Raw genomic sequence first — 112,907 nt, 5'->3', positions numbered from 1 at the left:
CCCGGGTGGCGGTGACGATCAGCCGCCCGCCCGCGTTGATCGTGGCGCCGACCACGCCGTCGCCGGGGGCGACCTCGACCGGCACCGACTCACCGGTGAGCATGCTGGCGTCGACAGCGGAGGTGCCCTCGTCGACCACCCCGTCGGTGGCGATCTTCTCGCCGGGGCGGACCACGAACCGGTCACCGACGACGAGCCGGTCCACCGGGATCAGCGTCTCCACGCCGTCACGCAGCACCGCCACGTCCTTGGCGCCGAGGTCGAGCAGGGCGCGCAGGGCGGCACCGGCAGTCCGCTTGGACCGGGCCTCGAAGTAGCGACCGGCCAGGATGAACACTGTGACCCCGGCCGCCGCCTCCAGGTAGATGTTGCCGGCACCGTCGGTCCGGGTGATGTCGAAGCGGAACGGGTGCGTCATCCCGGGCATCCCCGCGTCACCGAGGAAGAGCGCCCAGAGCGACCAGCCGAACGCGGCAAGGGTGCCGAGCGACACCAGCGTGTCCATGGTGGCGGCGCCGTGCCGCAGGTTGGTCCAGGCGGCTCGGTGGAACGGCAGCCCACCCCAGACCACCACCGGGGCGGCCAGGGTCAACGACAGCCACTGCCAGTAGTCGAACTGCCAGGCCGGGACCATGGCGAGCAGTACCACCGGCACACTCAGGGCCACCGACACCCAGAGCCGGGTACGCGGCCCCCGCAACGGGTCCACCGGGGGTTCCGCGCTGGGCGGGGCCGGCAGCGCCGCCGTGTAACCGGTCTTCTGCACTGTCACGATCAGGTCGTCCGGGGTGACGCCGTCGGCGTACCGGACTGTCGCCTTCTCGGTGGCGTAGTTGACTGTGGCGCTCACCCCGTCCATCCGGTTGAGCTTCTTCTCGATCCGGGCGGCGCACGCGGCGCAGGTCATCCCGCCGATCGCCAGTTCGATCCGGTTCGGCGCCTCGGGCAGCGGTCTGCTGGTGGTGGTCATCGTCTGGTCCCGTCAGTCGTGTCCGTGCCCGGGGGTGCCGTGGTCGGCCCCGCCGGTCGGTGCGGGCCCGCTCGGCGTGGGGGCGTCTCCGGTCGGGGCAGCACCGGCGATCACCGTGAACTCGGCGGTGTGCACCCGTCCCCCGTGCTGGAAGTCGAGGTAGATCCGGTAGCTGCCGGCCGAGGGCACCTCGGCGAGGAAGGTGACGGCCGGACCGGGCCGGGTGCGCCCGTCGCCGGGAGTGCCGTCCGGGTGCACGTGCAGGTACGCCAGATCGCCCCGGCGCAACGCCACCAGGTGCCCGTACGCGCCCAGGTAGGGCTCCAGGTCGGTGACCGGCTGCCCGTCCCGGCTGACGGTCAGGGTCAGCGACGACGTGCGGCCGGGCTGCGGCGTACCGGCCAGGGTGACCGTGTAGCCGTCGACTGTGGTGCTGGTCGCCGGGGCGGGCAACTGTCGTTCGGTCAGCTCGCCGGGGACTGTCACGTCCACGCCGAGGGTCAGCGGCTCACCTCCGGTCGGGGTGAAGTCGGCGAACGCCCGCCACTGCCCGGGGCCGGTCAGCGGCGTGTCGACCCGCCAGGTGCCGTCCGCTGTCAACTCGGGGTGCACGTGCCGGAAGCCGGAAAGGTCCCGTCGGGCGACGATCAGGTGCATCTGCTTGTCGTGCGCCACCTCGTACCGGGTGACCGGGCGGCCGTCCGGGCCGGCGATCCGGAAGGCGAATTCGCCGGCCGGGGCGTTGACCGGTTCGAGGGTGTAGCCCCGGTCGGAGACGAGCAGGCCGCCGGGAAGCCGGGCGGCTGTCTCGTCGTGCTCGCCCGTCGCATGGGCGGCGTCGCCGTCGTGCCGGCTCTCGGCGGCCGGGGCGGGGTCGACGACCCGGCCGATCCCGTAGGTCGCGCCGAAGACCGCCGCCAGGCCGACGGCGAACCCGGCCAGTCTCGTCACGGTGCGCATGCCGGCCCTCCGATCACGCGTCGACGAGGTCGTAGCCGGCCTCGTCGACGGCGGCCCGGACGACAGCGGTGTCCAGCGGCTCGTCGCTGCTCACCGTGACCCGGCCGGCCGCGAGGTCGACCTGGACGTCCCGCACACCCGCGATGGCGCTGACCTCGGCGCTCACCGCGCTGACGCAGTGCCCGCAGGTCATGCCCTGCACCTGGTACGTCGTGTTGACCATTGGATCGTCTCCTCTTGCGGTACCGGTACCCGGTGGGGGTATCCCATCGGGACACGACCGTACCATACCCCCTGGGGGTAGGCTATCCTGGTCGGCATGACCGCACCCACCCCGATCCGCGGATACACCGCCAGCAAGGACCAGCTGCTCGCGCGGCTCCGCCGCGTCGAGGGGCAGGTCCGGGGCATCGAGAAGATGGTCGACGACGACCGCTACTGCATCGACGTGCTCACCCAGATCTCCGCGATCCAGGCCGCCCTCGACAAGGTGGCCCTGGGGCTGCTCGACGGGCACGCCCGGCACTGCATGCACGAGGGCGCCGCCGAGGGTCGAGCCGACGAGATGGCCACCGAGATGATGGCTGCGGTCGGTCGGCTCATGAAGCGCGGCTGACCGCCGGGGCCGCCACGCGGGCGGTTCGGGCACCCGACACTCCGCCACGACCTGCGACGCCCAGGTTGGCTGGCTAGCATCTCCCACGATGGCCCTCCGCATGCCGCCGTACAGCCGGGCACCCTCGCCGCCACGACGTGGCGTCGTCCCCGGTCGACCGGGCCGAGCACTGACCCTCCGTGATCAAGTGATCATCAGGCAGCGATCCGTCCCGCCGTCCGCCGCGTTTCCACAGCAACGGTGAACCGTCCGGACCGCTGACCCGTATCCCGCACCGGATCGTTGGGAGTCTCACCTTGGCCGCCGACCACACTCACAGTGCGCCGTCCGCCCCACCACGGGTGCGACGGATCCTCGTCATGACGGTGGTCCCCCTCTTCGTCGCCACAATGCTCGCCGCGGCGCTGCTCTGGCCGCGCGGCGGGTCACCGCAGACCGATGGTGGTGCGGACGTGCCGCGCTACCCCGGCACCGTCACCCAGGTGGTGAGCGAGCCGTGCCCGCCGACCCCGTCGGTTCCCGAGGGCACACCGAGGGTCGGCGACGGACGGTGCGGCACCGTCGACGTCCGGGTGGACGACGGGCCGACCGCCGGCAAACAGGTACGGACACCGGTGCCCGACGGGCCCGGCGCACCCCGGGTCGAGGTCGGCGACGAGGTCATCCTGGTCGAGCTGGCCGACCCCACCGACCCGACCACCAGCAACTGGAACATCGCCGAGCACCAACGCGGCACCCCGATGGTGTGGCTGGCGGTGGTCTTCGCGGCCGCGATCGTCGCGTTCGGTCGATGGCGAGGCCTGGCCGCGCTCGCCGGGCTGGCCGCCAGCTTCGCAATCCTGCTCACCTTCGTGCTGCCGGGCATCGGCGCCGGCCGGTCACCACTGCTGGTGGCGGTGGTCGGCGCGGCCCTGATCATGTTCGTGGTGCTCTATCTGACGCACGGCGTCACCGCACAGACGTCGGTCGCGGTGCTCGGCACCCTGGGCAGTCTGGTGCTGACCGGCGTGCTCGCCACCATCGCCACGGCAGCGACCCACCTCACCGGTTTCGGCAGTGAAGACGCCACCACCCTGTCGATGTTCCAGGGCGACGTGGACCTGCACGGCCTGCTGCTCGCGGGGATCATCATCGGGTCGCTCGGGGTGCTCGACGACGTCACTGTCACCCAGGCGGCCACCGTCACCGAACTGGCGAACGCCAACCCCGGGCTGACCCGGTTGCAGCTGTACCGGGCGGCCACCCGGGTCGGCCGCGCGCACATCGCCTCCACTGTCAACACCATCGTGCTGGCGTACGCGGGCGCGTCGCTACCCCTGCTGCTCCTGCTCACCGCCGACGCACGGCCGATCGGGCAGATCCTCACCAGTGAGTTCCTCGCGCAGGAGATCGTCCGCAGCGCGGTCGCCACCCTCGGTCTGATCGCCGCCGTACCGCTGACCACCGGGCTGGCCGCCGTGGTGGCCGCCGCCGGACGCAGCGATGCCCCACCGTCCACCGACGCTCCCTCGCCCCGGCCCCAGCCGGACCGCACGGAGGCACTTGCCGCACTCAGCTCACCGCGGACGACCGGCTCCGACGAGCCGGACCGGACGCGGACCACACCCCCATCCGAGGCCACCGACCGGTGGCCGGAGTCGAACAGGAGCACGGATACGGCATGGTGACACTCCTCAGCGTGACCAGATCGGGCACCCACCCTGAGAACCGCGTCACTGGTCACTCAACGCTATGGCGAAATGACGCTTTTGGTCGGCATCCAGGCGTAGCTCACCCGGTCGACTCTCGGGTAACCTCGCTGCCGGTTACCGATGAAGGCGCGAAGCGGCGCCTGCGGTGCCACCGCCCAATCGCCAGCCGGCGAGCCGGGGACCCAGGTATCTGGGGTGAATCCGCGTCAGCGGTAGGGGCCGCTTCCGCCCCGAACCCGTCAGCTAACCCGGTCGGCGGTCGACGGAAGGGAACATTGTGACGGCACCCCTACGCCGCTGGTTGACACCCGTGGTGGCCGTGATCGCCGCACTGACAGTGCTCGCCGGGCCGCTCCCGGCACACGCCGCCCCGACGAACCCCACACCGTCCGGGCACGAGGAGGACGGCGAGCCCAAGCTGCTCAACGACGTCATCGAGCAGGCCAACCGCGACTACTCCGCCGCCAAGTCCAAGCTGGACAAGTCCAAGAAGCGGCAGAGCGAGCTGGCGGCAGAGGTCAACCGGGCCAAGGCCGACCTCGACGCGTTGGCCCCGCAGGTCGGGCAGATCGCCGCCCAGGCGTACCGGACCGGCCGGATCGGCGCGGTCGCCATGCTGCTGGAGAGCGACGCTCCCGACTCGTTCGTCCAGCGCGCCGGGATGCTCGACGAGATCAACATGGTCAACGAGAAGAAGCTCTCCGAGGTCAACGAGGTGAAGGCCCGCGCCGAGCAGGCCAAACTGGCCCTCGACACCGAGGTCCGCGAGCAGCAGAAGCAGACCGCCCTGATGGCGAAGCGCAAGAGCGAGGCCGACAAGGCGCTCTCCCTCGTCGGCGGCAAGGGTTTCACCGGCGGCCTGGTGGATGCCACCTCCAAGGTCGCGAAGATCGGCCCGGGTCGCACGGCCGACGGTGACTGGAAGCCCCAGTCGTGCAGCGAGAACGACCCCACCACGTCCGGCTGCGTCACGCCGCGCACGCTGCACGCGTACAAGGAGGTCAAGGCGGCCGGCTTCAACCGGTTCGTCGGCTGCTACCGCCCCGGCGGGCCGTGGGAGCACCCGAAGGGCCGCGCCTGCGACTGGTCGCTACAGAAGAGCGGGTTCTCCCCGTGGCACAACAACGACACCCGGACGTACGGCAACAACGTCGCCGCGTTCCTCATCCGTAACGCCGACCGGCTCGGCATCTACTACGTGATCTGGAACCGGCAGATCTGGTTCCCGGCCACCGGCTGGAGTTCGTACAGCGGGCCGTCGAACCACACCGACCACGTCCACATGTCGTTGCTCTGACCCGCACGATCCCCGTCGAGGGCCGTTCCGCGTGACGCGGAGCGGCCCTCGACGCGTCAGACGGTGGCGGGCGCGGTCGCGTCGGTCGACCCGGCCGGGCTGTCCAGCGTCGCGAAGCCGGCCGGCATGGCGGCCACCGGGCGCACCGCTCCGGCGGCCAGCCGGTAGGACACCCCCACCACCGCGCATCGCCCCCGCGCCACCTCGTCGGCCAGCACCGGGGACTGCCCGAGCAACGTCTCGACGGTCTGGGCGATGTGGATGTCGACGATGCCGTCGATGTCGTCCACGCCCTCGGCCTGGGCCCGGCGCAGGCTGGGCAGCACGGCGTCGACCACCGCGCGCAGATGGCCACTGGGTGCGGTACCCGTCGCGACGGACTCCCGGGCCGCCTGCACCGCACCGCACGAGTCGTGGCCGAGCACCACCACAAGCGGAGTGCCGAGCACTGTCACCGCGTACTCGACGCTGCCGAGCACCTCGGGACCGGCGGTGTGCCCGGCCGTGCGAACAACGAACAGGTCGCCCAGCCCCCGGTCGAAGATGATCTCGGCAGCCAGCCGGGAGTCGGAGCAGCCGACGATCACCGCGAACGGGTGCTGCCCGTCGGCCACGGCGGCCCGGTGCCCGGCATCCTGGTTGGGGTGGCGTGGAGCACCGTCGACGAAGCGCCGGTTGCCGGCGATCAGTTCGGCGTACGCCCGGGTCGGCTCGCTGAGCGCGGACGCCCGGTCGGTGGTCCGCTGCGGACCCGGCTGACCACCGACGCTCCCGGTTTGACTCATCCCGCACCTCGTCTCGACGCATCTGACCTGGTCAAGCCGGCTTTCCGCCGGCCGGGCGGCGGGCGCTGGCTCGGGCTCCACCGTCACACGCACGGTAAGATGCGTCAAGGGATGCGTGATTTAGATTTCATACGTTGACTTTGGCCACCCCCTGGGCAACCTTCCCGTGGCAGGGCCGGCAAGACTCTCGCGAAGGCAGGCGGACATCCGGAAGGGCGGTTCCACGATGGCGAGCACGGTGACGGGCGACACCGGCAGCGGGCGGAACTGGACGTTCCTCACCAATCACGGGCACGTCCTGCTGGCCATCGCCCGCGATCCGACGGCCCGGCTGCGCGACGTCGCGGCCGAGGTCGGCGTGACCGAACGGGCCGCGCAGGCGATCGTCGCCGACCTGGAGGCGGGCGGTTACCTGCACCGCACGCGGGTCGGGCGACGCAACGAGTACACCCTCAACCCGGCCGGCCGGTTCCGGCACCCCGCCGAGGCCGACCGGCAGGTCGGTGACCTACTCGCACTGTTCGCCGACGTTCCCACCGCGAAGGCGTCCCCCCGCGCCTGACCGTCGTCGCCGGGGCCGCTGCCCGACCGTCACGGCGGTAACCTTTGCCTGTGCGCGAATGCCCGCCGTTGAGCGCGACCCCGTCCCGACGTGCCCTTCGCGGCGTCCTCAGTGGAGCACTGGCGGCCCTGCTCGGCGCCGGCCTGGTGGCACCCTCCCCCGCGACCGCGGCACCGCCCCTCTGCGGTCCCAACGGCGCCGACAGCCTGACCCAGGCGCCGTGGGCACTCAGCCGGCTGGAGCCGTCCTCCGCGTGGCCGCTGTCCCGGGGCGCCGGGGTCACGGTGGCCGTGATCGACTCCGGAGTCTCCGCCGCCCACCCGCTACTCAAGGGGCAGGTGCTCGAGGGTCGCGACTTCAACGACCTGCCGGCCCGGCAGGGCCAGTGCGACGAGGCCGGGCACGGCACGCTGATCGCCGGCATCATCGCCGGCCGGGAGGGCACTGTCGTCCCCTTCAGCGGCATCGCGCCGGGCGCCCGCATCCTGCCGATCCGGGTCCTGCCGCAGCTCGGGGAGGTCAGCAACCCACAGCTCCCCGGGCAGATCGCGGCGGCCATCGACTGGGCGGTCTCCCAGGGCGCCGACGTGATCAACCTGTCCCTGACGACGATTCCCCGCCCCGAACTGACGGCGGCCGTCGAACGCGCGCTGGCCAACGGGGTGGTGCTGGTCGCCGCCGCGGGCAACCGGTCGGAGAATTCGCAGAACCTGCCGGGCTACCCGGCCGCGTACCCCGGGGTCATCGCTGTCGGCGGGGTGGACGAACAGGGCAGCCACGTCGGCACCTCGATCAGCGGCGACTACGTCGACATCGCCGCACCGGGGATGAACATCGTCGGGCCGGCGCCCGGAAACAGCGGCTACCGCACAGTGCCGGAGGGCGGCACCAGCTACGCCGCCGCATACGTCTCGGGGGTGGCCGCGCTCGTCCGGGCCGCCTACCCGAGTCTCAACCCGCAGCAGGTAGCGGATCGGCTGAAACGCACCGCTGACAACCCCCCGGAGGGTCAGAACGCCGACATCGGCCACGGGATGGTCAACCCGTACCGGGCGGTGTCGAGCCTGCTCGGCACCCGGGCGAACCCGCCCGCCGGCGCGCTCCCGGCACCCGCCGTGCGGGACGACCCGCTGAGCTGGCAGCGCTCCGCCGCCATCTGGGCGGCGGTCATCGGCGCTCTGCTCGCCGGGCTGCTGCTGGTCGCGCGACCGATCATGGCCCGGGGCCGCCGACGCGACTGGCGCCCCGGCCGACGCACCGACGCGCCAACCGCCGGCTGAGCCGCGCACCGCGACGCGGTGCCGAGGCCTACGCCACCACAGAGCCGCCAACACAGAGCGGCTCCGGGCCGGATGAACCGGACCGGAGCCGCTCGTGCGAATGCTTCAGCTCCACACCTTGGAGTTGCTCATCTCCGTGGTGAGGTAGTTTTCGCGGGCGATGCCCACGGCACCGCCGATCTCGTTCAGGATCCGGTTGATGTCCCGGACCGCCGCGTCCCACTTCGCCTGGTGCTGCTCGTAGGCAACCCGGTCCTCGCCGTCCCAGTGCAGCTTGGTCAGCATCGACCGCAGCGTGTCAAGCTTTTCCTCGAGCGTCTTCGAGATGGCCTGCATCTGCTGGTTGCTGCTCTCGAGGACCGCATAGTCAACTTTGATCGTCACGATTTCCTCCTCTGCCGGCTACGGATCACGGGTTGAGAGCAGAGTGGAACTTGTCCAGCATCTGCTGCTGCTCTTCGTCGTTGACCTGGTGCGTCGTACCCGACTTGTCGAGCAGGTCAGCGATGCTGTCCATCGCCGTCAGCAGTTTGACGGTGTCCTCGTTCCAGCGCGTCATCAGCGACTGGAAGCCCGTGGACGCCTGACCCTTCCACGCGATGGCCAGGTCATCGACCACGTTCCACAGCTTCTTCAGCTCGCCGTCGACCTCGCTGCGCGTGGACCGCACGTCACTCGCGGCGGTATGCAGAGTCGCAGCTTCGACCTCGAACGCCATGCTTCACACCCTTCCGTCTGTTGTGGTGGCGGCTTCGCCGCACCCTCCCCCGCGGCAAGGCAGCAACACCCCACCGACGGACACTCCTGTGAAGACCGTAGCGGAACCTGTCCAGCCCTCGCAGCCCTGACCGGTGACGTTCGATGGATGGTGGTGAATCGGGCCGAGACGGCCCACCACCCCCTACCGAACGGTCGACCGTTGCTCAGGCCGGCTCAGACCACGCGGTCTGAATCAGCTGCTGGCCATCGCGACGGCGCACCAGGGTGCCCCGGCCGGGCGGCTGCGGGCTCGGTCGCAACGTGCCGAAGACCGCGCCCTCCTCCCGGTTACCGGACATCAGCAGGCCCGGCGAGTCCAACTCGCGCAGCCGTTGCAGCACCGGCTCGTAGAGCGCCCTGGACACACCGCCCACCCGACGCGTGACGATCAGGTGCAGACCGATGTCGCGGGCCTGGGGCAACAGCTCCTGCAGGGCGCTGAGCGGGTTGCTGCCACCGGACGCCACCAGGTCGTAGTCGTCCACCAGGATGTAAAGATCCGGACCCTTCCACCAGCTCCGATCGCGCAGCTGGGCGGTGGTCACGTCCGGGCCGGGCAGCCGGTTGGAGAGCGCACTCCGGATCGACCCGAGCCCCTGGGCGAACGCCTGGTTCGACGGGGCGTAGTCGAGCAGGTGGTCACCCTCCACCGCCCCCAGCAGGCCACGCCGGTAGTCGGCGATCACCAGCCGGGCCTGCGCCGGGGTGTACCGCTCGGTGATGCCCCGGGCGATCAGGCGCAGCAGGTTGGTCTTGCCGCACTCCGCGTCGCCGAAGACCGTCAGGTGCGGCTCGTTGGCCAGGTCCAGGTAGACCGGCGCGAGTGCCGACTCGTTGACACCGATCGGGAGACCCGGCGCCGACCGGTCGATGATCCGGGCCAGCTCCGCCACCGGCAGCCGGCGCGGCAACAACCGCACCTTCGGCGCCGGACGACCCGGCCAGTTCGCCGCCACGTGCCCGGCCAGGGAGAGCGAGGCCTCGCTCAGATCGTCGATGTCCCGGCGACCGTCGATCCGTGAGATGGCGGTGAGGAAGTGCAGCTTGTCCCGGGTCAGGCCCCGACCGGGCGACTTCTCCGGCACGTTGTTCGCGGCGCGGCGGTCGATCTCGGACTCCGACGCGTCGCCCAGGCGCAGCTCCAACTTGGTGCCGAGCAGATCCCGCATGTTGATCCGGATCTCCGCCCACCGCACGGCGGTGAGCACCACGTGCACACCGAAGCCGAGGCCCCGGTTGGCCAGCGTGGTGATGGTCTGCTCCAGCTCCTCGTACTCCTGGCGCAGCGTGTTCCACCCGTCCACCACCAGGAAAACGTCGCCGAACGGGTCGTCCGCGAACTCACCAGCGGCGCGGCGACGGCGGTAGCTCGCCACCGAGTCGATGCCGTGCTGGGCGAAACGAGCCTCCCGCTCGTCCAGCACGGCGACCACCTCGGCCACCGTCCGGCGGACCGCCTCGACGTCGCGCCGACCGGCCACCCCGGCCATGTGCGGCAACCGCTCCATGCTGCGCAGCGCGCCCCCGCCGAAGTCCAGGCAGAAGAACTGCACCTCACGTGGCGTGTGCGTGAGCGCCAGCGAGGCGAGCAGCGTACGCAGCATCGTGCTCTTGCCACTCAGCGACCGACCGACGATGACCACGTTGCCGCCAGCCCCGGCGAGCTCGACCATCATCGGGTCACGGCGCTGCTCGTAGGGGCGGTCCACGACACCGACCGGCACTGTCAGCCGCCCGCGCCCGGGCCAGGACGCCGTACACAGCCCGTAGGTCGGGTCGACAGCCAGCGGACCGAGCAGCTCACCCAGGCCCGGCGGGTCGGCCAACGGCGGCAGCCACACCTGGTGGGCCGGGCGGCCCCGACCCTTGAGCTGATCGATCAGCACGTCGAGCATCGCCACGGCCTTGCCGTCGGCCGGCTGCTCCGGCTCCGGAGCGGTGTCCACCGGCACCTGCGGAACCTGCACCGGCACGAAGTCGAGGCCGTACGGCACGATCCGCCGCTGCACCAGCGCCTGCGAGGCGGAGGCCTGCTGCCCCGGCGCCCGGTACGCCCCCGACACGTACGCGGCCCGGAACCGCAACATGGTGCTGGTGTCCGTCTTCAGGTAACCGTGGCCCGGCGCGTTCGGCAGCTCGTACGCGTCCGGTACGCCGAGCACGATCCGGCTCTCCACAGCGGAGAACGTCCGCAGACCGATCCGGTACGACAGGTGCGTGTCGAGACCCCGTAGCTTGCCCTCTTCGAGGCGCTGGCTGGCCAGCAGCAGGTGCACGCCGAGGGACCGACCCAACCGGCCGATCATCACGAACAGGTCGATGAAGTCCGGTTTGGCGGCGAGCAGTTCGCTGAACTCGTCACAGATGATCAACAAGCTGGGCATCGGCGCCAGCGGCTCACCCGCCGAGCGCGCCTTCTCGTACTCGAAGCGGGAGACGTAGTTGCCGGCCGCCCGCAGCAGCTCCTGCCGGCGCACCATCTCACCGGCGAGCGCGTCGCGCATACGGTCGACAAGCGGCAGCTCGTCGGCCAGGTTGGTGATCACCGCGCTGGTGTGCGGCAGCGCCTCCAGCGAGGCGAAGGTCGCGCCGCCCTTGAAGTCCACCAGGACGAAGTTCAGTTCCTCCGACGAGTGGGTCACCGCCAACGCGGCCACCACAGTACGCAGCAGCTCGCTCTTACCGGAGCCGGTCGCGCCGATCACCAGACCGTGCGGACCCATGCCCTCGTGCGCCGACTCCTTGAAGTCCAGCTCGACCACGTTGCCGTCCGGGCCCACGCCGAGTGGGATGCGCAGCCGATCGCGGTGACCACGCGGACGCCAGGTGTTCTGCACGTCCACCGCCGCGGCGTCACCGACGCCGAGCAGGTCCGGCAGCTCAGTGCTGCGGGCCAGCGGCTCGTCGCCGCCGGTCTGCTGCTGGGAGAGCCGGAAGGGGGCGATCTGTCGGGCCAGCCCCTCGGCGGCCTCGGCGCTGAGCCGGTCGGGCCGACCCAGCGTCGACGACGAGCTGCCCCGGACCAGATCGAGTGAGTTTCCGTCACCCACGTCGAGGCAGAGCAGCCAGCGGCCGGCGTCGCGCGGCACCGTCCCGGACAGGTCGATCACGGTGGCGCCGAGCAGCCCCGGGCCCACCAGCTGGCAGGTCGGTGAGATCTCCCCGCCGTCGATCACCACGATCAGGTGCGGGGCGGTGGTCAGCGGCTTGGCCTCCGGCGCGAACCGGGGCCGCCCGGCCAGCTCGGCGGCGAGCGCGGCCTCGGCCTCGGCCAGGCTGGGGAAGACCAGCCGGCGCGCGCCGGCCGCGTCCGTACGACCGCTGTGGTGGGCGTGTGGCAGCCACTTCACCCAGCCCCAGGACGACTGCCGGTCGGGTGCGGCGACCACCGCGATCACCAGGTCGTCCGGTGCGTGGAAGGTGGCCAGCTGCCCCAACGCCGCGCGGGTCAGGTCGAGCACCGGCTCGCGGTCGCCGCGCAGCACCACCCGGCTGAACGCGCGCACCGACAGCGCCGTCGGCAGGTCGGGCACCGTGGAGTGCGCCCGGACGAACCGGCGGAGCGCGATGGCGCTCATCGGCTCCAGGTCCTCCACCGGCTTGGTCTCCGGTGGAACGATCTCCACGGCGAGCCGCTGCGGGCCGAGGGCGATCCGGGTCTCGCCGAAGTCGTCCTCGGTGATCCGCCGCTCCCAGAGTCGCCGGGACGCGGCGATCGACCAGAGCGCGTCGGGCTCCGGGTGCCGCCAGGCCATCGCGGCCCGCTGCTGCTCGGCGGCACGGCGGGTGCGCTTGCGCATCTGCGCCAGGTAGCGCATGTAGTCGCGGCGATCGGCATTCAGCTCGGCCTTGTCCTTGCCACCGCTGTTGGCCAGCGAGCCGATCGCCATGCCGAGCATCGAGACACCGAACAGACCGCCGGCGACGTAGGTCATCATGCCGCCGCCCTTGCCGGCGTACAGGAAGGCCATGGCGCCGACCCCGCAGAACATCGGCAGGATCATGAGCAGCTGCCCCATCCCGCGGGGCGTTGGCTCGGGCAGCTCGGGAGGCGACTCCAGCAGCACCTCGCCGCGCGGTAAGGCCGGCCCCGGCTGACGCGTGAGCCGGCGGAACACCACAGTGCTCACGGCTGTCTCCTCCCCAGAAGCGGCCCTGATGACGTGCGGTCCGCGGAACATCGCCCGCGGGTGGGCATCGTACGTGCCGTCATCGTAGGTAATCTGCCGTGTGCGCGGTGGACCCGGACCGCAGCATCACAGCCAGCCGATCACAGACGCACACCAGGAGGCCACTGTGGCGACGAAGACGGCGACCGGTGGTCTGAGCCGGATCACCATCGTGGCTCCGCGTACCCGGATGGATCTGGCGCTCCCGTCGGACGTGCCGCTGGCCGACCTGCTGCCCACCCTGCTGCGCTACGCCGGTGAGGACATGGCCGACGAGGGTGCGCGGCACGGCGGCTGGGCACTGTCCCGGTTGGGCGGTGCGCCGCTCGACGGCGGCCGTACCGCGGCGCAGCTCAGCGTCCGTGACGGTGAGGTGCTCTACTTCAACCCGCGGTCCGACGCGGCGCCGGAGATCGTCTTCGACGACGTGGTGGATGCGGTCGCCACAGCGACCAACCAGCGCCCCGGGGCCTGGCAGGTCGGCGCAACCCGTTCCTTCGCGACGGTCTTCGCGGCGGCGGCGTTCGGCGCCGGCGCGCTGGCCGCCCTCTTCGCCGGCCCGCCGCACCTGCCCGGCGCGCTGGCCGCGCTGCTGGTCGCGGTGGCGCTGCTGGTGGGCGCGGCGGTGCTGTCCCGGGCCGCCGGTGACAGCGGCATCGGTGCGGTGCTGGCCCTGGTCGGCCTGGTGCACGCGGCCACCGGCGGCCTGCTGCTGCTCGCCGGCGATCGATCGCTGACCGAGTTGGCCAGTCCGCACGTCCTGCTCGCGGCGACCGCTGCGGTGGTGGCCGGCGCTGTGGCAGTGCTGGCGGTCGGCGACCGGTACCCCCTCTTCTTCGCGGCGATCGGGGTCGCGGCCGCGACCGGCCTGGGCGCGGTGCTCTGCCTGGTCCTCGGCCTCGACGCGGCGGCCTCCGCGGCGGTGGTCGCGGCGGTCGCGTTCGGTGTGGTGCCGGCGCTGCCGATGATGGCCTACCGGCTGGCCCGGCTGCCGGTGCCGTCGATCCCGACCGGTCCGGAGGACCTGAAGACCGACAGCGAGTCGGTGGACGGCCGGCAGGTGCTCCAGCAGAGCGAGCGCGCCGACCAGTTCCTCACCGGTCTGCTGTGGACGGTGTCGCTGCTGGTGCTGGGCGCGCAACTCGTGCTGGCCCTGGACGGACGCCTGCCCGCGGTGCTGCTGTGCCTGGTGCTGGCCCTGCTGGCGCTGCTGCGGGCACGGCCCCTCCTGGGCCGGGCCCAGCGCACCCCGGTGCTGCTGGCCGGCACCGTGGGTCTGGGCCTGACCGCCGCGGCCACCTTCGCCGGTGGGTCGCTGCCGGTCCGGCTCGGCCTGATCCTGGGCGGGCTGGTGCTGGCCGCCGTGATCAGCCTGATCTACGGCCTGACCGTCGCCGGCAAACGCATCTCGCCGGTCTGGGGCCGCCTGCTCGACATCGCCGAGATCCTGCTCATCATCTCGCTGGTGCCGCTCGCCTTCTGGGTCTGCGGCCTCTACGGCTGGATCGTCAACCTGCGACCCTGACCGCACCGCACCGCACCGGTCAGCGCGATCGCGGACCGGTGGAGGCACCCAGCGCCGACGCGACCGGAGCGGTGGCGTAGACGCCCGGAGCGTGCTGACCGTCCATCGGCCGGGTGGACGCGCCCGTCCGGTCCGCGACCTCGCGGACCACCTTGACCAGGGCCTCGACGTGGTTGTCCATCGCCGCTACCCGCAGCAGCGGCGCCGCCACCCGACCGTCCGTCGAGACGGTCACGGCCACCGTGTGCGACGGCGCCGAGGTCGCGGTGATCGCGTCCACCAGTGGGCCGAGCGGCGCGTCGGAACGGCCCCGCAGGGCCATGCAGCGGTGCGTCCAGCCGCCGCCACGCAGCCCACTCCAGCTCTCCGTCGGCGCCTCGGGCACCAGGTCGAGACCGGCGGCCGAGACGATCGCCGCGCGTAGTTCCTCACGGCCCAACGGGCGATGGGCCAACCCCGCGGAGGTCAGCGCCTTGCCGAGCCGGCCGATCCCGGCGGCCACCGTCCGGTGCACGCCGGTCAGCCCACCACCGCGGCTCACCGCCTCGACCCGGGCGTCCCGGACGGTGAGCCGCACCGCCACCCAGACGGTCCGGTGCGCGGCCGGTGGCGCCCCGGGCGCCGGGTACCAGACCAGCGTGTGCGCGACGACCTGGGCCCGGGAGACCGGGGCGCTGAAGTCCGACAGCACCCGCAGCGCGCGGTCCACAGCGGCGGCGTCGACGGAGCCGACCGCCGCACCGGTGGCGGACTGCAGAGCGACGGCCGCGAACCAGCCCTGGTCGTCCCGCCCGATGCCGAGCCGGGTGCCCCGGTCGGTCAGCTCGATGACGCTCAGCTCGGGAGCGAGCGCAGCCAACCGCGGGTCGGTCGCGGTGCCGCTGGCCAGCGCGGCCGAGGCGCGCTCGCCGCGTCGCCGCAGCCGGCGGCGCAGCAGCAGGTCCTCGAACCACCAGCGGCCACCTCGACGGGCGAAGGCCGCCAGGACGATCAGCAGCGCCGCCGCGCCCGCCGCGGCGAGCACCCAGCTCGGTCCGGCGGTGGCGGCCCAGACGCCGACCACGCACAACTCCAGCACGACGAGCTGCCCGACCAACACGGGACCGACCCGCCCACGGCCGGGCCGCTCGGCCGGGGGCACCGGCCGGGTCGGAACGTCGACAGGGTCCGTGACCGCTCGGGCGGGTGGCGCCTGAACCTGCGTCATCGCTGACTGTCCCTCCTGCACGGTACGACTCTGCGCCGGGTCTCCTCCGGTGCCGGCCACGAGCGGTGGTCCCAAGGAACCACCGTCGGCCCCTTATCGTAGGGAAGCCCGCGACGGCACCCCGACCCTGATCGTCGCGGATCCACCCCGCCGGAGGTAAGTCATGCGGACCCGCCGCGATCAGGTGCAGGCGTACCGCTTCGTCACCCGCCGCATCGTCTCCGCGTTGCTGTCGGGCGATCCGGAGACCACCAACCTGCCGATGCGACGGCTCGGCATGGCCGTCTTCGGCAGTGTCCTCACCGCGGCCATCGTGCTCGGTGGGGTAGGTGCCTACGGCCAGTTGACCGGCGGCACGGCACCGCTGGACGACCAGACCCTGGTCATCGAACGGGAGACCGGCGCGACGTACGTGTTCATCGAGGGAAAGCTGCACCCGACGCTCAACTACGCGTCGGCGCGCCTCATCGTGAACGACGCCAGCGCCCAGGTGCGGACGATGTCCCAGGCGTCGCTGCGGGACCGGCCCCGCGGCGTCACGCTCGGCATCGTCGGGGCACCGGACGCCCTGCCGGACCGCAAGTCGCTGACCGGGTTGCCCTGGTCGGTCTGCGACGTGCCCGACCCGGTCGACCGGCAGCGGTCCAGCACCCGGGTGGTGATCGACCGTGCGTTGCCCGGCGGCGCGCCGCTGGGTGACCGGGCGGTGCTGGTCTCGGTGGACGACCAGCGGTACCTCATCACCAACAACAGCCGGCTCCAACTGCTCGACCCGTCCCGCACGATCACGGCGCTGCGGATGGCCGGCACCGAACGACTCCAGGTCGGGCAGCAGCTGCTCAACTCGGTTCCGGCCGGGCCACCGCTGCGCCGGCCGTCGCTGACCGGTGAGGGCGAGCCCAGCAGCCGCCGGGTGGGCGGGCAGTCGTACGACGTCGGGTCGGTGTTCAAGGCCGCCGGTCGGCACTACGTGCTGACCCGGGACGCTCTCGTGTCGATCAGTGAGATCACCGCGTTGCTGCTCATCAGCAACGGCGGTCGGATTACCGACATCACCCCGAACCAGGCCAGCGAGGCGTTCGAGGAGCGGCGGATCGAGGAGGACGGGCTGCCCTCGACGATGCCCGCCCTCTACCCGGCCCAGCCCGGTCAGACCACGCTGTGCGCGACCTACCGGAAGGGCAGCGCGGGTGGCCCGCCGACCACCACAGTGGAGGTCTTCGACCGGGTGCCGGACGAGTTGACCGAGAGCGATCCGGGACTGGTGCCGGTGCGCCAGACCAGGCGCGACGCCGTACGCACCGCCGAGGCGGTGCTGCTGCCCGGCGGCAAGGGTGTCATCGCGCAGGCCTCCCCCGGCGCCGGGACCAGCGGGTCCGGCGCCGCCGGGTCGACGATCTACCTGATCAGCCCGCAGGGCATCCGGTATCCGCTCGGCTCGGCGGCGACGCTGGAGGCGCTCGGCTACGGCGGGGTCACCCCACTGGCGGTGCCCGGTTCGCTGCTCGCGCTGATCCCGACCGGGCCCACGCTGGACCGCGAGGACGCGCTCGCCGTCTTCAGTCCGGACGGACCGGCACCGGCCGCGCCACCGCCGGCCGCACCGAGGTCAGTCTCGCCATCCGCGGCACCGCCGTCCGGCACGCCGTCCGCCGGGTCACCGTCGGGGTCGTCGTCCGCCGCGCCGCCGTCGGGCTCGACACCGACGACTCCGGCCAGCGGCGCCCCGTCGAGCGGCGGGACCGGCGGCGGAAGGTCCGCGGAATCGACCGACGCCGACGGCTGAGCAGCTTCGGCGGGTCGCCCGGAGTCGCACTGGTGGACTAACCTGGATGTCGCTGACGGTTGTCAACCAGAACGACGGGGATGTTGCCATGGCCGGGCGTACGGAAGTCGACCTGTTGTCCCTTGAGGACTTCCACCAGCACCTGGCGTCTCGGCTGAGCCAGGCCGAGTCGGTGCTGCGCAAGCTCAACACCGAGATGCAGTGCCGACCGCCGGCGCTGGGCTCGTTCTTCGACGCCACCGACAAGGCGCGTCGCTACAGCGAGGTGCACCAGTCCTATGTCGACCAGGCCGAACGGATCCGGCAGGCGGTGCTGGCGGCGCAGCAGGCGACCAGCACGATCCTGAGCAACTACCGCACCGCCGAGGCGCGTAACGCGGCCAACGCCGACGACGTCACCGCCGCGCTGACCCCTGTCGACCGGGCGTTGCAGCCGAAGGAGGACGGGCGTGTCTGAATACACCCAGCGCTACCAGGGCAACAGCCACCAGCAGCTGTACGACGGCCTGATGGCGGGCAAGCCGGAGCAGATCGAGGGCGTGGCCACCCAGTGGGCCGAGCTCAAGGGCATCCTCGACGGCCTCGGCCGGGAGTTGAGCGGCGACCTCGACAAGCTGGCCAACACCTGGACGGGGTCGGCAGGTCGGGAGTTCCACCGGCGACTCAGCTTCATCGTCGCCCACACCGACGCGTTGGGTGAGGGGATGGCCGGCATCAAGCAGGGGTTGACCATGATGGCCGACCATCTGCGCGCCGCCCACAAGCAGGCCGAGAGCCCTGAGGAGACCGACGACAACGACAAGGCGATCGGCGGCGCGATCAAGGGTGGCGCTGTCTTCGGTCTGACCGGTCTGATCGTCGGGGGGATCGCGGGTCACCAGCAGGACAAAGCCGAGCAGGAGAAGGCCCACCAGCGGATGGTGAACCTGGTGGCCGATCTGGCCAGCAGTTACGACATCTCCGCCTACGACCGGGTGGTCGAGCCGCCCCCGCCCGACCCGGATACTCCGAGCACCGCCAGCAAGGATCCGACGACGCCGCAGAGTGTCTCGGCCATCGCCAGGGTGAGCGGCGGCCCCAGCACCGGCACCGACACCGGTCGCACCGGTGACGCGACAATCTCGACGCCCGACAGCGTTTCCCAACTGCCGGGCGACGGTTCGACGTCGGACGAGGTCGGCTCGGGCCCCGGTGGCAGCCCGGCTGTCGTCACCGGCCCGATCGGTGCTGGCAGCGACCCCACCAACCGGGGCACCTCGCTCGCCGGGGCGGACCCACTGCTCGGCGGCGCGCTGCTCGGCGGCGGTGCCGCCGGGCTTGTCGGCCTGTCCGGGCCGGGCGGCGCACCCGCCCCGGCGAGCACCGGTCCCGGCCTGCTCTACGGAGCACAGGGCGGGTCACCGGCCGGCGGGGTGTTGCGCAGCGGCGCGCTCGCGGGCTCGGGCAACGCGGCCCCCGCCTCTGCGCGGCCGACCGGTGGTGGTGCCGCTCCGGCGGAGAGCCGCGCCGCCAACGGGGTCGGGCGCAGCATCGACGGCCAGCGCGGTGGGGGCGGCGGCCGTGCGGCCGTGGCCGGTGGCAACGCGCGGCCGGGGTCCGGCGGCCGTCCCGGGGTGCTCGGCGGGCACGGTCGCGCGCAGGACGACGACTCCGACGACCGGCTGACCTGGTTGACCGAGGACGAGATGGTGTGGCAGGGCGACGACAAGGCCGCGCCACCGGTGCTCGGCACCGGCGACTGACCACTGTCCGCCGCTGGCGAGGCCGCACCACCGGCGGAGCCACCAGGACGATGTGCGGTGCCCCCGATCGGACATGATCCGCTCGGGGGCATCACCGTCTTCGGGCCTTGGTCGGCGGCGTCCACAGTGCGCATGGTGGTGGCGGTCACGCCCGGGCGGCCTCTCGCCGTGCTGCGGTGGGCAGGAACGGGCGATAGGTTGGTCGGGTGTCGTCCGCAGCGTCCGTCCGCCCAGCCCGGTGGGTTGTGCTGCGGTCACTGCGGGAGCTGACCCGCCTGGCGATCACCGCGCTGGTGCTCGCGGTCGGCCTCGGTGCCGCCCTCGCCGCGACCCCACCGCCCGCCCCCACGCAGCTGCGGCCCAGTGCCGTGAGCAGCCGGGTGGCAAGTGTCCGGCCCGACGCCGGCCCGGCCATCGAGCGGGCCGGGCAGCCGGCTGTCGCCCCGCCGGCTGGCACGCGCGAAACCGCCACGGCTGATACCGCCACGGCGACCGGTCTGGTCGCGGCGGGCCCGGTGCACGTCCCGGCCATCGATCCCGGCCGTGGCACTCCCGCGCGACGCGGCCCGCCCGCCAGCTGAGCCAGGCCCGGTGACCCCCGGGGCCCGATCCGGCTGATCCTCCCGTACGGCACCTGACGTTCGCCGTCGACGGGACGACCCCGGCCCCGGGCCGACCGGCGCTACCGGGCCCTTCTGCCGCCCGTCGATACCCGCCTTCGACCGCGAGGTGCTGATCTCATGCAAACCGTCCTCTCCGCCGTCCTGCCGGACCTCTCCCGGGCCGCCGTCATCTGGCTGAGCCTGCTCGGGGTGGTCGCCGTCGCCGTCTCCGCTCTCCTGTTGCGGCCCGGCCGGCTCCGCTTCGACCCCGGCGCCCGGATCCGTCGCGCGGCCATGCCGAGCCAACTCGAGCAGGCGCAGGAGGAGCGGGAGCAGAGCCGCTACGCGCAGGAGGTCGCTGTGGCCGCGGAGCGGGCGACCACCACAGTGCGGCGTCGCCGGGCGGAGTGGGTGGCCGCGCAGGAGGCGGTCGAGGCGGCCTGGCTGGCGTACGAGGCGGCTGAGGCTGGCGTACGGCGGCTCGACGCTGCGGCCGCGATGCCGCTGCCGCACACCGCACGGACCCCCGCCGAGTACGCGGACCGCGAGCGTTACCTGCACCGGGCCGCGCTGGATGCGTACTGGCGGCGGGAGCTGTCGGTGGAGCAGCTCAGCGACGTCTTCGCGCACCGCGACGGTTGGGACCCGCGACTGCACCCGGTCGAGCAGGAGTTGGTGCTCCAGCGGGCGATCCGGGACAACCTGGCGGCCAGGCACACCGCAGCCCGCGAGCGGGAGCAGGCCGCGTGGCGGGCCGCGGAGTTGGCGGTGGCCGCGGCTCGCAGTCTGCGCGAGGAGGCGCACGCCGCGACCGGACGACGGGTCGCCGAGTCGGCGTCGGTGCTGCCGCTGAGCGAGGTTGCCCGACCGTTGGGCGCACCGGCCCGGGAGAACGTCGAGCAGACCCGGGAGAACAAGGTGACCGCTCGCGGCCGGGCGACGGTGCCCGCGTTCTGAGCCCCACGGTGTCGGGTGGGTTAGCGTGACGGCATGTCCCGACAGGCGTGGGTCCTCGTGGTGATCGCCGGCATCCTGGCGCTCGCCACACTGGTGGGTGCCGTGGTGCTGGCGGTGCGGGTGGTGCGGACGCGGCGGCTGCTGACCGGGCTGGGCGCGGGCGGCAAGGTCGCCTTCTACGGGGCGCTTATCTACACGATCTTCCCGGTAGACGTGCTGCCGGACCCGATCTATCTGGACGACATGGGGGTCCTGGCCGCCGCGCTGATCTACCTGACCCGGCTGGTGCACCAACGTCGGGCGGCGGGTCGCCAGCTGCCCGGTCAGCCGGACGCCCCGCCGGATCGGGACCGGGTGCGCCGCCGCGTGCCATGATCGAGGTCGGTTCGGCGGACAGGGGACGGGCAATGGCGGGCGATCATCGGTTGGACGTGCACGATGAGCGTGTTGTCGCCTTCTGCACGGAACGACACCTCGCGACGCTGACCACACTGCGGGCGGACGGCACCCCGCACGTCGTACCGGTCGGGGTGACTCTCGACCCGGCGGCCGGACTGGCCCGGGTCATCACCTCGGGCGCCTCCCGCAAGGCCCGTCAGGTGGCGGCGGCCGGCGCGGCGGGCGCGGCCGTGGCCGTGTGCCACGTGGATGGCCGCCGCTGGTTGACGATCGAGGGTCGCGCGGTGCTGCGGTCGGATCCGGCCGCGGTGGCGGAGGCGGAGCGGCGCTACGCCGAGCGGTATCGGACCCCGCGTCCGAATCCGGAGCGAGTGGTCATCGAGATCACCGTGACCAGGCTGCTGGGGAGCCTCTGAGCTGACCGCGTGTCCCCGCTGACCGGTTCGATCCGGGCCGGGATGCCGCGCACCCCCGGTGCCCCCGGCCGGCGGAATTCTCGGTGGAGCAGAGCGGTTACGCCCTCGGTACGCCCAGGGCCGAGACCACCGATGGTCGGCCCCCGTGTTGCGCCGAGCGCCATTCCCGGTGCTGCCGCCCTCCGCTGGCCGGAGGCGCCAACCCCCGAACGGAGACTCGACCATGAACCCGATCGTCCAGAAGAGCGGTCTGTCCGTCGTCGGCCTGCTCGTCGCCGGCGGTTGCGCCCTCGGCCCGGCGGTTGCCGCACAGGCCGCCCCGGCAGTGGCCACCCCGACCTCGTCGAGCCAGAACGACCGGCACGCCGAACGGATCCTCGGCGTCGACTACCAGGCCCAGCCGAACTTCTACTACTGCGGCCCTGCCGCCACCCGGATCGCGTTGTCCGCCCAGGGCAAGGCGCTCTCCCAGGACGAGGTGGCCCGACTGCTCGGCACCACCGAGGCGGGTACCCCATCGGCCCTGGACACCACCCGGGTGTTGAACGAGCTGACCGGCGGCAAGTACCGGACCACCGAGATCCGTGATTCGGTGGCCCGCCCCGACCAGGTCGAGCAACTGCGCCGCGACGTGTTGGCCGCTGTGGACGCCGGCCGGCCGGTGGTGGCCAACATCAAGGGCACGACAGTGGACACCGACGGCAACCCGCACTCGTACGAGGGCGGCCACTACCTGACCCTCGTCGGCTACCGCGACGGTGGTGACCTGATCCGGGTCGCCGACCCGGCCGACCCGGCGTTGGGCGAGTACTGGATGAGCCTGCCGAAGGTCGCCAACTGGATCGCCGAGCGCGGCTACTCCTCCTGAGCAGAACGGTTCACCGGGCCGGCCTCTCCCGTGCGGGGAGGCCGGCCCGACCGTCGTTACGGGCCCGGGCGGCGATGTGGGCGCGTCGACGGGCTCGGGCGGCCCGCGTCGGTCGGGCCCGGTGCAGCTGTCGGCGGACCGGAGGGTGGATCTCCGCCTCGCCGGCCCCGGCCGCCCGGCGCACGATCCGGTTCGCGTCCTCGGGTTCGGAACCGGCTGCCCGGAGCAGGTCGCTGGCCGCGGTGCGCAGTCCGGTGACAAGGGATTCGCCGAACGATTTGACCCCTCTCGCGGCGGCCCGCCCGGCCAGCTCGGCGCACTCCTCGACCAACCGGCGGGTGCGCCGGGGGTCGTCACCGACCCTGCACTCCACCCGCATCTCCGCCACCGCCTGACCCAACCGGCCCATCGCATCCGGAAGCTCCGGCGGAATCGGCTCGTCGTACTGCAGGGCGGTGGTCGACCAACGGGCCATGGCGCGCGTGTCCAGCAACAACCGCTCCAGGTGACCCGCGCTGCGGGCGTAACGGTGGTACTGCTGCCGGCGGTGCCAGCGCACCGGGGCGATCGTCACCACCTCCTCGGCACCGCTGAGCGCGTCGTGCAACCGGCCCAGATCGTCCTCGGTGCCGCGGAGCCGCTCCAGGACGCCCATGGTCCGGGCGCCGTCGCGCTCGCGCATCGCACGCGCCAGCTCGGCGAGTTGCTCGCAGAGGACCGCGAAGATCGGTGCAGCGGCACGGTCCAGCACCCGCATCGGGTTGATCGGCAACAGGAGCGCGACCACCACCAGGCCGACCACCCCGCCGACGAGCGCGTCGAAGATCCGGGGCACCTCCAGGCCATGTTCCATCGGGGCCAGCGTGGCGATCAGCACGGCGGTACCGCCGGCCTGACCGACCAGCGGACCACCCTTTCCGGCCACCAGCAACGCGGCGGCGATGGCCAACGCGACCACCACGCCGGTCTGCCACGGGCCCGAGCCGAGCAGGAATCGCAGCGTGTCGCCGATGACGATGCCCAGGCCCACGCCGCCCAACAGCTCGAAGGTCCGGCGGGCCCGCTGCCCGATTGCGGTGGCGATCGTACCGACGGCGGCGGCGGGCGCGAAGACGTGCGATCCGGGGCCGAGCAGGTTCTTGGCGAGCAGGGCGGCGATCGCAGCGGCCAACCCGGCCTGGATGGAGATAACCAGGGTGACCTCCCACTGCCGGGCCCGGATCCGGCCGGCCTGCCCACCACGGTGCCGCACCCGACGAACCGTCCGCTCAGCGCTCTCGTCGAGCCGCGACTGACCGTGGTCGGCGGGTGGGCGGTCGTCGGCCATGGCGGCGGTTACCCCGGCATCGGCCGAGCAATCGCCGTGGCTCGGCAGCACCGCCACCGCAGACACCACCGTCCCCATGGAACACATCGTCAACCGTGGGTTCGTGCAGGCCCGTGGGGGTACCACAGCCACACACCTCCCACCGATCCGCAACCGGTAAGGGGCCGTGACATGACCAATCCACCGACCGATGACGACCACGATGCCGTCGACATCCTGATCTCTGATCACCGTGGGATCGAGGCAGTCCTCGTCGAGTTGGCGACCCGGCAGGGCACCCCCGAGCACCGCCGACGCCTCGCCGACGTGGTGATCGCCGAACTCGTCCGCCACTCGGTGGCCGAGGAGGCGTACGTGTATCCGATCGCCCGCAAGGTGCTGCCCGACGGCGACCAGATCGCCGACCGGGAGATCGCGGAGCACGCCGACGCCGAGCGGACCATGAAGGAGTTGGAGTCCGCCGACCCGGCCGACCCCCGCTTCGACGAGCTGCTCGCCCAGCTGACCAGCACCGTCCGACACCACGTAACGGAAGAGGAGAAGGAGCTCTTTCCCCGGCTGCGCGCGGCGACGGCCCGGGAGGAGTTGGTCGAGGCGGCCGCCCGGGTGACGGCGATCAAGGAGATCGGGCCGACCCGGCCACATCCGGGAAGCCCGGAGCATCCGCCGATGAACAAGTTGCTCGCCCCCGGCATCGGTCTGGTCGACCGGCTGCGCGACGCGTTGAGCGGCCGACCCACCTCGATGGACGAGCTGACCGACGAGCGACAGCGCTGACCCGCGCACCATCCGGACCGGGACTCCCGGGTCGCCGACGCCACAGCGGCCCGGGAGGAGCACGACGGGTCAGCGAACCTGGTCGCCCTCACCGGTGCGCGCCTGGGCCTGGTCCACGCCCTTGTCGATCTGATCGCCGTACTTGCCGCCGGTGCGCTTGTCGGCCATGTCGCCTGCCTTCTCCGCACCCTGGTCGACCTGCTTGTCATGCTTGTCCGCGAAGTCCTTGGCCTTGTCCATGAAGTCACCCACGGCGTTCCTCCTCAGTCCGGTCCGTCCCCTTCGCGTTCCCTCGGCCCGACCGGGCAAACGCCGTCGTCGCGGATGCGATTCGCGAACCTTCACCCGCCTCACTGCGGTCGGCGTACGATCCGCGCGGGTGATGGCCAGCGAATCGGGTGTCGGGGGACGACCGACCGGGTACCGACCTCGTCGACATCGAGGAGGACCGACATGGCCGCAGAGGAACCCGGACCGACAGGCGGCACCGGGCCGCGCCAGACCTGGGCGGCGCTGCCCTGGCTGGTCCGAACCGCTGTGTTGTGGAGCGCCTGCCTGGTGGTGATCGCCGCGGGGCTCTACCTGCTCGGCCGGATCGCCGTCCTGCTGGCGCCGCTGGCCATCGCGCTGGCCGCCACCATCTTCCTCACCGCGTTGCTCGATCCGGTCCTGCTGCTGCTGCGCCGGTTGCGCCTGCCGGCGGCGCTGGCAGCGCTCTGCACCGTACTGCTGCTGCTGGGCATCCTGGTCGGCGTCGGCGCCCTGGTGTGGAACCTGACCGCCAGCCAGTTCGATCAGCTCAGCCAGGAGTTGACGCAGGGGGTCGAACGCAGCCGGGACTTCGTGACGTCCACGCTGCCGGTCACCGAGGCGCAACTGGACCGGCTTGTCGACCAGGCCCGGGAGGGGCTCAGTGGCAGCTCTCCGGACCCGGTGGCCGGCGCCCGGACCGCGACGGAGGTGTTCGGCTCCGCACTGCTCGCGCTGGTGCTGCTCTTCTTCCTCCTCAAGGATGGCCGGTCGATGTGGCACTGGGTGCTGTCCCGGGCGTCCGGCCCGAACCAGCCGGTGCTGGCCGAGGCCGGTCGCAACGGTTGGCAGACGTTGGGCGCGTACAGCCGGGGCACCATGTTCATCGCGGCAATCGACGCGCTGGGCATCGGGCTGGCTCTGGTGGTGCTGCGGGTGCCACTCGCCCTGCCACTGGCGTTGATCACGTTCCTCGGCGGGTTCGTGCCGATCATCGGGGCGACGGTGGCCGGCGCGGTGGCGGTGCTGGTGGCGCTGGCCGCGAACGGTCCCACCACCGCGCTGCTCACCCTCGCGGCGGTGATCGCCGTACAGCAGATCGAGGGCAACCTGCTGGAACCGCTGGTGATGAAGCGGCAGGTCCGACTGCACCCGGCGGTGATCCTGGTGGCGGTCACCGCGGGCACGCTCATCGCGGGGATCGCCGGCGCCTTCGTCAGCGTCCCGATCACCGCAGTCCTCTGGCGCGTCATCGACACCGTCCAACAGCGCCGCGCCGCCTCGACCCTCCTGCCCACGGAGTGATCACCGACTGAGGTGCGTGGTGAACCAGTTGCCAGCCTGGTCGGCGACCTGCTCAAGGGTGCCGGGTTCCTCGAAGAGGTGGGTGGCCCCGGGGATCACCCGCAGCTCACCGACCTCGCCCAACTCGGCCAGCGCCCGCTCGTTGAGGGTGATCACCTCTTCGTCCAGCCCACCCACCAGAAGCAACGTGGGGGTACGCACCTGGGCCAGCGCGTCGTCGGCCAGGTCCGGCCGACCGCCCCGGCTGACCACGGCAGCCACCCGGTCGGCACGGGACGCCGCCGCGACCAGGGCGGCGGCAGCACCGGTGCTGGCCCCGAACAGGCCGATCGGCACGTCACCGGCAGGCCGCTCGACGGCCAGCCAGTCGATGATCCCGGCCAACCGGCTGGCCAGCAGCCCGATGTCGAAGCGCAGTTCGGCGGTTCGGGCGTCCACCTCGTCCTCGGCCGGGGTGAGCAGGTCCGCCAGCACCGTTCCGAGCCCACTGTCGTTCAGCGTCCGGGCCACCGCCACGTTGCGCGGGCTGTGCCGGGAACTGCCGCTGCCGTGCGCGAACAGCACCACGCCGACCGGTTGGGCGGGCAGCGTCAGGTCGGCGGGGAGTTGGGCGTCCCCGACCGGAATCGTCACAGTGCCGCGCTGCTCGTCCATGCCCCACCTCCGCGTGCTCGCCGGTGGTCCGGGTACCCCGCCCGCCGCCCGGCACGCCCGCCGACGGCCGCTTCACCCCGGGCCGTGGGCACCCCGCCGGGCCGCGTTTGCCCGATAGGGCGTCGGGTACGCGACGAGCGACCGCAGACCGTGTCGGCGCAACGCGCCCCGACGGATCGCGAGGATCGCCATGGCCAAGCAGCAGATTTCCCGGCAGCAGCAGCTGACCGAGCGGACCCAGCGTGAACAGGACGCCGAGCGCAACCAGGACGTCGGGGATCAGGATTTCGGCGACCAGGCCGCCTCGGCCCGGCTGCCCGACGATCCGAAGGCGGCGGCGCCCCGGGACGCGATCGGGCGTCCGTCGACCGGCGAGCCGGTCTGACCAGCGAGACCGGCGAGCCGGTCTGACCCATCCGCAGGGGCGGGCGGGGCGGGAGCACTCCCGCCCCGCCCGTCACTGTTCCCGTTCGGGCAACCGCAGCAGCGGAGACCGACCCGGTGGTTGCTCGGGCGGCGGGCCGGTCGGCTCGGCCGGCGGCACCGGCACCGTCACCGGCTCGTCGCAGGTCACCCGCAGCACCTGGTCGTGGTGGCGCAACTCCACCACGTCGTCCGGGCCGCCGTGCCGCAGCGAGTACGTCGTCTGGTGCGGCCGGACGTCCACCCGCAGCGACAGCCCTCTCCACTGCAACGAGAACTCCAACCGGCTGAGGCGGCTGGAGAGCCGGGGGGCGAAGGACAACTCGCCGTCGTGGTCCCGCAGACCGCCGAACCCACTGACCAGGGCGAGCCACGCGCCGGCCAGCGACGCCATGTGTACGCCGTCGCGGGTGTTCTCGTTGAGGTCGTGCAGGTCCATCAGCGCTGCCTCACGCAGGTAGGTGTGCGCGAGTTCGGGGTGGCCCACCTCGGCGGCGAGCACGGACTGGGTGCAGGCCGACAGCGACGAGTCGCGCACGGTGCGGCGCTCGTAGTAGAGGAAGTTGCGTACCTTCTCCTCCGGGGTGAAGGCGTCCCCCCGCCAGTGCATGGCGAGGACCAGGTCGGCCTGCTTCACCACCTGCTTGCGGTACAGCTCGAAGTACGGGTAATGCAGCAGCAACGGGTACTTCTCCGCAGGGGTGTGCGTGAAGTCCCATTCCTGGAGGCGGGTGAAGTCCTCCACCTGCTGGTGGACGTCGAGTTCCTCGTCGTACGGGATGTGCATGGAGGCGGCGGCGTCCCGCCAGCTCGCGGCCTCCTCGTCGGTGACACCGAGGTGGAACGCCTCGTCCCGGTAGCGCATGACGACGTCGGCGGCGGCGAGCAGATTCCGCTGCGCCATCAGGTTGGTGTAGATGTTGTCGTTCTTCACGGCGGTGTACTCGTCCGGGCCGGTGACGCCGTCGATGTGGAACCGCCCGTGCCGGTCGTGGTGGCCGATCGAGCGCCACAGCCGGGCGGTCTCCACCAGCAGCTCCAGCCCGATCTCCCGTTCCGTCTGAGTGTCGCCGGTGACCATCACGTAGCGGCGCACGGCGTCGGCGATGTCGGCGGCGATGTGGAACGCCGCCGTACCGGCCGGCCAGTATCCGGATGATTCCGGACCCTCGATGGTCCGCCAGGGGAAGGCGGCGCCCCGGAGGTTGAGCGTCTCGGCCCGTTCCCGCGCCGATTCCAGCGTGCTGTGCCGCCACTGCAACGCGCTGCGCACCGCGCTCGGCTGGGTGTACGTGAGCACCGGCAGGACGAACATCTCGGTGTCCCAGAAGGCGTGACCGTCGTAACCGGGGCCGGTCAGCCCCTTCGCCGAGATCGGCCGTTGCTCGGCCCGCGCGCCGGCCTGCAACACGTGGAAGAGACCGAAGCGGACCGCCTGCTGCACCTCCGGGTCGCCCTCGACCAGCACGTCGGCGGCGTCCCAGAACGCGTCGAGGTAGTTGCGCTGCTCCCGGTGGAGCCCGTCCCAGCCGTCGAGCCGGGCGCCGGCCAGTGCCGCGCCGACCTGGTCGCGCAGCGCCGGCAGGGACCGGCGGCTCGACCAGCTGTAGGTCAGATATTTGATCACCCGCAGCTTCTCGCCGGGCTGAAGTACGCAGGCGATGGTGGTCCGCACCCAGTCCTGGTATCCCTCGGACTCGATGGTGGTGTGGTCCGGGCCGTGCACCTCGTGCTCCATGGCGGCGGCGACCCGCAGACCGGAGACCTTGGTGCGGTGGATCAGCTGCCCGCCGTCGGGGGTGGTCAGCTCCTCCTCGGCCAGGAGCGGCGACTCCAGCACCGCCGCGACCCGGGGATCCTTGCTCTGCGCGGGCAGCGACTCGTTGGCCACCAACTCGGACTGCACGATCAACCGCAGCGGGCCGTCGACCGCCTCCACCTCGTAGCTGATGGCTGCCACGGAACGCTGGGTGAACGAGACGAGACGGGTGCTACGCACCTTGACCTCGCGGCCGGCGGGCGAACGCCAGTGCAGCTCCCGGTGCAGCGTGCCGGCCCGCAGGTCGAGGATCCGCTCGTGGGCGAGCAGCTCCCCGTAACGCACGTCGAGCGGTTCGTCGTCGACCAGCAGCCGCATCAGCTTGCCGTTGGTGACGTTGACGATGGTCTGCCCCGACTCGGGGAAGCCGTAGCCCGCCTCCGCGTACGGCAAGGGACGCAGCTCGTAGAACGAGTTGAGGTAGGTGCCGGGCAGGCCGTGCGGCTCGCCCTCGTCGAGGTTGCCCCGCAGGCCGACGTGCCCGTTGGAGAGCGCGAAGACCGACTCGGACTGGGCCAGCACGTCCATGTCCAGCCGGGTCTCCCGGACGTGCCACGGCTCGACCGGATAGGCGCGCTCCCGAATCATCCGGAGCCTCGTTCGGCGGCCAGCGGGTCGGTCGCGGCGCGGGTCGGCGCCGGCGGGTCGGCGGCGTCGAGCAGGTCGGCGAGGTCCGTCACCACGACGTCGGCCCCGTGAGCCTTCAACTCGTCGGCCTGTCCGACCCGGTCGACGCCGACCACGTAGCCGAAGCCACCGGCGCGGCCGGCGGCCACCCCGGAGAGCGCGTCCTCGAAGACGGCGGCCTGTGTCGGGTCGACGCCGAGCAGCCTGGCTCCGGCGAGGAAGGTGTCGGGGTGTGGTTTGCCACGCAGCCCCTGCGCACGGGCGACCAGCCCGTCCACCCGGGCCTCCAGCAGCGGCTCGATCCCGGCGGCTCTGACCACCTCGCCCCCGTTCGCGCTGGCGGTGACCACGGCTCGACGGAGCCCGGCGGCGGTCGCCGCCTTCAGATACCGCACCGAACCGGGGTAGACCTCCACGCCGGCGGTGCGCAGACGGTGCAGCAGCAGGACGTTCTTGCGGTTGCCCAGCCCGTTGACGGTTTCGGCCTCCGGCGGGTCGTCCGGGCTGCCTTCGGGCAGCACGATCCCCCGGGAGGCGAGGAACGACCGGACACCGTCGGCCCGGGGTCGGCCGTCGACGTAGCGGTTGTAGTCCGGGCCTGGATCGAACGGTTGGAACGGTTCACCGGAGAGCGTGGCGCGCTGGCGGAGGAACTCGTCGAACGTCTGCTTCCAGGCGGCGTTGTGTACGCGGGCGGTCTGCGTCAGCACACCGTCCAGATCGAAGAGACAGGCGGTCACGTGAGCAGGTAGGCCCAGCACGGTACGAATCTATCCACCCTGCTGGGCCCGCAAACCCGTTTCGGCCGCCCTGAGGCGTTTCAGTTCGGTCGCAGCGTCCAGATCACTGTCATTTCCGAGGTCGGCTTACCGTCCTCGGTGGCGATCTGAACCGTGACGGGGAATTCCGGGCGTCGACCGGCCGCCAGCTCCTCGACCACCTCGACCGCTGGCCGACCGAGTCGCGCGGTGGCCAGCACCGGGCCCATGGCGAGTTTCCGGTAGGCGATCTCGGCTCGGACGGCCAACGGCACGGCCCGGTCGAGCAGCTGCCCGAAGGCTGCCAGCACGACCGCGCCGGAGGCCGTCTCGCCGAGGGTGAACATGGCGCCGGCGTGCGGCCCGCCGATGTGGTTGTGGGCGGCCGGCGAGTCGGGCAGCCGGACGACGGCCCGCACGCCGCCCTCCGCCTCGGGCGCCACCTCGACGAACTCGATGCCGAGCGTACGAGCGAACGGCACCGCTTCCAGCATGCCGGCCGCCACCTGGCGGGAGTCGATAGTCATGACCTGACGTTACTCATCAGTAACCAGGCCGGCAACCAGCGATTTCACCGACCGGACACGCTCAGAGGTTGGCGATGGTGCGCAGGATCTCCGCGTAGAAGTTGCCGTCGATGCTGCGGAAGAAGGCGAAATCCTGGCCGGGGTCGCCGAAGAACGGCCGCAGCGTCCAGGCCAGCTGGGTGCCGACGAAACCGAAGAGCAGGATCCAGATGTAGAGCAGGGTCATACTGGCCGGCCGCTGCGTCGGCTCGCCGCGTCGGGCCGTACGGCCGTCCCCCGGGCGCTGCGCCACGTAACCGGGCGGCAGCATGCCGGGCGGGAACGAGGCACCGGCCGGCTGCCCGGGCCACTGCGCCGGCACCTGAGCCGGGGCTGGCGCTGTGGTCACGGCACCGTTCGCTGTCGGCTCGGCCACCGCGACACCGGCCGGCACGGCGACCGGTTCGGCGCTCTCACCGGCGGCCGCCGCAGCGACCGGCGTCGCCCCGACGGGCACCGCGGCCGGCACGGCCTGGACCGGCGTCGGGGCGTTGGCCGGCACGTCGACCGTGGCATTGGCGGCCTCCGGCGCGAGCAGGCCGTGGTCGTTGAGCACCTGCATCCCGCTGGTCAGAAAGCGCAACCCGACGAGCGCCGACAGGGTCAGGATCGCCACGTTGAGCAGCTTGAAGAACCCGTAGTCGTTGGCGGTGATCAGGAAGAAGAGGCTGATCGGCGCGAACGCCACCGCCAGCATCGAGGTGACCGTGATCGCCACCATCACCAACGCCAACGACTGCCGCACCGAGAGCCGGGCGCCGAAGACCAGGTTGAACAGGTAGAGCGTGGGCAGGCAGATGGCAAGCGTGACCAGGAACAGCAGTGGCAGCTTCAACGCCGAGGTCAGCGCCATCAGCGGGCTGTGGAAGAAGCCCAGCACCGCCCCGTAGCAGGCCAACGCTATGGCCGAGCTGGTCAGCATCCGTCCGGTCAGGACGTTGAGGTCACGCTCGGCAACGATCTGCTGCCAGATGCTGTCGCGATCCCGCAGGATGCGCTCGATGACGAGCGGACTGGGACGGTCACCCGACACGGGTGCACCCCTCTCGGTGGTCATTCACAGTGGACTGGGTGGGCAGACCGTAGGGCACCGGGTGGCAGGCCCGCCACCCCGCTCCGGCACGTCGTCAGCGCCAACCCACGTCGATCCGGGCGCCCCGCTCGTCGAAGAAGTGCAGCGCGTCCATCCGGACCGAGACGGCGAGCGGGTGACCGGCGCTGACAGCCGGGTACGGCGCCAGCCGCACCGCCAGCTCCGCCGGGCGGCGGTGGTGCCGGCCCGGATCGGGAAGCACGCTGGTCTGGGTGCCGCCGCCACTCGGAGCCTCCTGCGGCTCCACCGGCTTGCCGGTGAGGCGCTGCATCACCGAGCCGAACCGACGCAGGCCGCGCTGACCGACCGGTGGCGATTCGAGTGGCGCGCCCATCTCGTCGACCACGACCGCTGTCGCGCCGATGTCGAGGAACGCCAACGACTCGTGCCCGTGGTGCTCCAGGTAGCGGATCCGCCCGCGCAGCACGTCGCCGGGGCTGTCCGGGGCGACCGGGGTGAGCGCCTCGGCCCGCATGCCGACCACGATCCGCTCACCGTGGTAATGCGCCACCGCACGACTGCGGATGTCGTTCCAGGGCAGGTAGAGCGACTGGTCGCCGAGGTTGAGCGTGACGTACCGGTCGAGGTGGACGTAGACAGACGCCTCCAGCAGATTCATCCGTGGGCTGCCCAGGAACGCCGCCACGTAGAGCGTCGCCGGCCGGCCGTACACCTGGGTCGGGGTGCCCACGTCCTGGAGCACGCCGCGGCGCATGATGGCCACCCGGTCGGCCATGGTGAGCGCCTCGGCCTGGTCGTGCGTGACGTAGACGGTGGTGACGCCCAGTTCCCGGGTCAGGCCCGAGATCTCCGCGCGCAACTCGGCCCGCAGGCCGCTGTCCAGGTTGGACAGCGGCTCATCCATCAGGAACAGGCCGGGCCGGCGGACGATCGCCCGGCCCATCGCCACCCGCTGTCGTTGCCCGCCGGAGAGCTGACCTGGCTTGCGGGCCAGCACGTCACCGATGCCCAGCGCGCTCGCCACGTCACTGACCCGTTCGCCCCGCGGCTCGGGCTCGATCCCGGCCAGCCGCAGTGGAAACGCGATGTTGTCGCCAACAGTCATGTGCGGGTAGAGCGCGAAGTCCTGGAAGACCATGGCGATCTTGCGGTCCCGCGGGGGGAGGTCGTTCGCCAACTCCCCGTCGAGCATGACCGCACCGGTGGTCGGGTCCTCCAACCCGGCGATCATGCGCAGAACCGTCGACTTGCCGCACCCGGACGGCCCAAGCAGCACCATGAACTCGCCGTCGTTCACATCCAGGTTGATGCTGTCGACGGCCAGCGTGCCGTCCCGGAAAACCTTGGTCACATCCTTGAGCGTGACGGTGCTCACCGTCTTCCCCCCCAGCGCGTCGGCCGAACCCCAGACGACTGTGACCAGGATCATGGGTTTAGGACATCGGGTAAACGTCTCATGTTCGATCGATGACACTGCTATTACACGACAGAAGTGCCGATCAGCAGTGCGTGGAGCGCTCGCCCGGCTCCCCGAGGAACACCTGACGCACCACGCGCTCCGCCGCCCGCCCGTCGTCCAAAGTGCAGAATCGGGCCCGGAAATGCTCGCGGGCCTTCGTCGCCGCGTCCGAACGCACCCCGTCGGCACGGAACAGGTCGAGCAGATCGGCGAAAGTGGAGGCTACCGCGCCCGGCGGTTCGGCGGTGACATCGAAGTAGACCCCCCGTGCCAGCCGGTACGCCTCCCAGTCCGGGGTGTAGAGCACGATCGGCCGGTCCAGCACCGCGTAGTCGAACATGGCCGACGAGTAGTCGGTGACCAGCACGTCCGCCACCAGATAGAGATCCTCCACCCGCTGATGGCCGCTGACGTCGCGAACCCGCTCCCAGTCCTTCGGCCGCCCGGGACGTCGGTCCCGGTCGTGGAAGTAGTGGCTGCGCATCAGCAACCGGCCCGAACCACCCAGCGCCTGCACGAACCGGTCCGGGTCGAACGGCGGCCGGTAGCCGGGCAGGTGCTCGCGGTGCGTCGGGGCGTACAGGACGACAGGCTCGTCGGGGTCGAGGCCGAACTCCGCGCGGAGCCGGCGCACCTCGTCCGGACCGGCCGTGACCAGGCGGTCGTTGCGCGGATACCCCACCTCCAGCGTGGTGTACGAGGCCGGATAGGCCCGGTCCCACATCTGGGTGGAGAAGCTGTTGGCGCTGACGCTGTAGTCCCAGCGGTCCACCCGGCGCAGCAGCCCGGCGAAGTCCATCCGGCCCGCGCCGATCGGGTAGCGCTGCTGATCCAGCCCCATCACCTTGACCGGGGTGCCGTGGTGGGTCTGCAGGTGCACCTGTTCCGGTCGCTTGCGGACGAAGTCCGGGAAGTTGACGTTGTTGACCAGCCATCGGGCGCGGGCCAGCACCCGGTAGTACGCGGGCGTGCCGGCCACCACGTACTCCACCCCGGCCGGCACGGAGTCCACCCGGTCCCGGCGCACCACCCACACCCCGCGCACCCCCGGCGCCAACCGGCGGGCTACCTCGTAGATGGCCGCCGGGTTGCAGGAGTAACCCCGGTACCAGTACGCGGCGTACACAGCGAGCGTCGGGTCGACCGGCCGCCGCAACTCGGCCCGGTAGTACTCGCGCAGCAGCCCGTCGCGGGTCAGCCGGGCACCGCGCCGGGCGACCGGCCCGACAGTGCGCCGCGCGGTGCGGGCCTGCCGGCGGGCGGCGTCCTTGGCCCGGCTGGCGGCCCGCAACGCGCTGAAGGTGCGCCACCGGCCGGTCGCGACCAGCTTGTGTTTGATCCCCTCGACCCCGTCCGGCACCGGATAGCCGCCGGGCGGCAGCCAGCGCTCGTAGTCGGCGGTGATCTGCGCGAAGAACGCCTCCCGCAGCTCCGGCGCGATCCGCTGACCGTTGCCGAGCACCGTCAGGTAGTGCCAGATCATCCGTTCGAAGACCGCCGGCCGCAGGGCCTCCGTCGCCGGCCCCCACGAATCCATCAGGTGGAACACCCGGTGCCACTGCGGGAAGACCTCGAAGTGCCGGTCACCCCGGGTCCTGGTGATCGCGCCGGCGCGGCGTTGGCGGTAGTTCACGCAGACCCGATCCAGTACGCCGATCCGCCGCGCGGCCATCAGCACCGGGTAGCTGAACGAGACGTCCTCGTACCAGCCGGGCGCGAAACGCAGCCCCAGGTCGGCGAGGAACTCCCGACGGACCAGCCGGTTCCACGCGGTGTGCAGCAGGTGCATCGCCTGCGGCCGGTCCCGCAACCGGAAGGTGTCCGGGCCCGGCGACTCCGGGAACACCTCGGCCATCGCACTGCGGGTGGCGGTGTCGTTCCAGTGGGTGCGGACGTGGTCGACCAGCAGGACGTCCGGGCGGGTGACCCGCAACCGCTCGGCGACCTCGGTCAGGCACTCCGGGGCCAGCCAGTCGTCGCCGTCGAGAAACCACACGTACTCGCCGACGGCCCGGTCCAGCCCGATGTTCCGGGCCGGACCGAGGCCGACGTTATCCGACAGCCGGACCGAGCGGACCCGCTGGTCGCGGGCCGCGTACTCGTCGATGATGTCGCCGCTGGCGTCCGGCGAGCAGTCGTCGACGGCGATCACCTCGATGTCGGTCTCCGGCTGACCGAGGATGGAATCCAGGCATTCCCGGAGGTAACCCTGCACCCGGAAGGCCGGCACCACGAAGCTGATCAGAGTCATCCGGCCGCCCTCCGTCAGCGCGGCGCGGCACCTCCAGCGCCCGCCGGCGCCACCGACGCCCGCGCGCTACGGGCCGGTCGCACGAACCAGGCCAGGACGACGCTCACCACGAAAACCACGAGAAGGTACGCACCGAGTGTAGCCAGTCCGATACCCGCAATACCGGCGATCGCCGCGAGGGCCAACAGCACCGAGCGCCCGTCCCAGCCCAGCGTCGCCGCGTGCAGGGGCGGTGCCGCCTGTCGCTTCTCCAGCCGGGCCGTCAGGTCGTAGTGGTGCACGGTCAGCACGAAGACGTACCCGAAGATCAGCCAGCCGGGCGCCGCGCCAACCACCCCGACCGCGATGGCGAACAGGTACTCGGCGGCCCGCAACGCCGCCGGCACCAGCCAGTCCAGCGGACCGTTGTGCGCCGCCCCGGCGCCCAGGCCACCTACCAGCAGCACCAGCAGCGCCACCGGCACCGCCCAACGCAGCCCATCGGGCGCGTCACTCAGCAGCGCCCCGACCAGCAGCACCGCCGGTCCGAGCGCGGCGATCACCGCCAGGGTCAGCGGCCCCATCGGGCGGACCACCGGCAACCAGCGGGCCAGCGGCCCGTCGTCGCGGTGCAGGGTGGCGTCGACGGTGTCCAGCACCGGCACCCACATCCAGCGGGCCCGCAGCGTCCGCAGCGCCCCGGTGTACGCGAACGCCAGCACCCCCCAGACCAGCACGGCGATCAGGCTCACCAGCGGGTTGAACAGCGCCACGGTCAGCGCGATCAGCGCCCACCGCTCACCGATCGGGAAGACCACTGTCCGCTTCAGCCAGTACGACACCGACCCGGTGTCCGCCTGCACCCTGGTCGACGCCGCGTTGAGCCGGTCACCGATCCCGCCGCTGGCGTTCGTCGCCGTACGCGGCCGGCGGGCCGCCTCGTCGTGCAGCACCCCGTACCAGGTGTCGGTCATGTGCCGGACGGTCTGCAACGTCATCGCGGCGATCGCGAGCGCCCACCCGTTGCCCAGCCCGGCGTGGCTCACCCCGAAGCCCAGCCCGGCGTAGACCAGGTACTCCTTGGCCCGGTCCGCCATCGTGTCCAGCCAGCCACCCCAGGCGCTGAAGTGCCGGGTGTAACGGGCCAACTGCCCGTCCACGCAGTCCAGCACGAAGCCCAGGTAGAGCAGCACCGCGCCACCGACCAGCGCGGGCCGCCCACCGACCCCGAACAGCACCGCCGCGCCCAACGCGAAGAGCACCGAGATCACCGTCACCCCGGTCGGGGTGAGCCGGAGCCGGGCCGAGAGCTGGACCACGTACGGCGACCAGGTGCTGACGAAGTAGGTGGAGAAGAAGTCGTCCTTCTCCTTCACCGACAGCCGCAGCTCCGCCCGGTCCTCGTCGACAGCGGTCACCGCCGCCTCGGCAGCGGTCAGCCCGGCCTGGTCCTCGATCCGGTGGGCGACGAGCAGGCGTACCCGCTGGGCGAAGATCAGGGTGCCGAGCGCCGCGAGACCCGCGAAGAGCCGGTCCACGGCGGACCCGGGGCCACCGGCCGCGACCGATCCCCCGGACCCGGCGCCGCCGGTCGCCGGCAGCGGCGCCACGTCGCCGGCCGGGCCGATCGGGGCGGCCACGGGGAGCATCCCGGACGCGGCGGCCCGGGCGGCGGCCGCGAGGGTCGGCAGGTCGTCCACGCCGACCCGCAGCGCGCCGCCGAACACGCCGGTGGCGGCCCCGTCGAGGGCGTCCAACGCGCCCGCGTCGACCACCTGGCCGCGCTCTTCCCGCACGGCGGTCCGACCGGGCACCGGCGGGTCGCCGAGCACCAGCGCCACGGTGGGGCCCACCGGGCTGGTGGCCAGGTGCCGCAGTACGGCGGTGTGCGCCACCAGGTCGGTGCCGGTGATCAGCACGGGGGCGGTAGCGGTGGCGACCAGGTCGGTCAGCTCGTCGAGGTTGGCGGCGAAGCGCACCTCGTCCGCCCCGGCCAGGCGCAACTGGGCGGCCAGGCGGTCGGCCAGCGGCTCACCGTTCGCAGTGGTCAGGCCCGCCGCGGGCGTCCCGGCGGCGAGCACGATCGCGAGCGTCACCGCGGAACCGCGGCGTGGTACGCGTCGAGCGCCTCGGCGATGGTGCCGTCGAGCGTCAACCGGCCCGCGTCGAGGTACAACCCCCGACGGCAGAACCGGGTCAGGTCCTTTTCGTTGTGTGACACCAGCACCAGCGTGCGCCCCTCCCCGAGCAGACGATCAATAGTCGCGTAACACTTCTTGCGGAACTCCGCGTCCCCGACCGCGGTCACCTCGTCCATCAGCAGGATCGGGTGCGGCAGGTGCGAGATGATCGCGAAACCCAGCCGCACCTTCATTCCCGACGAGTAGTGCCGGACCGACGTGTCGATGGCCCGTTCCACCTGTTCACCGGCGAACTCGACGATCTCGTCGAAGTGCCGTTTCAGGTAGCTCGTCGACAGTCCGTGCAGCCCACCGACCAGGTGCAGGTTCTCCCGCCCGGTCAGGTCGTTGGAGAAACCGGCTGACAACTCCAGCAGCGGCGCCACCGCGCCGTGCACCCGGATGCCGCCCTCGTCCGGAATGAGCACCCCGGCGATGAGCCGCAGCAGTGTGCTCTTGCCGGTGCCGTTGCGGCCGATCACCCCGACGGTCTCGCCGGGCTCGATGCTGAACGACACGTCCCGCAGCGGCCAGAACTGGCCGGGCAACGCACCACGGGCGCCCCGGTGGATGAACAACTCGCGCAGCCGCAGTTGGCGGCGACGGTTGCGGACGAACCGGATGCCCAGGCCGTCCGCCTCGATGATCGGCGCGGCCACGTCAGAGCTCCTTGAGCACGGCTGGCTCCAACCGGCGGAACGACCACCAACCGGCGGCCAGCACCAGCACACTTCCGACGATCGTGGTGGCGAGCAGCCGGGCGTCCGGGAACTCGTCCGGGTACCAGATCGCGTGGTGCAGCTGGAAGATCCCGACCAGCGGGTTCAGCTCGTACACCACCTTCAACCAGCCGGGCAGCCCTGACTCCCGGACCAGGCTCAGCGGATAGATGATCGGCGTGGCGTAGAAGAGCACCCGGATGATCAGCCGCATCAACCGTTCCACGTCGCGCATCAGCACGTTCCACGCGGACAGCAGCAGGGCGAGCCCGGTCAACAGGACCGCTTGGACGGCCACCGCGAGCGGCAGGGAGAGCAGCGACCAGCCGGGGTGGATCCGACCGTGCACCGCGTAGATCACCGCGATGGCGATCAGGATCGGAAGGCCGGCCGCGTACTCGGCGAACCGGCCCGTGACCCGGCCGATCGGAAAGACCTGACGCGGCACGTTCATCGTGGTGATCAGCCGGGACTGGCCGGTCAGCGCGTTCGTCGCCTCGCTCAGCGCCGAACTGGTCCACATCCAGGCGAAGATGCCGGTGATCAGGAACAACGGGTACGACCCGGCCGCCTCACCGAGGTGCCGACCGGTGTCCCGGGAGTAGAGCACCCCGAAGACGAACCAGTAGATGGCGCCCATGCCGAGCGGCTCGATCAACGACCAGAAGTAGCCCAGCACGGACTGCTGGTACTTGACCGCAAGATCGCGCCTGACCAGGATGCGCAGCGAGTTGCGGTGCGACCACAACGCCGCGACGCCAGAGGTCACCGCAGCCTCCCGCCTCCTGAAACGGACGACAGGTTAGCAGTCGGTGAACGATTGCCCCGAATCGACCGGACTCAGCACTCGATCACGTTGACGGCCAGACCGCCACGCGCCGTCTCCTTGTACTTGACCTTCATGTCGGCGCCCGTCTCCCGCATGGTCTTGATGACCTTGTCCAGCGACACCTTGTGCACCCCGTCGCCGCGCAGCGCCAACCGGGCAGCCGTGATCGCCTTGATGCTAGCCACCGCGTTCCGCTCGATGCAGGGGATCTGCACCAGGCCACCCACCGGGTCACACGTCAACCCGAGGTTGTGCTCCATCCCGATCTCGGCCGCGTTCTCCACCTGCTCCGGGGTGCCACCGAGCGCCTCGGCCAGCCCCGCCGCCGCCATCGAACACGCCGAACCGACCTCGCCCTGGCAACCCACCTCGGCGCCCGAGATCGAGGCGTTCTCCTTGAACAACACGCCGATCGCCCCGGCCGTCAGCAGGAACCGCACCACGCCCTCGTCATCGGCGCCCGGCACGAACCGGGTGTAGTAGTGCAGCACCGCCGGAATGATCCCGGCCGCGCCGTTCGTCGGCGCGGTGACCACCCGGCCACCCGCGGCGTTCTCCTCGTTGACGGCGAGCGCGAACAACGTCACCCAGTCCATGGCGTGCAGCGGGTCGGCCGTCCCGACCTCCGCCTCCAGGCCGCGCCGCAGCTCCGCCGCGCGCCGCCGGACCTTCAACCCCCCGGGGAGTACGCCGTCCCGCTCGCAGCCGCGCTCCACGCACTCCTGCATCACCCGCCAGATCTCCAGCAGACCGGCCCGGATGTCCGCCTCGCTGCGCCAGGAACGCTCGTTGGCCAACATCACCTCGCTGATCGACAACCCGGTGCGGGTGGTGACGTCGAGCAGCTGCGCCCCGGTCAGGAAGGGGTACCGCACCACTGTGCTGTCCGGCTTGATCCGGTCCGCCCCCGCCGCCGCCTCGTCCACCACGAACCCGCCACCGACGGAGTAGTAGGTGCGGCTGCGCAGCACGGCACCGGCCCGGTCGTACGCCACGAAGGTCATCCCGTTCGGGTGGTACGGCAACGACCGGCGGCGGTGCAGCGTCAGGTCCCGGTCCGGGTCGAAGTCGATCTCATGCGCGTCGAGGATGTCGATCCGCCGCTCGGCCCGGATCCGCTCGACCCGAGGACCAACGGTGTCCGTGTCGACCGTCTCCGGGGACTCCCCGGCCAACCCCAGCAGCACCGCCCGGTCACTGCCGTGGCCATGCCCTGTGGCACCCAGCGAACCGAACAACTCGGCCTGCACCCGCGCCGTGTCCGTGAGCAGCCCGTCGGCCTTCAACCCACCGACGAACGTACGCGCGGCCCGCATCGGCCCCACCGTGTGCGAGCTGGACGGCCCGATACCGACGCTGAAGAGGTCGAAAACACTGATCATGGCTGCGCTTCCTCGCCGTCGTCCCGGCGTACGGGACCCGGACGGGTCGTGACCACCGATCTGGCGGCCCCGATGGTGACCGTCCGGGGTATGGGGTACCGGCCCTCCGGGGTGTGGAAGGCCGATCAGCCAGCCTACCTGCCCAGCTCACCGCCCACCCGGTCCGGGACGTGAACACCCGACCACCGTCTCCCGCCCGCGCCCGCTCGCCGGCGGGTGGTGGCTCGGGGAGGCGTCAGCGGGGGGCCGCCCGGGTAAAGCACCTACGGGTCCACGGGTTGCCGCTCCTCCTCGGGACCGAGGGCGAGGTGGCCATCCCTTTCTACCGTGGATTGCAGACGCGGCGCACCGCCGCAGAGTGGGAGTACGACGATGAGTCGCAAACTGGTCCGGCCCCGCGAGGGGCGCATGATCGCCGGTGTCTGCGCCGGCCTCGGACGGCGGTTCGGCATGTCGGCCGGAATGGTCCGGCTGCTGTTCCTGCTGTCGCTGCTGCTGCCCGGCACCCAGGTGATCGTCTACCTGATCCTGTGGGTGCTGATGCCGAACGAGGACCGCTACCTGGCCTCCACCGGCCACTGACCCCTCCCCGGCCACGCCCCCTGGGGCGGCAACTTCAGGGATGTTGCTGCCTCGGGGGCGCTTGAGGCACCAACATCCCCGAAGTTGCGCGGATCTTGAGCGTGGGCGGCAGACGGAAGCGCCCGCTCCGACGAGAGTCGGGGCGGGCGCTTCGGCGTACGGGGGCAGGTCAGGGAGCTATGTAGGTGACAGTGATCTGTTGGTAGCCGAGGGAGCGGAGCAGCCCTTCCAGCATCTTGCGGGTGTTCTCCTCGGCGCGGGCGGAGAGCCCGCTGTCCCGGGCGGCGGCGGTGATCCGGTCCTCGGCGAGCTGGTAGACCTGCTGCTGCCGGTTGGGGTCGTTGCCGACCAGGTCACCGAGTCGGTTGAGGAGACCGCGCTGCTCGGCGAAGACGTAGCTCTTCTCCATGTCGAGGTTGGTCTCGCCGAGCTGCGGCGCGGGCAGCTTGATCTCGACGGACTTGCCGTCGGCGGACTGGACGATGGCACCCTCACCGATCTTGGTGAAGTCGACGTACGCCTCGACGCTGCCGGCCCCGACGAACAGGGTGCGCTCGTTGAGCAGGAAGTCCGGAACGTTGCGCCGGTCGTTCTGGGTGTCGACAACGACCTGGAAGTTGCCTTCGGCGGCCACGTAGCGGCTGAGGTCCTGGATCGACTTCAGCAGCGGTGGCTGACTGCGGTCGGTCTGCTCCTTGGCGAACGGGTTGCGGAACTCCGGCAGGATGCCGGTCGCCTGAATGCCGAGTAGCACGACCACTGCCAGCGCGGCGGCGCCGAGCAGCAGGAGCAGACCGCGGGCCGCCCCACCGCCACCGCCGGAGCCGTCGCCACCGCTCGTCGGGCCACCGGGCCCAGCAGGACCAGCGGGACCACCAGGATCAGCGGGACCACCCGGCGTGTCGGTGCTCCACTCGGGTGTCGCGCTCGACCGCGCCTTGAGATCGTCACCGGTCGGGTAACCGGGGAACTCTCTCGTGGGCTCGTTGCTGCCAGCGTCGCGGGCCATCACCCTCACCGTCCTCGTCAGACACGTCGTCTGTCAATGACGGTACGGCCCCGATACGACAGTCGCTCGGCGAGCGCCAGGAAGCGACAAACGGGCAGGTCAGGCGAACGCGGAGAGCCCGGTCAGCCGCTGCCCGATGACCAGTTGGTGGATTTCGGAGGTGCCCTCGTAGGTCAGCACGCTCTCCAGGTTGTTGGCGTGCCGCATCACCGGGTACTCGCCGGAGACGCCGTTGGCGCCGAGGATGGTGCGGCACTGCCGGGCGATGGAAAGGGCCTCCCGCACGTTGTTCAGTTTGCCCACGCTGACCTGCTCGGGCCGCAGCCGCCGGGCGTCGGCGAGCCGGCCCAGGTGCAGCGCGAGCAACTGCCCCTTCACCAGCTCGACGGCCATGTCGGCGAGCTTCGCCTGGGTGAGCTGGAAGCCGGCCAGTGGGCGACCGAACTGGGTGCGGGTCGTCGCGTACGCCAGGGCGGTTTCCAGGCAGTCGCGGGCCGCGCCGACAGCGCCCCAGACGATGCCGTAGCGGGCCTCGGTGAGGCAGCTCAGCGGCGCCTTGAGCCCGACCGCCTCGGGCAGTTGGGCGTCGGCCGGGAGCCGGACGTCGTCGAGCACGATCTCGCCGGTCACCGACGCGCGCAGCGACATCTTGCGGTGGATCTCCCGGGCCGTGACGCCGGGTGTGTCCATGGGTACGGCGAAACCCCGCACGCCCTCGTCGGTGCGCGCCCAGATCACCGCGACGTCCGCGATCGGGGCGTTGGTGATCCACATTTTCCCGCCGTTGAGCACCCAGTCGTTGCCGTCGCGGCGGGCCCGGGTGGCCATCGAGGCGGGGTCGGAGCCGTGGTCCGGCTCGGTCAGGCCGAAGCACCCGATCGCCTCACCGGTGGCCATCGACGGCAGCCAGCGTTGCTTCTGCTCCTCGCTGCCGTACCGCCAGATGGCGTACATGGCCAGCGATCCCTGCACGGAGACCAGGGAGCGGAGGCCGGAGTCACCGGCTTCCAGCTCCTGGCAGGCCAGCCCGTAGGCGACCGCTGAGGCGCCGGCGCAGCCGTAGCCGGTCAGGTGCATGCCGAGCAGGCCGAGCTTGCCGAACTCGCGGGCCAGCTCCCGGGCGGGCACCTTGCCGTCCTCGTACCAGTCGGCGACGTGGGGTCGCACCCGGTCGTCGACGAGTTGGCGGACGACGTCGCGGATCTGCCGCTCCTCCTCGCTGAGCGACGGGTCCAGGTCGAGCAGGTCCAGCGCAGCGGTCATGGACGCCACCCTAACGAAGGTTCAGCGCGGGAAAGAAGGGCTCGTCACTCGATGGGCTCGGAGAGCACCAGCACCCGCGCGTGGATCTGGTTGCGCTGCTGAAGGGCGGCGCGCAGCGCCCGGTGCAGCCCGTCCTCCAGGTAGAGCCCGCCGTTCCACTGCACGACGTGCGGGAAGAGGTCACCGTAGAAGGTGGAGTCCTCGGCGAGGAGCTTGTCCAGCGCCAACTCGCGCTTGGTGGTGATCATCTGATCCAGGCGCAGTGGTCGCGGCGGGATCTCCGCCCACTGCTTGAGCGTCAGATTGTGCTCCGGATAGGGACGCCCGTCCCGGACCGCTCTGAAGATCACGACGGCTCGCTCCCCTCCCCGTGGCCGGGCCGACCGACGGCGCCGAGCCGGGCCGCGGCGAGCACCGCGCGGCGCGGCACCCCGATGACCGTGCCAGCCTAGCCGCCCAGCGCACGCTGCGTTCTGCTCCCTGATGTCAGTTTCGCTATCGCTCGTCCGATCCTCAACCGGACGAACGGGACGTCGACCTCAGTTCCACCGGCCGCGCCGCACGACCTCGTCCATCGGACGACGCCCCCGGCGCAACGACGGTGACCGATGGTCGGCTGCCCGGTAACCGATTGTGACGGCACCGATGGGTTGGTACTCCGCCGGCACGCCGAACGCGTCCCGGTAGGCGGCGAGCCGCTGCGGCGGAATGCCGAAGAAGCACGCCCCCAGCCCCTCGTCCACGGCGGTGAGCAGCATCAGCAACGCCGCGAACCCGGCGTCCACATGCCAGTACGGCACCGGCCACCGGTCCGTTGACTGATCCGTCCAGCCCTTGTCCGGCTCCGCGTACCGCCGCAGGTAGGCCGACTCGTTGGCGTGCGGCACCACGATCAGGGGTGCCCGGCGCATGCCGGCGAGCCAGCGCTCCCGCCCACCGCCCTCGGGGGTGGTGGCGGCCCAGAACCGTTCCCGATCGGCCGGCTCCTCCACCACCAGGAAACCCCAGCCCTGGGCGAAGCCGGCAGACGGCGCGCGGACCGCGTGGTCGAGCAGCCGGTCCACCACGTCGGGCGGGACCGGGCGGTCCGGGTCGTAGTTGCGCACCATCCGCCGACGGCGGACGACCTCGGCGAACTCCATCAGGCACCGGGGCGGATGCCCCAGGCACCTCGCCAGGTGGTTCCGGGCTTGAGCGTGAGCAGGTCCTTGCCGGACCGGAACGCGTCCGGTGGGCAGGTCATCGGCTCGATCGCCACCGAGCGGCGGTGCCGCTCACCGGTGAGCGCGTCCCCGGTGAACACCTGCCACCAGCCGAACTCGGCGTCCGCCCAGATACTCACAGCGGTCGCGCCGTCCGGCGCGGAGAGGCTCACCGACGAACCGCCGTCGGCCTCCCGGATCACCTCGCCGAAGCAGGCGTCCAGCACGGCCGCGCCGATCCGGCGCGGGCTGGTCCAGTCGTACTCGGTGCCGGCCACCGGGGTCACCCCCACCGGCAGCAGCCGACCGTCCACCACCACCCGGCTCCGGGTGGGCAGCCGCAGCACCAGGTCGTCAACGGCCACGCCCGGCAGTTGCAGGTACGGGTGCACGGAGAAGCCGAACGGGGCCAACTCCCCGCCGATGTTCGTCACCTCGTGCTCGGCGCGCAGCCCGTCCGCGTCGACGCTCCACCGGCTGCGCAACCGCAGCGGCCACGGGTAGCCGGGCTGCGGCGGCAGGTCGTAGCCGACCGTCACGGCGTCATCCGACTGCTCCAGCAACTGCCAGGGCACCCAGTTGACCAGCCCGTGGATGGCCACGTGTCGCTCCGGCTCGGTCAGTGCGAGCTGGTGCGTCCGCCCGTTGAACGGGTAGCGGCCATCGCGGATCCGGTTCGGCCAGGGTGCCAGCACCTGCCCGGTGCAACCGGGGCAGACCTCGTCGGTCTGGTACCCGTCGACCAGGTCGACACCGTCGTGCCGGTACGTCCGGAGCCCACCGCCGACCTCCACGATGACGGCCTCGTGGCCGGCGGCGGAGATGGTCCACTGGGCGCCGGAGAACGGGCGCGGATCGGGGCTTTCCATGCCGGCGACCCTAACCGGTCAGGTCCGGTCGCCGCTCGACGCCGCCGCCGCCCGGTAGCGCAGCAGCGCCGGGAACGCGACAGCGAGCACCACCACGAGCACCGCGGAGGCGAGCCCACCGGCCACCCAGGCCACCCCGCCACCGAACCCGGCGGCCATGGTGCCGGCGCGCAGGTCGCCCAGGCGCGGGCCACCCGCCACCACCACCGTGTTCACGCCCTGGAGTCGGCCGCGCATCCGGTCCGGTGCGTAGACCAGCAGCATCGACTGACGCAGCACCGCGCTGATCAGGTCGGCGGCGCCGGCCACGGCGAGCAGCACGACCATCAGCCAGAGCTGGTGGGCCAACCCGGCTGCGGCGATGGCCAGGCCCCAGCCGACCACAGCGAGCACCAGGCCGAGCCCCTGCCGCCGGAGCCGGCCGATCCAGCCGGACGTCAGCCCACCGATCATCGAGCCGATCGCGATGGCGCTGTAGAGCAGGCCGACCGAGCCACCGCCGCCGAACCGCTCGTGCGCGATCTCCGGGAAGAGGGCCCGTGGCATGGCGAGGATCATCGCGATCAGGTCCACCCCGAAGGACAGCAGCAGGACCGGGGTGGTGGCCAGGTAGCGGAACCCGTCGACGACGCTGGCCAGACCGGCACGCCGGGCCTGGCCGTCGGCGGTGGGCTCGGGCGGGAGCGAGGGCAGCCGCAGCGCGGCCCAGAGCATCGCGGTGAACAGCACCGCGTCCAGCCCGTAGGCGATCGGCAGGACCACAGTGGTGTCCGGCGAGGCGGAGAGGATCAGGCCGGCGGCGAGCGGGCCTGCGACCGAGGCGGCGGTGAAGGTCGTGTAGTTCAGTGTGGTGGCGGACGCCACCAGGTCCTCCGGCACCAGCCGGGGCAGCATGGCGCTGCGGGCCGGCGAACTGATCGCGAAGGCCACCGACTGCAACGCCATCAACGCCAGCAGCAGCACGGGGCTGCCCACGTCCAGCAGTGCCTGGAGCAGCAGCCCGAGAGTGGATGCCCAGAGCAACAATGAGCCGCCGAGCAGCACCGCACGCCGGTCGCGGGCGTCGGCGACCGCGCCGCCCCAGAGCCCGAAGATCAGCAGCGGTACGAAGGCGGCCACTCCCAGCAGGCCCACCCAGAACGAGTCCCGGGTCAGGGCGTACATCTCCACCGGCACCGCGACGGCGGTGAACTGGAAGCCGAACATCGCCACCGTGTTGCCGAGCCAGAGCCGGCGGTACGCCGGAACCCGCAGCGGGCGCACGTCGATCGCCCAGCGGCGCGCAGCGCGCGGCCGGGACTCCTGCACACCCGTCACGGCGCCAACCGCTCGACGATCCAGCCACCCGCGTCGAGGCGACGGAAACGGAGCCGGTCGTGCAACCGGCTGGCCCGGCCCTGCCAGAACTCCACCGACTCGGGTTGGACCCGCAGCCCGCCCCAGTGCGACGGGGTCGGGATCTCGGCCTGGTCGGCGAACCGGCCGGCCGCCTCCTGGTACCGCTCCTCCAGCGCCGCCCGGCCCGACACGACCTGGGACTGCGGGCTGGCCCAGGCACCCAGTTGGGAGCCGCGCGGCCGACTGGCGAAGTACGCCTCGCTCGTGGCGCGGTCGACGGGCGCGATCCGCCCGGCGACCACCACCTGACGCTGCATGGGAAACCACGGAAAGACGAGGCTGGCGTACGGGTTGGCGGTCGCCTCGACGCCCTTGCGCGACAGGTGGTTGGTGAAGAAGACGAAGCCCTCCCTGTCGTACCCCTTCAGCAGCACCGTCCGCCCGCTCGGCCGGCCGGCCGAGTCGGCGGTGCCCACCACCATGGCGTTCGGTTCGGGTAGCCCGAAGGCCACCGCGTCGGCGAACCACCTGTCGAACTGGGTGTGCCATTCGACGGCCAGGTCAGCCTCGGTCAGGCCCAGGTCCGCGGCGTACTCGTTACGCATCGCGGCCGGGGCGGGTGTGTCGCCCGTCACGTCCCCACTCCTTTTCGCGGGCCCCGCCAGCACCCTCCCGCGCTGACCAGCCCGCCCTGCCCCAGTCTCACCGAGCCGGGCGGAGAATGCGCGTCCGGGGATGTCGCGTGCAGCACAGTCGCAGCGGGTCGCGTATCCCTTACTCAGCAGGCAGTATGTTCCGAACACATCCCTGAGGGTCGCCTAAGGCGCTCGGCCGATCGGGCCGGATGAGCGATCGGGCGCACCGACCAGATCCAGGAGAGCGACATGGCCGATTTCAAACCCGGGCTGGAGGGCGTCGTCGCCTTCGAGACCGAGATCGCCGAACCTGACCGTGAGGGCGGTGCGCTGCGCTATCGCGGAGTCGACATCGAGGATCTGATCGGCCAGGTGTCGTTCGGCAACGTGTGGGCACTGCTGGTCGACGGCCGGTTCGGGCCGGGCCTGCCGCCGGCGGAGCCGTTCCCGGTGCCGGTGCACTCCGGTGACATCCGCGTCGACGTGCAGTCCGCGGTCGCCATGCTGGCCCCGTACTGGGGTCTCAACCAACTGCTGGACATCTCCGACGAGCAGGCCCGTGAGGATCTCGCCCGGGTCTCGGTGACGGCGCTCTCCTTCGTCGCCCAGTCCGCTCGCGGCCTCGGCCTGCCGGCGGTGCCGCAGAAGGAGATCGACAAGGCGCAGACCATCGTCGAGCGCTTCATGAAGCGCTGGCGCGGCGAGCCCGACCCGCGGCACGTCAAGGCCGTCGACGCGTACTTCATCTCGGCCGCCGAGCACGGCCTGAACGCGTCCACCTTCACCGCCCGCATCGTCGCCTCCACCGGGGCGGACGCGGCTGCCTGCATCTCGTCGGGCATCGGCGCCCTCTCCGGTCCGCTGCACGGCGGCGCCCCGTCCCGGGTGCTCAGCATGCTGGAGGCGGTGGAGCGCAGCGGCGACGCGGAGGGCTACGTCAAGGGCGTCCTCGACCGCGGCGAGCGGTTGATGGGCTTCGGCCACCGCGTCTACCGTGCCGAGGACCCGCGCGCCCGAGTGCTCCGGCGCACGGCCAAGGAGCTGGGCGCACCGCGCTTCGAGATCGCCGAGGCGTTGGAGAAGGCCGCCCTCGCCGAGCTTCAGGCCCGTCGCCCGGACCGGGTGCTGGCCACCAACGTCGAGTTCTGGTCGGCCGTGGTGCTGGACTTCGCCGAGGTGCCGGCGCACATGTTCACCTCGATGTTCACCTGCGCCCGGATGGGCGGCTGGAGCGCGCACATCCTGGAGCAGAAGCGCCTCCAGCGGCTGGTCCGCCCGTCCGCCCGCTACATGGGCCCGGAGACCCGCAAGCCGTCCGACGTCGAGGGCTGGGCGGCAATCCCGCACGGCGTCTGAGCGATAGACAGGGGCCCCTTCTCGACGCCGCGCGTCGGGGAGGGGCCCCTGCTCGACGACTGCCGAGGCCGACTGTGGCGAAGGACTCAGACCGACGGCCGGGACCCCGCCCATCGCCGTCCGGCCCGGGTGCGAGGATGGGGGCCGGCAGTGTCGCCGGGCCCGCCCTCGCCCTTGCGGAAGGATCTTCAAGACCGTGGCTGACGCACCGATCATCCGGATTCCCGATGAGATCAAGCCCGCCGACGGACGTTTCGGCTGCGGCCCGTCCAAGGTCCGCCCGGCGGCGGTGTCCGCTCTCGCCGAGGTCGCGACCAGCTACCTGGGCACCTCGCACCGGCAGAAGACGGTCCGTGACCAGGTGGCCCGGCTGCGTTCCGGCATCGCCGAGTTCTTCTCGCTGCCCGAGGGCTACGAGGTGGTGATCGGCAACGGTGGCACCACGGCGTTCTGGGAGGTCGCCACCTTCGGCCTGATTCGCGACCGGGCCCAGTTCGCCAGTTTCGGCGAGTTCGGCGCCAAGTTCGCCAAGTCGGTCAAGGACGCCCCGTTCCTGGGTGACCCGACCGTCCGCAAGGCCGACGCGGGCAGCGCACCGACCCTGGTCGCCGAGTCCGGCGTGGACGCGTACGCGACGCCGCAGAACGAGACCTCGACCGGTGTGGCCGTCCCGATCAGCCGGGTGGCCGGGGCCGACGAGGGCGCGCTGCTGCTTGTCGACGCGACGTCCGGCGCGGGTGGCCTGGAGGTCAACGTCGGCGAGACCGACGTCTACTACTTCGCCCCGCAGAAGTGCTTCGGCTCCGACGGTGGTCTCTGGCTGGCCCTGATGTCCCCGGCCGCACTGGACCGGGCCGCCGAGATCAAGGCGTCCGGGCGTTACATCCCGGCCTTCCTCGACCTGGTCACCGCGATCGACAACTCGCGGCTGGAGCAGACCTACAACACCCCGGCGCTGGCCACCATCTTCCTGGCCGCCGAGCAGACCGACTGGATGAACGCGCAGGGCGGTCTGGCCTGGGCGGCGAAGCGCACCGCCGAGAGCGCCGCCACCGTCTACGGCTGGGCCGAGCGGTCCAGCGTGGCCACCCCGTTCGTCACCGACCCGGCGCTGCGCTCCAACGTGGTCGCCACCATCGACTTCGCCGACGGGGTGGACGCCACGGCGATCGCCAAGGCGCTGCGCGCCAACGGCATCGTGGACACCGAGCCCTACCGCAAGCTCGGTCGCAACCAGCTGCGGGTGGCGCTGTTCCCGGCCGTCGAGCCGGCCGATGTCGAGGCGCTGACCGCGTCCATCGACTACGTGGTCGAGCGACTCTGACGTTCGTCACGGTCGGTGTCCGTTGGGCCCTCCACGGACACCGACCGTAGTCATCGCCGCAGCTCAGTCACGACATGCGGGGTGTCGCTTCCCCCACCCCGAGGCAGATGCGCGTACGGTGGTCCGAGACGCCTGGGTGGCCGACTCGTGGCGTGCGGCCAGCGAAGCGGGACGGAGGCAACGCTATGCGCCCAGTACGCTTCGTCGCCCTCTCCGAGGACGGCCATGCCCTGGTTCTCGCCGACGAGGTTGGGCGGCTGCTCGCCCTGCCGATCGACGAACGGATCTCCGGTGCGCTGCACGCCGAGCCCGGTGCGCCGCCGCTCGCTGTGGCGCCGACCGCGGCCGACCCGGTTCCGTCACTGTCCCCTCGGGACATTCAGGCCCGCATCCGCTCCGGTGAGTCCGCGGAGGATGTCGCCCGGATCGCCGGGGTGCCGGTCGACCGGGTGCTGCGCTATGCCGGCCCGGTGCTGCAGGAGCGGGCGATGCTCGCCCAGCACGCCCGCCGCACCCGCCTCAAGGGCGCGGAGAAGCCCACCCCGCTCGCCGAGGTGGTCAACGGTCGGCTGAGCCAGCACGGCATCGACACCGAGAAGATCTCCTGGGACGCGTACCGGCGTGACGACGGCACCTGGCGGATCATCGCCACCTGGCCGTCGGGCAAGGCCACCGCGCAGGCCATCTGGGATCTCGACAAGACCCGGCAGTCGGTCGCCCCGCACGACGACATGGCGCAGTACCTGTGCGCCGAGCGGCCCACGCCGATCCTCGGCCAGGAGCCGGCGCCGGAGCGGGGCGGGCATGCCCTGCCTGGTCCGTCGCGTGGCGAGCCGAGTCGTGGTGGGCACGGGTTGCCGGCGGCGTCCGAGCACCCGCGCCCTGGCCGCGATCCGATCCGCGCCGGCCGGGACGCGCTGCTCGCTTCCCTGGACCGCCCGCTCGGCGCCTCGTCGGGTCGCGGGCTGGAGCCGCGTACCCCGGCTGCCCTTGCCGGTTCGGACGCGCCCCGGCAGCGGCCGGTCGGTGGGGGTGCCGCCGCGTTGCTCGGCGGTGGCCAGGGCTCGGCCTTCGACGACGATTCGGACGCGCCCAAGGAGGTGCCGGCCGTGCCGTCACTGGCGGTGCTGCGGCCCCGCCGGACGGGCGCCGCGGCAGCCGCTGGCGGCGAGTCCACCGACGCCAACGGCAAGCCCCGTAAGCGGCTGCCGAGCTGGGACGACGTGCTCTTCGGCAGCGGCCCGGCCGCCCGCGAGTCTTCCTGACGCCTCGCGTCGACGGGTGACAGCGTGCACCCGTCGACGCGAGCGTCCGGACCTCACCGAATGCCGTTGCGATGAGGGGCGGCGACCCCGCGTACGGCCTCGGCGACGGCGGCGAAGTCCTTCTTGAGGATCGCTCCGTGGTTGCTGGCGACCTTCGCGCCGATCGTGATGTGCGGGTTGCGGGCGGTCACCGCGTCGAGGCTGGTCCGGATCTGCTCCTGCTCGTCCCCGCGACTGCCGAGGGACGTTCCGGAGGCGACCACGTACCGCACGGGGACGGTGATGGCGTCCAGCACCGGGCCGAGTTCCCGCTCGCGGGAGAGTTCGCCGAGTTCGATGTTGCTGTCCGCCATCTGGTCGGCGTTCATCCGTGGGGTCAGGCCGGTGGGGCGCAGCAGCGGCATGAACAGGTTCATCCGTCGGAACATCTTGCGGATCCGCTGCGCCATGGCCTCGTCGAGCCAGTCGTGGGGGAACGCGCCGTCGACCAGGACGGCGCCCAGGGCCCGCTCCGGGTTCCGGTTGACCCAGTGTGCTCCGACCACCGCGCCGTAGGACCAGCCCACCAGCACCGCCTGGTGCACCCCTCGGGCGGCGAGAACGGCGTCGACGTCCCGGACGGCAGCCTCGAACGAGTAGTCGGCTGAGCGCTTCGACTTCCTGCCGCGAGCCCGCTCGTCGTAGGTGATGTGCCGGAACCCGGTGCCGAGGTCGGCGACGACGCGCCGCCAGTACCCCTGGGTGGCGAACTGGCCGTTGAGGTAGACCACGGGGATGCCGGGACCGCCGGTGTCGGTGACGGCCAGGGCCGTGTCGTCGACCGGCACCATGCCGGTCCACGCCGAACTGGTCGAGGTCATGCTGTTGTTCGTCATCTCGATCCGTCCTTTCAGAGGCTGCGGGCGCTGATGTCGCCCTGCATGGTGCTGGCGTGGATGTCGAGCTCGATGGTGCCGTCGTTCTTGAGGGAGTTGCTGACACGGCCGTGGCCGGTGCCGGCGTCCAGGGCGGCCGAGACGCCGGCCGCCGCCACGACCGAGATGTCGCCGGACTGGGTACGGAGGACGACTGTGCCGCGCATGGCCTCGGCGACGGTGATGTCACCCCGGGCGGTGCTGATTTCGGCGGGGCCGTTGAGCCGGCCGACCTCGACGTCGCCGTCGATGGCGGTGAGGCGGACGCTCGCGGCCTCGTCGATCTTGATTTCCCGGTACGCCCCGTCGACGGCGACGTCGCCGAGGCGGCCGACGCCCCGAAGTTCGGCGCTGGCGGCCCTGGCCTGGACGTGGGAGCCGGCGGGCACCTGGACGGTGACCTCCAGGGAGCCGGAGGGGCCCAAGAGCTTGTTGATGGGACGTGCTGTCGTGATTCGCAGGACGCCGTCGGCGTAGGTGACAGTGGTCTGCTCGGCGGCCCTGGTGTCGCTGCTCTTGGCGGGGTCGGCAGGGAGGACCTCGACGGTGGTGTCGGAGCGGTCCGCGGCGATGAGCTGGATGCGTCCGGCGGGGATGTCCAGGACGGCGGAGATGGGGGCGGGTGTGGCGAACGTCTGCATCGTGCTCTCCCAGGTCGGTGCTTGTTTCTGATGTGGGAAACGCTACGTTGCTTTCCAGTTTTTGCAACACCCTTGTTGCAGTTAAGCAGAGTTTTAGCTGTTCGAAGCCATGAAGTTGTTGCAACGGCCCTAGATCTAATGCAACGTCGCTGACGTTTACGTTGCATTGGCGTGTGAGTTAACGCTATGGTGGCGGGGTCTGGGGCCACCGCCCTACGGGACCACCAGGGAGATCGCGATGCCGGGAGGCAGGCTCACCCAGCAGGAACGCCAGCAGATCGCGCTGGGGCTGGCCGACAGCCTCCCCTACGCCGAGATTGCCCGACGCCTCGACCGTCCCACCTCGACTGTCACGCGCGAGGTGATGCGCAACGGCGGCCCCACCGGCTACCGCGCCGATCTGGCCCACCGCGCGACCGAGCGCCGCGCCCACCGGCGCAAGCCCGCCCCCTCTCGTGGGGTCGAGGCGGCCGGCCGCCCAGACGGACGCGACGCCCAGGCCGTGGCCGACTACGAGGAGACGTTCACCACCGTCCTCATGGCCTCCGGTCTGAACAAGATGGGTGCCCGAGTGTTGACCAACCTGTTCCTCACCGACTCGGGCAGTCTCACCGCGTCCGAGCTCGCCCAGCGCCTCCAGGTCAGCCCGGCGTCGATCTCCAAGGCGATCACCTTCCTGGAGAGCCAGAGCCTCGTCCGCCGCGAACGCGACGAACGCCGCCGCGACCGCTACGTCATCGACGACGAGCTCTTCTACCAGGCGACGATCGCCAGTGCTCGGGCCAACGACCATCTCGTCGCGACCGCACGCCAGGGCGTCGCTCTCCTCGGCGCGCACACCCCCGCCGCCGCCCGGCTGGAGAACATCGCCCGCTTCCTCGACTTCATCAGCGAGAGCATCACCCGCGCCGCCGGACAGGCCCGCGAGGTTCTCCGCAGCAGGCCTTCCACAGCGACCAGCGACGTGCCGCCGGGTCACAGCGACCAGGCGGCGATCCGTTCGTAGCGCGGTCGGCCGCCGAGGTAGCTGCGCACCAGCACCAGCTCCGACGCCGGCCACGATGGCCCTTCGTACCCGTCCAGGCTGGCCCGGTCGGCCTCGACGTCGACCGGGTCCATCCGGTCGCCGGGCCGGGCGACGGTCAGGTGCGGCCGAAATGGCCTGTCGTCGCAGGGCAGCCGGCCGTGGCTCAGCCGGGACCGAATCAGCCCGGCCAGCACGTGCAACGCCTCGACCTCCCCCCGCAGGTCCACCCACAGCACTGTGGATCGACCCCGACCGAACCGGCCACCGCCGCCGAGACTCAACCGGGGTGCGGCGTTCCGGCCGTCCCGGAACCGCTCGGCGGCCAGGCCGAGCGCACTCTCCACCTCGACCAGCCGGTCAGACTCGACGGCGCCGAGGAACGCCACTGTGAGATGCAGGACGGCCGGATCGGCGAGCCGGACGTTGACGCCAGCGGCGGTCGCCGCCGCGACGCGCAGACGGGCGACCTGTACGCCAAGGTGATTGACCGCCTGGACGGACGGGCGGACCGCGACGAAGAGTCGCACAGTGTGCGGCCGCTCAGCGGTGCCGCTGCCGGAGCCCAGCTCGGGCCGCCGGCAGGGCCAGCCCGGCGGCGTGCAGCACGCCCTCCACCCGGACCCGCTCGATCTCCTGATCTACGCCCTCCAGCTCGGCGAGGTGTTCGGCGATGCCGAGGGCGCGGCAGGCGAGGCGAAGCCGGTCGTCGTACGCCTGGAGCAGTGCGCTGTGCCAGACCATCGAGCGACCGCTGCCGCCGACCCGCTGACCGCCGAGACGGCGCAGGTCGGCGGCGAGCTGCTCCAGCGGCCGACGGTCAGCGCTGTCGAACTCGCTGAGGTCGATGTCCCGGGTCAGCGCGTCGGCCTCGATGGCCCGGTCGAGACGGGCGATGGTGCGTTTCTCCCGGCGGCGGTCACGCCACTCGGACCAGCCGCAGACCACCCGGTCGAGGATCTCGTCGTAGCAGAAGAGCAGGGCGAACGCCGCCGGCAGAGTGGCCACGGCGAGGAACGCCAGGGCCAGCATCAGCGCGCGTCCGACTCCCACGTATCGACGCTAAGCCCCACCGTGCCACCCCGCCACCGGTTTCGCCGCATCCGCGCGATCCGCGCAACCGGACGCGGCCGGCGCCGGTGGTAAACCTCAGCAGTCGGCGGAGGTGACGTAGAAACGGGGCATCGGCAGAACCCGGAACCGCAGCCGGGCACCGGAGTGGCGGAGCTGCCAGGTGAGGGCGATCACCGCGGCGGCCAGCGAGATGAGCCCGCCCATCCAGATGCTGGCACCGGCACCGTAGTGCTCCGCGACCCAGCCGATGAGCGGCGCGCCGACCGGGTTGGTGCCCAGGAACACCAGCACCCACAGGGCCATCACCCGTCCCCGGAAGGCCGCGTCGACGCCCATCTGGATCCGCTGGTTGGCGGCCTGGGCGAAGAAGACCATGCAGAAGCCGGTCGGCACCAGCAGCACCACGACCAGCCAGTACGCCGTGGAGAGGCCGACCAGGGTGCCGAAGCTGGCGCAGGCGATCGCCGCGCCGAGCACCAGCCACACCGACGGGCGGCTACGCCGACCGGTGCCGCTGAGCGCGCCGCCGAGCGCGCCGACGGCCAGTGCCGTGCTGAACAGGCCGAAGGAGGCGGCACCGGTGTGGAAGACCGTCTTCGCCAGCGCGGCCAGGGTGAGCTGGAAGTTGAACAGCGACATGCCGATCACCGACATGATCGCCATTGGCAGCAGCAGGTCGGGGCGACGCCACACGTACCGCAGGCCGTCGACGACCCGGGCGGACGCCCGCTCGTCGCGCGGCAGCAGGGCATCGCGGTGCAGATCGGCCGTGCGCATCCGGACCACGTTGACCAGGGGCGCGATGGAGCTGACAGCGGTGAAGAGGAAGACCGGGCCCACGTCGAACGCGGCGATGGCCAGGCCGGCCACGGCCGGGCCGACGATCCGGGCGGAGTTGAACACGGCGGCGTTCAGCGACAGCGCGTTGGGCAGCAGCGGCGTGCCGACCAGTTCGGAGACGAACGCCTGCCGGACCGGGGTCTCCACCGCGTTGGCAGTGCCGAGCAGCGCGGCGAAGGCGAAGACGTGCCAGAGCTGTACCAGGTCGGTGAGGACCAGCAGCGACATGCCGAGCGCCAGGAGGCTCCAGAAGGCGTTGGCGGCGAAGAGCAACACCCGCTTGTCGTACCGGTCGGCGAGCCGGCCGGAGAGCAGGGTGAGCAGGAGCACCGGGGTGAACTGGCAGGCGGTGACCACGCCGAGCGCGGTCGCCGAGTTGTTGGAGAGCTCGAGGACGAGCCAGTCCTGGGCGATGAACATCATCCAGACGCCGATCAACTTGATCAGCTGCCCGGATGCGAAGAGGCGGTAGTTGCGGACCTGTAGGGACTGGAACATCGTGCTCAGCTTCGCCTGCACTCTTGGTGCGCCTCCTCCGGACGTACGCGTCATCGACAGGTGACGGCACGGACCCGGTGGCGCGGGTGCGGCTCAGGCGCGAGCGAGCTGCTGAAGAATCTCGGCGGCCCTCTGCAGGGTCTCCCGTTCGTCCTCGTCGAGTGCGGCCAGCCGGTGGGCCAGCCACTCGTCGCGGGCCCGCTCGAACTGGTCGAGCACGGCCTGCCCTCCTTCGGTCGCCGCGAGGATGACCTGCCGCCCGTCGGTCGGATGGGGGGTCCGCCGCACGAGACCGCGGTCCTCCAACTTCCCGACGATCTTGGTCATCGTCGGCGGCTGCACCCGCTCCACGTCGGCCAGTTCCCGGGGGGTCATCGCGCCCGCCAGCCGCAGGCTGGTGAGCGCGGAGACCTGGGTGACCGTGAGGTCGCCGACCGGTCGGGCCTGTCGGACCCGCCGGTTGAGTCGGGTGATCGCATCACGCAGCTGGGGAGCCAGCTGCGCCGGTGGCACGCGTTCCGCCGTCACCGTCCGCTCCGTCACAGTAGTTAGCTTAACTAATGAGCATGGCTAACGACATCCGTTATGACCAGGCTCACGAGGGGATTCAGATGGTACGGGCGGGGAATCCCGATCGACTCCCCGCCCGGACGCAGCTCAGCTCAGAGCACCAGGGACTCGATCGGCCCACGCAGGAAGTACAGCACGAAGAGCGCGGCCACCCCGTACAGCAACGGGTGGATCTCCCGGGCCTTGCCCCGCGCCAGCTTGACCACCACGAAGGTGATCAGACCGGCGCCGATCCCGTTGGAGATCGAGTAGGTGAACGGCATCAGCACGATCGTGAGGAACGCCGGGATGGCGATCTCGTAGTCGGACCAGTCGATCGTCCGCACCGCTGTCATCATCAGGAACCCGACCACCACCAGGGCCGTCGACGCCGCCTCGAACGGCACGATCACGACCAGCGGCGCCAGGAACATCGCGAGCAGGAAGAGCGCGCCGGTGACCAGGTTGGCCACACCGGTCCGCGCACCCTCCGCGACACCGGCGGCGCTCTCGATGTACGACGTGTTGCTGGAGGTGCTGGCCGCACCGCCGGCCGCCGCCGCGATCGAGTCGACCAACAGGATCTCCTTGGCCTTCGGCGGGGTGCCCTGCTCGTCGAGCAGCCCACCCTCCTGGCCGACCGCGACCATCGTGCCCATCGTGTCGAAGAAGTCCGTGATCAACAGCGTGAAGATGAACATCAGCACGACCAGCCAACCGGCCCGGCCCCACGAGTCGAGCACGTTGAACTTGCCGAGAAGCGACAGGTCCGGCAGGTCGACCACCGACTTGGGCAGCTCCGGCACGTTCAGCGACCAGCCCTTCGGGTTGGGCTGACCGTTGACGAACGACGGGCCGATGTTGCCGATCGCCTCCACGATCACCGCGAGCACCGTCGAGGCGAGGATGCCGATCAGGATCGCGCCCCTCACCCGCCGGACCACCAGCACCAGGGTGATCAGCAGGCCCACCACGAAGACCAGCATCGGCCAGCTCACCAGCTTGCCGCCGATGCCCAGGCCGACCGGAACTGTGGTGTTGGCGGCGTCCGGGATGCGCCGGACGAAGCCGGCGTCCACCAGGCCGATGATGGTCAGGAACAGGCCGATGCCCACGCCGATAGCGGTCTTCATCTGGGTCGGCACCGAGCGGAACACAGCGGTCCGCAGACCGGTCAGCACCAGCACCGCAATGATCAGACCCTCGATCACCACCAGGCCCATCGCGTCGGCCCAGGTCATCTCGGGAGCGATCTCGTACGCCACCAGGGCGTTGACGCCCAGACCGGCGGCGAGCGCCAGCGGGAACCGGCCGACCACGCCCATCAGGATGGTCATCAGGCCGGCGACCAGCGCGGTCGCCGCAGCCAGCGCGGGAATCGGGAGACTCTTGCCGTCACCGTCGACGGCGCCACCCAGGATCAGCGGGTTGAGCACCACGATGTACGCCATCGTGAAGAAGGTCGCCAGGCCACCGCGTACCTCACGGCTCAACGTCGAGCCGCGGGCCGAAATCTCGAAGAACCGGTCGAAACCGTTACGCGGATGAGCGGGGTTGGGAGGTGTGCCGTTCTCGGGCGGCGCTACTGCCATCAGGTCCTCGCAGGTGATCTTCCGGTTGTCGCGCGCATCGTCCCAGATCGTCGGCGGGCAGGGGAAGTAGATCCCGTACGCTTGCCGAATGCCGAACGAGCAGCCACCGCGGCCCGCGCCCCTGGACCCGCCGATGGTGCCGTTCGCCCTCGCCGGGTTGGTCGCGTGGGCGGTGGCCGGGCTGGTCCTGCTGATCTTCTTCCGGGGTTGGCTGACCGACCACGGTCACCAGAACTGGCTCTGGACCTGCCTCGCCGGCTTCCTGTGGGGCTTTCCGGGCCTCGCCGTGATGATGCGGCACGACGCCAACCGACGCCGCCGCCGCGCGAGGTGAGCTGGGCACCGCGCCGGAGCACACCGGCGCGGACGATCAGGAGTGCCCGTACGGCTCCGCCGGCTCAGCCGCCTCCACCGAGCCCGCGGCCCGGCTGACCGACATGGCCTCCACCGCGCTGTCGTCGTACACCGTGGGCAGCTCGTCGACAGCGGTCTCGGCCGCCTCGATCAACGTCTCGGAGTGGGCACCGCACCCGTGATCGGCGCTCACCACCCGGCCGTCGTCGGGGGCGTAGAAGTTGCCGCACGCCCCGAAGGCCTGCCGCATCGCGCCGGCCAGCGGCAGGTAGAAGCCGCAGGTGCCGCAGCGGGCGGCGGCCGGAGCGGCGGTCGAGATGGCCGCGGCGGGGCCGTGGTCACCGTCGTACCAGCGCTGCGCCGTGTCGATGCGGCCCTCCCGGGAGAGCACGCGGGCGCGCCCGAGGCCCAGCTCCCACGCCGTCTCCTCGACCGCCGGGTCGTCGGAGAGCAGGTAGCCGGGGACCAGTCGATCGTCGTCGGGCGAGGTCGGGAGCAGGTCACCCGGACCCAGGTCGCCCGGCTTGAGCCGCTCCTGCCAGGGCAGCCAGCCGGGCGCGAGCAGCGCGTCCGGGCCGGGCAGCAACACCGTCTCGCAGATGGTCACCGTCTTGCTGCGCGGCACCCGGGTGACGGTGACCGCCCAGCGCCAGCCGTTGTAGCCGGCGAGGCGACATTCGAAGTAGTGGGTGACCAGTCGATCACCCTCGGCCACGACCTGCAGGTGGTCGCCGACATCGTCGGCGTCCACCTCGGTGATGCCGGCGCGGGCCACCTCGACGGCGGCGGCGCAGACCTGGTCGAGACGGGCGGCACGGGTGGAGGCGGGCCTGGTCACCCGACCATTGTTCCCCATGCGCCTCGCAGGGGTGACAGGGACTCCCGGGGAACCTTTCCCAGCAGTGGTGGGGCGTACCCGGATCAGATGGGCGAGGATGGTGGACATGCCGTCGTACTCCCGCTCCGGGCGTTCCGTCCTCGGGCGGACCGTCGGCACCGGCATTCGCGCCATTCGTCTGCTGTTGCGCGGTTCGCTGGGCAGCGGCCGCTGGGTGACCCGCCGGGCCGGTCGGGCCCGGGCCCGGGGTGCCGGTGGCGAGGTCGGCATGGTTCGCCTGTTCGACCTGCACGCGCTCTCCTGTGCCGGCGACACTCTGATCGCCATCGGTCTGGCCGGCACGATCTTCTTCAACGTGCCGCTCGGTGAGGCCCGCAGCAAGGTCGCGCTCTACCTGCTGGTGACCATGGTGCCGTTCGCGATGCTCGCCCCGGTGGTGGGCCCGCTGCTGGATCACTTCCGGCACGGCCGGCGGTACGCCCTGGCCGCGACGATGCTCGGCCGCGCCTTCCTGGCCTGGTTGATCTCCGACTACATCCACGGCTTCGGGCTCTATCCGGCCGCGTTCGGGGTGCTCGCGCTCTCCCGGGCGTACGGCGTGGCCCGCTCCGCGGCGGTGCCCCGGCTGCTGCCGGAGGGCCTCGGCCTGTCCCAGGTGGGTGCCCGGGCCAGCGTCTACGGCACTGTCGCGGGTGCGCTGGTGGCGCCGATCGGGTTGGCCGCGTTCTGGTTCGGGCCGCAGTGGCCGCTACGGGTCGCGTCGGTGATCTTCCTGGTCGGCATGGTGATCTCCCTGCGGCTGCCACCGAAGGCCGACTCGGAGCCACCGGAACGGGTCCCTCGGCCACTGCGCGCGCTGGGCCGCCGCGGTGGCGATCGACCCCTGGGCCGGGGCCGACCGTCCGGCCGGCTGGTGATCGCGACCCTGATCGGCGCCGCGACGCTGCGCGCGCTCTACGGCTTCCTGTTGCTCTTCCTCGCCTTCGCGATCAAGAAGGGCGACCTGACCACAGTGGTGTTCGGCCGGGATCTGGGCGCCGAGTGGGCGTTGGGCGTGGTCGGCGGCGCGCTCGCGGTCGGCACCTTCCTGGCCACCGCCATCGGCACCCGACTGCGCATCCACCGGCCGACCGCCATCCAGTCCAGCAGCATGATCATCGTGGCCGGGGTGGCGGTGCTCGCCGTCATCCAGTTCTCGCTGGTGATGGTCGCCCTGCTCTGCCTGGTCGCCGCAATGGTCAGCGGGATAGCGAAGCTGGCCGTGGACGCCTCGATCCAGGAGCGCATCCCGGAACGGTTGCGGGCCAGTTCCTTCGCCCACTCCGAGACGGTGCTGATGCTCGCCTTCGTCGCCGGCGGCGGGCTCGGGCTGGTGCCGTTCGACGGTCGGATGGGCATCGCCGTGGCCGCCGGGGTGGGCGTCCTGGCCGCGATCCGGGGTGTGCTGGCCGCCGCCCGGCTGCGCGGCGAGAAGCTGGCCGGCCGGCCGCTCGGCGACGACGAGTTGACCGAGGACGAGTTGACCGACGAGCCCGGCGATCCCGCCCCCACCTCACCAGCACCGGCCCAGACCAGCTCACCGCAGTACGACGACCCGAGCCTCGCCCCGCCGGGCTACCACATCTACCGCCCGTCGTCGGCGGTTGGCGGCCCGGGTGGCGGGGCCGACGACGAAACCCGCCGCGAGTCCCCCGGCCCGCTCTCGTGACCGGCCTGCTGGTGGTGACGGCGGTCCCGGCCGAGGCGGACGCGGTCCGCGCCGGGCTGACCGACCTCACAGTGACCGTCACCCCGATCGGTGTGGGCCCGGCCGTCGCCGGCGCCGCCACCGCCCGGCTGTTGGCGCTGGCCGAGGCCGCCGGTCGCCCGTACCGTGCGGTGGTCAGCGCCGGCGTGGCGGGCGGCTTCACCGGGCGGGCCGAGGTCGGCGACACGGTGCTCGGCACCGCCAGCATCGCCGCCGACCTGGGCGCCGAGTCGCCCGACGGCTTCATCCCCGTCGACGAGTTGGGCATGCCGCCCGCGCTGCTCGGCGCCGGCGGCAGGGTGCCGGCGGACACGGGCCTGCTGGCGGCGCTGCGGGCCGCCCTCCCGATGGCCACGGTCGGTCCGGTGCTCACTGTCAGCACCGTCACCGGCACCGCCGCCAGCACCGACGAGCTGCGCCGGAGGCATCCGGAAGCGGTCGCCGAGGCCATGGAGGGGTACGGCGTGGCGGTCGCCGCGGCGCAGGCCGGGGTGCCCTTCGCCGAGCTGCGCACCATCTCCAACCCGATCGGCCCCCGCGACCGGGACGCCTGGCGGCTGCGCGAAGCCCTGGCCGCCCTGACCGCGGCAGCCCCGGCCCTGCGCTGACCGGCCTCCGCCGACCCGGCGCGGCGCTGACCCGGCGGCGCGCTCAGGAGAACCAGCGTTTGTCACGGTGGCCCAGCCGCAGTGCGGCTGCTCGGCGTGCCTCGATGTCGAAGCCGCACGCCAGCAGCAGGTCGGTGCCGAAACCCTCGGCGACTGCGGCCGCGTCGTCGATGCCCGCCTCGCGCATCCCGGTCAGCAGTGCGGTCACCAGCCGACGCCCGAGCCCCAACCGTCGGTACCGGGGATCAACGAGCACGCCGTCGAGCACCATCTCCCGCTCCGGCTGGTCCGGATGCCACTCCCCGTACTCCAGGAACGGGCTCCGCTCGTGGGCCCGCAGCTCACCAACCAGTTGCCCGGCGGGCAGTTCGGCGACGTACCGCCAGCAGGTGGCCGGCAGGTCGCTGCCGACCACCCAGCGCACCTGCGTGGTCCGCCGGATCTCGGCGGCCCACCGCCGGTTGTCGCGATAACGCCGGTTCAGCTCATACGCGGCCGGTGGCAGCGGAAGTGGATACCGCTCAGGCGGCAACCTGTACCACTCCGCCCACCAGGCGCCGGGCCAGTCCCGAGGCTCGTGGACCGGCCAGACGTCCAGGTGAGCCGGGTACCGACGGTCTGCCCCGTCCCGCATGTCGTCGTGCGGAACCGGCGTGGGCTCGGTAACGCCGGAGACAGATGGTGGAACGCCGATGGCCAACTGCCCACCCGCCGCCTGGACGAGGCGTTCCACCGTCCGGAATCGGGGATCGACCGACCGCCCCGACTCGATCCGGGCCAGCGTCGGCTGCGGCACCCCGGATTTCTCGGCCAACTGCCGTTGACTCAGGTCGGCTCGCCGACGCAGCGCGCGGAGCACCGGGCCGAGATCGGCGCCGTCGGCCTCGTCGCTGTGGTCACTCGCCTCGGTCACAGTCCGATGTTCCCGGCTGTTCAGCGAGCTATCAACACCCTGCGCCGAGCTGTGGATAACGCTGTGGACAACCTCGCCGACCGGTGGATGACCTAACTCCCGCGATCCCTTTGGAGCTGAATCGTTTGCGACATCACCAACCTCTAGGGCACCGGGCAAGATCCTCCGGCTCCGGCTCCGGCTCCGGGCGATTCGTTTGCGGCATCAGCTCCAAAGGGAGACTGGGGTGGGTGCTGCACCCTGCTCGACAAGTCGTTTCCACGCGTCGTTCCACCCGGCGGCGTCGCCGCAGCTCGTGCCGCCGCCTCGCCCCGACGCAGATCACAGCTTCGCGTCACGGTCGCGGATCACAGTCGTGGGGTGGGCGCGAACCCTGGGCGGAGGGCGGCGCTACCGTGAGGGTGTGGCGCTCTCCCTGGCGATCTCGCCCTGCCCCAACGACACGTTCGTCTTCCACGCGCTGGTGCACGGGCGGGTGCCCGGCGCGCCGCCGGTCGAGGTGACCTACGCCGACGTGGACGTCACCAACACGGCGGCCGAGCAGGGCGCGTTCGACCTGGTGAAGGTGAGCTTCGCGGCGCTGCCCTGGCTGCTCGACGACTACCACCTGCTGCCCTGCGGCGGCGCGCTCGGTCGCGGTTGTGGCCCGCTGGTGCTCACCCGGGGCGACCGTGACGGCGGGCCGGACCGCACCGACCTGACCGGTGCCACGGTGGCGGTGCCGGGTGACCGGACCACCGCGTACCTGCTGTTCCGGCTCTGGTCGGCCGGGCGGCCACCGGCCCGGATCGAGGTGGTCCCGTTCCACGAGATCATGCCGGGCGTGGCTGCTGGGCGCTACGACGCTGGGCTGGTCATCCACGAGGCCCGGTTCACCTACCACCGGCACGGCCTGAGCGCCCTTGTCGACCTCGGCGAATGGTGGGAGGCCGACACCGGCCTGCCCATCCCCCTCGGCGCGATCCTGGCCCGACGTGGGGCGGTCGACCCGGAGGCGGCGGCCGGCTGGGTCCGCGAGTCGGTCCGGCAGGCCTGGGCGGACCCGGCGGCAAGCCGCGAGTACGTGCTGGCGCACGCCCAGGAGATGGAGCTCGACGTGGTGGACCGGCACATCGGCCTCTACGTCAACGAGTTCACCGCGGACCTGGGCGAGGCCGGTTTCGCCGCGGTGGCGGCACTGCTCGACCGGGCCGCCACCGCCGGCCTGGTGCCTCAGACCTCCAGCTCGCGGGCCACCGCGTGGACCAGCTGAGCGATCTTCTGCGCGGCCTTCTTGTCCGGGTACCGACCCCGGCGCAGGTCCGGCTGGACCTTGGCCTCCAGCACCTTGATCATGTCTTCGACCAGGCCGTGCAGTTCCTCGGCCGGCCGACGGCGCAGCTCCGACATCGACGGCGGCGCGTCCAGCAGCTTGACCCCCATGGCCTGCGCGCCCCGGCGGCTGTCCACCACGCTGAAGTCGACCCGCTGGCCACCCTTGAGGTCGGTGACACCCGCCGGCAGCGCCCCCTTGGGCAGGAACACGTCGCCACCCTCGTCACTCGTGACGAAGCCGTATCCCTTGGCCGTGTCGTACCACTTCACTCGACCCGTAGGCACCTGAAAACCCCTGCTTCACTTGAGCCGCTACTGCTCCAAGGCTAGCTGGATCATCCGGTCGAGCGCCGCTGGGAATTCGGTGAGCTCGTCCAGCACCACTTCCGCCCCGGCCGCGCGCAGCTCATCGGAGGAGCAGGGGCCGGTCGCCACACCGATGCCGGGCACCCCGGCCGCTGCCGCCGCCACCATGTCCGCGACGTGATCGCCGACGTAGTGGGTCGCGCCGTGCTCCCGCAGAGCTGTCGCCTTCTGCTCGGCGAACAGGTCGCCGGCCAACTCGTCGACAGCGAGACCGAGGTGGTCCAGGTGCAACCGGGCCAGCCGGCCGATCTTGGATGTGACGACCAGCACCCGGCCACCCCGCGCACGGATAGCCTCGATGGCCTCCCGCGCGCCGGGCAGCAGGAGCGTCGGGGTGATCGCGTACGCCGGGTACAGCTCGCGATACACCCGCACGGCCGACTCGACCTGCTCCGGCGGGAACCAGTGCGCGATCTCGGTCCGCAGCGGCGGCCCGAGCCGGGACACCGCCAGCTCGGCGTCGACCGGCACACCGGTCCTCGCGGTCAGCGCCCGGTACGCCGCAGCGATGCCGGGGCGGGAATCCACCAGGGTCATGTCGAGGTCGAATCCGACGGTCAGTGCGGGCATGTCGAGAAACGTACCGGCTACTGCCAGTCGGCCGGACGTCCGAGGGGCGCGGAAGCCCGCTGCCGGGCTAGCGTGGAAAGACGATGACCACCTCACTCGCCGACCACCTGCGGTCGCTGCCCGACGAGTCACTGGCCGCGCTCCTCCAGCTGCGGCCCGACCTCGTCGTGCCCGTGCCGGCCGACGTCTCCGCCCTGGCCATCCGGGCCCAGTCCCGGGTCTCCGTGGCCCGCGCGCTGGACGGTCTGGACCAGTTCACCCTCCAGATCCTCGACGCCGCCCGCCTCACCCGGAATCCGGACGACGCCACCACGGCCACCGACACAGTGCTCGCGATGGCGACCTCCGGGCCGCAACCGCCGGCGCCGACGGCCGTCCGGGCCGCCGTGGGCCGGCTGCGTGCGCTCTTCCTGCTGTACGGCCCGGAGCACGCACTCCAGGTGGTGCCCGCCGTCGACGAAGTCGCCCCGTACCCCGCTGGGCTCGGCCGGCCGGCCGCGGAGCTGGACCCGCGCACGGCCGCGCTCTGCGCGGACCCGGCGAAGCTCCGACGGACGGTGCTCGCCGCCCCGCCCTCGGCCCGGGCGATCCTGGACCGGTTGGCGGCCGGCCCGCCGGTGGGCAGCGTGCCGCCCGGGGCGTTGCAGGCGCCGCCGCTCGGCGCGGAGGACCCGGTCCTCTCCGACCCGACCAACGGGGGCGCCCCGGCCGGCTCCCCGGTGCGGTGGCTCGTCGACAACCGGCTGCTGGTCCCGGTGACGACCGGCTCGTCAACGGCCAGCGGAACTGTGGAGCTGCCCCGCGAGGTCGGCCTGCTGCTGCGCCGCGACAGCGGCCCGCTCGGGCCACTACGTACCAGCCCGCCGCCGGTGGCCGCCGCGCCGCGGGAGCCGAAGGCTGTCGACTCGGCCGGGGCCGGGCAGACCATGGAGGTGGTCCGGAACACCGAAGGGCTGCTGGAGCAGCTCGCCGACGAACCCGCGCCGGTGCTGCGGTCGGGCGGCATCGGGGTGCGGGATCTGCGCCGGTTGGCGCGTACCGCCGGGCTGGACGAACCGACGACTGCGCTGCTGCTGGAGGTCGCGTACGCGGCGGGCATCCTCGGTGAGCTGGAGATGCCCGGCGCGACCACCGGCCGGTACGGCGCGGATCAGCAGGTGCTGCCGACCGGCGGGTACGAGGTGTGGCGGGCCGCCTCGCTGGCCCAACGGTGGGAACAGCTCGCCCGTGCGTGGCTGACCATGACCCGGCAGGTGGGGCTGGTGGGCCGACGTGACGACCGGGACCGGCCGATCACCGCGCTCTCCGCCGAGGCCGAGCGGGCCAGCGTGCCGGCCACCCGACGGGCGGTGCTCGGCGTACTCGCCGATCTGGAACCGGCGACGGCGCCCACCCCGCAGGAGGTGCAGGACCTGCTGGACTGGCGGGCCCCGCGCCGCAGCCGGGGCCGGGACGCCGCCCACCGGGAGGTGCTGGCCGAGGCCGCGCAGCTGGGCGTGACGGGGCTGGGGGCGCTCACCTCGTACGGTCGGCTGCTGCTGGGTGACCTGACGTCGACCGACGAGCGGGGTGACGACCCGCTGGGCGTGCACGCGGACGTCGAGAGCGGCGACCCGTCCGGTGCCGCGCGGGCGCTGGACGCGCTGCTGCCCGCCCCGGTCGACCATTTCCTGGTGCAGGCCGACCTGACGGTGGTGGTGCCCGGTCCACCCGAGCCGGCACTCTCGGTCGAGTTGGAGGCGATGACCGAGCTCGAGTCGGCCGGCGGGGCCAGCGTGCACCGGGTCACCACGGCCAGCGTGCGGCGGGCACTGGATTCCGGCTACACGGCCGACGACCTGCACGACGTGTTCCGGCGTCGGTCGCGTACCCCGGTGCCGCAGGGGCTCACCTACCTGATCGACGACGTGGCCCGTAAGCATGGCGGGTTGCGGGTCGGCCTGGCCGGGGCGTACCTGCGCAGCGACGACGAGACTCTGATCAGCGAGGTGCTGGCCGACCGGCGGTTGGAGTCGTTGGCGCTGCGCCGGCTCGCGCCGACGGTGCTGTGTACCCAGTACCAGGTTGGTCGGTTGCTGGGCGCGCTCCGCGACGCGGGGTACGCACCGGTGCAGGAGGACGGCACCGGCAGCACGGTGCTGGCCCGGCCGCGAATCCGGCGGGCACCGGCCCGGGGGACGGTGACCACCCGGACGCTCGATCCGCTGGCCGCCCCGAAGCTGCCCATGCCCCGGCTGCTCGGCGTCGTGGAGCACATCCGGCGGGGTGACGCGGCGGCGCGGGCCGCCCGGCGGGCACCGGCGGTGGTACGCGGCGGAGCGCCAGGGCTGGGCGGCGGCCCGGTGCCGGCGCACACCCACAGCGAGGCCCTGGCGGTGCTCCAGCAGGCGGTCCGGGACAAGGCGCTGGTCTGGGTGGGTTACGTCGACGCGCACGGGGCTACCGCGTCACGCCTGCTCAAGCCGGTGTCCATCGGTGCCGGCTATCTGCGGGCCGAGGACGAACGGACCGAGATGCTGCACACGTTCGCGCTGCACCGGATCACCGCGGCGGTGGTGGCGGACTGACCGGCGGCGCCACCGCGCGGGCGCTGTCGGTCAGCGGCGGCTGCGGCTGCGGCGTACGGTGCCGACCACCGAGATGATCAGCAGCAGCGCGAAGCCGGCGCCGGCGGACTCCCCGACCGAGTCGACGAAGCCCTGCTGGAGCACCAGCCAACCGAAGAGGAACCAGCCGAGGAGGAGCGTCGCCGCGACGGCGTACGCGATCACGGTCGCTCGGGACACCTCGTCGGGTGGTGCTTGCTCGTGCTCCGCGATCACGTCACGGTCGACCGTCATACCCAGCCTCCCCGCCCGGTCCGGCCCTGGACTCCAAGGGTGACACTCGTTGGTCCGGTCGGACAGGGGGTTATCGCCCCGATTCGCTGCGTGTCGCTCAGGTGCCGGGGCGTCGACCGATCAGCACCACCCGGGTGCCGACCTTGCCGAGTTCCCACATCCGGACGGCGTCGGCGTGCAGGAGGTTGACGCACCCGTGCGAGCCGATCGACTTCTCGTGCAGGTAGGTGGTGGTCTCGTGGAAGCCCATCCCCTGGGTGAAGTGCTGCCAGTACGGCAGCCACACCTCGTACGGGTCGGACCACTCCTTGGGGTTGCGGTAGTTGACGGTGTACGTGCCGGCCGGGGTGCGGTAGCCGGACATGCCGGTGCGGGTCACCGTCGGCGCCATGATCACCTTGCCGCCGCGGAGCGCCCAGACGGTCTGCCGGGTCAGGTCGACGCAGAACGTGGTGCCGGTGCCGGCCTTGCACCGGGCCGTGTCGGTGGTGGCGAGGCGCTGGGCCACGTCGAGGGTGGTCGGTCCGGCGCGGCCCTCGACGGGGCGAATGCCGTACCTCTTCTGGAACTTCTTGATCGCGGCGCAGTCGGCGGCGGACTGCCGGCCGTCCACTGTCACCGCCCCGAACCCACCCAACCGGGCCAGGTGGGTCTCCACCGCGCGCTGGTGCTGACCCTGGGGGCAGCCGGCGACGGTGGGCGTACCGGTGCCGGGGGTTTTCGTGGGTGCCGGGCGGGTCGGCTTCGGCGTGGGTTTCCGGGTGGGTTTCGGGGTGGGCGCGGCCGGCGTGGGCCGGCCGCGCTGGTCGGGCCCGGGCGTGTCGCTCGCCCCCGTTGCCTGTTCCGCCGCACCGGCTGGGGCGGCTCCCCCGCCACCACTCCCGCCGGACTGCGGTTCGAACGCGCACGCACCCGCGCCGACCAGCACGACCACCCCAAGGGCGACCAGCCGGGAAGTGATCCGGACATGCTTCATGGGACCTCCCCAGACAGTCGTCCCTTTACTAGACGTTCGTGAGTGCCATCACGGTTGCGCCCGGTGAGCATCTTTCTTCCGCAGTCCCGCATCGTGCAACACTGGATGGTCGGCCAGCGGCGGGTATGCGACCCGTTATGGCCGGTCGGCCAACCGAGGAGAGGACGCTGGCGTGAGCGGTGGACCACTGATCGTGCAGTCGGACAAGACCCTGCTGCTGGAGATCGACCACCCCGACGCGCAGGCCTGCCGGATGGCGATCGCGCCGTTCGCTGAGCTGGAACGCTCGCCGGAGCACGTGCACACCTATCGCCTGACCCCGCTGGGTCTGTGGAACGCCCGCGCGGCGGGCCACGACGCCGAGGGTGTCGTGGATTCGCTGCTCAAGTACTCCCGCTACCCGGTGCCGCACGCGCTGCTGGTGGACGTGGCCGAGACGATGGACCGGTACGGCCGGCTCCAGCTCGCCAACGACCCGGCGTACGGGCTGGTGCTGCGCGCACTGGACCGGCTGGTGCTGATCGAGGTGGCCAAGAGCAAGAAGCTCGCCGGGATGCTCGGCGACAAGATCGACGACGACACCATCCGGGTGCACCCGTCCGAGCGCGGCCGGCTCAAGCAGGCGCTGCTCAAGCTGGGCTGGCCGGCGGAGGACCTGGCCGGTTACGTCGACGGTGAGGCGCACCCGATCGAGCTGGCCGAGGCCGGCAAGGACGGGCGTAAGCCGTGGACGCTGCGCTCGTACCAGCGGGAAGCCGTCGAGGCGTTCTGGGCCGGCGGGTCGGGGGTGGTGGTGCTGCCCTGCGGCGCGGGCAAGACCCTCGTCGGCGCGGCGGCGATGGCCGAGGCGAAGGCGACCACACTGATCCTGGTCACCAACACGGTCGCCGGCCGGCAGTGGAAGCGGGAGCTGATCGCCCGTACGTCGCTGACCGAGGAGGAGATCGGCGAGTACTCGGGCGAGCGCAAGGAGATCCGCCCGGTCACCATCGCCACGTACCAGGTGCTCACCTCGCGGCGCGGCGGCGCGTTCACCCACCTGGACCTCTTCGGGGCCCGCGACTGGGGCCTGGTCGTCTACGACGAGGTGCACCTGCTGCCCGCGCCGATCTTCCGGTTCACCGCGGACCTCCAGGCCCGCCGCCGGCTGGGCCTGACTGCGACCCTGGTACGCGAGGACGGCCGTGAGGGTGACGTGTTCAGCCTCATCGGGCCGAAGCGGTACGACGCGCCGTGGAAGGACATCGAGTCGCAGGGTTGGATCGCCCCGGCCGAGTGCACCGAGGTCCGGGTGACCCTGACCGACGCGGAGCGGATGTCGTACGCGACGGCGGAGGCCGAGGAGCGTTACCGGATGGCGGCGACCGCCCGCACCAAGCTGCCGGTGGTCAAGGCGCTTGTCGACAGGCACCCGGACGACCAGGTGCTGGTGATCGGCGCGTACATCGACCAGCTGCACCAGCTCGGCGAGTACCTCGACGCGCCGATCATCCAGGGGTCGACCACCAACAAGGAGCGGGAGCGGCTCTTCGACGCGTTCCGGTCCGGCGAGTTGCGCACCTTGGTCATCTCGAAGGTCGGCAACTTCTCGATCGACCTGCCGGAGGCGGCGGTGGCGATCCAGGTGTCCGGGACGTTCGGGTCACGCCAGGAGGAGGCGCAGCGGCTCGGTCGGGTGTTGCGCCCGAAGGCCGACGGCCGGCAGGCGCACTTCTACACAGTGGTGTCCCGGGACACCATCGACACGGAGTACGCCGCGCACCGCCAGCGCTTCCTCGCCGAGCAGGGGTACGCGTACACGATCGTCGACGCCGACGACGTCCTCGGCCCGAAGCTGCCGACCGTCGACTGACCGCGCGCGGCCTTGATCGACTCGGTTTCCAGGAAGTCGCGGTGTCCCGGACGCTCTGATGCCCCGGCTTCCTGAAAGCCGAGTCGATCAGCGCGGTGGACGCGGGTGCGGGGCGGGAGCGGGTGTCTCTCGCGCTCGCTATCGAGCTGATGTCGTAGACGAGTCAACCGTCCGGCCTGGACGACGGCCACCGGCAACGCCAGGCAACTCACGCCTCGTGCAACGCGCTCCACACGCCCCGGGCACCGCGCTCCGGGCAGGGAGCGAGCGTCAGCGCTTGCGGGACTCCGCGACGAAGACCCCGCGCCCCGGACGCCCGACGAGCACGTCCTGTTGCCGCAGCTTCGCCACCGCACGGCTGATCGTGGACTGCGAGACGTCGTATTCGTCCGCCAGCACGCGCCCGGACGGAAGCTGTGACCCCGGCGGATAGGTCCCGTCCTTGATCTTCTTCAGAAGATCGTCGAGCAGCTCGTCCATCGTGGGCGGGATAGGCACGTGGAGCCCCTTGCAGTCGGTTGGCTCGCCCAGTATTGATCAGCCGCTTCGACGCAGGCAACGTATGTAGCGCGAGTGACGTAGGTGGGTAGATGACTCGGAAACGTGCTTGACATAGGTGACTCAGTATCGGTAGCGTCGCTCTCGGTGATGCGGTGCTGCTGCGGTCGGTTGGCGCCTCTCGTACCGGCCTCGCATCGCCGCCGAGATCCGAACCGTCGAGACCCCATCCGCCGCGCTCTACCGGCGCGGCCCTGCTGCCGTACCCCCCCGGACGGCCCCGGGCGGGCGGTCTCCGCCGAACGCAACCGGCGGAGACCGCCCCTGCACGTCGATCCCATCCGACGAAGGGCAGCCACGTGCGCAACCAGACGAGAAGGCGGGAAGAGTCGCCGCAGCCCTGGCAGCTCCTCGAACAGTGCCGCCACCGATGAGCGACCGCTGGGTGATCCACCTGCCGATCACCGCGCCGGACCTGCTGCGCGCCCGGATCTTCGCGCGTACCGCCGCTCGGGTGTTGGTCCGGCTCAGCGCGCGGGTCGAGCCGGGCGGGGTGACCGTCTCTGCGGAGGACCAGCAGGGCGTACGACATTGGGTCTTCTGTGATCGGCCACTGCCCGGCGGCGCGCGGTGCGCCCTGCCGGTCGACCACCTCGCGCCGTGCACGCGGCGACCGAGTCAGCCCTGACCGGCGACGCTCACGGGGAGAAGCGGTCCACCAGCACCGCCAGCCGGCGGTCGTGGCCGGGGCGGCGGAGCCGGCCGCTGCGCATCAGCGTGACCAGCCCGTGCAGGCCGCTCCAGAACGTCTCGGTGAGCGTCTCCAGGTCGTCGTCCCCCGCCACTGGGCGCACCGTCTCGGCCAGTTCGGCGAAGCCTCGGGCCAGGTCCGTCGGGACGGCCTGGGTGGCGAACGGCAGGTCCACGGCGAGGGTGAACATCGCGTCGTAGATCGCGGGACGTTGCTGGGCGAACGCGACGTATGCCGCCGCGACGTCGGCGACCGCCTGCCGGGGAGTGGCGGCCGAGGCCCGGGCCGTGGCCAGGGCGTCGGCCAGCTCGGCGAAGCCCTCGACGGCTACCGCCGCCATGATGGCGTCCTTGCCCTTGAAGTGGCTGTAGAGGACGGGCTGGCTGTACTCGATCTCGGCGGCGAGTCGGCGGGTGGTCACCGCGTCCCAGCCTTCCGCCAGGGCCAGGTCGCGTGCCGCGGTGATGATCGCCTGCTCCCGTTCCGCCCGCTCGCGCTCCCGGCGCCCCTGTGTCGACATGACAGCAACCCTAGCAGCGCTAGCGTTCCTGTCGGCGCTCTGCTAGCGTCGCTCTCATATCTAGCAGCGCTAGGAATTGGAGCAGACTCATGCTGGCACCCCTCGCCTACGGGCTCGCCGTCGTACTCAGCCTCTTTGTCGCCTTCATCGGCGCGCGGTTCCTGCTGGTGCCCCAGGCCGCGGCCGCCGGATACGGCGTGCCGGCCCGCCCGGACGGTGACCCCGCCTACCTGACGGTCAAAGGGCTGAAAGACCTCACCTTCGGCCTGCTCGGCCTCGCCCTGATCGCCTTCACGACCGCCGACGCGGTCGCGTGGTTCATGCTTGTCGTCGCGCTCGTCCCACTGGGCGACACCCTCATCGTGCTGCGGAACGGCGGAACGAAGGCCGTCGCCTTCGGCATCCACTTCGCCACCGCCCTCGTCGTCCTCCTGAACGCCGCACTGCTGTTCGCCCTCTAACCGGGCTCGGCCCAAACCTGACCCTGCCTGTCGATGGGTCACGACGTGGGGGGCGGGCAGCGGTCGGGGAGGGTGACCTCGCCGGGGCGGTGGTCGAAGGTGTCCATGGTGAACCACTCGTCCAGTTCCGGGTCGAAGAGGTTCTGCAGGCCGAACTGCAACACCTGCCACCACCGGGTCGGGTCGTGCTGGTCGACGTAGATGTCGCCGAGCGCGAGCGGAAACCGGAAGAACTCCCCCGGCACAGTGGAGCCGCCGACCACCCCGACCCGCCAGTGGTCGACGTGCCGGTCCTGGTCACCCTGGAGGATCTCCGGCCCCACGTAGCGGGCGGTCTTCAGCTTGTCGTTGAAGATCTGCCGGTTGAAGAACCCCGGGATCTTGCTGCACGCGCGGGGCGGGAACAGCGGGATGTTCGGCCACCTGTAGGTGAGCGTGTAGAGCGTGTTCTCGTAGATCAGGTTCGTGAACCAGATGGGGTGGTCCGGGCCGCCGGCGGTCATCTGGCTGTTGCCGTCCCGGCCCTGCCACGAGAACGGCACATCGATGCCGAGGTCCCGCACGATGTACCGGCCGGTGCCCTGGAAGTCGGCGGGGAGCAGCGGTGGGCGCGGCTCGCGCGGTTCGGGAACTGTGGGGCCGTCGGCCTGGGCCGCGCGGGGCAGCGGTGCCGCCGCCGGGCCGGGCGCGACCACACCGAGGGCGAACAGACCACTGGCCACTGCCGACACCATCATTCGACGTGTACGCCTCGACACCACAATCGCCCTCCGCCCCCCATATCGGCCTTCGGCGCAGCCTAGGAGGCAGGAAAACGTGAGAGACGGCGGAACGTGTGCGCTCCACCGGACGGGTGACGAGACGCGCACCGGCCCGGGACCAGAAGCGGTCCCGGGCCGGCCTTACGCGAACCTGCCCTACTTGATCAGCTTCCAGGGGCCGTTCCTGTCCCCGGGCTCCTGGCCGCGCGTCCACCACTTCGCCTCGTACACGTGACCCTTGAAGGACACCCGGTCACCGGCGTTGTAGACCTTCGTGAGCGTCCAAGCCGCCGGGCTGTTGTCCGGTGGGGTCGGGGCGATCTCCTCCCAGGAGCCGTTGCGGTCACCCGGCTTCTGGTTGCGGGTGTACCACTGGGCCCGCCACTTCCGGCCGTCGTACATCGCGACGTCACCCGAGTTGAAGATCCGCGACGCGGTCCAGATCGCCGTACCGTCCTCGGTCATGGCGAGTTCCTGCCACGCGCCGTTGGCATCGGCGCCCGGCTTCTGGTTCTTCGTGTACCAGGAGGCCCGGAAGACCCGGCCCTGGTAGGTGACCCGGCCCCCGTCGTTGTAGACGGTCGACGAACTCCACTCGGCCGGCAGGTTCACCGTCAGGACGGCAGTGGCCTGCACCGAAGTGAGGTGGTCGTCGCCCGCGTACGACGCGGACAGCGTGTGCTGACCGCCCGCGAGGCCCACCGGGAGGGTGAACGTCGCGGTCCCGTTGGTCACAGTGGTCGAGCCGCGGACGGTCGTACCCTCGCGCAGCTCCACCGTGCCGGTGACCGGCGTACTGCCGGCCGCGACCCGCACGGTCACCGTCGCCGCGCTGCCCCAGGTGGTCGGGGCTGCGGTGACGGTCATCGTCGGGACCTGCTTGGCGATCGCGAACACGGCCGGCTGGGCCACCGCCTCGCCGCCGTCGGCGCTCTTCGCGGAGACGATCCAGCCGTACGAGGTGCCCGGCAGGAGCTTGCCCCAGGTCGTGGTGGCGACGCCGTTCGAGGTCACCTCGTCGGTGCCGATCGTGCCGGACGGCACGTACGCGGCGAGCGAGTCGGTGGTGAACGACGTCTTGCGGGTGCTGAGGTCCACCGGCAGCGTCAGGTTGTCCTCCGAGCCGTTGTACCGCGGCTTCGACTGGCTGCCGTCCTGGCGGATGTCGTACTCGGTCGCTCCGAAGTTCTTGAGGAACGGCGAGTACGTGTCGATGTGCATCTCGGCCCGGTCCACGTCGAACTGGAGCAGGCGCAGGAAGCTCGCGCCGAACTGCAGCCGGTCGGTGGCCTTGTGGTCCGGGGTGCCGTCGCCGTTGACGTCGATGGTGCCGTCCGGAGCGACCCGCGTCGGCCACAGCTCAGCGGCGGTGACCGTGTAGAACTGGTAGTCCGCGAGCAGCTCCACGACGTCGTGGCTGACCGTGACGCCGATCTTCGACTTCAGGTTGGTGCCGACGCCGTGTTCGTGTCCGGCGAGGACCAGGAAGACGTTCGGGTTGACCTCGACGACCTGCTTGAAGAGCGGCGAGCCGTCCGGTGCGGAGAAGTCCGCCCCGCGACCGTCGGGGTTGGCCGACGGCTTCAGGTAGTCGTGAGAGAGCAGGATCCCGTTGCGGTCCCGGTACCGCTTGAAGATCGAGTCAGCCCACTTGGCCTCAGCCGGCGTGACGCCGTACGACAGGCCGACCGCGACGAAGTCCAGGCCACCGGCGGAGAAGAGCAGGTAGTTGTTCTGGTTGTCCTTGCCCGGCGTGACGGACCCGTCGGCGTTGGTCACCTCGTCCCACGCGTGGTATTCGGTGCCCTTCGGCCAGCCCTTCGCCGTCCCGTAGTACCGGTCGGCACTAAAGGTCCGGCTGAACCGGGACGTGGGGCCCGTCTCGGCGCCCAACTGGTCGTCGTGGTTGCCCGCGATGACCTGGTTGACGACGCCGTTGTCGTCGAGGATCTTCTGGAAGCCCGAGGCGGTGGCGAGCTCCTTCTCGACCTGCTCGTGCAGACCGGGCCGCTTCAGCGAGCCGTCCGGGTTCTTGGCCAGCGGGTCGTAGTAGTCGTTCTCGATGACGTCGCCGGTGTGCGCGGCGTACGCGATCTTGCGGCTGGCCGCGTTGTCGGCGATCCACTGCATCTGGTCGCGGTACGCGGCCGACCAGATCGCCTGCTCCTCGGCCGTCTCGACGTCCGAGGGCTCGGCGTTGCCGTCGAAGTCGTCGTACGTACCACCGGCCGCACCCTCGGTGATGTACTGGGTGTCGGTGAAGTGCGCCAACGAGAAGTCGTACGACGCGGGGTCCTCGAAGCGGTCCTTGTCGTTCTGCGCAGACGCGTCGTGCGGCGACAGGTCGTCGGCGAACGGATCCTCGCCGGTGACCAGCACGTGCACCACGCCGCCGTCGCGGTAGCCGGCCTCGATCTGCGCGGTCAGGACGGTGTCCTGCCCGGCCTGCCCCCGCGAACTGGTCAGCACGACCCACTTCCTGGTGGCCGGATCCCACGCCCGCAGCGCCACGATCCGGGCCGGGTCGATGGTGCCCGACCAGCGCAGTGTCGGCTCCTGACTGGTCGCGCCCAGCGGCAGGTCGTACCGCTGGAAGATCACCCCACGGCTGGACGGGGTGTCGATCGTCGCGCCGTCGAGCGGGCGCAACGAGGCGACGTCGACGTTCTTGTCGTGCTGGACGTCGAGCGTGGTCGGCACGTCGGCCGCCTCACCCTGGTAGCCGCCCGTCGGCAGGACCACGTCCGCCTTGGTGAAGGTGGCGGTCAGCCCGACGCCCTCGGCGCCGGGGATCCGGGCGGACAGTTCGGCCGAGATCGGGTCGGTGCTCTTGACTGTCGAGTTCAGCTCGGTCGGAACGTCCGGGATGCTCGCGCTGCTGAAACGCACCTCGCGGGTGGCGGTGTTGCCGAGCGCGTCGGTCGCCGTCATGGCGATGGTGTGCTCGCCGGCCGGCAGACCGTGGCCGATCTGGTCGCCCTGCTTGACGGCCACGCCGTCGAGGGTGATCGCCGGCGTGCCGACGACCCCGGAGGCGTCCTTGATCTTGACGTTGAGCGCGACGGTCGAGGTCAGCCGCTGCCCGGCCGCCGGGACGCTGCTCTCGACCTCCGGGGCGGTGTTGTCGGTGGTGAAGCGCCGCGTCGAGGTCTTGTCCCCGACGACCGCCTTGATGGTGTGGGCGCCGTCCGCGATCGTCGTCGTGTCCACGTCGGCGCGCTTGCCCAGCGCCGGCAGCGCCGCGCCGTCGGGTGCCGTGACGTCGAACAGGACCATCTTGGTCAGCACCGAGTTGTAGCTGCTGCCACAGGTGCCGTCGCCGACGTACGTGGTCACCTGGGAACCGGCGGGGTAGCTCGCCGAGCCGATGGTGACAGTGGTCTGCGCGATCGAGCGGGTCAGCTGGGTCGCCTTCGCGTCGGTCGGCAGCAGCTGGAAGTCCCGCAGCGTGAAGTCGTCGAAGTTGTCGCAGCCGCCGGGCTTGGCGCTGCCGTGGTCGTTGCCCGCGACGAACTCCACGGCGTTGACGCCCGGCACCAGCCACTCGTTCGGGAAGGCGAGGTCGGCGACTTCCTTCTCCCACATGCCGATCTCCAGCGGGATGCCGTTGACCAGCAACTTGTTGTCGTACCCGTTGTCACTGCCGTTGCCGCCGACGAACACCTTCAGGTGCGCGTCGCCACCGCTGCCGAGGGTGTCGACCGTACGGGTCGTCGGGGCGCCGGCGATGGTGAAGTGAAGTTCGGCGTCCCGGTTGGCCGCGCAGGTACCGTCGCCCAGCGCCAGCGTGGCGGCGGTCGTCTCCGCCTTCGTCACGGTCGTGCCGCTGGTGGTGACGACGTACGTGGTGCCGGCCGTCACCGTGCCCGCCGTGCTCAGGGTGAGGCTCGTGGCCTCCCGGGTGAGGGTGAAGTCGTCGTGGTTGGCGCAGGTCGTGCCGTTCAGGGTGCCGTTGTAGTCGCCGGTCCGGACCTCGACGACGTTGTCACCGAGGTGTAGGAACCGGGTCGGGAACGCCAACCTGACGTCCTCGGCGCCGGTGGCGCCGTAGTCGCCGCCGAGATCGACCCGGTGGCCGTTGACCAGCGTGTAGTTCTGGTAGCGGGCCTCGACGGCGTTGCCGGCCTCGACCCGGAGGCCGAGGGTGGCGGTGCCGGTGGCCAGCGCCTCGGCGTTCTCGGCGGGCTTGTCGTCCACAGCCAGTGACTCGACGTGGTCCTTGCCGCCGGTGGGCAACGCGGCGATGACCGGTCGCGTGCCACGGATGCGGGCACCGTCACCGGGGGTGACGACCGCCGCGCCGGCCGGCGAGTTGTTGACGTCGACAGTCACGGACGTCTTCGCGCCCGACTGGGTCGTCGCGCTGACCGTGTGCGTACCGTTGGTGAGCCTGGTGGTGTCCAGGTCGGTGCGCAGGCCGGACGTGCTGCCCGGCTCGCCGGAGATGACGAAGGTCAGGGCCTGCTTGAGCAGCTTCGCGGAGCTGCCGCAGGTGCCGTCGCCGAAGCTGTAGCTGAACAGGTTCTGCTCGCCGTCGGCGACCACGCCGAGCAGGCTGAGGCTGATGCTGCTCAACGCGTAGTCGTCGTAGTTGGGGCAGCGGCCACCCTCACCGTTCGGCAACTCCTCATAGCCGACGGCGGTCTTGGTGGTCGAGTCGACCCAGTTCGCTCCGGCCTGGACGGTGACGGTGTTCGTGCCGGGCTGCAACCAGTCACCGGGGAAGTCGAGCGTGCCGACCTGCCCTCCCGGGATGTCCGGGAGGTACACCCGATCGGCGTCGGCGGTGTGGCCGTTGACGGTGATGTAGTTGCGGTAGCGGGCCTCGGTGCCGTTGCCGCCCATCTCGAAGGCGAAGTGGGCGGTCCCGGCGGTCTTGTCGGCGCCGATCCGGTCGCCGTCGACGGCGAGGGTGGTGACCGAGTCGTTCTCGGTGACCGGCTCGACGACGACGGGGACGTTACCTTCGAGGTTCTGCCCGTTGCTCAGACTGATCAGCGGCGCGTTACCGCTGGTCGGGACCGTCTGCGCTCCTGCGAGGGTGGGGCTGAGGGTCGTCGCCGGTCCGGCGATGAGGAGGAGCGCCACCGCGGACAGGAGTCCGCGTGTTCGCTTCCTACGCGCACGTGATGCGTGCGTCATGGCGAGGTTTCTCCTTTGTTGGGTGCGAAGAACCGCCGAGGCCGAGCACCGGAGTGCCGCCGCGGCGGGCACGGGGACCAGAGCGGGTGGCCGGTCTCAGGACGACGGCCGGGCGCGGGCGACCCGTCGGCGACGTACCTGACGTCGCAGCAGCGTGACGACTGCCGCGATGAGCAGCAGGGGGCCGACGCTCCCGGCGACCTTCCAGGAGGTGGCGCGGCCGTGGTCGGCAACGCCTGCATCGCTCGCCGAGGGCGCGTCGCCGAGCGCCCAGTCGTGGGCGTACCGGCCGGGGCCGTACACCTGGCGCTGGCCCCACGGGCCGGTCGCCACCGTCTGGTACGCGGGGTCGAGGTCGCTCAGCATCCGGACCTCGATGCGGGCCGCGCCGATCGGCCCCGCGCAGAGGTAGTCGACGTCCACACCGGAACCGGCGAGATCGCTCGGCGTGTCGACGGTGCCGGCGCACGCGTGCCCGTCACTGGTCACAGTCATCTGCTGGAGCAGATAGGTCGCGAACGACGCGGACGAGGCGAGCACCGTCGCGTCCGAAGCCTGAAAGGAGATCGCGCCGTCGAGCAGTACACGGTCCTGCGGCAGCAGGCCGAGCCGGACGCCGAGCACTGTCAGTTCGTCGACGCCGCCCGCCTTCCACGTCAGGCGCACCACCTCGGGCCGGGTCGCGTCTGCCGCGATGGTCACGGTCTGCGGATAGCCGTACGGATGGGCTCCGGCGGGAACGGGGGCGGCGAGCAGGGTGAGGGTGAACGCCACCGAGATCACGACGCGGCGGGGCCACCGTGGGGTTGAGGGCATGCCAGCGCTCCGGTCTACAGGTGCTGTGGCACGCCGGTGGGCGCGACCGTTCAGTGACCCTGCCGGCCGTTGGAGAACTCGCCAGGCGAGCTTGATGAGAAACGGGCGCAGCGGGGATGAACAGTTAGTTGATCAACTGCGCTGATGGCGTCAACGGATCAGCCGGCTGTGCGTCCGCTCCGGCTCAGCGGCTCAAAGTGGTTTCCCGCCCCATGTGCGACAGCTTCTCGGGATTGCGCACCGCGTAGAGGCCGGTGATCAGACCGTCGTCGATGCGCACGGCCACGACGGTGTCGAGCTCTCCGTCGAGCTGGAGGATCAGCGCCGGGTAGCCATTGACCTGCGCCGGCCGCAGCGACGAGATGTCGTCGATCCGGCCCCAGCCGCCGGCCAACAGGCGGGCGACCTTGTCGGCTCCCACGATGGGCCGCGGGACCGCCTGTTTGACTCCGCCACCGTCGCCGAGCAGGACGACATCTGGGGCGAGGATGTCAAGCAGGCTCTGCAGATCGCCGGTCTCGACCGCTCGTTGGAACGCATCGAGCGCGTACCGGGTCTCGGTTGCTGAGACGACCCGGCGCGGCCGGCGCGCCGCGACGTGCGCCCGTGCCCGGTGTGCGATCTGCCGGACCGCGGCCGGGCTCTTGTCGACGGCTTCGGCGATCTCGTCGTACCCGACGTCGAACACCTCGCGAAGCACGAACACCGCGCGTTCGGTCGGGGCGAGCGTCTCCAGCACCAGCAGCATCGCCATCGAGACGCTGTCGGCCAGGGCGACGTCCTCGGCCACGTCGGGCGTGGTGAGCAGCGGCTCGGGCAGCCAGGGACCGACGTAGGACTCCTTGCGGCGGCCGAGCGTACGCAGCCGGGCGAGCGCCTGGTGGGTGGTGATCCGGACCAGGTAGGCGCGCTGATCCCGCACCGTGCCGAGGTCGACGCCCGCCCACCGCAGCCAGGTTTCCTGGAGTACGTCCTCCGCGTCGGCGGCCGAGCCGAGCATCTCGTACGCGACGGTGAAGAGCAGGTTGCGGTGGGCGAGGAAAGCCTCGGTGGCCGGGTCCTGGCGGTCGTCGGCTGCGGTTTGCGGCGTGCCCACCATGGGTGACTCCTGTTCGCTCTCGACTGCGTCACCCACCAGATGCCGGACCTGGCCGTTCTGTGACACCTCCGGGGAGTGGCAGTCGTCACCCGGCCGCGTCGTCACAGGGACCTGATCGCCGGCATCCCATGTTCGTCCACCGAAACACCACGAGTGAAGGACGGAACCATGGACGCCCGATTCAACATGTTCGACAACCAGATCGCCATGAAGTTCTTCAAGCGGTTCGCCAACGCCGGGATGGTGATCCAGCAGTCGCCGCTGCCGAAGTCCACGCAGGAGCTCGTATCGCTGCGGGCCAGCCAGATCAACGGCTGCGGTTGGTGCATCGACATGCACACCAAGGAGGCTCTGGCCGAAGGTGAGAGCTCGGTCCGGCTCCACCTGGTGGCCGCCTGGCGCGAGTCCACCGTGTTCACCGAGGCCGAGCAGGCCGCGCTGGCGCTCGCCGAAGAGGGCACCCGGCTCGCTGACGCGCACGAGGGCGTGTCCGACGAGACCTGGGCCCAGGTACGCAAGCACTACGACGACGACCAGATCGCCGCGCTGGTGTCGCTGGTCGCGCTGATCAACGCGGCGAACCGGCTCGCCGTGATCGTGCACCAGAAGGGCGGTTCCTACCAGCCCGGCATGTTCGCCGCCACGTTCGACTGACCCGGCAGAGGAATCCGGCCCGGCCCAGGATCACCCGATCCTGGGCCGGGGGTCCTCCCGTTGCAAAGCGCTGCCTCTGCTGCGGGGGCGACGTTCGCCGTGGTCGGGCCGGTCAGGCTCACCGTGGCCGACTGCCGGGCCACCTCCACGGTCGCTGTGCCCTGATTCCAGCGGAAGGCCGAGTTCCCATCCCAGAGCACCTCGTAGCCGATAACGGTGCTGGTGTCCGCGGCCCGGGCGGGTGCGACGGCGGCGACGAGGCCGGTCGCCGCGACCAGTGCCGATGCCAGGGCCGAGCGGGCCAGTGTGCGGAACCGCATACGCGGTCTCCCTCGGTTGATACCCCGTGGTGCCCGGTGGCCGGTGGTGTGTTCGGGGGCCGGCGCCGGGTCGGCGACAAGATCGTCGCTCTATTGGTAGACGGCGACGTCACCGTCCACTGCGTTACACAGCGCAGCAAATCGGACGGAAACCCAGTGATGTGGCCGGCCGAACGACGCTTCCGGTGCGCTTTGGTCTGCGTACCCGAAAGGGGTTGGCGAGCCACTGGCTCGCCAACCCCTTTTCAGGTGCCCGTCGGGCCCGTTCAGCTCATGGTGGCACCAGAACGGAACGCCACCCAGGCGTCGCTCATCCGGTCGGCCTGCCCGGCGGTGAACATGTTCATGCAGGAGTCCTGCGTGTAGTCCATGAAGTTGTGGATCGGGTCGAGCCCGGGCGCGGTGCAGGAGTCCGCGCCCACCGGGCAGTTGAACTGCGGCGCCGCCTCGCGCGGGGTGTCCGCCACGAAGTCGCCGGACGCGGAGCAGCCGTGCGCGAAGGTGTGCTCCAGCATCAGCCAGTGCCCGACCTCGTGCGTCAGCGTGTCACCCAGGGCGTACTTGCCGGCCGTGCCGCCCGGCATCGACTCGTCGAGCATCACCACACCGTCGATGTAGTCACGCCCGTTGTTGTAGCCCTTCGGGAAGTACGCCCAGCCGAGCAGCCCGTCGCCGATGTTGGCCGCGTACACGTTCAGGGTCCGCGAGTCGCCTGTGTACAGCGCCTTCTTCATGTCCCGCTCGTTCTTGCCAGGCACGACCGTGTACCAGGCGCTGTTCACGGTCCACGTCGTGTCGACGAGTGAGAACCGGAACGGGGTGTTGGAGGCGTCTCCCGCCGTGCGGCCCGCGAACGAGTCGTTGAGCACCGTCATCTGCGCGGCGATCAGGGTGTTCCACCTGGTCGTCTCGGCTGCGGTGAGCGGATGGTCGGAGATCATGTGGAAGACCGTCGGCACTGTGACGCTGCCGTTCGCCAGGCGCGGCGCGTCCTTGATCACGCCGTAGGCGTTGGCTTCGTTCGTGGAGTACAGCTCCGGCTCCTGGGCGGTGGCGCCCTCGGCTACCCGGGCTGCGCTGTGCGCGTCGGCACCCGGCTCACACGCGGTGACGCCCGGGGAGGCGGTCGCGGGCGCGGCCGTGGCGAGGGCCCCGGAGGCACCGCCGGATGCCACTAACGTCGCGGCGGTGGCGGTGAGGACCGCCAGTCGGAAGGTCGGTCTTCTGCGCATCGGTGCACCTTTCGATGAGGGTGGCGGTGCGGGGTCGATGAGGTCGCTGTTCCGGTATGAGAACACGCCGACGGCATCGACAAAAGACCCTCTGAGCAGGGCAGATGGCGATGTAACGGAACCGGATCGGCCAGCGCTGTTTGGGCCGATCCGGTGGAGTTCAGAGGACCCGGGTCACCTGTTCGGCGGCGACGACCGCGTCCCGCCGTGCCGGGTCGAGATTGGCGCTGATCACCACTGACGCGCCGGCCGAGAGCGGCGCGAGCAACCACTTCAGCGGCTGCTCGGTCTCGGCGGCCTCGACCAGCAGCCGGTCGCCGGCGCGCAGGTCAAGCATCGTGGCGAACTCCTGGGCGAGCGCACCCCACTGACCGTAGGTGGTGCCGTCCGCGGTGGCCGGGTCCGACGGATGGATGGCGGTGTGGTCGGGTGCGCCGTCGCCGTGCCGGAGCACCTCGGCGGACCAGTCCAACCAGCCCAACGGCACGTCGTCCAGCTGCCCCGGCCCGGTGCCGACGAGGTAGCGGTGCGGCGCGTCCGGCACGTCCTCCAGCCAGTCGTCCTGCCGCTCCGGCGTCACGAAGACCGCGTCGAACGGCCGGTCACCGCCCGGTTCGAGCACCGCCAGGCCCGCGGTGGCACGCGGTCGGAACGACACCGCCAGGCCGGAGGCCCAGGCGCCCAACAACACAGCGGCGGTACGCCAGTGCGGCGGCAGCAGGACCGCTACGCGGCTGCCGGGGCCGAGCCCGCAGCCGTCCCGCAGCAGGCTCGCGCTGCGGGCCGCCCACTGGCCGACCTGCTGGGCGGTCAGGTCGACGCGCTCGCCGGTCGCCTCGTCGCGGTAGCTGAGCAGCGGACGCTCGGTCTCGACGGGCCGGGCCGCCAGGTCGGCCGTGACGGTTGGCTGCATCTCCACGCTCCCCGAGTCGACGTCGGCACCACAGTACTCAACGACTTTGGTCGCACGTGTCGTCGGCCAATGGCCGTATCGGGTGACCGGGTGGCCCGCGCACGGTGCAGGAACGATCCCCGAAACACCGCCGAGGAGGGCCCATGCCGACCGGACCCGAACCTGTCACCGCCGACCCTCCCGCCACCGCCGACCGTCCGCCTCTGCGCCGACGGCTTCTGCCGGTCATCGCGTTGCTGCTGCTCGCGCCGTGGGCGGCCGAGTGTTCGTGGGGTGGCTTCGCCATCGACGACTTCCTCCCGGTGCTGATCTTCCTGGGCCCGATGTACGGCGGCGCGGCGATTCTCATCCGGGAGACCGCCCGGCACCTCGGCGCGGGCTGGCCGACCATCGTGCTGCTCGCCGCCGCGTTCGGCGTACTCCAGGCCGGGCTGGTCGACCAGTCACTGTTCAACCCCGACTACCTCGACGACACCCAGTACGCCGACACCCGTGCCGCCGCCGAGGCGACGCTGGTGCCGGGGCTCGAATTCAGCCTCCGGCAGGCGTTCGACTACGTCGGCAACCACATCGTGCTGACCATCTGCGCGCCGATCGTGCTGATCGAGTCGTTCCTCGGGCCGGAGCGGCGGCTGCGGCCGTGGCTGGGCCGGCCAGGTCTCGCCGTGGTCAGCGTGGTCTACCTGCTCGGCAGCCTGTTGATCTTCTCCGACAGCAGCGGCCGGAAGGACTTCCTGGCCAGCCCGCTCCAGCTGGCGTTCGCCGCCGTGCTGGTCGTCGCCCTGGTCGCGGTCGCAGTGCTGCCCCGCTGGCGCCGCACGCGTCCGCGCCGGACCCGTCGGGTGCCGCACCCGCTCTGGGTGGGTCTGCTCGTCGTTCTCGTTCGAATCGGCGGCGACCTGACGCCCGGCTGGCCGGGGGTGGCCATCGCGCTGGCACTCGCCGCCGCCGCCGGAGGGCTGATCGCGTACTGGTCGTCGGGCGTGCGCTGGGGGCAGCGGCACGTGCTCGTGGCTGGCACGGCGGGCCTGGTCACCGCCGCCGCGTTCGCGTACCTGGTGCCGCCGTACTCCCCGGCCTCCCCGGCGGCGGCCCTGGCCGGCGACGTCGCGGTCACCGTCATCACTGTCGCCCTGGTCGGCGGTGCCTGGTGGCGGCTGCGTGCTTCGCCCGCTGTTCACGTCGCCGCAAGCTGATGCTCCCCGACAGCTGTCAGCCTCCGTGCGGGTACGACCTAACGGAGGAAGTCCTTGACACTCAGAAGAGCATTCACCGCGCTCACCGCAGCCGGTGTCGCCGCCGCCAGCCTGACCGGGGCCACCCCCGCGTCGGCCGGCGCGCACCACCACCCGTCGCTCGCTTTCGACCGGGTCGCCACGTACCCGGTGTTCCAGAACCGTCCGGCCGGCGAGGATCCGACCACCGCGACGGTCGCCGAGATCTCGGCGGTCAGCGAGGACGGCCGCACCCTGATCCACACCGACGCGCTGGCCCGGCGCATCGGCTTCCTGGACATCTCCCGTGCCGACCGGCCGCGCGGCCTCGGCACGCTCTCCCTGGCCCAGCTCGGCGACGCCGAGGACGAGCCGACCTCGGTCGCCGTGGTCGGCAGGTACGTGCTGGTCGTGGTGAACACCAGCGCCAGCTACACCGCGCCGTCCGGACGCCTCGACGTGATCGAGCTGGCCACTCGGAAGCGGGTGGCCAGCTTCGACCTGGGCGGTCAGCCCGACTCGATCGCGATCAGCAAGGACAAGCGGTACGCCGCGATCGCCATCGAGAACGAGCGCGACGAGGAGGCCACCCCGCCCGGCGGCGAGGAGGGCGACCTGCCCCAGGCACCCGCCGGTTTCGTGCAGATCGTCGACCTGGCCGGGAAGTCTCCGGCCGGTTGGCGGCTGCGGCCGGTAGCGCTGACCCGGGCGGACGGCAGCGCACTGCCCGCCCTGGTGCAGGCCGGCCTCGCCGCGCCGACCGACCCCGAGCCGGAGTACGTCTCGATCAACGGCCGCAACCAGTTGGCCGTGACGCTCCAGGAGAACAACGGCGTCGCCCTGGTCGACCTGCCCACCGGCCGGATCACCACGGTGTTCAGCGCAGGCACCGCCACCATCAGCGGTATCGACACCAAGAAGGACGGTGTCATCGACCTGACCGGCGGCATCACCGACGTGCCGCGCGAGCCGGACGCGGTGGCCTGGGTCGACGACCGCTATCTCGCCACGGCCAACGAGGGCGACTGGCACGGCGGCACCCGTGGCTGGTCGATCTTCGACAGCCGCAGCGGACGGGTCGCCTGGGACGCCGGCAACACCTTCGAGCGGCTCGCCGTCAGCTACGGGCTGCACAACGAGGACCGGGCCGCCAAGAAGGGCACCGAGCCGGAGGGCGTGGCCGTCGCCGAGTACGACGGGGTCCGGTACGCCTTCGTCGGTTCGGAGCGGAGCAACTTCGTCGCCGTCTACGACCTGAGCGACAGCACCCGGCCGGTCTTCAAGCAGGTGCTGCCGACCACAAACGGGCCGGAGGGGCTGCTACCCATCCCGTCGCGCGGGCTGCTCGCGGTCTCCAGTGAGGAGGACGACGCCGCTGTCAACGTTCGGGCCTCGGTGTCGCTCTTCCAGCTCGGCAAGGCCACCCCGGCGTTCCCGAGCATCGTCTCCGGCACCGACCGGACCGGCGCCCCGATCGGTTGGGGAGCACTCGGCGCGCTGAGCACCGCCCCGGGCAAGCGGGACCAGCTCTACAGCGTCACCGACGCGGCGTACAGCCAGACCCGCATCCTCAGCATCGACGCGAAGCGGACCCCAGCCGTCATCACCGGCGCGCTGCCGGTGCGGGACGCGGCCGGTGCTCCGGTCGGGTACGACGCGGAGGGCATCTTCGCCCGCCCGCAGGGCGGCTTCTGGCTGGCCGTGGAGGGCGCCAAGGGCGCGGAGAACAAGCTGGTCCGGCTCGACGCGGCCGGGGTGACCCGCCAGACCGTTGCGCTGCCCGCCGAGGTCGCCGCCGGTCTCGGCAAGCAGGGCCTGGAGGGCGTCACCGCGACCACCGACCGGCAGGGCCGGGAGATCGTGTGGGTGGCGGTGCAGCGGGAGTTGAGCACCGACCGGGCCGGCGTCGTCCGGCTCGGCCGGTACGACGTCGCGGCGGGCACCTGGAGTTGGTTCGGCTACCAGTTGGGGGCCACCACCGTGCCCGGCGACTGGATGGGCCTCTCCGAGATCACCGTGGTCGGTGACCGGCTCGCGGTCATCGAACGGGACAAGCTGAACGGCCCGGCCGCCGCGGTCAAGCGGATCTACACGGTGCCGCTGCCCGGTGCGGCGGCGACCGGCCCGCTGACAGTGCTGCCGAAGACGCTCGCCGTCGATGTGCTGCCCGCGCTGCGCGCCACCGACGGCTGGACCCAGGAGAAGCTGGAGGGTCTGACCGTGGCCGGCGACGGCGAGGTGTACGCGATCACCGACAACGACGGGGTCCAGGACGCCACCGGTGAGACGGTGCTGTTGCGCCTCGGCTCCAGCCGCACGGTCTTCGGCCGCAACTGACCCACCGCCAGCTCCCCTTCGGCCGGCGTCCACCCCTCGCGGCGGGCGCCGGCCGATCACATCAGGTAACCCCGCTACGGGCCACGGCCCCAACTCAGAGCCTTTGCTCTGCTTACCTATATGCGACGCACACGCCCCGTGAGGAAAGTTTCCACCCCTCGACTGCGTGGGCCGCCTCAAAGTCCCAGCTAAACGCGGTGGTGCGTACAGGTAAGCAGAGCAAAGGTGGTGAGTGGCCGCACGGGGCCCCGAGGCCCGCGACGCTCTGTCACGGGTACCGCCGCCCCTGGCCCCAGGAACCCAACGTCACCCTGGCGTCAGCCTGGCAGTTCCGGGCCGCCGTCGAGCAGGGGGCCGAGCAGGTCGTCGTACTCCTCGACCCGGGCCAGGACCTCGGCGGCGGTGAACTGGCGGACGGCCGGTTTCCGGCCGCGCGCGCCGGCCTCGACCTCGTCCCAGGTCAGCGGCGTCGACACCGACGGCACCGACTGGGCCCGCAGCGAGTACGGCGCCACCGTGGTCTTCGCCGCGTTGTTCTGGCTCCAGTCGATGAAGACCTTGCCCGGTCGGAGGTTCTTCGCCATCTTCGACACGATCAGCTTCGGGTGGGCCTTCTCCAACTCCTGGGCGATCCGCCGGGCGTAGTCGGAGACCAGGTCGGACGGCTGGGTGCCGGCGATCGGGCAGCACAGCTGCATGCCCTTCTTGCCGGAGGTCTTCGGGTACGACTCGATGCCGTCGTCGGCGAGGCGGTCGCGCATCAGCACCGCCACCGGGCAACACTCGGCGAGCCCGGCCGGCGGTCCCGGGTCCAGGTCGACGACCATCATGTCCGGGTGCTCGCCCACCTTCCACTGCGGTGTGTGCAGCTCCAACGCGGCCAGGTTGGCCAGCCAGACCAGGGTGGGCAGGTCGTCGGCGACCACGTAGTCGATGGTTTCCCGGCCCTTCGTCGACCCGGGCGCGGGCAGGTTCTCCACCCGCACCCAGTCCGGGGTCGCGGCCGGCTTGTTCTTTTCGAAGAACGACTTGTCGTCCACCCCGTTGGGGAAGCGGATCCGGGTGAGGGGCCGGTCCCGCAGGTGCGGCAGCAGCACCGGGGAGATCCGGGTGTAGTAGTCGATCACCTCACCCTTGGTGAACCCGGCCGCCGGGTAGAGCACCTTGTCCAGGTTGGACAGCTCAAGCGCGCGACCCTCGACGTCCACCCGTAGCCGCTCAGCTGGCATCGTCGACCTCCTCCGGAGGCTTGTCCGGGCGCAACCGCAGCACCCGGGGGAAGCGCAGCCGGCCGTCGGGGGTGCGCTGGCCGTACTTCACCTCCACCACCACCTGGGGTGTTACCCAGATGGCGCTCCGCGCATCCTCGCGCGGCATCCCCGGCGCGAACGGTGACACGCCGGAGCGCAGCGGCTCCAGCTCGGCGAGGAGCTGCCGCTCGATGGCCGCGCCGATGCCACCGCCGACCCGACCGCGGTAGATCAGCCGGCCGTCCGGGCCGGGCACCCCGACCAGCAGCCCGCCGATCCGGCGCGCACCCGGCCGCCAACCGCCGATGACGAAGTCGCCGGTCACCTCCAGCTTGACCTTCACCCAGTCCGGCGAGCGCACCCCCGGGCGGTAGACGGCCCCGACCCGCTTGGCCATCACACCCTCCAGGCCGTGCTCCCCGGCCGCCTCGTAGGTGGCCGGCCCGTCGGCGAACATCGGCGGCACCGCCCACCGGGGGCCACCGAGCGCGAGCGCGTCGAGGGCCTCCCGGCGGCGCTCGTACGGCCACCCGGTCAGGTCGTCACCGTTGAGCCGGAGCAGGTCGAAGATCATGTACGTCACCGGCATGACAGCTGCCAACCGGGCCGCCTTCGCCCGGTCCCGGACGTGCATCCGCTCGGCCAGCGCGGTGAACGACGGCTGCCCGCCCTGGCCGAGGAGCACCACCTCACCGTCGAGCAGTGCGTCGTCGACCTGCTCGGGAAGGGTGGCCAACTCCGGGTACGCGGCGGTGATCTCCACGCCGGAGCGGGCATACAGATGCTGACGGCCACCTGAGATGTCAGCCAGAGCGCGGACGCCGTCCCACTTGAACTCGTAGGCCCAGCCGTCACCCGCCGGGAGCGGCCCGGTCATCGCGAGCATCGGCTTGAGCGGCGCGCCGGGCACGACCCGACTGTAGTAGCAGGGCGAACACCTCGCGTCCGGTTCATTCGGATGCGAGCATGGTCGATACCGGGGAAGGGAGCGCAGGATGCGTGCCATCTGGAAGGGAGCCGTGTCGTTCGGGCTCGTCTCGATCGGGGTGAAGCTCTACTCGGCCACCGAGGAGAAGGACATTCGGTTCCACCAGGTGCACCGTGAGGACGGCGGTCGGATCCGCTACAAGCGCACCTGCTCGGTCTGCGGCGAAGAGGTCACCTACGACGACATCGCCAAGGGCTACGACATCGGCGGCGGCGAGATGGTGATCCTCACCGACGAGGACTTCGCCGACCTGCCGCTGACCAGCTCCCGCGCCATCGACGTGCTGGAGTTCGTGCCGGCCGAACAGGTCGACCCGATCCTCTACAACAAGGCCTACTTCCTCGAGCCGGAAGGCGCGGCGACCAAGCCGTACGTGCTGCTGCGCGACGCGCTGATCGACTCGGAGCGGGTGGCCATCGTCAAGGTGGCGCTGCGCCAGCGGGAGCAGCTGGCCACGCTGCGGGTCCGCGAGGGTGTGCTGCTGCTCAACACCATGCTCTGGCCGGACGAGATCCGTACCCCCGACTTCGGTTTCCTCGACGAGGACCTCAAGGTGCGCCCACCGGAGCTGGCCATGGCCAGCTCACTGATCGACTCGATGACCGGCGAGTTCGAGCCGGACGTCTTCACCGACGACTACCGGGCCGCGTTGCAGGAGGTCATCGACGCCAAGGTGGAGGGTCGGGAGGTCGTCCAGCCGGAGGAGGTCGAGGAGGCCCCGGCGGCTGCTGTGGACCTGATGGCCGCGTTGAAGGCCTCGGTGGAGCGGGCCAAGGCGGCACGCGGCGAGCAGCCCACCCGTGGCGGTGGCGGCGGTGGTGGCGAACCGACGCCCATCTCGTCGGCCCGGTCGGCGCAGAAGGCAGCCGAGAAGAAGGCGGCCAAGGCGCCCGCGAAGAAGACGGCGGCGAAGAAGACGGCCGAGAAGAAGGCGGCCGAGCCGGCGAAGAAGACCGCCGCCAAGAAGACCCCCGCGAAGAAGGCGGAGCCGGCGAAGAAGACCGCCGCGCGCAAGACCGCACCCCGCAAGAGCGCCTGACCGTACGGCAGCGGCGGCGGTGTCCGCCTCGCCGGGTACGCTCCGCCGGCCGCTGGCGACCGGAGGAGCCCCCATGCCGTACACCCCTGATCTGGACCGGTTGCTGACGCCCGGCGCCCGCTTCACCGACCAGCACGGCGCGTACCTGATCGAGGCCCACCCGGCCGGCGACGTCGTGCTGCCCACCGGCCAGGTGGTCGGGTGTGACCCGCTGGTCTGCCCGGAGGCCGAGCCGTTCACTGTCACGGTGCCGCCGGGGCGGTACGCCGCCCGCGCCTGGGTGGCCGTGGTGCTCCGGGAGGACGCCGAGGTGGACCGGCGGGTGGCCGCGTTTCAGCTGGTGGTCTCCGACGAGCCGACCACCCGCTGGGAACCGGCAGTCGCTGGCGACCAGGACGTCACCACGCTCGGTGCGGACGACTACTTCGGGTACGGGGTGGACGCCGGCGCCGGCACCCTCGCCGACCCGACAGCGCTCAGTGTCCTGGAAGGCTGGGACTACGACCGGGTCGAGGAGGTCTTCATCCCCGACAAGCTGCCCTCCTCCCCGGTCCCGGGGCTGATCACCGCTGTCCTGGACGAGGCCAGCGGCGCCAACGTCGTCACAGTGACCACCGGTTGGGGCGACGGCTGCTACGGCACCTGGATCGGCCGTGCCGCCGACGGCCGGGTCACCTCGTTCGTGACCGACTTCATGGTCGTCCCGGAATAACCGCCCGGGAAAGCCCCGGAACTGTCGCACTGGGCGATCCGGGGCGTCCGCGGCGGGCACGGTAGGCCGCGGTGCGGGTACCGTGTGCGTCGGCTTTCCCCCCGGCACCGGGTGCCGGCCACACTTCGCAGCAGGGAGTCGACGACGTGAGCGAGCGGACGCAGCAGAAGGGCCCGGACCAGAGCCCGGCAACCAAGTCGGGGCGCCGCCTGGCCGCCCAGTTGGCGGAGAAGAAGGCCGCCGACGCGAGGCGGAAGCGCAACGCGTGGGCCAGCGGCCTCGCGGCCGTCGCCGTGGTCGGGGTGCTGATCGGCGTCTTCGTGACGATCGGCGGGGGCGACGACAAGCCCAAGACCCAGGCCGACGCGACCCCGTCCGCCTCCGCCCCGGCCCCCGACGAGGCCGGCGCGCCGCCCGCACCGCAACTGCCCGAGGGTGCCGACCCGGCGCTGGGCAGCAAGCCGACGGTGACGCCGGGCACTGGCGACCTGAAGAAGCTCACCGTCACCCCGCTGATCAAGGGCAAGGGCCCGGCCGTGCAGAAGGGCCAGAACATCACCACCAACTACGTGGGGGTGTTCTACAAGGACGGCAAGGAGTTCGACTCCTCCTGGAAGGCCGGGCAGCCGGCCACCTTCCCGATCGGCGTCGGCCAGGTCATCCCCGGCTGGGACCAGGGCCTGGTCGGCGTGACAGTGGGCAGCCGGGTGCAGCTCGACATCCCGGGCGAGCTGGCGTACGGCAACGACGAGGCCGCCGCCGGTGGACGTCCGACCGGTCCGCTGCGCTTCGTGGTGGACGTACTCGCCGCCCAGTGACCTGTCCGGGTCGTCCCGGTTGTCGCCGGGCCGCGATGGAGTTGTTCACATGGGGCTTCCGGCCCGTCACCCAGCGGCAGTAGGTTCGGCGTCACCCCGGGCGGTTCGCCGCCCGGGGTGAGCATCCGGAACCGGGACGCGGAGGTGCATGTGACGGCGCTGGACGAGCCTGGGTGGACCGCCCGGTCGATGTGGGCGTACTTCGAGCCGGTGCACGCTGTCACCTACCTGCACCCCCGGGCCCGGGCCGCGTACGAGGCGGTCGGGCTGCGCGGCTACTGGCGCGGTTACTTCGCCGGGCGGGCGGCGCCGCTGGGAGCCGTCGAGGCGGCCCCGGTGATCGCCGCCTTCTTCAACTTCGCGCCGCCGATGGTGGCCCGCGCACTGCCTGCGGTGTGGCGGTTGGCCACCCCGCAGGAGGCGCTGCGGGCCCGTCTGACCGGTGCCGTGCAGGCGCTCGCCGAGCTGACCTACGAGCTACCCGAGTCGCACCTGGTGGAGGCCGCCGACCTGCTGGAGCGGGCTGCCTCGGCGGCGCAGACCGCCGGCCGGGTGCTCGGCGCGGCGAACGCGGCCCTCCCGGCCGGCGAGTACCCGCTGGCGCGGCTCTGGCAGGCCGCCACCACACTGCGCGAGCACCGGGGGGACGGGCACGTGGCGGCACTGGTGGCCGCCGGCCTGGACCCGGTGGAGACGCTGACCGGGCGGGTCGCGCTGGATGGTTCGTCGCCGCAGTACCTGCTGGGCCGGGGCTGGTCCGAGGAGCAGTGGCACGCCGCCCGGACGCGGCTCACCGAGCGGGGTTGGCTGACCGGGGACGGCGCGGCCACCGAACACGCCAGGGCCGGCTTCCAGGCCGTCGAGGACGCCACCGACCGGGCCGCCGCGCACCCGTGGCATGCGCTCGGCCCCGCCGACACGGACCGGCTCCGGGAGCTGCTGGAGCCGATCGCCCGGTCCGGCCACACCCTGTTGCCCGAGGGCAGCCCGCTCGGTCTGCCCGCGCTGCCCGGCTGACCGGACGCCCACCGGTCGGGCAGGATGGGCCCGTGACTGATGCGGTGGTCTTCGACCTGGACGGCGTGATCGTGGATTCCGAGCCGGTGTGGGAGGAGGTCCGCCGGGCGTACGTGGCGGAGCACGGCGGGGCGTGGCAGCCGGATACGCAGCGCCGACTGATGGGGATGAGCACCGGGGAGTGGGCCCACTACCTCAGCGGTGAGCTGGGCGTGGACCGCACCGCGGAGCAGGTCGCCGTCGAGGTGGTCGAGGAGATGACCCGACGCTACCGGGAGCACGTGCCCCTCATCGACGGCGCCGACCAGGTCGTCCGCCGGCTGGCCGCGCGGTGGCCGCTCGGGTTGGCCAGCTCGTCGCCGACCCGGTTGATCGAGGCGGCGCTGGCGGCTACCGGCCTGACCGACGCGTTCGGCGCGACCCTCTCCACCGAGCAGACCGAGCGGGGCAAGCCCGCACCGGACGTGTACCTGAGCGTGGCGCAGCGCCTCGGCGTCGAACCGACGCGGTGTGCGGCGGTGGAGGACTCGTCCAACGGGGTGCGTTCCGCCGCGGCGGCGGGGATGCGGGTGGTAGCGGTGCCGCACGGCTCGTACCCGCTCGACCCGGACGCCGCCGGGCTGGCCGCGGTGACGCTGAACGCGATCGGTGAGCTGACCCCGGAGCTGGTGGACGAGCTGGGTTGACAGGGGTCGAGCGGGGTAGAGACCACGGATGAAGGCCATCGTGTACGAGCGCAACGGCGACCCTTCGGTGCTCAATCTGGTCGACCGGCCGGTGCCGGAGCCGGGTGCGGGCGAGGTCCTGGTGCGGATGGCGGTCTCCGGGGTCAACCCGACCGACTGGAAGTCCCGCCGCAACGCCCCGCCGAACGGGTGGCAGATTCCCGGTCAGGACGGCGCGGGGGTGGTCGAGGCGGTCGGCGAGGGGGTCGACCCCGACCTGATCGGTGAGCGGGTGTGGGTCTGGGAGGCCGCCTGGCAGCGGCCGTGGGGCACGACGGCGGAATACACGCTGGTGCCGGTCCGGCAGGCGGTACGCCTCGGTGCCGCCCCGTTCGAGCTGGGTGCGGCCCTGGGCATTCCGTTCCTCACCGCGCACCGCTGTCTGACCGCTGGCGAGTTCATGCCGGAGACGCTGCGGGCCGGCGCGTTGGCGGATCACACGGTGCTGGTGCAGGGCGGCGCGGGCGCGGTCGGCAACGCCGCGATCCAGCTCGCCCGGTGGGCCGACGCCACGGTGATCGCCACTGTGAGCAGCGCGGAGAAGGCGCAGCTGGCGGCGTCGGCCGGCGCCTCCTTCGTGATCAACTATCGGGAGCAGGACGTGGTCGAGGAGGTCCACAAGATCGCCCCCGACGGGGTGCACACGATCGTGGAGGTGTCCCCCGCCCGCAACGCCTCGATCGACGTGCAGGTGCTGCGGCACGGCGGCGCGGTCTGCATGTACGCCGACAACGGTGGGGACGAGGTGACCATCCCGATCCGGGCGATGATGGCCCCGAACGCCCGCTGGCAGTTCGTGCTGGTCTACACGGAGCCGAAGGGGGCCAAGGCGCAGGGCGTGAAGGACGTGGCCGCAGCGGCCAGCCAGGGTGGCATCCGGGTCGGCGCGGACGCCGGCCTGCCGCTGCACTACCACCCGCTGGCCGAGGCGGCCGCGGCGCACCAGGCGGTGGAGGACTCGACGGTGGGCAAGGTGCTCATCACCACCAGCGACGCCTGATCGGGTCGCTGATCGCCCGATTTCCCCGTCAGCAGGACAGAGGCGAATAACTTTCGCAACAATGACGGTGCGGGGTCACCCCGTGTGGAGCGGGCGGCCCCGGCGCGGTGCGAACGCCGGGGCCGCCCCTGGGGAGGGTTCAGGAGTACTCCCGCCCCAACAGGCGACAGTGCCGGGGAAAACGTTACGGGGCTGTCAGCTCCCGGACAGTCAGCTCACCCCCGGCGTACCGCGAACGGACGACCTTCTTGTCGAACTTGCCCACGCTGGTCTTCGGCACCGTGTCGATGAAGGCCCAGCGCTCCGGCAACTGCCAGCGCGCCACCGACCCGGCCAGGAAGTCCCGCAACTCCTCGGCGGTCACCGAAGCGCCCTCCCGGACCACCACCGTGGCCAGCGGACGTTCGTCCCACCGCTCGTCCGGGACACCCACCACGCAGGCCTCCAGCACCGCCGGATGGGCCATCAGCGCGTTCTCCAACTCCACCGACGAGATCCACTCGCCACCGGACTTGATCACGTCCTTGGCGCGGTCGGTCAGGTTGATGTACCCGTCCGGCGAGAGGGTGCCCACGTCGCCGGTACGCAGCCAGCCGTCGCGGAACTTCTCCTCGTCCGGGGCGTCGTCACCGACGTACCGGGCGGTCACCCACGGCCCCCGGACCTCCAACTCGCCCACCGCCGTGCCGTCGGCGGGCATCGGGTCACCCGACGGGCCGACGATCCGCGCCTGCACGCCCGCCGGCACCCGTCCCTGCGTGTAGCGGTAGCGCCACGCCTGCTCACCGGTGGCACCGGCGGGCGGACGCGAGACCGACCCCAGCGGGGACATCTCGGTCATGCCCCAGGCGTGGATGACGTCGATCCCGTGCCGCTCGTCGAACGCGTGCATCAGCGCCGGTGGGCACGCCGAGCCGCCGACGATCACCTCGCCGAGCGAGGAGGTGTCCACGTCGTGGGTGTCCAGGTAGGCCAGCAGATCGGTCCAGATGGTCGGCACCGCGCCGGCCAGTGTGGGCCGCTCGGCGGCGATCATCTCGGCGATCGGCGCGGCCTGGAGGAACCGGTCCGGCATGATCAGCGACGCGCCGGAGAGGAAGGCCGCGTACGGCAGACCCCAGGACATGGCGTGGAACATCGGCACGATGGCCAACTCGCGGTCGGTCGGCCCGAGACCGAAACCCTCCGGCATGCAGACCTGCAACGAGTGCAGGTAGATCGACCGGTGCGAGTAGGCCACGCCCTTCGGGTTGCCTGTGGTACCCGAGGTGTAGCAGAGCGCCGCCGCGTCGCGCTCGTCCACCTCCGGCCAGTCGTACGTGTCCGGCCGGTCGGCGAGCAACGCGTCCCAGTGGTGCACGGTGATCCGGTCGCCGGCAGCCGCCACCAGCGGCGCCGGGTCGCCCCCGCCGACCACCACGACGTGCCGCACAGTGGTCAGCTCACCGATCACCCGGGCCAGCAGCGGGATGAGCGTGCTGTCGACGAGCACCACCCGGTCCTCGGCGTGGTTGGCGATGTAGACGACCTGGTCGGGGAAGAGCCGGATGTTGAGCGTGTGCAGCACCGCACCCATGCTCGGCACCGCGAAGTAGGCGACCAGGTGCTCGTTGTTGTTCCACATGAAGGTGGCGACCCGCTCGTCGCCGGTCACCCCACACTCGTCGCGCAGCCCGTGTGCCAGCCGGGCGGCGGCCCGGCCCACCTCGGCGTACGTCATCCGGCGGGGCTCGGCGCCCGTCCAGGTGACCACCTCGGCCGTGCCGTGCACCACTGCGCCGTGGTCGAGGATCCGGGAGATCTGCAGAGGGGCGTCCATCATCGTGCTACGCATGGGTAACAAGCTAGTGTCGGCGGTCACACGTTGGGAACCCCCGTAAGTTGTCGCAGGTGAGCATCTCCTGGGCCGACTCATATGTGGGGCAGTTGCGCGCGCTCGCCGGGGACCGGACGCTGATGTTCGTCGGCGCCCGCGCCGTGGTCAACGACGACGCCGGACGCATTCTGCTGATCAAACGCTCGGACAACGGCCAGTGGGCCATGCCGGCCGGCGCGATGGAACTGGGCGAGTCGATCGCCGACTGCGCGGTTCGCGAGGTCCGTGAGGAGACCGGGCTACGCGCGCTGCGGGTCTGCGCGTTCGCCCTCTACACCGGCCCGGACCGGACGAGCACCAACATGTACGGCCACACGTACCAGGTGTTCACGACGGCGTTCAAGGTGGAGGAGTGGGACGGGCAGTTGGCCCGGGTCACCGACGAGACCACCGACGCCGGCTTCTTCGCCCGCGACCGGTTTCCCGCCCCACTCTCCACCTCGGTCATCGAGACCCTTGCCGACCTGGACGTCTTCGAGCAGACGAACCGGCTCATCCTCAAGTAGGGCGGCCCCGGAGCCACCGACCCCGGGGCCGCGCCTCACTGGGGCAGTCGGAGCCCGGCGAAGAACCCTTCCTGGATCCAGTTCGGGTACGCGACCGGCAGCTTGGTGGCCTCGTCCAGCTCGGTGAGGTCCTGCTCGGTCAGCGTGAGATCCGAGGCGGCGATGTTGTCGACCAACTGCTCGTGCTTGCGGGCACCGACGATCACGCTGGCCACGGCCGGTCGGGACAGCAGCCAGGCGACCGCCGCCCGGGCCGGGCTCACCTCGTGCCGCTCGGCGACGCCCTTGAGCACGTCGACCACCCCGAAGGCGTGCTCCGGATCGAACGGGGTGAAGCTGGCGTAACCGGGTTGGGCGGTGCGCGCGCCACTGTCGGCGACGGCGCCGTCCCGGCTGACCTTGCCGGAGAGGAAACCACCGGCGAGCGGGCTCCAGACGGTCAGCCCGACACCCTCGTTGAGCGCCATCGGCACCACGTCGCGCTCCACGTCCCGGCCCAGCAGCGAGTAGTACTCCTGCACCGAGACGAACCCGGCCAGCTTCTCCCGGGCGGAGATGCCCAGCGCCTTGGAGATCTGCCAGGCCGCGAAGTTCGCGGCGCCGATGTAGCGGACCTTGCCCTGCCGCACCGCGTCGTCGAGCGCGCGCAGCATCTCCTCCATCGGAGTGATCTGGTCGAAGTTGTGGATCTGGTACAGGTCGATGTGATCGGTGCCCAGCCGGCGCAGGCTGTCCTCCAGGTTCTGCATGATGTGCAGCCGGGAGGTGCCGACGTCGTTCGGGCCGGGGCCGGTGCGGGAGTGCACCTTCGTCGCCAGCACGACGTCGCGACGCCGCTTGCCGAGCGCCTTGCCGAGCAGCTCCTCGCTCTCGCCGTCGCTGTAGCCGTCGGCGGTGTCGACGAAGTTGACGCCCGCGTCCAACGCGGTGTCCACCAGCCGTTGCACCTCGGGCAGCGCCAGCCCACCGAGGGTGCCCCAGAGCGGGTGGCCGCTGCCGCCGAAGGTCATCGCGCCGAGCGAGATCTCCGAGACGTACACCCCGGTGCTGCCCAGCAGTCGGTACTTCACGTGTGTTGGCTCCTCGTGGTGGGTCGGAGGCCGAGGTCAAGGCCTCCGTGGTCACTATGTCGGACACTGTGTCCGGCAACGAGCGTACGTCGCCCACCCGCCCCCCGGCCACCTAGGATTCCGGCTATGCCCTCGATCACCCGCCGCCGCCCGCGCAACCCGGACGGACGCGCGGCCGTCGAAGCGCGGGTGCTGGCGGCCACCGAACGACTCCTGAAGGAGGGAGTCCGCTTCACCGACCTCGGCGTGCAGCGGATCGCCGCCGAGGCCGGCGTGGCGCGGTCGACCTTCTACACCCACTTCCGGGACAAGACCGAGCTGCTCATGCGCCTCGCCGGCACCATGCGGGAGAGTTCGTTCGACCGCACCGGCGACTGGGACCCGGCCGGCCCCGGCGACCCGCTCGCGCGACTGACCGAGGTCTTCGCCGACGTGATCCGGATATACCGGACATACGCCCCGGTGCTGGCCGCGGTCAGCGAGGTCGCCGCGTACGACGAGGCGGTCCGGGAGTACTGGGCAGCCGGGCTGGAGCAGTTCGTGGCCCGCACCGAGGACGCGCTCCGGATCGAGCAGCAGGCCGGGCGTACCCCCGCCGACCTGGACGTGACGACGGCCAGCCGGCTGATCGTTGTCGGCGGCGACCGCTTCCTGGCCGACCACGTCAGCACGACCTCGGCCGACCCCGAGACCGACGCGGCGGCCGCCCGGGAGTTGGCCGCGACCTGGTGGTACGGCGCCTACCGCCGCCCCGCCTGACCATCGACGACCCGGCCGACACCGACCGCCCCGGAGCGGTCCGGGGCGGTCGGTGTCGAGATCGCTCAGATCATCGTCTGGGACTTGGCCTCCATGTCGGCGGCGGCCTCCTCCTTCGACTCGCGGGTCAACGGCTTGCCGCCCGGAGCCGGGGCCTCACCGCCGAGCGGGTCGGCACCACCGGTGGCGCCCTGCGGGCCAGCCCCCCGCAGCTGCGTGTTGGGCAGCGTCAGGGTTACCACCACCGCCACGATCGCGATCAGGCCGGCCGTCAGGAAGACCATGTCCAGCGCGTCGACGAAGGCACCCTGGATGGCCGCGCGTACCGGCCCCGGCAGGGCCAGGATGGTGGCCGGATCGTTGATCGAGATGTTGGTGCCGCCACTCGCCGCCACCGCGGCCTGCTCCTGCGGCGGAAGCTGCGCGATCGCGCCGGGCAACCGGTCGGCGAGCCCGCCGGTCAGCCGGGACGAGAGCACCGTGCCGAGGATCGCCACCCCGAACGAACCGCCCAGTGACCGGAAGAAGGTCGCCGAGGAGGTGCCGGCCCCCAGGTCGCGTACGGAGACCGCGTTCTGCACCGCCAGGATCAGCGACTGCATACACAGACCCAGCCCGACGCCGATCACCACCATGAACCCGAACGCGACCCAGAGCGAGGTGGCCACCTCCAACTGGGTGAAGAGGAACATGCCGACCAGCAGGGTCACCGAACCGGCCACCGGGAACCACTTGTAGCGGCCGATCCGGGTCATCGCGCGGCCGGTCAGGATCGAGGTGATGATGATGCCGGCCATCATCGGCAACATCAGCAGACCGCTTCGGGTCGGCGAGGCGCCCTTCACGATCTGCAGGTACAGCGGGATGAAGATGATCGAACCGAACATCACCAGACCGATGATGAGCAGAGCCGAGTTGGCCAGCGCGAAGGTGGCGCTCCGGAACAGCCGCAGCGGCAGGATCGGCTCGGCCACCCGGGCCTCCTGGAGGACGAAGAGCACCCCCAGCACCGCACCCACCACGAAGAGCGTGATGATCACGCCGGAGCCCCAGGCGTACTCGTTGCCGCCCCAGCTCAGCGCGAGCAGCAACGAACTCACCCCGGCCACCAGCAGGCCGGCACCGAGCCAGTCGATCGAGTGGTCCCGACGCTCGAACGGGATCAACCGCATCACGTGGTAGCAGACCACGATCGCCAGGATCGCCAGCGGCACGTTGATGTAGAAGATCCACCGCCAGTCGGTCTCCGCGAAGTAACCGCCCACCAGCGGCCCGGCAACCGACGAGATCCCGAACACCGCGCCGAACAGGCCCTGGTAACGACCACGTTCCCGGGGCGACACCACGTCCGAGATGATGGTGAACGCGAGCGTCAGCAGACCACCGGCGCCCAGACCCTGGATACCCCGGGTGACGATCAGTTGGGTCATGTTCTGGGACAGCCCGGCCAGCAACGACCCGAGCAGGAACGTGCCGATCGAGAAGAGGAAGACCGGCCGACGCCCGTACAGGTCGGCCATCTTGCCGTAGAGCGGCGTCGACGCGGTCGAGGCGAGCAGGTACGCGGTGACCACCCAGGAGTAGTGGTTGATCCCGCCCAACTCGCCCACGATGGTCGGCAGAGCCGTACCAACGATGGTCTGGTCGAGTGCGGCCAGCAGCATGCCGGTCATCAGGCCGAACATGAGCAGCCGGATCTGCTGACGGTTCAGCACCGGCGCATCCGAGGCTTCGGTGGTCATGTGGCCTTCTATCCCGAGAGCCCCAAAACATGCGCCCAACCGCCAAAAAACCAACCCGGTACCGCACCCGCTCCGCCAGCGTTGATCATGAAGTTATTGCCACCGCGCGCGGCGTGTCGTGGCAATAACTTCATGATCAACCGAGGGGTGGGTGGGGTCAGGCGGTCGCGAAGGTTTTGGTGATCGCTGCGCAGAAGGCGGGGAGGTCGTCGGGTTTGCGGCTGCTGGTCAGGTTGCCGTCGGTGACGCACTCCTCGTCCACCCAGGTGGCTCCGGCGTTGGTCAGGTCGGTACGCAGGGTGGGCCAGGAGGTGATCCGTCGACCGCGCACCACGTCCGCCTCGATGAGCGTCCACGGGCCGTGACAGATCACCCCCACCGGCTTGCCCGCGTCGAAGAACGCCTTCACGAACCGCACCGCGTCCGGATCGCCCCGCAGGAAGTCCGGGTTCGCCACCCCTCCGGGCAGCACCAGCGCGTCGTAGCCGGCGGCGTCCGCCTTGTCGATTGTCACGTCCACGTCGTACGTCTTGGAGTGGTCCAGGTGGTTGAAGGACTGGATGGAACCGGGCTTCAGCGAGACCAGTTCGGCCGTCGCGCCGGCGTTCTCGACCGCCTCGCGCGGCTGGACGTACTCGACCTCCTCGACGCCGTCGGCGGCCAGGAAGGCGATCCGCTTGCCCTGCAATGTCGCTGCCATCTCGGTACATCTCCTTTCCGGGGGTACCTCAATCCCCTTCCCGCGCTCGAACGCCCGAAACAGGTCGGACAGGTCCGGACCGGTCAGGGCCCACCGAAGGTGGCCTGACCAGCGGCGGGACCGGTCGCCGCGCAGGTTTGCCCGGCAGGCCGCTGGGGACCCGGGGAGGCATGGCAGGAGCAGCAGCGGAACAGCGCCGGCTCGCCACCGTCGTGGAGAGCTGGCTCGGACGCCCAGTCCTGATCGTCGGTGACGCCATGTTGGACGAATGGCGGTTCGCCGACTCCGACCGGCTCTGCCGGGAGGCGCCCGCCCCCGTCCTCACCCTGCGCCGGCGGATCTCCGCCGCCGGTGGGGCCGCGAACACCGCGGTCAACGTGGCAGCCCTCGGCGGCCGGGCGGTACTGGTGGCACCGGTCGGCGCCGACGTCGCCGGGGACGAACTGCACGACTGCCTGGACCGCGCGAGCGTCTGGGACCGCACTGTCAACCAACCCGGGCGACCCACCCCCGTCAAGCGGCGAATGTTGGCCGGCAACCAGATCCTGCTGCGGGAGGACTCCGGCGACCCGGAGGACGCCCTGGACCACGACGGGGTGGCCCGGCTGCTCACCGCCCTGAGCTGCGCCACCGAGGAGTTGCGCGCCGCCGCCGGTGGACAGGCGCCGACCCTGGTGGTCTGCGACTACGGCCTGGGCGCGCTGCCCGCGCCGGTCCGCGCGTGGCTGGTCGACAACCGCCAGCGGTACGCCACTGTCGCGCTGGACGCCCACGACCTGGCCGACTGGCGGGGCCTCGCGCCGACAGTGGTCACCCCCAGCTTCGCCGAGGCGACCCGGCTGTTGGCCCGCGCGGGCGGTACCACCCGACCGACCGGCGGGACCGAACTGCACCTGGAACACCCGGACGGCGACCCGGCCGACGGCCCCTCCGAGATGACGGCGGGCGCTGCCCCGGGTGCGGTACGCGCCGACGACCCGACCGCCGAATTGACCCGGGCCGACCGCCCGGGACCGTTCGGTGAGCCCACCCCGGGCGAGGGCCGGGTCGCCCTCACCGGCGACGGGCTCAGCGTCACGGGCACCGGCGTCACAGTGAACACCCGGGCCGGAGAGGGCGTCGACCGGGCCGTCCTGGCCGAGTCGCGGCTGGCCGAACTGCGAGCGCACACCGGTGCCGACGTGGTCGCGGTGACCCTCGACACCGAGGGCGCGGTGGTCGGCGGCGCCGACGGGGAACGCCGACGCAGCCACAGCACCCCGGTGCCGGCGAGCCACGCCGTGGGTGCCGGCGACGCGTACCTGGCGGCGATGACGCTGGCCCTGGCCGCCGACGCGCCCCTGCCCACCGCCGCCCAACTCGCCCAACTGGCGGCCACCATCACCGTCTCGGACACCGGCACCTGCGTGTGCCGACGCGACGACCTGCTCGCCGCGCTGGACCAGCCGACCGACACGACGAGCCACCCCGCGCTGGTCGGCGGCGACGAGTTGGACGCGATAGTCGCCGAGTACCGCGAGGCGGGACGGTCGGTGGTCTTCACCAACGGCTGCTTCGACGTGCTGCACCGCGGGCACGTGCGCTACCTCGAGCAGGCCCGCGCGTTGGGTGACCTGCTCATCGTGGCAGTCAACTCGGACGGCAGCGTACGACGACTGAAGGGCCCGGACCGGCCGGTCAACCCGGTCGAGGACCGGGGCGCCCTGCTCGCCGCGCTCGCCTGCGTGGACCACGTGGTGGTCTTCGAGGAGGACTCACCCGCCGCGCTGATCGAGGCGGTCCGACCGGACGTGTACGTCAAGGGCGGCGACTATCCGCCGGAGCTGGTGCCGGAGGCGCCGCTGGTGCGCCGGCTGGGCGGTCAGGTGCGCACCCTGGGGTACGTGCCGGACCGGTCCACCTCCGCGATCATCGAGCGGATCCGTTCGCACAGCCAGGATCCGTCGCCACAGGTCACCGACCGGGAGCCCGACCCGTCGCTGCGCACCCGCACCCAGGCGTCGTGAACCGCCCTCTCGACCTCGGCACCCCGGAGGAGTTCCGCGCCGATCGACTGGTCGACGTGCTGATTCCGACCCGGAACCGGCCCGCCGAGTTGGCCGTCACCCTGGGCGGTCTCGCCGCCCAGGACGGCGTACCCGGCTTCGGGGTGGTCGTCAGCGACCAGTCCGACGGGGATCCGGCGTACGCGCATCCCGCCGCCGCCACCATGGTCCGGGCGCTGCGCCACCGGGGTCACCCGGTGCTGCTCACCCGCCGGCTGCCCCGCCGGGGGTTGGCCGAACACCGGGCGTACCTGCTCGCCACCTCGGCCGCCCGGTACGTCCTCAACCTCGACGACGACATCTGGCTGGAACCCGGGGCGCTGCACCGACTGGTCACCGCGATCGGTGAGCTGGGCTGCGGGTTCGTCGGCAACGGCGTGCACGGGCTCTCGTACACCGACGACATGCGGCCGGAATCGCACTGCCACTACGAGGAGTGGACCGGCCCGCCCACACCGGAGCGGATCCGGCCCGACACCCCGCAATGGAGCCGGGCCCGCATCCACTCGGCCGCGAACCTGCTGCACATCACCGAGCGGTTGGCGCTGCCGCCGGGCGCGTGGCGGGCGTACAAGGTCTCCTGGATCGGCGGGTGCGTGCTCTACGACCGAGCCAAGCTCGTCGACGCCGGCGGCTTCGACTTCTGGCGTCGGGTGCAGGAGAAGCACCAGGGCGAGGACGTGGCCGCGCAGCTCGCCGTGCTGTCCCGCCACGGCGGCGCGGGCATCCTGCCCAGCGGCGCGTACCACCTGGAGTCCCCCACCACCGTCACCGACCGGGACGTCGAGGCGTGGGAGGTCGTCCTCGCCGACGAGGACACCCCGCAGCCGGCCTGACCTACCGCGTGAGTAACTCCCGGGCGGCTTCCACCACCTCGACCACCGGAACGTCGGTGACGAAGGAATCCCGGTGTGGGCACTCACCGTCGCCGGGCCGGTGCGGATAGATGCCCGGTGTGCAGTCGACCCCGCAGACCGGGCAGTGCACAGTCCACGAGCTGATCGGCCGGTGCCGGCCCCGCAGAGGGCTGGCCCCGTTGATCAGGTTGCCGACCCAGAAGATCCCCACAGTGGGAGCGCCCACAGCGGCGGCCAGGTGCAGCGGGCCGGTGTCGTTCGAGACGACCAACGCGCAGTCGGCGTAACAGCCCGCCAGCCCGCCCAGGCCGAGCGTGCCCACCTGCGGGCGCACCGGCACCTGCGCCGCGGCGACGACCTGGTCCACCACCTCCTGCTCGGAGGGCGTGCCGGTGACCAGCACCTCGTAGCCGTCCTCGTGCAGCGCACGGGCCACCTCGGCGAAACGCTCGGCCGGCCAGCGGCGGCGCGTGTCAGTGGCGCCCGGATGCAGCGCCACCCGGGGACGGTCCACCGGGCCGAGCACCCGGGCGGCCTCCGCCCGGTCGGCGTCGGTCACCGCAAGCGTCGGGGTGATGGTGGTGGCCGGTGCTCCCACCAGCGCCACCACCTCCAGGTAGCGGATCACCTCGTGCTGGTAGTAGACGTAGCGGAGCCACCGGTCCAGCGGCGGCGCGTCGTCGGCGCGCAGGCCGACAGTCACCCGGGCACCGAGCCGACTGACCAGCGGGTTGGAGTTGGCACCGCCTCCGTGGATCTGCACCGCCACGTCGAAGCCGGCGGCAGCGGCCACGAAGTCGTCCATCGACGACTCCGGCTCACCCGGCTCCGGCTTACGGATGCCGGGCGCCGGCGGCACCACAAGCACCCGATCCACCGGGCCGGGCCGGTCGCGCCAGAGCTTCGCGTGCCACGGCGCACCGAGCAACACGATCTCCGCCGAGGGGTACGCGCTGCGCAGCGCGTCCAGCGCCGGCAGGGTGAAGATGAAGTCCCCGAGCGCGTTGGCGCGCAGCACGGCGATCCGCCGCACGTCGGGAAGGCGCTCGGCGGTCGGGCCGAGCACGGACGGGGTGACCACCCGGCCCGCTACGGCCGGTCGATCTCGCCAGCGGTGTCCGGGCGGTGCATCTCCCGGTCCGCGGCGGGATCGGCTGGCATCGGCGTACCAGTGGAAAGGTCACCGGAGCGCGGCCCGGTGCGGCCCACGGTGATGGTGCGCGGCGTGGGCCGGCTCGCCCGTGGCAGCCGGACCCGGAGCAGGCCGTGGTCCATCACCGCGTCGATGGCGTCCGGGTCGACCCGCGACGGCAGGTTGACCCGGTACTCGAAGCCGCGGGTCTCGAAGCCGCCGGGGATGCCCTGGTCGGCGTTGACCTCCGCCTCCGAGCGGGCCCGCACGCACAGCTCGCGGTCGTCAAGCTCGACCGCCACCTCCTCCGGTGCCACCCCGGGCAGCCGGACGACGACCTCCCAGCCGTCCGAGGTCTCGGTCAACTCGACGTCCGACGCCCCGGCGCGGCCACCGACCAGGCGACTCAACTCGGAGCGCAGCGACTGCAACTCCCCCATCGGGTCCCAGCCCTGCTGCCGGTTGCCGCGCCACCCTCGGCCGAAGCCGCCGAACTGCTGCTCGCTCATCACACCTCTCCGATCCGCTGGGTGGCCGTCGGTGGCCGTAGTGAGCTGGGCGCGTCCAGGCCGGCGTCGCTGTCGACGCCCACACCGAGCCGGTCGACCAGTTCGCCACCGAGCCAGGCGCTGATGCCGAGAATCGCCAGCGCGACCACCTCGATGGCGACCAGTGCGCCGCCGGCGGCCCGGGAATCCGCGTTGAGCCGCACCGCCCACACGGCGGCGAAGAGCAGGATCACCGCGACGTTGGCGCCCGCGTGCAGCAGTCCCACCCGCTTGGCGCGGGTGCCGGTCGGGATCGCCAGCAGGTCGAACGAGCCGGCCGCCGCGGCGAGCAGGCCACCGATCAGGCCGACGGTGATGTTCCAGTACGCGACCTCGCCGAGGAAGTCGGGGCCACCCACGGTGTCCACCACGTCGAACAGCACCGCCGTGGCCAGCAGCGCGACCGGGAACATGACCAGCATCGGATGGACTGGGTGACCCAGCACCTTGAGTCGGCTCTCCATCTTCCGGCCTCCACTGGTCGGCGTCCTGCGGAACGGTCTCGTGCAGCGAGCGCGTCGGGTGAGGCCGTACCCCCGGCAACCAGGCACAAACCTCGCGCTGGTCACGGCGGCCTAGGCTGACGACGGTGGTGCCCGCCACCGGGTCAACGGCTGAGGGAGGATCAACGTGACGGTGGAGATCACCTCGCACGAGGAGTTGCGCGAGTTGCTCGGCGTCCCGAGCGCGCGGGCAGCCAACAAGGAACGCACCCGCCTGCACGAGCGGGACCGCGAGTGGCTCGGCGCCTCACCGTTCTGCCTGATCGCCACGGCCGGCGCGGACGGCAGCTGCGACGTCTCACCCAAGGGCGACCCGGCCGGGTTCACCCTGGTGCTGGACGACACCACCATCGCCCTGCCCGAGCGGCCCGGCAACAGACGGGCCGACGGCTACCGCAACATCCTCGACAACCCGCACGTCGGGTTGCTCTTCCTGATCCCCGGGCGGACCGACACGCTACGGATCAACGGGCGGGCCCGCCTGGTCAGCGACGCGCAGTGGTTCGACGACATGGTGGTCAAGGGACACCGGCCGGTGCTCGCCGTGGTGGTGGAGATCGAACAGATTTTCTACCACTGCGCGAAGGCGTTCCTGCGGTCCGCGCTGTGGCAGCCGGAGACCTGGCAGCCCGAGGCACTGCCCTCCCGCGCCCGCCTGATCAAGGAGGTCGAGGCGTCGACGGAGAGCCTCGAAGACCTGGAACGGTACTACGGCCCGGAGTACGCCACGAAGATCTACGTCTGATCCCGCTGCTCACCTAGACCTGCTGTGGAACACGCCCGCCGTCGGGCCGGGTGGTCTCGGTCGGATACGGCGGATCCTGCACCCCGCCACGCCACCGGAAGAAGGCGTTGGCGGGTGGGAGTGCGAGCAGGACGAGGGCACCCAGGAGCACGGGCGACGCCACGAACCCCGACACGGTGCTGACCGGCTCGGCCCACCCGGGCATCAGTTGAGCGGCGACCTCCTCGACCCGACTCCCGTCGGGACTATCCGGGGTGTCGTCGCCGCCCGACACGGTGAAGATGAGGCCCAGGAACAGCCAACCGGCCGACACCGTCACCGTCACGCCGCCGACCACCCAGGTGACGATCCGGGTCCAGTTCCGACCGGCGAGATTGGCCAGCGCCAGCGCCAGCACGACGAGGGCGGTCAACGCCACGACCAGGCCGACGCCCATGAGGAACACCATCGGCAGGGCAGCGAAGCCACTCGGGGTGCCCACCTGCTCGTGTGCTCTCAGGTAGGTGTTCTGTTGAACGGCCTCGGCCGCCACCTGCGCGAGCCGGGCGAGGCCACTCAGCCCCAGCAGCACACTGGACCCGACGACGACGCGCCGCCCTGGTCGGACCGTCGTTCCTGGAACCCCCGTGGTCATGAGCGGATGCTAACCGCACGTCAGGTCCGCCTGCTGTCCCAGTGAAGGCGGACCTCCCACCGGTGCGGCCGGACCGGAGTTGGCTCCGACGACGCCGCTCAGGCCGACCAGCCGGCCCGATTGCCGAACGACTCCCGGGAGATCCCGGAGCCGGTCTCCGGCCACGAACCGAACCGATCGTTGTGCAGGTGCGCGAAGAGGTAACACATCCCTTCGCAGTCGGCGTCCAGCAGCGCCATAGCGGGGTTGGCGCGGACCGCCTCGTAGTACGCCCGCCCCAGGGCGACGATGAACCCTCGCGCGTAGAGGAAGCCGTCGTCCGACCCGTCCGTCACCTCGTGGATGTCCTCCCGATCGATGTCGTGCAGCTTGCGCTCCACCACCCGGTCGAGGTCGGTCAGCTCCTGCCCGGTCAGCTCGGCGGTCAGGTGCCCGAGACGGTCCAGGAACGCGTCCAGCCAGGCATCGATGGCGTAGGCCGGGCCGTCGTCGTCATGGGCCGGGTCGCGCTCGATGAGGGCCTGCCGCAGCGCCAGGGGCTCGGCGCCCAACTCGGCCCAGGCCGCCTCGATCAGCGCCCACAGCCGGGCCTCGTCGGCAGAGGTGGGCATCGCCTGAAGGGTGTCGGTGGTCACGGTCACCGTCGGACCGTAACCACCACCACCGACGGTTTCAGGCCTCCGAATCGGCGGACACCATCCACAGGTGACCGTCGGGGTCCGCGAAGACGCCCGCGTACGCCCAGGGTTGTGCTGCCGTATCGGTGATGATCTCGGCACCGGCAGCGCGCGCCCGCTCGACGACCGCGTCCACGTCGGTCGGCGAGGCGACACCAAGGTTGAGCAGGCATTCGCTCTGACCCCTCGGGGCGACCTCGTGCCGGCCGATCACCCAACCGAAGCCGCCGGTCGGGATGAGCATCAACCGCAGCCCGTCGTTGACCACGAACTGCAACGGCTCCGGGATGCCGTCGTCGGCCAACTCGCCCACGGCGTCGAGGCCGAGTCCGTCCCGATAGAAGCGGTAGGAGGTAGCCCGGTCGGAGATGGGCAGACTCACGATCACCGGTGCGGAAGTCACGGGTGGACGCCTCCAAACTGTCGGTCCGGCATGGCCAGGGCATCAGTGTGTCGCTGAATTACGGTTAGCCTCGTGACCGTAGACGATTGGCTGTCCGAGACCCGCACCTCCTACGACACTGTCGCGGTCAGCTACGCGCGCCTGGTGCGTGACCTCCTGGCGGAGGCACCGTACGAACGAGCCGCCCTGGCATCGTTCGCGGAGCTCGTGCGGGGTGCCGGCGGCGGGCCGGTCGCGGACGTGGGCTGCGGGACGGGGCGCATCACCGCCCACCTGCACACGCTCGGCGTCGACGCCTTCGGAATCGATCTCTCACCCGGGATGATCGAGGTGGCCCGCCGTGATCACCCCGAGCTGAGGTTCGAGGTCGGCTCGATGACCGACCTCGACCTGGCCGACGGCTCGATGGCCGGCCTGGTCGCCTGGTACTCCCTCATCCACATCCCCGACGACGACATCGACGCCGTGTTCGCGCACTTCCGGCGGGTGGTCCGTCCCGGTGGCTCCCTGCTGCTCGGCTTCCACGTGGGCGACGAGACGACAGTCAAGACGGAGGGCTACGGCGGCCACCCGATGAACGTGCACGTCCATCGTCGGCAGCCGGACCAGGTGGCAGCCTGGCTGCGCCAGCACGGGTTCAGCGTCGACTCGCAGACCACAGTCACCTCGGCGGAGAGCCGCCTCGGCGGAATCATCGTCGGCCGACGGGAACCCTGAGCAAACACGCACCCGTTGTCGATCCACGGTCACCGCTGTTAGCCTAAACTGCGTACAGCGTTAGCAGTATTCGACCGAATGAGGCGACTGATGACGGACGACGCGCGGCCCGTCTGGGTGCTCGGTGGCGGTGGAGTAGCCGGCATCGCCTGGGAGGTCGGCATCCTCGCCGGGCTTGCCGACAAGGGGGTCACAGTGACCCCGGGGGCAGTCCTCATCGGCACCAGCTCCGGCGCCGTCGTGGGTGCCCAGATCGCCAGCGGCACCCCACTGGCGGAACTCTTCGAACGCCAGCGCGGCGGCGTCGCCCACGAGACCTCACCCGCCCTGCGCCTGCTCGACCTGCTTCGGCTCGCGCGCGCACAACTGTTCGCGCGCAGCCCCGAGCAGGCCGCTCGCCGCCTCGGCCGGCTCGCCCTCGCCGCGCGCATCGACGACCCGTCCCGGCAACGCCGGATAGCCGAGGCTCGACTGCCCGACCACGTCTGGCGGGACGACGCCGACCTTCGCATCGTGGTCGTCGACACCGAGACGGGCGCCAGCCGCACATTCACCAGGCACGACGGCGTACCCCTGGTGGACGCCGTCGCCGCGAGCTGCGCCATGCCGATCTCCGCCGCCCCGGTTGCCATCAACGGCCACCGCTACATGGACGGCGGCATGCGGTCGACCCTCAACCTCGATCTCGCCCCCGGGAACGGCCCGGTCATCGCTCTCGCGCCGAGCACCGCCGCGATCGGGCCGTGGGCCCGCATCGACAAGCAGCGAGCCGCGCTGGGCGCGGGCCGCCGGGTGGAGTTGCTGCTCCGCGACCACGCCTCCAAACAAGCGCAGGGGACAAGCGTGATGGACCGATCCGTCGTGCCCGCGCTCGTTGCCGCAGCCCGCGACCAGGGCCGACGTGAGGCGTCCCGGGTGGCCGCCGCCCTCGCGGAGCCAACGCCGGGGCAAAAAACCCGAGGCTGACGCCCCGCGCTGCGGCCGGCGGGTCCGAAGACGACGGAGACGATGGCCGGCCTGGGCCTCCACTACGTAGTGTCGGCTCGTGGTCGACACTGACGAGGCGGTCCAGATCGCGATGCGATTCCTGGCCGGCCGCCTCGCCGAGCGTCAGGATCCGCGCGAACCACCGAGCGTGCAGGGGGTGACCATCGAGCAGGTGACGACAGTGACCGGTGAACGGCGTTGCCACGTCGTGAGTTTTGGATGGCCACTGCGGGTGGCCGCCGATCAGGAAACCGGCGACGCGGACATGCTGCGGTAGGAGCGATCCGCTGCGACCCCGCCAATCGTCTTGCCCTGATCGTCGACCACGATGCCTTCCGCTGGTACCGGACTCGTCGCGCTGGAGGCTGGTAGGTGTCGACCCTGCGGCCAAAGCCAGATGGTGCCACAGCCACAGCCACAACCCGACTGAGCCGGGACGTCCCGCGACTGCATCTGGAGTTCGCTCGCGCCGGGGAGATCCTGCGCCAGCAGCGCATGCAGGACCGCCGCCTCCTCTGGTGACAGCGGGCCGGGATCTGGCCGATCTGGATCCACTGGCGTAAGGCTACGGCGACATCTCGCTCACAAGCCCTGTGCGTCGCGTGTGCACCCGTTCAGCAACGGCTGCACGCTCGGAGCTTCGTCGGTACTGGCAATTGCCAGCGTGCCGCCGTCCGGCGGCGCTGCTGTCGACAGCCGTTCCGGTGGCTACCCAGGCCGACGCCCGCTGTGGAAGTCGTCGTGTCCGGCCGCCACGCGTAGTCGTCGCGCAGATAAGGCGAAAGCGGGTGTGCAACGATGATCGGCATGTCGACTCCACGAAAGGGCAATGCCGCGTAGGCGCCCCGCACAACTGCGTGCTGACTCCACCTACCGGCGACCTCTTGACGGGTCAACCTCGGTCATCCCTGGACTCTCGTCCCGCGGCTTGAAAGTCATCGCCTACCTCGAACGCACCCGACTCTGGAACCAAGCCGTGTCCGATGCGCTACGCGCCTGGTCATGGTTTGTGCGCCACCCATGGCATCGCTTGTGGGACGAGAGCGCCGGCTGCGGGGTGATGGAGTGCTGTCCGAACCCGCCCGAGCTGCGCTGGGTCCTGGACGTCGTCGTTGCGGTCCTGCCACCGAACGATGCCCGAAAACTCCGTAAGCAGATCGAAGCCCTCGATGAGCAGTGGTGACAGCCGGCTGCTGTTAACTGGTGCCGGTCCAAGTAGACGACCATGTGCCCCGACGTCGTCAATTGACGTTCGCGGTCGACCAGCCCCGACGCTCGCGCTGCCTTCTTGCTGCCTCGGTCGGTTCGTCGACTGCGCCCGTGGTCATGGAGATCCTCCGTCACTCTCAGATCAGCGCCACTCTCCACATCTACACACGTGCCCCGAGGTCACGCGGGAGCTGCTCCCAGTCGCTCATGGCCCCGATGATGGCAGGG

The 112,907-nt window shown here is 71.4% G+C and carries 109 protein-coding genes, 1 pseudogene and 1 riboswitch (1 of these 111 running past the window's edge); of the genes and pseudogenes, 48 read left to right on the top strand and 62 right to left on the bottom strand.

The window, feature by feature from the left end; translation table 11 throughout:
• The 3 genes in view from IW249_RS12030 to IW249_RS12020 are tightly spaced (at most 13 nt apart) and all read right to left on the bottom strand, a layout consistent with a single transcriptional unit that may run on beyond the window.
• On the bottom strand, window positions 1–970 hold the start of the coding sequence (locus IW249_RS12030; protein WP_196920795.1) for a heavy metal translocating P-type ATPase. Its footprint begins 1,277 nt before the window's first position; 970 of the gene's 2,247 nt are visible here — the first part of the coding sequence; it begins with the start codon at window positions 968–970; its stop codon lies beyond the left edge, outside the window.
• A 12-nt stretch (window positions 971–982) separates the two neighbouring features.
• Window positions 983–1,930 carry a DUF8832 domain-containing protein gene (locus tag IW249_RS12025; protein WP_196920794.1) on the bottom strand — a complete coding sequence of 316 codons (948 nt, stop codon included), beginning with the start codon at window positions 1,928–1,930 and terminating at the stop codon, window positions 983–985.
• A gap of 13 nt (window positions 1,931–1,943) precedes the next feature.
• On the bottom strand, window positions 1,944–2,153 hold the full coding sequence (locus IW249_RS12020; RefSeq protein ID WP_196920793.1) for a heavy-metal-associated domain-containing protein: 210 nt from the start codon (window positions 2,151–2,153) through the stop codon (window positions 1,944–1,946).
• Between the two features lie 96 nt (window positions 2,154–2,249).
• Here IW249_RS12020 and IW249_RS12015 point away from each other — a divergent pair, with 96 nt between their 5' ends.
• From IW249_RS12015 to IW249_RS12005, 3 genes are all read left to right on the top strand, one after another.
• Window positions 2,250–2,546 carry a metal-sensitive transcriptional regulator gene (locus IW249_RS12015; RefSeq protein ID WP_030329541.1) on the top strand — a complete coding sequence of 99 codons (297 nt, stop codon included), beginning with the start codon at window positions 2,250–2,252 and terminating at the stop codon, window positions 2,544–2,546.
• A gap of 296 nt (window positions 2,547–2,842) precedes the next feature.
• The gene (locus IW249_RS12010) at window positions 2,843–4,213 is read left to right on the top strand and encodes a YibE/F family protein (RefSeq protein WP_196920792.1); all 1,371 of its coding nucleotides are present in this window, start codon (window positions 2,843–2,845) and stop codon (window positions 4,211–4,213) included.
• A 166-nt stretch (window positions 4,214–4,379) separates the two neighbouring features.
• A riboswitch (cyclic di-AMP (ydaO/yuaA leader) is annotated at window positions 4,380–4,510 on the top strand.
• A gap of 4 nt (window positions 4,511–4,514) precedes the next feature.
• Complete coding sequence (locus IW249_RS12005) at window positions 4,515–5,534, top strand: coiled-coil domain-containing protein (protein WP_196920791.1); 1,020 nt, start codon at window positions 4,515–4,517, stop codon at window positions 5,532–5,534.
• A gap of 56 nt (window positions 5,535–5,590) precedes the next feature.
• Here IW249_RS12005 and IW249_RS12000 read toward each other — a convergent pair whose 3' ends face one another.
• On the bottom strand, window positions 5,591–6,319 hold the full coding sequence (locus tag IW249_RS12000) for a carbonic anhydrase (protein ID WP_196920790.1): 729 nt from the start codon (window positions 6,317–6,319) through the stop codon (window positions 5,591–5,593).
• Window positions 6,320–6,545: 226 nt separating this feature from the next.
• On the opposite strand from IW249_RS12000, the gene IW249_RS11995 reads away from it, so the two are divergent.
• A complete protein-coding gene (locus IW249_RS11995) occupies window positions 6,546–6,881 on the top strand; it encodes a helix-turn-helix transcriptional regulator (protein ID WP_196920789.1) in 336 nt (111 codons plus the stop codon).
• A 50-nt stretch (window positions 6,882–6,931) separates the two neighbouring features.
• Entirely contained in the window at window positions 6,932–8,161 is a 1,230-nt protein-coding gene (gene mycP, locus IW249_RS11990) for a type VII secretion-associated serine protease mycosin (RefSeq protein WP_307788572.1), read from the top strand.
• Window positions 8,162–8,266: 105 nt separating this feature from the next.
• Here the strand turns inward: mycP and IW249_RS11985 are convergent, their stop codons facing one another.
• The 3 genes from IW249_RS11985 to eccCa all read right to left on the bottom strand — a co-directional run bounded on the left by IW249_RS11985 (window position 8,267) and on the right by eccCa (window position 13,050).
• Complete coding sequence (locus tag IW249_RS11985; protein ID WP_030329555.1) at window positions 8,267–8,545, bottom strand: WXG100 family type VII secretion target; 279 nt, start codon at window positions 8,543–8,545, stop codon at window positions 8,267–8,269.
• Window positions 8,546–8,570: 25 nt separating this feature from the next.
• A complete protein-coding gene (locus IW249_RS11980) occupies window positions 8,571–8,879 on the bottom strand; it encodes a WXG100 family type VII secretion target (protein WP_030329557.1) in 309 nt (102 codons plus the stop codon).
• Between the two features lie 205 nt (window positions 8,880–9,084).
• Window positions 9,085–13,050 carry a type VII secretion protein EccCa gene (gene eccCa / locus IW249_RS11975; protein ID WP_196920788.1) on the bottom strand — a complete coding sequence of 1,322 codons (3,966 nt, stop codon included), beginning with the start codon at window positions 13,048–13,050 and terminating at the stop codon, window positions 9,085–9,087.
• 166 nt (window positions 13,051–13,216) lie between these two features.
• Here eccCa and eccD point away from each other — a divergent pair, with 166 nt between their 5' ends.
• Entirely contained in the window at window positions 13,217–14,614 is a 1,398-nt protein-coding gene (gene eccD / locus IW249_RS11970; RefSeq protein WP_196920787.1) for a type VII secretion integral membrane protein EccD, read from the top strand.
• Between the two features lie 19 nt (window positions 14,615–14,633).
• On the opposite strand, the gene IW249_RS11965 is transcribed toward eccD, so the two are convergent.
• Complete coding sequence (locus tag IW249_RS11965; protein WP_196920786.1) at window positions 14,634–15,821, bottom strand: type VII secretion protein EccE; 1,188 nt, start codon at window positions 15,819–15,821, stop codon at window positions 14,634–14,636.
• Window positions 15,822–15,984: 163 nt separating this feature from the next.
• Between IW249_RS11965 and eccB the strand changes: the two genes are divergently transcribed.
• The 8 genes from eccB to IW249_RS11925 all read left to right on the top strand — a co-directional run bounded on the left by eccB (window position 15,985) and on the right by IW249_RS11925 (window position 22,591).
• The gene (gene eccB, locus IW249_RS11960; protein WP_196920785.1) at window positions 15,985–17,607 is read left to right on the top strand and encodes a type VII secretion protein EccB; all 1,623 of its coding nucleotides are present in this window, start codon (window positions 15,985–15,987) and stop codon (window positions 17,605–17,607) included.
• A gap of 46 nt (window positions 17,608–17,653) precedes the next feature.
• Window positions 17,654–18,064: a hypothetical protein gene (locus tag IW249_RS11955; protein WP_231392493.1), complete on the top strand. Its 411-nt coding sequence runs from the start codon at window positions 17,654–17,656 to the stop codon at window positions 18,062–18,064.
• Window positions 18,057–19,349 carry a WXG100 family type VII secretion target gene (locus tag IW249_RS11950; protein WP_196920784.1) on the top strand — a complete coding sequence of 431 codons (1,293 nt, stop codon included), beginning with the start codon at window positions 18,057–18,059 and terminating at the stop codon, window positions 19,347–19,349. Before IW249_RS11955 ends, IW249_RS11950 begins: the two co-directional genes overlap by 8 nt.
• A gap of 206 nt (window positions 19,350–19,555) precedes the next feature.
• Window positions 19,556–19,930 (top strand): hypothetical protein, encoded by a 375-nt coding sequence (locus IW249_RS11945; RefSeq protein WP_196920783.1) that lies wholly within the window; start codon window positions 19,556–19,558, stop codon window positions 19,928–19,930.
• A 159-nt stretch (window positions 19,931–20,089) separates the two neighbouring features.
• A complete protein-coding gene (locus IW249_RS11940; protein ID WP_196920782.1) occupies window positions 20,090–20,908 on the top strand; it encodes a hypothetical protein in 819 nt (272 codons plus the stop codon).
• 33 nt (window positions 20,909–20,941) lie between these two features.
• Entirely contained in the window at window positions 20,942–21,283 is a 342-nt protein-coding gene (locus IW249_RS11935; RefSeq protein ID WP_196920781.1) for a YkvA family protein, read from the top strand.
• A gap of 32 nt (window positions 21,284–21,315) precedes the next feature.
• A complete protein-coding gene (locus IW249_RS11930) occupies window positions 21,316–21,723 on the top strand; it encodes a pyridoxamine 5'-phosphate oxidase family protein (protein WP_196920780.1) in 408 nt (135 codons plus the stop codon).
• A 223-nt stretch (window positions 21,724–21,946) separates the two neighbouring features.
• The gene (locus tag IW249_RS11925; protein WP_196920779.1) at window positions 21,947–22,591 is read left to right on the top strand and encodes a C39 family peptidase; all 645 of its coding nucleotides are present in this window, start codon (window positions 21,947–21,949) and stop codon (window positions 22,589–22,591) included.
• Window positions 22,592–22,601: 10 nt separating this feature from the next.
• On the opposite strand, the gene IW249_RS11920 is transcribed toward IW249_RS11925, so the two are convergent.
• Complete coding sequence (locus tag IW249_RS11920; RefSeq protein ID WP_231392492.1) at window positions 22,602–23,996, bottom strand: terpene synthase family protein; 1,395 nt, start codon at window positions 23,994–23,996, stop codon at window positions 22,602–22,604.
• A 93-nt stretch (window positions 23,997–24,089) separates the two neighbouring features.
• On the opposite strand from IW249_RS11920, the gene IW249_RS11915 reads away from it, so the two are divergent.
• Window positions 24,090–24,695, top strand: coding sequence for a hemerythrin domain-containing protein (locus IW249_RS11915; RefSeq protein ID WP_196920778.1), 606 nt, complete (start codon window positions 24,090–24,092; stop codon window positions 24,693–24,695).
• Between the two features lie 69 nt (window positions 24,696–24,764).
• Here the strand turns inward: IW249_RS11915 and IW249_RS11910 are convergent, their stop codons facing one another.
• A complete protein-coding gene (locus IW249_RS11910; RefSeq protein WP_231393380.1) occupies window positions 24,765–24,935 on the bottom strand; it encodes an antitoxin in 171 nt (56 codons plus the stop codon).
• Between the two features lie 213 nt (window positions 24,936–25,148).
• On the opposite strand from IW249_RS11910, the gene IW249_RS11905 reads away from it, so the two are divergent.
• Complete coding sequence (locus IW249_RS11905; protein ID WP_196920777.1) at window positions 25,149–26,249, top strand: AI-2E family transporter; 1,101 nt, start codon at window positions 25,149–25,151, stop codon at window positions 26,247–26,249.
• On the opposite strand, the gene IW249_RS11900 is transcribed toward IW249_RS11905, so the two are convergent.
• Window positions 26,250–26,903 (bottom strand): dienelactone hydrolase family protein, encoded by a 654-nt coding sequence (locus IW249_RS11900; RefSeq protein ID WP_196920776.1) that lies wholly within the window; start codon window positions 26,901–26,903, stop codon window positions 26,250–26,252.
• A gap of 190 nt (window positions 26,904–27,093) precedes the next feature.
• On the opposite strand from IW249_RS11900, the gene IW249_RS11895 reads away from it, so the two are divergent.
• Entirely contained in the window at window positions 27,094–27,288 is a 195-nt protein-coding gene (locus IW249_RS11895) for a hypothetical protein (protein ID WP_091395197.1), read from the top strand.
• A gap of 72 nt (window positions 27,289–27,360) precedes the next feature.
• On the opposite strand, the gene IW249_RS11890 is transcribed toward IW249_RS11895, so the two are convergent.
• The 10 genes and pseudogenes from IW249_RS11890 to IW249_RS11845 form a co-directional block, all read right to left on the bottom strand.
• Window positions 27,361–29,733: a glycoside hydrolase family 65 protein gene (locus tag IW249_RS11890; RefSeq protein WP_196920775.1), complete on the bottom strand. Its 2,373-nt coding sequence runs from the start codon at window positions 29,731–29,733 to the stop codon at window positions 27,361–27,363.
• The gene (locus IW249_RS11885) at window positions 29,730–30,533 is read right to left on the bottom strand and encodes a beta-phosphoglucomutase family hydrolase (RefSeq protein ID WP_196920774.1); all 804 of its coding nucleotides are present in this window, start codon (window positions 30,531–30,533) and stop codon (window positions 29,730–29,732) included. Before IW249_RS11885 ends, IW249_RS11890 begins: the two co-directional genes overlap by 4 nt.
• 59 nt (window positions 30,534–30,592) lie before the next feature.
• Window positions 30,593–31,057: a DUF4442 domain-containing protein gene (locus IW249_RS11880; RefSeq protein WP_196920773.1), complete on the bottom strand. Its 465-nt coding sequence runs from the start codon at window positions 31,055–31,057 to the stop codon at window positions 30,593–30,595.
• Between the two features lie 61 nt (window positions 31,058–31,118).
• The gene (locus tag IW249_RS11875) at window positions 31,119–32,129 is read right to left on the bottom strand and encodes a hypothetical protein (RefSeq protein WP_196920772.1); all 1,011 of its coding nucleotides are present in this window, start codon (window positions 32,127–32,129) and stop codon (window positions 31,119–31,121) included.
• A 94-nt stretch (window positions 32,130–32,223) separates the two neighbouring features.
• On the bottom strand, window positions 32,224–33,579 hold the full coding sequence (locus IW249_RS11870; RefSeq protein ID WP_231392490.1) for an ABC transporter ATP-binding protein: 1,356 nt from the start codon (window positions 33,577–33,579) through the stop codon (window positions 32,224–32,226).
• 70 nt (window positions 33,580–33,649) lie between these two features.
• A complete protein-coding gene (locus tag IW249_RS11865; RefSeq protein ID WP_196920771.1) occupies window positions 33,650–35,860 on the bottom strand; it encodes a bifunctional glycosyltransferase/CDP-glycerol:glycerophosphate glycerophosphotransferase in 2,211 nt (736 codons plus the stop codon).
• Between the two features lie 14 nt (window positions 35,861–35,874).
• Entirely contained in the window at window positions 35,875–37,935 is a 2,061-nt protein-coding gene (locus IW249_RS11860) for a DUF5941 domain-containing protein (RefSeq protein WP_196920770.1), read from the bottom strand.
• A pseudogene (locus tag IW249_RS11855) lies at window positions 37,932–38,537 on the bottom strand (ABC transporter ATP-binding protein); the annotation flags it as partial. The pseudogene IW249_RS11855 and the gene IW249_RS11860, both read right to left, overlap by 4 nt.
• A 142-nt stretch (window positions 38,538–38,679) precedes the next feature.
• Window positions 38,680–39,507 carry an ABC transporter permease gene (locus IW249_RS11850; RefSeq protein WP_091395221.1) on the bottom strand — a complete coding sequence of 276 codons (828 nt, stop codon included), beginning with the start codon at window positions 39,505–39,507 and terminating at the stop codon, window positions 38,680–38,682.
• Window positions 39,508–39,578: 71 nt separating this feature from the next.
• Window positions 39,579–40,949 (bottom strand): L-serine ammonia-lyase, encoded by a 1,371-nt coding sequence (locus IW249_RS11845; RefSeq protein WP_196920768.1) that lies wholly within the window; start codon window positions 40,947–40,949, stop codon window positions 39,579–39,581.
• Window positions 40,950–41,321: 372 nt separating this feature from the next.
• Here IW249_RS11845 and IW249_RS11840 point away from each other — a divergent pair, with 372 nt between their 5' ends.
• Window positions 41,322–41,531: a PspC domain-containing protein gene (locus IW249_RS11840; protein ID WP_030486383.1), complete on the top strand. Its 210-nt coding sequence runs from the start codon at window positions 41,322–41,324 to the stop codon at window positions 41,529–41,531.
• A gap of 169 nt (window positions 41,532–41,700) precedes the next feature.
• Here the strand turns inward: IW249_RS11840 and IW249_RS11835 are convergent, their stop codons facing one another.
• The 7 genes from IW249_RS11835 to pdxH form a co-directional block, all read right to left on the bottom strand.
• Complete coding sequence (locus IW249_RS11835; RefSeq protein WP_196920767.1) at window positions 41,701–42,540, bottom strand: DUF4230 domain-containing protein; 840 nt, start codon at window positions 42,538–42,540, stop codon at window positions 41,701–41,703.
• A gap of 99 nt (window positions 42,541–42,639) precedes the next feature.
• Window positions 42,640–43,803: an acyl-CoA dehydrogenase family protein gene (locus IW249_RS11830; protein ID WP_196920766.1), complete on the bottom strand. Its 1,164-nt coding sequence runs from the start codon at window positions 43,801–43,803 to the stop codon at window positions 42,640–42,642.
• A gap of 44 nt (window positions 43,804–43,847) precedes the next feature.
• Window positions 43,848–44,153, bottom strand: a complete 306-nt coding sequence (locus tag IW249_RS11825; RefSeq protein ID WP_030329612.1) for a type II toxin-antitoxin system VapB family antitoxin — start codon at window positions 44,151–44,153, stop codon at window positions 43,848–43,850.
• A 189-nt stretch (window positions 44,154–44,342) separates the two neighbouring features.
• Window positions 44,343–44,945, bottom strand: a complete 603-nt coding sequence (locus IW249_RS11820; protein WP_196920765.1) for a nitroreductase family protein — start codon at window positions 44,943–44,945, stop codon at window positions 44,343–44,345.
• Window positions 44,945–45,874: an aldose 1-epimerase family protein gene (locus IW249_RS11815; RefSeq protein WP_196920764.1), complete on the bottom strand. Its 930-nt coding sequence runs from the start codon at window positions 45,872–45,874 to the stop codon at window positions 44,945–44,947. Before IW249_RS11815 ends, IW249_RS11820 begins: the two co-directional genes overlap by 1 nt.
• Window positions 45,875–45,892: 18 nt before the next feature.
• Window positions 45,893–47,191 (bottom strand): MFS transporter, encoded by a 1,299-nt coding sequence (locus IW249_RS11810; protein WP_196920763.1) that lies wholly within the window; start codon window positions 47,189–47,191, stop codon window positions 45,893–45,895.
• Entirely contained in the window at window positions 47,188–47,817 is a 630-nt protein-coding gene (gene pdxH / locus IW249_RS11805; protein WP_196924749.1) for a pyridoxamine 5'-phosphate oxidase, read from the bottom strand. The genes IW249_RS11810 and pdxH overlap by 4 nt, the downstream gene beginning before the upstream one ends.
• A gap of 279 nt (window positions 47,818–48,096) precedes the next feature.
• On the opposite strand from pdxH, the gene IW249_RS11800 reads away from it, so the two are divergent.
• The 3 genes from IW249_RS11800 to sepH all read left to right on the top strand — a co-directional run bounded on the left by IW249_RS11800 (window position 48,097) and on the right by sepH (window position 51,792).
• On the top strand, window positions 48,097–49,203 hold the full coding sequence (locus tag IW249_RS11800) for a citrate synthase 2 (RefSeq protein WP_091395245.1): 1,107 nt from the start codon (window positions 48,097–48,099) through the stop codon (window positions 49,201–49,203).
• A gap of 196 nt (window positions 49,204–49,399) precedes the next feature.
• A complete protein-coding gene (serC, locus tag IW249_RS11795; RefSeq protein WP_196920762.1) occupies window positions 49,400–50,527 on the top strand; it encodes a phosphoserine transaminase in 1,128 nt (375 codons plus the stop codon).
• Between the two features lie 185 nt (window positions 50,528–50,712).
• Window positions 50,713–51,792 (top strand): septation protein SepH, encoded by a 1,080-nt coding sequence (gene sepH / locus IW249_RS11790; RefSeq protein WP_196920761.1) that lies wholly within the window; start codon window positions 50,713–50,715, stop codon window positions 51,790–51,792.
• A 53-nt stretch (window positions 51,793–51,845) separates the two neighbouring features.
• Here the strand turns inward: sepH and IW249_RS11785 are convergent, their stop codons facing one another.
• Window positions 51,846–52,667 carry an alpha/beta fold hydrolase gene (locus tag IW249_RS11785; protein ID WP_196920760.1) on the bottom strand — a complete coding sequence of 274 codons (822 nt, stop codon included), beginning with the start codon at window positions 52,665–52,667 and terminating at the stop codon, window positions 51,846–51,848.
• 14 nt (window positions 52,668–52,681) lie between these two features.
• Complete coding sequence (locus IW249_RS11780) at window positions 52,682–53,347, bottom strand: DUF4097 family beta strand repeat-containing protein (RefSeq protein WP_196920759.1); 666 nt, start codon at window positions 53,345–53,347, stop codon at window positions 52,682–52,684.
• Window positions 53,348–53,585: 238 nt separating this feature from the next.
• On the opposite strand from IW249_RS11780, the gene IW249_RS11775 reads away from it, so the two are divergent.
• Window positions 53,586–54,353, top strand: coding sequence for a helix-turn-helix domain-containing protein (locus IW249_RS11775; RefSeq protein ID WP_196920758.1), 768 nt, complete (start codon window positions 53,586–53,588; stop codon window positions 54,351–54,353).
• On the opposite strand, the gene thpR is transcribed toward IW249_RS11775, so the two are convergent.
• From thpR to IW249_RS11750, 5 genes are all read right to left on the bottom strand, one after another.
• Window positions 54,323–54,901, bottom strand: a complete 579-nt coding sequence (gene thpR / locus IW249_RS11770) for an RNA 2',3'-cyclic phosphodiesterase (protein WP_196920757.1) — start codon at window positions 54,899–54,901, stop codon at window positions 54,323–54,325. The genes IW249_RS11775 and thpR overlap by 31 nt on opposite strands.
• A 13-nt stretch (window positions 54,902–54,914) precedes the next feature.
• On the bottom strand, window positions 54,915–55,424 hold the full coding sequence (locus IW249_RS11765) for a hypothetical protein (protein ID WP_196920756.1): 510 nt from the start codon (window positions 55,422–55,424) through the stop codon (window positions 54,915–54,917).
• 96 nt (window positions 55,425–55,520) lie between these two features.
• The gene (locus IW249_RS11760; protein WP_196920755.1) at window positions 55,521–56,804 is read right to left on the bottom strand and encodes an MFS transporter; all 1,284 of its coding nucleotides are present in this window, start codon (window positions 56,802–56,804) and stop codon (window positions 55,521–55,523) included.
• Window positions 56,805–56,876: 72 nt separating this feature from the next.
• The gene (locus IW249_RS11755) at window positions 56,877–57,326 is read right to left on the bottom strand and encodes a MarR family winged helix-turn-helix transcriptional regulator (RefSeq protein WP_030486369.1); all 450 of its coding nucleotides are present in this window, start codon (window positions 57,324–57,326) and stop codon (window positions 56,877–56,879) included.
• A gap of 119 nt (window positions 57,327–57,445) precedes the next feature.
• Window positions 57,446–58,924 carry an NCS2 family permease gene (locus IW249_RS11750; protein WP_196920754.1) on the bottom strand — a complete coding sequence of 493 codons (1,479 nt, stop codon included), beginning with the start codon at window positions 58,922–58,924 and terminating at the stop codon, window positions 57,446–57,448.
• An 88-nt stretch (window positions 58,925–59,012) separates the two neighbouring features.
• On the opposite strand from IW249_RS11750, the gene IW249_RS11745 reads away from it, so the two are divergent.
• Window positions 59,013–59,258 carry a DUF2530 domain-containing protein gene (locus IW249_RS11745; protein ID WP_196920753.1) on the top strand — a complete coding sequence of 82 codons (246 nt, stop codon included), beginning with the start codon at window positions 59,013–59,015 and terminating at the stop codon, window positions 59,256–59,258.
• Window positions 59,259–59,294: 36 nt separating this feature from the next.
• Here IW249_RS11745 and IW249_RS11740 read toward each other — a convergent pair whose 3' ends face one another.
• Entirely contained in the window at window positions 59,295–60,134 is an 840-nt protein-coding gene (locus tag IW249_RS11740) for a DUF3027 domain-containing protein (RefSeq protein WP_231392488.1), read from the bottom strand.
• An 88-nt stretch (window positions 60,135–60,222) separates the two neighbouring features.
• Between IW249_RS11740 and IW249_RS11735 the strand changes: the two genes are divergently transcribed.
• Complete coding sequence (locus tag IW249_RS11735) at window positions 60,223–61,824, top strand: MFS transporter (protein WP_196920751.1); 1,602 nt, start codon at window positions 60,223–60,225, stop codon at window positions 61,822–61,824.
• The gene (locus IW249_RS11730; protein WP_196920750.1) at window positions 61,821–62,471 is read left to right on the top strand and encodes a futalosine hydrolase; all 651 of its coding nucleotides are present in this window, start codon (window positions 61,821–61,823) and stop codon (window positions 62,469–62,471) included. The genes IW249_RS11735 and IW249_RS11730 overlap by 4 nt, the downstream gene beginning before the upstream one ends.
• A 43-nt stretch (window positions 62,472–62,514) precedes the next feature.
• On the opposite strand, the gene IW249_RS11725 is transcribed toward IW249_RS11730, so the two are convergent.
• On the bottom strand, window positions 62,515–63,384 hold the full coding sequence (locus IW249_RS11725) for a helix-turn-helix domain-containing protein (protein ID WP_196920749.1): 870 nt from the start codon (window positions 63,382–63,384) through the stop codon (window positions 62,515–62,517).
• Window positions 63,385–63,787: 403 nt separating this feature from the next.
• Here IW249_RS11725 and IW249_RS11720 point away from each other — a divergent pair, with 403 nt between their 5' ends.
• On the top strand, window positions 63,788–64,636 hold the full coding sequence (locus IW249_RS11720; RefSeq protein ID WP_196920748.1) for a 1,4-dihydroxy-6-naphtoate synthase: 849 nt from the start codon (window positions 63,788–63,790) through the stop codon (window positions 64,634–64,636).
• Here the strand turns inward: IW249_RS11720 and IW249_RS11715 are convergent.
• Together IW249_RS11715 and IW249_RS11710 are read right to left on the bottom strand one after the other, a co-directional pair.
• Complete coding sequence (locus tag IW249_RS11715; protein ID WP_196920747.1) at window positions 64,597–64,983, bottom strand: cold-shock protein; 387 nt, start codon at window positions 64,981–64,983, stop codon at window positions 64,597–64,599. The genes IW249_RS11720 and IW249_RS11715 overlap by 40 nt on opposite strands.
• A gap of 27 nt (window positions 64,984–65,010) precedes the next feature.
• Entirely contained in the window at window positions 65,011–65,634 is a 624-nt protein-coding gene (locus IW249_RS11710) for an HAD family hydrolase (RefSeq protein WP_196920746.1), read from the bottom strand.
• A gap of 83 nt (window positions 65,635–65,717) precedes the next feature.
• On the opposite strand from IW249_RS11710, the gene IW249_RS11705 reads away from it, so the two are divergent.
• Window positions 65,718–68,201, top strand: coding sequence for a helicase-associated domain-containing protein (locus IW249_RS11705; protein ID WP_196920745.1), 2,484 nt, complete (start codon window positions 65,718–65,720; stop codon window positions 68,199–68,201).
• A 30-nt stretch (window positions 68,202–68,231) separates the two neighbouring features.
• Here IW249_RS11705 and IW249_RS11700 read toward each other — a convergent pair whose 3' ends face one another.
• Together IW249_RS11700 and IW249_RS11695 are read right to left on the bottom strand one after the other, a co-directional pair.
• On the bottom strand, window positions 68,232–68,474 hold the full coding sequence (locus IW249_RS11700; RefSeq protein WP_196920744.1) for a hypothetical protein: 243 nt from the start codon (window positions 68,472–68,474) through the stop codon (window positions 68,232–68,234).
• Between the two features lie 97 nt (window positions 68,475–68,571).
• A complete protein-coding gene (locus IW249_RS11695; protein ID WP_196920743.1) occupies window positions 68,572–69,450 on the bottom strand; it encodes a L,D-transpeptidase family protein in 879 nt (292 codons plus the stop codon).
• Between the two features lie 172 nt (window positions 69,451–69,622).
• On the opposite strand from IW249_RS11695, the gene IW249_RS11690 reads away from it, so the two are divergent.
• Window positions 69,623–71,302, top strand: coding sequence for a DNA repair helicase XPB (locus tag IW249_RS11690; RefSeq protein WP_091395299.1), 1,680 nt, complete (start codon window positions 69,623–69,625; stop codon window positions 71,300–71,302).
• A gap of 270 nt (window positions 71,303–71,572) precedes the next feature.
• Here the strand turns inward: IW249_RS11690 and IW249_RS11685 are convergent, their stop codons facing one another.
• The gene (locus IW249_RS11685) at window positions 71,573–71,782 is read right to left on the bottom strand and encodes a GntR family transcriptional regulator (protein WP_196920742.1); all 210 of its coding nucleotides are present in this window, start codon (window positions 71,780–71,782) and stop codon (window positions 71,573–71,575) included.
• Between the two features lie 448 nt (window positions 71,783–72,230).
• On the opposite strand from IW249_RS11685, the gene IW249_RS11680 reads away from it, so the two are divergent.
• A complete protein-coding gene (locus tag IW249_RS11680; protein WP_196920741.1) occupies window positions 72,231–72,488 on the top strand; it encodes a hypothetical protein in 258 nt (85 codons plus the stop codon).
• 10 nt (window positions 72,489–72,498) lie between these two features.
• On the opposite strand, the gene IW249_RS11675 is transcribed toward IW249_RS11680, so the two are convergent.
• Window positions 72,499–73,071, bottom strand: a complete 573-nt coding sequence (locus IW249_RS11675; protein WP_196920740.1) for a TetR/AcrR family transcriptional regulator — start codon at window positions 73,069–73,071, stop codon at window positions 72,499–72,501.
• Between the two features lie 89 nt (window positions 73,072–73,160).
• On the opposite strand from IW249_RS11675, the gene IW249_RS11670 reads away from it, so the two are divergent.
• Window positions 73,161–73,532, top strand: a complete 372-nt coding sequence (locus tag IW249_RS11670) for a DUF4267 domain-containing protein (protein WP_112699942.1) — start codon at window positions 73,161–73,163, stop codon at window positions 73,530–73,532.
• 38 nt (window positions 73,533–73,570) lie between these two features.
• Here IW249_RS11670 and IW249_RS11665 read toward each other — a convergent pair whose 3' ends face one another.
• From IW249_RS11665 to IW249_RS11650, 4 genes are all read right to left on the bottom strand, one after another.
• On the bottom strand, window positions 73,571–74,254 hold the full coding sequence (locus IW249_RS11665; protein ID WP_196920739.1) for a hypothetical protein: 684 nt from the start codon (window positions 74,252–74,254) through the stop codon (window positions 73,571–73,573).
• A 195-nt stretch (window positions 74,255–74,449) separates the two neighbouring features.
• A complete protein-coding gene (locus tag IW249_RS34990) occupies window positions 74,450–79,381 on the bottom strand; it encodes a carbohydrate-binding protein (RefSeq protein WP_196920738.1) in 4,932 nt (1,643 codons plus the stop codon).
• Window positions 79,382–79,531: 150 nt separating this feature from the next.
• Window positions 79,532–80,251, bottom strand: coding sequence for a hypothetical protein (locus tag IW249_RS11655; protein WP_196920737.1), 720 nt, complete (start codon window positions 80,249–80,251; stop codon window positions 79,532–79,534).
• A 184-nt stretch (window positions 80,252–80,435) separates the two neighbouring features.
• Window positions 80,436–81,350 (bottom strand): RNA polymerase sigma-70 factor, encoded by a 915-nt coding sequence (locus IW249_RS11650; RefSeq protein WP_196924748.1) that lies wholly within the window; start codon window positions 81,348–81,350, stop codon window positions 80,436–80,438.
• A 168-nt stretch (window positions 81,351–81,518) separates the two neighbouring features.
• On the opposite strand from IW249_RS11650, the gene IW249_RS11645 reads away from it, so the two are divergent.
• On the top strand, window positions 81,519–82,004 hold the full coding sequence (locus IW249_RS11645; protein ID WP_196920736.1) for a carboxymuconolactone decarboxylase family protein: 486 nt from the start codon (window positions 81,519–81,521) through the stop codon (window positions 82,002–82,004).
• On the opposite strand, the gene IW249_RS11640 is transcribed toward IW249_RS11645, so the two are convergent.
• The 3 genes from IW249_RS11640 to IW249_RS11630 all read right to left on the bottom strand — a co-directional run bounded on the left by IW249_RS11640 (window position 81,968) and on the right by IW249_RS11630 (window position 84,469).
• The gene (locus IW249_RS11640; protein ID WP_196920735.1) at window positions 81,968–82,324 is read right to left on the bottom strand and encodes a hypothetical protein; all 357 of its coding nucleotides are present in this window, start codon (window positions 82,322–82,324) and stop codon (window positions 81,968–81,970) included. The genes IW249_RS11645 and IW249_RS11640 overlap by 37 nt on opposite strands.
• A gap of 266 nt (window positions 82,325–82,590) precedes the next feature.
• Window positions 82,591–83,556 carry a zinc metalloprotease gene (locus IW249_RS11635; protein WP_196920734.1) on the bottom strand — a complete coding sequence of 322 codons (966 nt, stop codon included), beginning with the start codon at window positions 83,554–83,556 and terminating at the stop codon, window positions 82,591–82,593.
• Between the two features lie 160 nt (window positions 83,557–83,716).
• Complete coding sequence (locus IW249_RS11630) at window positions 83,717–84,469, bottom strand: TIGR03089 family protein (protein WP_196920733.1); 753 nt, start codon at window positions 84,467–84,469, stop codon at window positions 83,717–83,719.
• 143 nt (window positions 84,470–84,612) lie between these two features.
• Here IW249_RS11630 and IW249_RS11625 point away from each other — a divergent pair, with 143 nt between their 5' ends.
• Both IW249_RS11625 and IW249_RS11620 read left to right on the top strand, forming a co-directional pair.
• Window positions 84,613–85,665 carry a hypothetical protein gene (locus IW249_RS11625; protein WP_196920732.1) on the top strand — a complete coding sequence of 351 codons (1,053 nt, stop codon included), beginning with the start codon at window positions 84,613–84,615 and terminating at the stop codon, window positions 85,663–85,665.
• A gap of 54 nt (window positions 85,666–85,719) precedes the next feature.
• Entirely contained in the window at window positions 85,720–88,020 is a 2,301-nt protein-coding gene (locus tag IW249_RS11620; protein ID WP_196920731.1) for an esterase-like activity of phytase family protein, read from the top strand.
• Between the two features lie 317 nt (window positions 88,021–88,337).
• Here the strand turns inward: IW249_RS11620 and ligD (IW249_RS11615) are convergent, their stop codons facing one another.
• The gene (ligD, locus tag IW249_RS11615; protein ID WP_196920730.1) at window positions 88,338–89,249 is read right to left on the bottom strand and encodes a non-homologous end-joining DNA ligase; all 912 of its coding nucleotides are present in this window, start codon (window positions 89,247–89,249) and stop codon (window positions 88,338–88,340) included.
• Entirely contained in the window at window positions 89,239–90,180 is a 942-nt protein-coding gene (gene ligD, locus IW249_RS11610) for a non-homologous end-joining DNA ligase (protein WP_196920729.1), read from the bottom strand. Before ligD (IW249_RS11610) ends, ligD (IW249_RS11615) begins: the two co-directional genes overlap by 11 nt.
• 85 nt (window positions 90,181–90,265) lie before the next feature.
• On the opposite strand from ligD (IW249_RS11610), the gene ku reads away from it, so the two are divergent.
• The 6 genes from ku to IW249_RS11580 all read left to right on the top strand — a co-directional run bounded on the left by ku (window position 90,266) and on the right by IW249_RS11580 (window position 95,569).
• Window positions 90,266–91,297 (top strand): non-homologous end joining protein Ku, encoded by a 1,032-nt coding sequence (ku, locus tag IW249_RS11605; RefSeq protein WP_196920728.1) that lies wholly within the window; start codon window positions 90,266–90,268, stop codon window positions 91,295–91,297.
• Window positions 91,298–91,370: 73 nt separating this feature from the next.
• Window positions 91,371–92,009: a DUF4241 domain-containing protein gene (locus tag IW249_RS11600; RefSeq protein WP_196920727.1), complete on the top strand. Its 639-nt coding sequence runs from the start codon at window positions 91,371–91,373 to the stop codon at window positions 92,007–92,009.
• 146 nt (window positions 92,010–92,155) lie between these two features.
• Window positions 92,156–92,827, top strand: coding sequence for an FKBP-type peptidyl-prolyl cis-trans isomerase (locus IW249_RS11595; RefSeq protein WP_196920726.1), 672 nt, complete (start codon window positions 92,156–92,158; stop codon window positions 92,825–92,827).
• 189 nt (window positions 92,828–93,016) lie between these two features.
• Window positions 93,017–93,844 (top strand): SCO6745 family protein, encoded by an 828-nt coding sequence (locus IW249_RS11590; protein ID WP_196924747.1) that lies wholly within the window; start codon window positions 93,017–93,019, stop codon window positions 93,842–93,844.
• A 32-nt stretch (window positions 93,845–93,876) separates the two neighbouring features.
• Window positions 93,877–94,530 carry an HAD family hydrolase gene (locus IW249_RS11585; RefSeq protein ID WP_196920725.1) on the top strand — a complete coding sequence of 218 codons (654 nt, stop codon included), beginning with the start codon at window positions 93,877–93,879 and terminating at the stop codon, window positions 94,528–94,530.
• Window positions 94,531–94,558: 28 nt separating this feature from the next.
• Window positions 94,559–95,569 (top strand): NADPH:quinone reductase, encoded by a 1,011-nt coding sequence (locus tag IW249_RS11580; protein ID WP_196920724.1) that lies wholly within the window; start codon window positions 94,559–94,561, stop codon window positions 95,567–95,569.
• Between the two features lie 184 nt (window positions 95,570–95,753).
• Here the strand turns inward: IW249_RS11580 and IW249_RS11575 are convergent, their stop codons facing one another.
• Window positions 95,754–97,388: a fatty acid--CoA ligase gene (locus IW249_RS11575; RefSeq protein ID WP_196924746.1), complete on the bottom strand. Its 1,635-nt coding sequence runs from the start codon at window positions 97,386–97,388 to the stop codon at window positions 95,754–95,756.
• Window positions 97,389–97,459: 71 nt separating this feature from the next.
• On the opposite strand from IW249_RS11575, the gene IW249_RS11570 reads away from it, so the two are divergent.
• Window positions 97,460–97,951 (top strand): NUDIX domain-containing protein, encoded by a 492-nt coding sequence (locus tag IW249_RS11570; RefSeq protein WP_030334282.1) that lies wholly within the window; start codon window positions 97,460–97,462, stop codon window positions 97,949–97,951.
• 35 nt (window positions 97,952–97,986) lie between these two features.
• Here the strand turns inward: IW249_RS11570 and IW249_RS11565 are convergent, their stop codons facing one another.
• Complete coding sequence (locus IW249_RS11565) at window positions 97,987–99,021, bottom strand: aldo/keto reductase (RefSeq protein WP_196920723.1); 1,035 nt, start codon at window positions 99,019–99,021, stop codon at window positions 97,987–97,989.
• A 126-nt stretch (window positions 99,022–99,147) separates the two neighbouring features.
• Here IW249_RS11565 and IW249_RS11560 point away from each other — a divergent pair, with 126 nt between their 5' ends.
• Window positions 99,148–99,780: a TetR/AcrR family transcriptional regulator gene (locus tag IW249_RS11560; protein WP_196920722.1), complete on the top strand. Its 633-nt coding sequence runs from the start codon at window positions 99,148–99,150 to the stop codon at window positions 99,778–99,780.
• Window positions 99,781–99,845: 65 nt separating this feature from the next.
• On the opposite strand, the gene IW249_RS11555 is transcribed toward IW249_RS11560, so the two are convergent.
• Both IW249_RS11555 and IW249_RS11550 read right to left on the bottom strand, forming a co-directional pair.
• Window positions 99,846–101,522, bottom strand: a complete 1,677-nt coding sequence (locus IW249_RS11555; RefSeq protein WP_196920721.1) for an MDR family MFS transporter — start codon at window positions 101,520–101,522, stop codon at window positions 99,846–99,848.
• Between the two features lie 157 nt (window positions 101,523–101,679).
• Window positions 101,680–102,222, bottom strand: coding sequence for a type 1 glutamine amidotransferase domain-containing protein (locus IW249_RS11550; protein WP_196920720.1), 543 nt, complete (start codon window positions 102,220–102,222; stop codon window positions 101,680–101,682).
• A 170-nt stretch (window positions 102,223–102,392) separates the two neighbouring features.
• Here IW249_RS11550 and rfaE2 point away from each other — a divergent pair, with 170 nt between their 5' ends.
• Window positions 102,393–104,228 carry a D-glycero-beta-D-manno-heptose 1-phosphate adenylyltransferase gene (gene rfaE2, locus IW249_RS11545; protein ID WP_196920719.1) on the top strand — a complete coding sequence of 612 codons (1,836 nt, stop codon included), beginning with the start codon at window positions 102,393–102,395 and terminating at the stop codon, window positions 104,226–104,228.
• Complete coding sequence (locus IW249_RS11540; RefSeq protein ID WP_196920718.1) at window positions 104,225–105,103, top strand: glycosyltransferase family 2 protein; 879 nt, start codon at window positions 104,225–104,227, stop codon at window positions 105,101–105,103. The genes rfaE2 and IW249_RS11540 overlap by 4 nt, the downstream gene beginning before the upstream one ends.
• Window position 105,104: 1 nt before the next feature.
• Here the strand turns inward: IW249_RS11540 and IW249_RS11535 are convergent, their stop codons facing one another.
• The 3 genes from IW249_RS11535 to IW249_RS11525 are packed head-to-tail and all read right to left on the bottom strand — an operon-like array spanning window position 105,105 to window position 107,268.
• Window positions 105,105–106,205: a glycosyltransferase family 9 protein gene (locus IW249_RS11535; RefSeq protein ID WP_196920717.1), complete on the bottom strand. Its 1,101-nt coding sequence runs from the start codon at window positions 106,203–106,205 to the stop codon at window positions 105,105–105,107.
• Between the two features lie 8 nt (window positions 106,206–106,213).
• Window positions 106,214–106,765: an Hsp20/alpha crystallin family protein gene (locus IW249_RS11530; protein ID WP_196920716.1), complete on the bottom strand. Its 552-nt coding sequence runs from the start codon at window positions 106,763–106,765 to the stop codon at window positions 106,214–106,216.
• Window positions 106,765–107,268 carry a DUF2231 domain-containing protein gene (locus tag IW249_RS11525; RefSeq protein WP_196920715.1) on the bottom strand — a complete coding sequence of 168 codons (504 nt, stop codon included), beginning with the start codon at window positions 107,266–107,268 and terminating at the stop codon, window positions 106,765–106,767. Before IW249_RS11525 ends, IW249_RS11530 begins: the two co-directional genes overlap by 1 nt.
• A gap of 166 nt (window positions 107,269–107,434) precedes the next feature.
• Here IW249_RS11525 and IW249_RS11520 point away from each other — a divergent pair, with 166 nt between their 5' ends.
• Window positions 107,435–108,052: a pyridoxamine 5'-phosphate oxidase family protein gene (locus IW249_RS11520; RefSeq protein WP_196920714.1), complete on the top strand. Its 618-nt coding sequence runs from the start codon at window positions 107,435–107,437 to the stop codon at window positions 108,050–108,052.
• Between the two features lie 13 nt (window positions 108,053–108,065).
• On the opposite strand, the gene IW249_RS11515 is transcribed toward IW249_RS11520, so the two are convergent.
• From IW249_RS11515 to IW249_RS11505, 3 genes are all read right to left on the bottom strand, one after another.
• Entirely contained in the window at window positions 108,066–108,686 is a 621-nt protein-coding gene (locus IW249_RS11515; protein ID WP_196920713.1) for a hypothetical protein, read from the bottom strand.
• A 98-nt stretch (window positions 108,687–108,784) separates the two neighbouring features.
• Complete coding sequence (locus tag IW249_RS11510; RefSeq protein WP_307788571.1) at window positions 108,785–109,327, bottom strand: DUF4240 domain-containing protein; 543 nt, start codon at window positions 109,325–109,327, stop codon at window positions 108,785–108,787.
• Window positions 109,328–109,358: 31 nt separating this feature from the next.
• Entirely contained in the window at window positions 109,359–109,766 is a 408-nt protein-coding gene (locus IW249_RS11505; protein WP_196920712.1) for a VOC family protein, read from the bottom strand.
• A gap of 72 nt (window positions 109,767–109,838) precedes the next feature.
• On the opposite strand from IW249_RS11505, the gene IW249_RS11500 reads away from it, so the two are divergent.
• The 4 genes from IW249_RS11500 (at window position 109,839) to IW249_RS11485 (ending at window position 112,653) form a co-directional block, all read left to right on the top strand.
• Window positions 109,839–110,483, top strand: a complete 645-nt coding sequence (locus IW249_RS11500) for a class I SAM-dependent DNA methyltransferase (protein ID WP_196920711.1) — start codon at window positions 109,839–109,841, stop codon at window positions 110,481–110,483.
• Between the two features lie 90 nt (window positions 110,484–110,573).
• On the top strand, window positions 110,574–111,449 hold the full coding sequence (locus IW249_RS11495; protein ID WP_196920710.1) for a patatin-like phospholipase family protein: 876 nt from the start codon (window positions 110,574–110,576) through the stop codon (window positions 111,447–111,449).
• Window positions 111,450–111,528: 79 nt separating this feature from the next.
• A complete protein-coding gene (locus tag IW249_RS11490) occupies window positions 111,529–111,747 on the top strand; it encodes a hypothetical protein (protein WP_196920709.1) in 219 nt (72 codons plus the stop codon).
• 651 nt (window positions 111,748–112,398) lie between these two features.
• Window positions 112,399–112,653: a hypothetical protein gene (locus tag IW249_RS11485; RefSeq protein ID WP_196920708.1), complete on the top strand. Its 255-nt coding sequence runs from the start codon at window positions 112,399–112,401 to the stop codon at window positions 112,651–112,653.
• Window positions 112,654–112,907: the final 254 nt, after the last annotated feature.

This window comes from Micromonospora vinacea, assembly GCF_015751785.1.
In the GTDB taxonomy this organism is placed as follows: domain Bacteria; phylum Actinomycetota; class Actinomycetes; order Mycobacteriales; family Micromonosporaceae; genus Micromonospora; species Micromonospora vinacea.
This window is presented reverse-complemented; position numbering and strand designations above follow the sequence as displayed.

Excerpts from the sequence above, each read along its gene's own strand:
- rfaE2 (WP_196920719.1), top strand. The coding sequence starts at position 102,393 with ATGGCAGGAGCAGCAGCGGAACAGCGCCGGCTCGCCACCGTCGTGGAG.
- IW249_RS11895 (WP_091395197.1), top strand. The coding sequence starts at position 27,094 with ATGGCCAAGCAGCAGATTTCCCGGCAGCAGCAGCTGACCGAGCGGACC.
- IW249_RS11865 (WP_196920771.1), bottom strand. The coding sequence starts at position 35,860 with ATGACTCTGATCAGCTTCGTGGTGCCGGCCTTCCGGGTGCAGGGTTAC.
- IW249_RS11655 (WP_196920737.1), bottom strand. The coding sequence starts at position 80,251 with ATGCCCTCAACCCCACGGTGGCCCCGCCGCGTCGTGATCTCGGTGGCG.
- IW249_RS11560 (WP_196920722.1), top strand. The coding sequence starts at position 99,148 with ATGCCCTCGATCACCCGCCGCCGCCCGCGCAACCCGGACGGACGCGCG.
- IW249_RS11920 (WP_231392492.1), bottom strand. The coding sequence starts at position 23,996 with ATGGGGACGGTGGTGTCTGCGGTGGCGGTGCTGCCGAGCCACGGCGAT.
- IW249_RS11905 (WP_196920777.1), top strand. The coding sequence starts at position 25,149 with ATGGCCGCAGAGGAACCCGGACCGACAGGCGGCACCGGGCCGCGCCAG.
- IW249_RS12020 (WP_196920793.1), bottom strand. The coding sequence starts at position 2,153 with ATGGTCAACACGACGTACCAGGTGCAGGGCATGACCTGCGGGCACTGC.
- IW249_RS11640 (WP_196920735.1), bottom strand. The coding sequence starts at position 82,324 with ATGCGGTTCCGCACACTGGCCCGCTCGGCCCTGGCATCGGCACTGGTC.
- IW249_RS11785 (WP_196920760.1), bottom strand. The coding sequence starts at position 52,667 with ATGACGAACAACAGCATGACCTCGACCAGTTCGGCGTGGACCGGCATG.
- IW249_RS11740 (WP_231392488.1), bottom strand. The coding sequence starts at position 60,134 with ATGGGGAACAATGGTCGGGTGACCAGGCCCGCCTCCACCCGTGCCGCC.
- IW249_RS11845 (WP_196920768.1), bottom strand. The coding sequence starts at position 40,949 with ATGATCAGTGTTTTCGACCTCTTCAGCGTCGGTATCGGGCCGTCCAGC.
- IW249_RS11495 (WP_196920710.1), top strand. The coding sequence starts at position 110,574 with ATGACGGACGACGCGCGGCCCGTCTGGGTGCTCGGTGGCGGTGGAGTA.
- IW249_RS11965 (WP_196920786.1), bottom strand. The coding sequence starts at position 15,821 with ATGACGCAGGTTCAGGCGCCACCCGCCCGAGCGGTCACGGACCCTGTC.
- IW249_RS11705 (WP_196920745.1), top strand. The coding sequence starts at position 65,718 with ATGACCACCTCACTCGCCGACCACCTGCGGTCGCTGCCCGACGAGTCA.
- IW249_RS12015 (WP_030329541.1), top strand. The coding sequence starts at position 2,250 with ATGACCGCACCCACCCCGATCCGCGGATACACCGCCAGCAAGGACCAG.
- IW249_RS11840 (WP_030486383.1), top strand. The coding sequence starts at position 41,322 with ATGAGTCGCAAACTGGTCCGGCCCCGCGAGGGGCGCATGATCGCCGGT.
- IW249_RS12000 (WP_196920790.1), bottom strand. The coding sequence starts at position 6,319 with ATGAGTCAAACCGGGAGCGTCGGTGGTCAGCCGGGTCCGCAGCGGACC.
- IW249_RS11745 (WP_196920753.1), top strand. The coding sequence starts at position 59,013 with ATGCCGAACGAGCAGCCACCGCGGCCCGCGCCCCTGGACCCGCCGATG.
- IW249_RS11935 (WP_196920781.1), top strand. The coding sequence starts at position 20,942 with ATGTCCCGACAGGCGTGGGTCCTCGTGGTGATCGCCGGCATCCTGGCG.
- IW249_RS11980 (WP_030329557.1), bottom strand. The coding sequence starts at position 8,879 with ATGGCGTTCGAGGTCGAAGCTGCGACTCTGCATACCGCCGCGAGTGAC.
- IW249_RS11820 (WP_196920765.1), bottom strand. The coding sequence starts at position 44,945 with ATGGAGTTCGCCGAGGTCGTCCGCCGTCGGCGGATGGTGCGCAACTAC.
- IW249_RS11590 (WP_196924747.1), top strand. The coding sequence starts at position 93,017 with ATGTGGGCGTACTTCGAGCCGGTGCACGCTGTCACCTACCTGCACCCC.
- IW249_RS11835 (WP_196920767.1), bottom strand. The coding sequence starts at position 42,540 with ATGGCCCGCGACGCTGGCAGCAACGAGCCCACGAGAGAGTTCCCCGGT.
- eccB (WP_196920785.1), top strand. The coding sequence starts at position 15,985 with ATGCGGACCCGCCGCGATCAGGTGCAGGCGTACCGCTTCGTCACCCGC.
- IW249_RS11700 (WP_196920744.1), bottom strand. The coding sequence starts at position 68,474 with ATGACGGTCGACCGTGACGTGATCGCGGAGCACGAGCAAGCACCACCC.
- IW249_RS11530 (WP_196920716.1), bottom strand. The coding sequence starts at position 106,765 with ATGAGCGAGCAGCAGTTCGGCGGCTTCGGCCGAGGGTGGCGCGGCAAC.
- IW249_RS11995 (WP_196920789.1), top strand. The coding sequence starts at position 6,546 with ATGGCGAGCACGGTGACGGGCGACACCGGCAGCGGGCGGAACTGGACG.
- IW249_RS11780 (WP_196920759.1), bottom strand. The coding sequence starts at position 53,347 with ATGCAGACGTTCGCCACACCCGCCCCCATCTCCGCCGTCCTGGACATC.
- IW249_RS11555 (WP_196920721.1), bottom strand. The coding sequence starts at position 101,522 with ATGACCACCGAAGCCTCGGATGCGCCGGTGCTGAACCGTCAGCAGATC.
- IW249_RS11815 (WP_196920764.1), bottom strand. The coding sequence starts at position 45,874 with ATGGAAAGCCCCGATCCGCGCCCGTTCTCCGGCGCCCAGTGGACCATC.
- IW249_RS11625 (WP_196920732.1), top strand. The coding sequence starts at position 84,613 with ATGCCGACCGGACCCGAACCTGTCACCGCCGACCCTCCCGCCACCGCC.
- IW249_RS11735 (WP_196920751.1), top strand. The coding sequence starts at position 60,223 with ATGCCGTCGTACTCCCGCTCCGGGCGTTCCGTCCTCGGGCGGACCGTC.
- IW249_RS11695 (WP_196920743.1), bottom strand. The coding sequence starts at position 69,450 with ATGAAGCATGTCCGGATCACTTCCCGGCTGGTCGCCCTTGGGGTGGTC.
- IW249_RS11900 (WP_196920776.1), bottom strand. The coding sequence starts at position 26,903 with ATGGACGAGCAGCGCGGCACTGTGACGATTCCGGTCGGGGACGCCCAA.
- IW249_RS11930 (WP_196920780.1), top strand. The coding sequence starts at position 21,316 with ATGGCGGGCGATCATCGGTTGGACGTGCACGATGAGCGTGTTGTCGCC.
- IW249_RS11955 (WP_231392493.1), top strand. The coding sequence starts at position 17,654 with ATGTCGCTGACGGTTGTCAACCAGAACGACGGGGATGTTGCCATGGCC.
- IW249_RS11830 (WP_196920766.1), bottom strand. The coding sequence starts at position 43,803 with ATGACCGCTGCGCTGGACCTGCTCGACCTGGACCCGTCGCTCAGCGAG.
- IW249_RS11685 (WP_196920742.1), bottom strand. The coding sequence starts at position 71,782 with ATGGACGAGCTGCTCGACGATCTTCTGAAGAAGATCAAGGACGGGACC.
- ligD (WP_196920730.1), bottom strand. The coding sequence starts at position 89,249 with ATGCCAGCTGAGCGGCTACGGGTGGACGTCGAGGGTCGCGCGCTTGAG.
- IW249_RS11635 (WP_196920734.1), bottom strand. The coding sequence starts at position 83,556 with ATGCGCAGAAGACCGACCTTCCGACTGGCGGTCCTCACCGCCACCGCC.
- IW249_RS11680 (WP_196920741.1), top strand. The coding sequence starts at position 72,231 with ATGAGCGACCGCTGGGTGATCCACCTGCCGATCACCGCGCCGGACCTG.
- IW249_RS11670 (WP_112699942.1), top strand. The coding sequence starts at position 73,161 with ATGCTGGCACCCCTCGCCTACGGGCTCGCCGTCGTACTCAGCCTCTTT.
- IW249_RS11880 (WP_196920773.1), bottom strand. The coding sequence starts at position 31,057 with ATGACTATCGACTCCCGCCAGGTGGCGGCCGGCATGCTGGAAGCGGTG.
- IW249_RS11775 (WP_196920758.1), top strand. The coding sequence starts at position 53,586 with ATGCCGGGAGGCAGGCTCACCCAGCAGGAACGCCAGCAGATCGCGCTG.
- IW249_RS11910 (WP_231393380.1), bottom strand. The coding sequence starts at position 24,935 with ATGGACAAGGCCAAGGACTTCGCGGACAAGCATGACAAGCAGGTCGAC.
- IW249_RS11650 (WP_196924748.1), bottom strand. The coding sequence starts at position 81,350 with ATGGTGGGCACGCCGCAAACCGCAGCCGACGACCGCCAGGACCCGGCC.
- IW249_RS11630 (WP_196920733.1), bottom strand. The coding sequence starts at position 84,469 with ATGCAGCCAACCGTCACGGCCGACCTGGCGGCCCGGCCCGTCGAGACC.
- IW249_RS11750 (WP_196920754.1), bottom strand. The coding sequence starts at position 58,924 with ATGGCAGTAGCGCCGCCCGAGAACGGCACACCTCCCAACCCCGCTCAT.
- IW249_RS11675 (WP_196920740.1), bottom strand. The coding sequence starts at position 73,071 with ATGTCGACACAGGGGCGCCGGGAGCGCGAGCGGGCGGAACGGGAGCAG.
- sepH (WP_196920761.1), top strand. The coding sequence starts at position 50,713 with ATGCGCCCAGTACGCTTCGTCGCCCTCTCCGAGGACGGCCATGCCCTG.
- IW249_RS11550 (WP_196920720.1), bottom strand. The coding sequence starts at position 102,222 with ATGGCAGCGACATTGCAGGGCAAGCGGATCGCCTTCCTGGCCGCCGAC.
- IW249_RS11710 (WP_196920746.1), bottom strand. The coding sequence starts at position 65,634 with ATGCCCGCACTGACCGTCGGATTCGACCTCGACATGACCCTGGTGGAT.
- IW249_RS11525 (WP_196920715.1), bottom strand. The coding sequence starts at position 107,268 with ATGGAGAGCCGACTCAAGGTGCTGGGTCACCCAGTCCATCCGATGCTG.
- IW249_RS11515 (WP_196920713.1), bottom strand. The coding sequence starts at position 108,686 with ATGACCACGGGGGTTCCAGGAACGACGGTCCGACCAGGGCGGCGCGTC.
- IW249_RS11925 (WP_196920779.1), top strand. The coding sequence starts at position 21,947 with ATGAACCCGATCGTCCAGAAGAGCGGTCTGTCCGTCGTCGGCCTGCTC.
- IW249_RS11600 (WP_196920727.1), top strand. The coding sequence starts at position 91,371 with ATGCCGTACACCCCTGATCTGGACCGGTTGCTGACGCCCGGCGCCCGC.
- IW249_RS11575 (WP_196924746.1), bottom strand. The coding sequence starts at position 97,388 with ATGGACGCCCCTCTGCAGATCTCCCGGATCCTCGACCACGGCGCAGTG.
- pdxH (WP_196924749.1), bottom strand. The coding sequence starts at position 47,817 with ATGCGTAACGAGTACGCCGCGGACCTGGGCCTGACCGAGGCTGACCTG.
- IW249_RS11915 (WP_196920778.1), top strand. The coding sequence starts at position 24,090 with ATGACCAATCCACCGACCGATGACGACCACGATGCCGTCGACATCCTG.
- IW249_RS11870 (WP_231392490.1), bottom strand. The coding sequence starts at position 33,579 with ATGATCCTGGTCACAGTCGTCTGGGGTTCGGCCGACGCGCTGGGGGGG.
- IW249_RS11940 (WP_196920782.1), top strand. The coding sequence starts at position 20,090 with ATGCAAACCGTCCTCTCCGCCGTCCTGCCGGACCTCTCCCGGGCCGCC.
- IW249_RS11800 (WP_091395245.1), top strand. The coding sequence starts at position 48,097 with ATGGCCGATTTCAAACCCGGGCTGGAGGGCGTCGTCGCCTTCGAGACC.
- IW249_RS12025 (WP_196920794.1), bottom strand. The coding sequence starts at position 1,930 with ATGCGCACCGTGACGAGACTGGCCGGGTTCGCCGTCGGCCTGGCGGCG.
- IW249_RS11645 (WP_196920736.1), top strand. The coding sequence starts at position 81,519 with ATGGACGCCCGATTCAACATGTTCGACAACCAGATCGCCATGAAGTTC.
- IW249_RS11580 (WP_196920724.1), top strand. The coding sequence starts at position 94,559 with ATGAAGGCCATCGTGTACGAGCGCAACGGCGACCCTTCGGTGCTCAAT.
- ku (WP_196920728.1), top strand. The coding sequence starts at position 90,266 with ATGCGTGCCATCTGGAAGGGAGCCGTGTCGTTCGGGCTCGTCTCGATC.
- IW249_RS11890 (WP_196920775.1), bottom strand. The coding sequence starts at position 29,733 with ATGATTCGGGAGCGCGCCTATCCGGTCGAGCCGTGGCACGTCCGGGAG.